We start from the raw sequence: 115343 nt of genomic DNA on the forward strand, positions 1-115343 counted from the left end.
GGCCGCCGCCCCCGAGTCCGCGGACCGCTGGGCGCTGCCGCAGGGACAGGGCGCCATCCTGGGGCCGATCACGAGCGAGCTGCCGCTCGCCAAGGCGGCGGCCGACCTCGGGTCGGGCAGCGTCGACGCCGCCGAGGCGCAGGCGACCATGCAGGAGGCGGTCGCCGAGATCGCCGGCCGCGACTGACCATGGGGCGGGTCAGGGAGGGGCGCCTGCGCAGGGGGAGGGGCGCGCCGACGTCGAAGCTGCGCGGCCGCGAGGGCCGCGACGGGATCACGCTCGTCGCGCCGGTCGTGCTGGTGACGGCCGCGATCATCGTGGTCCCCATCGTGTGGACGGTGGTGCTGTCGTTCCAGGACGCGCGCTACGTGGACGTGGCCCGCAACGGCCTGTTCAACGAGCTCACGCTCGACAACTACGCCGACGTGCTCACGTCGCCGGCGTTCTGGCAGGCGCTGGTGACCACGGTCCAGTACTCGGTGGCGACCACCGTCGGGTCGATCACCGTGGGCCTGGTGGCGGCGCTCGCGTTCCGGGACCGGTTCCGGTTCCGCGCGCCGCTGCGGGCCGTGATGTTGCTCCCGTACGTGGCGCCGGTCGTGGCCACCACGTTCGTGTGGCAGGTGGCGCTGAACCCGCAGTACGGCGTCGTGAACGCGTTCGGCACGCAGGTGCTCGGCTGGGAGCACCCGGTCAACTTCCTCTCGGCCGCGCCCACGGCGCTCGGCACCGTGATCGTCTACGACATCTGGCGGTACTTCCCGTTCGCGTTCCTCTTCCTGGGGGCGGCCCTGACGGGCCTCAGCAAGGAGATCGAGGAGGCCGCGGTGGTCGACGGCGCCACACCGCTGCAGAAGTTCTGGTTCGTGGTGCTGCCGCAGCTCCTGCCCACGGTGGCCCTGCTCGTGCTGTTCCGCATGGTCATGGCCTTCAACGAGTTCGACGACGTCTACCTGCTCACCGGCGGCGCCGCGGGCACGCAGGTGGCCTCGGTGCGGGTCTTCGAGCAGCTCACCGGGTCGAGCGACATCGGCGGCGCCAGCGCGACCGCCGCCGTGATGGCCGTGTTCCTGGGGGTCGCGCTGGCGATCTACCTGCGCCTGACGGCCCGGCAGCGGGAGGAGAACCGATGAGCGCCGTGTCCGTCCAGAGCAGCGTGCTGCGGGTGCTGCGCGTCGTCGTCATCGTGGCCCTCGTCGCGGCGACCGTGCTGCCGTTCGTCTACATGCTGAGCCTCAGCTTCGTGCGCATCGACGACCTGCTGCGCGACCCCCTGCGGGTGCTGCCGCAGCTCGACCGGATCACCACGGAGACCTACCGCGCGGTGCTGGCCTCCGAGGAGGACGGCGGCTACGGGTTCGGGCGGTTCATGCGCAACTCCGCGGTCGTCGCCGTCGCGGCGTCTGCGCTGACGGTCGCGCTCGTGGTGCCGGCGTCGTACGCGCTGACGCGCCTGCGCTTCGCCGGGCGCTCGCAGGTCTCGTGGCTGTTCCTGGCCGTGTACCTGTTCCCGACGATCATCATCGCGGTGCCCGTGTTCGTGGGCTTCCAGGTGCTGGGGCTCGGGTCGTCCCTGGTGGGGCTGGTGATCGCGTACGTGGCCCTGACCGTGCCCGTCTCGGTGCACATGCTGCGCAACTACCTCGCGGGCATCCCGGAGTCGATCGACGAGGCCGCGGTGATCGACGGCGCCTCCCGGTTCCAGATCATGACCCGCATCACCGTGCCGCTCGCGATGCCGACCATCATGTCGACCGCGCTGTACTCGTTCATGATCGCCTGGAACGAGTTCCTGTTCGCGCTCCTGTTCCTGTCCGCCAAGCAGGACCTGTGGACCGTGTCGCTCGGGCTCACCCGCCTCGCCGACGGGCAGGAGGTCTCGAAGACGGTTCTCATGGCGGGCAGCGTTCTCCTGACCGTGCCGATCGTGATTCTGTATGGAGTGGCCGAGCGTGCCCTCACCGAGGGACTGACCGCGGGGGCAGACAAGGGCTGATCGGTCCGGGAAAGACCACGGGCCGGTCGGCCGACACGGGCCGGCAGGCCCGAGAGAACTGAGGAACGACGTGGCAGCAGGCGCGGGCGAGATCCTGCAGCTCATCCGGAGCGGGCGGGCGACGACGCGGATCCAGGTGCTGGAGGCGACGGGGCTCTCCCGCGTCACGGTGGCGCAGCGGATGGACGCGCTCGTGGCGGCGGGGATCGTGCGCGCGGCGGGCGACGCGGGAGCGACCGGCGGACGGCGCTCGGAGCGGTTCGTGTTCGACCCGACGGACTCGTTGGTGCTGGTGGCAGCGCTGGAGCTGGATTCGGCTGTACTCGCGGTCGTCGACCCGCACGGGTTGCTCCTGGCCCGCGCGTCGCTGGCCGTGGACCTCGCGGCCGGACCGGAGGCGGTGCTGCCGCAGCTCCTGGACGGCTTCGACCACCTGCTGGCCGACGCCGGGATCAAGCCCGCCGCCGTCGGCGGGGTCGCGCTGTCGGTGCCCGGCCCCGTGGACCCGCACGACCACCGCCTGTCCGACCCGCCGGTGCTGCCGGGCTGGGGCGCGTGGCCGGTGGTCGAGGCCGTGCGCGCCCGGTTCGACGTGCCGGTGCACCTCGAGAACGACGCCGACGCGATGGCGTACGGGGAGTTCACCGAGCTCGGCGCCGGGCGGGACGGCAGGCCGGAGCCGTTCGTGCTGGTCAAGGTGTCCCGGTTCCTCGGGGCGGGCCTCGTCATCGACGGACGCACCTACCGCGGGACCGACGGCGGCGCGGGCGACATCGGGCACGTCGACGTGGGCGGCGACGCCGTCTGCCGCTGCGGCCGGCGGGGCTGCCTCGCCGCGGAGGCGGGCGGGACGGCGCTGCTGCGCCGCCTCGGCGAGGCGGGGTCCGACGTCGGCTCGCTGGCGGAGCTGCGCGCGCTGGCCGAGCGCGGCGACGCCCTCGTGACGGCCGAGCTGGAGCGAGCCGCCGGACTGATCGGGCGCGTGCTCGCGGTCGTGGTCGGAGTGCTCAACCCCGCCGACCTCGTCGTGGCCGGCGAGCTCGCGGTGCCCGCCATGATCGCGGGGATCCGGGCGGGCGTGTACGCGGGTGCGCAGCCCCGGGCGACCGCGCGCCTGCGGATCCGGGCCGCCGCGCTCGGACCCGAGGCGGTGCTCGTGGGGCTGGCCCGGGTGGCGATCGACGACCGCTTCTCGGCCGAGGCCGTGGACGCCCGGCTCGGCTGACTTCGGGTCAGTAGAACCGTTTCGCGCGAGCGGGTGATCTTCGCTCCTTTACTGAGTTGTGATCAGTAAAAGCGTTCCGCGGGGCCATACCCCCGGGTAACTTCTGCGCAGACGCCCACCACCACGGGCTTCGTGCTCGCCAACGACGGCGAGCCCGGCGGGCAGGGGCGCCGGTCCGACAACTTCCGCGGGGCGACGAAGCCCGCAGAACGAGAGGCGAACCGATGACGCAGCTTCATGCATCACCGAGACCACGATCAGGTCTGGGCCCAACGATCTTGACCGCGCTGGGCGTCGCACTGCTGCTCGCCGGTGCGATCGTCGTCACGGCCTTCATGCTCCTCTTCCAGGGGCAGGTCGCGGACGGCGCCAACCGGCTGGCTGACGGCGCCGGCGAGCTGAACGACGGCGTCCAGGCCGACCTGGTCTCCGGCGTCGGCGACCTGGGCGCGGGGGCGACGGACCTCAACGCCGCCGTCCAGGACGAGGTGGTGCCAGGAGTCGAGGCGCTCGCGGACGGGGCGGGCCAGCTCGACGCCGGGGCGGGTGAGCTGCGCGCGGGCGTGATCAAGCTGCACGACGGGTCCAAGAAGATCGCGGACGGCACGGCCGAGACGGCGGAGGACGTCGCCGACCTCGCCGACGCCTCGCTGCTGCTCACGGCCGGGTCGACGAAGCTGAACGCGGGGCTTGGTGAGCTCAACAGCGGGCTCGGGACCCTCAATGCCAGTGCACCCGCGCTGGCCGACGGCGCAGAGCAACTCGCGGGCGGTTCCCTGCTCGTGGCGGCTGGTGTGGCGACGGTCAGCGATGGCGTGACCCCGCTGGACGCGGGTGCGCGTCAGCTGGCCTCCGGATCGCGAATCGTCGCCGACGGTGTCGGCGCGGTCGACTCCGCCGCGGCACAGATCGCGGGCGGTTCCGCACAGGTCCGCGACGGCAACCAGGTGCTCAACACCGGACTCTCGCAGCTCGCGGCCAACAACGGCACGATCCTCGGTGGAACCGCTGCACTCCAGACGGGCGCCGGCAGTCTGGCAGCCGGCGCGGTGACCCTCGACGCAGGGGCGGACCAGGTCGCCGGCGGTCTCGCGCAGCTCAACGCCGGCGCGCCTGCGCTGGCCCAGGGTGCACAGGACGCGGCGGCGGGTGCGGCGGACCTCAAGTCCGGTACCGCGACGGTGGCCGGTGGCGCCTCGGCAGCACAGGCCGGGGCGGGCACGCTGGCCACGAAGATCGGTGACCTCGTCGTCGGGGCGAGCAAGGTGCAGGGCGGCAACCTGGCTCTCCAGGACAAGCTGACCCAGCTCGCAGGCGCCACGGACGACCCCACGCTCAAGGCACAGCTTGAGGCGCTCGCGGAGTCGTCAGGCGGACTGGCTGCCGGCGCCGGACAAGTCAGCGCCGGAGCCTCCCAGGCGCAGGCCGGTGCGTCGGGGCTGGCCTCGTCGCTCGGTGAGCTGTCGAACGGCGCGTCCAAGGTGGCTGGCGGTGCGGAGAAGCTCGCGGACGGCACGGCTCTCGTGTCGGCCGGTGCACAGAAGGTCGAAGGCGGCCTTGCGCCCCTCACGGCCGGTGCGGCCAACCTGGCGGCCGGCTCGGAGGACCTCAAGATCGGCAGCGCGAACCTGCAGGCGGGTGTCGGACAGCTCGCTCCCGGCATCCAGCAGTACGTGGCCGGCGTCGGTTCGGCGTATGCGGGCAGCACCGAGCTTGTCGCCGGTGCGAAGAGTCTGGCGGGCGGATCTGCGAAGCTCGCCAGGAACACGCCCGTGCTGGCAGCGGGGGCCGAGACGATCGCGTCCGGAAACGCCTCGTTGGCTGCCGGCACGGGCCAGCTCAAGGGCGGCCTGCCTGCACTGTTCGACGGTGCAACGCAGGTCGCTGGCGGCAACGTTGCGCTGGCGGGCAAGACCCCGGCGCTCGTCTCCGGCGTCGAGAAGCTGTACGTGGGGTCTGGAACGGCGTACGACGGCTCCGGCCGCCTGGTCGACGGCATCATCGAGGTGCGCGACCGCGTCGTCCCCAAGGTCGAGAAGTCGCAGAAGCTGGCCGACGGGTCGGTCAAGGTCCGGGACGGGCTCAAGGACGCCCGGGTGGGCACCCGCACGCTCGTCCAGGGCACGGGTGCGCTCGACGAGGGCACCCAGAAGCTGGCCGGCGGCGCCGTCACCCTGGCCGACGGCACGCAGCAGCTCGCCGACGGTTCCGCGAAGCTCGTCGCGGGCACCACGGAGGTGGCGTCCGGTACGGCGCTCCTGTCCGACGGCACGGGCGAGCTTCGCACCAGGGTCGACGGTTCGCCGGCGGGTGCCATCGGCATCGGCGTCGTCATCTTCGCGGCGCTCGGTCTGCTGGCCGCCGTCGCCGGCCTGATCCTGCTGGGTCGGCGCCGCGTCTGACCGGTCGGCGGCGGCCTGGTGGGGCCGCCGCCGACCCCCTCCCGATCGCCGGGAACGGAACACCTGTTCCGTTCCCGGCGATCGTCATGTCACAGGGCGGCGAGCCGGCGGGTCACAGCTCGGCGAGCATCTGGTCCAGGCGGTCGATCTCCGCCATCTGGTCCGCGGCGATGTTGTTTGCCAGCTCCAGCACCCGCTCCTCGCTGCCCGCCCCGGCGACGTCCTTGCACATGGCGAGCGCACCCTCGTGGTGCTTGATCATGCCCTCCAGGTACAGCCGGTCGAACTCCGTCCCGGAAGCGTCTTCCATGGCAGCCATCTCGGCGTCGGTCAGCATGCCGGGCATGTCGGCGCCGTGCCCGTGCTCGGGCGCTCGCGGACCCGAGCCGTCCCCACCCTCCGCGGTCACGGGCACGGGGTAGTCGTTCTCCTCCAGCCAGTCGGACATGAGGTCGATCTCGCTGCCCTGCACGACGTCGATCCGGCTCGCGAACTTCTTGAGCTGCTCGGACCCGGTGCGATCCGGCGCGAGCACCGACATCTCGATCGCCTGCCCGTGGTGCCAGATCATGTCGGTCAGGAACTCGGCGTCCGCCTTCGAGAAGGGCGCCTCCGCGTTCGGTGCCCCCTCGTAGTCCTCGGGTGCGATGGTCTGCGCGGGCTCCCCCGGCTTGCCCGGCTGAACGACCACCGAGCTCGGCGTCGACACCGCCTCCGGCTCCTCGTCGGGTCCGCAGGCCGACAGCACGAGGGTCGGCGCGAGCACGGCCAGGCCGATCACGGCCGTCCGGGCGCGGGCTCGTCGTCCGGCACCTGTCAGCGTCTTCACGGGCGATCCTCTCGTACGGGCTGAAGTCGCGTCATCGACAGGTCATCGGCTCCCCTGCTCCGGGGTCGCGGCAAACCATCGGACGACGCTGACGCCGGAATCTATCAAGGTGCTGTGACGTGGGAACACCATCACCGGATGTCGCTTCCGCAGCACTACGTGACGGTTTGTCACCACCATGTTAAAGATCCCGAAACTCCTGGTCCTGAGAGGTGCCTGTGAGCAACACTGCCCTCAACCGACCTAGGAGGTGTGACGCCCGTGCGTCGTCCAACCTTTACCCGACCTCGTGTGCGGGGCGCCGCCGGCGCCGCCCTGGCAGCGATGATCGCGGCCACGGCCTTCGCGGCGCCCGTCGCCGCGGACGTCGCAGCTCCGGACGTACCCCCGGGCGAGTCCGCGTCCGAGAACATGACCCACCTGAGCAACCAGCCCAAGAACGGCGCCCTCCAGGGCACCGGTTCGGACATCGCGTTCCAGGGCAAGTACGCGTTCGCCGGCAACTACGACGGCTTCACCGTGTACGACCTCTCCGACAAGGAGAACCCGGAGCAGGTCGTGCAGGTCTACTGCCCGGGCTCGCAGAACGACGTCTCGGTCTACAAGGACATCCTGGTGCTGTCCACGGACTCGTCCCGCAGCGACGACTCCTGCGCCTCGACGTCCCTCCCGGCGACCGAGAAGTCGGCCTGGGAGGGCATCAAGATCTGGGACATCTCGAACCCGCTCGCCCCGGAGTACATCAAGTCGGTCGAGACCGACTGCGGTTCGCACACCCACTCGCTGGCGCCGTCCAAGAACGGCAAGGACCTCTACGCCTACGTGTCGTCCTACTCGCCCAACGCGACGTTCCCGGACTGCCAGCCGCCGCACGACTTCATCTCGATCGTGAAGATCCCGGTGAAGAAGCCGACGGCCGCCGAGCTGGTCGCCACGCCCGTGCTGTTCCCGGACGGCGGCTACGAGGGTGACCCGGACCGCCGTGCCTCCACGACCAGCGGCTGCCACGACATCACCACCTACGCCAAGTACGACCTGGCGGCCGGTGCGTGCATGGGTGACGGCATCCTGCTGGACATCAAGGACCGTGAGCGTCCCCGCGTGATCAGCCAGGTGCGCGACACGGAGAACTTCGCGTTCTGGCACTCGGCCACGTTCAACAACGACGCGACCAAGGTCGTCTTCACCGACGAGCTCGGCGGCGGCGGTCTCGCGACCTGCACCGGCGAGTACGCGCCGGAGCTGGGCGCCAACGGCATCTACGACATCGAGCGCGGCCGCCACGGCAAGACGGAGCTCGAGTTCGCGTCGTACTACAAGATCCCCCGGATCAACACCGCCAACGAGAACTGCGTGGCGCACAACGGCTCGCTCATCCCGGTCAAGGGCAAGGACCTGATGGTCCAGTCCTGGTACCAGGGCGGCGTCTCGGTGTACGACTTCACGGACTCGCACAACCCGCGTGAGGTCGCCTGGTTCGACCGCGGCGAGGGCGTGAGCAGCGGCGGTACGTGGTCCACGTACTACTACAACGGCTACGCCTACTCGAACGACCTCGGCATCGGTTTCGACACGTTCGACATCGACGACTCGATCGACGGCAAGGCCGAGCGGGTCAAGCAGAAGTCGCTCAACCCGCAGATGCAGGAGCCGTTCGGGCACTGACCCGACCGTCTGACGACGTCTGACACCCGAGGCCCATCGGCAGTCCGCTGCCGGTGGGCCTCGGCATGGGTCAGCCCGTTGCGCGAGGCGGACCGCATCAGGGTTTTCCGTGATGGCGCGGACGGTGCTTTGTGTGGGAACCTCCCGGACATGACGCCCCAGGACTCGACGACCGAGGAGACCACCCCGCCGTCGGGCGAGGTGCCTGAGCACGAGCCCACGACCACGCCGTCCGCCTACGGCCTCGGACGGCGGCTGCGGATCATGGGCGCCGTGCTCGCCGGCGGCCTCGCCGTGGTGCTGGCGCTGCTGCTCTGGCTCGGCGTGCTGGTCCCGGCCAAGCAGGAGGCGGCCGGGTACTCGGAGGCCGACTCGGGCTACGCCGCCGTGGCGATCGAGCACAACGCGCAGGCCGTCCAGCTCGCGGCCCTCGCGCCGGGACGTTCCACCGACGACGACGTGCTCGCCCTGGCCGTGGAGGTCGGGGAGGCGTCGGCGGGCCGGGTCGGCGAGCTCGCCGGCTGGCTGGAGGCCCGGGACATCCCGGTCCCCGCCGCGGGCCGCGAGGCGCTCGCGCTGGCCGAGGGCGGCCTGACGACCGAGGTGCCCGACGACGGCAGCGGGCCCCGGGCGGGCACGACGGCGCACTCCCACGAGGGCGGGAACCACGGCATGCTCACCGACGAGCAGATCGACGCCATGGCCGGCCTGAAGGGCTCGGAGTTCGACATCGCGCTGCTGGCCGCGCTGGTCGAGCACCACTACGGCGGGTTGCAGCCGGCCGACCAGGAGATCGAGGGCGGCACGGACGCCGAGGCGGTGGCGCTGGCGCAGTCCGAGGCGGACGCGATCCGGGTCGAGGTCGAGGACGTCCGCGACCTGCTCGCCGCCGTCGGCGGGCCGGGCTCCACGAACGACGAGACGACGAACTAGGGCGCCGTGACGAAGAGGTCGAACAGCTCGGGGTGGTGGCCGTGCACCAGCACGGCGAACACCACGGCGTCGAACAGCAGGTGCACCGCCACCACGTAGCTGAGCGACTTGAACCGGGCGAAGATCCAGCCCTGGACCAGCGCGAACGGCACCGTCAGCAACGGGCCCCACTCGCGGTAGCCGAGCTCCCACAGGAACGACACGAAGATCATCGACTGCAGCACGTTGGCCACCCACATCGGGAAGTGCTTGCAGTACAGGGCGAACACGACGCAGATGAAGAACAGCTCGTCCCAGATGCCCACGGCGTTCACGCCGACGAACAGGCGCCAGATGTCCTGCGTGCCGTCCAGGTCGGGCCAGTTCAGGTACGCGCCCGAGCCGAGGAAGTAGAACGGCAGGAGCAGGTAACCGATGATCACCACGAGGGCGAGATAGATCCACTGCCCGCGGCTCCAGCGCTGTCCGGTCGCCACGGGGAACCGGATCGTGTCCTGCTTGAACACGAAGCGGGACAGGGCCCACGGCACCAGCACCGACCCGCCGAGCGCGAGCGTGAAGCGCAGCATCCCGGCGTCGGACAGGTCGGCCTTCAGCGAGATCAGCGAGATGATCCCCATGCCCACGCCGATCAGCGCCAGGTCGCGGCCGAGGGCCCGGTCGGCCCACAGGCCCAGCGCGATCCCCAGCACCAGCGGCAGGTAGGCGACCGGCCGGATGTGGATCGCGAACAGCAGGATCGCGGACGCCGAGACGAGAAAGGCGGCCGTGAGGCGTGCCGGGCCGACCAGCGGCGCGGGCAGGGTGAAGGTCACGGGGATGAGACTCCCATACCGGGCGGGTGCGCCGCTGACCCGCGGGCCTGGTTCTTGGTGTTCCGGGACAACTAGAGTCTGTCCGTAGTCAGGATTCACCCAGCGTCCGGCCCGCCACGGGCCGGCCACCCGGCAAGGAGGCCGTCGTGCGCTCACCCGAGCACGTTGAGCTCGTTCGGAACAACCCGGACCTTCCCCCGGTCGCGGTCATCGACCGCAGACCCATGACGAACGGCAAGAAGCTCGTCTTCGCCGCGATCGGCCTCGTCACGGCCGTCGCGTGGGCCCTGGTGGCGTTCGTCCGCGGCGAGTCGGTCAACGGCGCGTACTTCGTGGTCGCCGCCGTCGGCACCTACGTCATCGCGTACCGCTTCTACGCCCGCCTCATCGAGTACAAGGTCGTGCGCCCGCGGGACGACCGCGCGACGCCGGGCGAGGAGCACGAGAACGGCCGCGACTTCGCCCCGACCGACCGCCGCGTCCTGTTCGGTCACCACTTCGCGGCCATCGCGGGCGCCGGCCCGCTGGTCGGCCCCGTGCTCGCGGCCCAGATGGGCTACCTGCCGGGCACCCTGTGGATCATCATCGGCGCCGTGCTGGCCGGATGCGTCCAGGACTACCTCGTCCTGTGGTTGTCCACGCGCCGCCGCGGCCGCTCGCTCGGCCAGATGATCCGCGACGAGATGGGCTCGGTCGGCGGCGCCGCCGGCCTGATCGGCGTGTTCGTCATCATGATCATCATCCTGGCGGTCCTCGCCCTCGTGGTGGTCAACGCCCTGGCGGAGTCGCCGTGGGGCGTGTTCTCGGTGGGCATGACCATCCCGATCGCCCTGTTCATGGGCGTCTACCTGCGATACATCCGTCCGGGACGGGTGTCCGAGGTGTCGATCATCGGCGTGGTGCTGCTGGTGCTCGCCATCGTCGCGGGCGGCTGGGTGGCCGACACCGCCTGGGGCGCCGAGACGTTCACGCTCGACAAGGTGACCGTCGCCTGGCTCATCGTCGGCTACGGGTTCCTCGCCTCCGTGCTGCCCGTGTGGCTGCTGCTCGCCCCGCGCGACTACCTGTCCACGTTCATGAAGGTGGGCACGATCATCCTGCTGGCCGTGGGCGTCATCATCGCCCAGCCCGCCGTCCAGGCCCCCGCGGTGTCGAGCTTCGCCATCGAGGGCAACGGCCCGGCGTTCGCGGGGTCGCTGTTCCCGTTCCTGTTCATCACCATCGCCTGCGGTGCGCTGTCCGGGTTCCACGCACTGATCTCGTCCGGCACCAGCCCCAAGCTGGTCGAGAAGGAGAGCCAGCTGCGGCTCATCGGCTACGGCGGCATGCTCACCGAGTCGTTCGTGGCCATCATGGCGCTGGTCACGGCCATCTCGATCGACCAGCACCTGTACTTCACGATGAACGCCCCGGCCACGCTCACGGGCGGCGAGCCCGGCACGGCCGCGGACTACGTCAACGGTCTCGGCCTCGCCGGCCCGCCCGCCACGGCGGCCGAGATCCAGGGCGCCGCGGACTCGGTGGGCGAGGAGTCGATCGTCTCGCGCACCGGCGGCGCGCCCACCCTCGCCTTCGGCATGTCCCAGATCCTGGGCTCATTCCTCGGCGGCTCCGCGATGACGGCGTTCTGGTACCACTTCGCGATCATGTTCGAGGCGCTGTTCATCCTCACCACGGTCGACGCCGGCACGCGCGTCGCCCGCTTCATGCTGTCCGACACCCTCGGCAACCTCGGCGGCCCGCTCAAGAAGTTCCGCGACCCGTCCTGGCGCGTGGGCGCGTGGATCTGCTCGATCGTCGTGTGCGGGCTGTGGGGCGCCATCCTGCTGATGGGCGTGACCGACCCGCTGGGCGGCATCAACACGCTGTTCCCGCTCTTCGGTATCGCCAACCAGCTCCTCGCCGCGATGGCGCTCGCCCTGGTCACGGTGGTCGTGGTCAAGAAGGGCTACCTCAGGTGGGCGTGGATCCCCGCGGTCCCGCTGGTCTGGGATCTCGCGGTGACCATGACGGCGTCGTACCAGAAGATCTTCTCGCCCGAGCCGAGCCTGGGGTACTGGGCGCAGCACAACGCGTTCCGCGAGGCGCGGGACGCCGGCGAGACGTCGTTCGGCACCGCCGCCGACCCGGCGGCGATGGACGCCGTCATCCGCAACACGTTCCTGCAGGGCACGCTGTCGATCGTGTTCGCGGTGCTCGTGCTGGTCGTGGCCCTGGTCGCGCTGTGGGTGTGCGTCAAGGCGATCCGGGCGGGCGGCCTGCCGACGACGGAGGAGCCCGATGCCGAGTCGGCCACCTTCGCGCCGTCGGGCCTCATCCCGACCGACGCCGAGAAGGAGGTGGCGGCGCAGTGGACCGCCTACTACGAGGCCAACCCGGATCAGGTCAGGACGGGGACGCACGCATGAGTGAGCTCGTGGCACGGACCGCCGGGCCGTTCGACGTCGTGCGCCGGGGCTGGCGCGCCCTGACCTGGTACGTCACCGGGGTGCTGGGCGAGAGCGACTACCAGCGGTACGTGGCGCACCTGCGCCGCGCCCACCCGGACGCCGCGGTGCCGACCGTCGGCGAGTTCTGGCGGGACCGCTACGCGGCACAGGATGCCAACCCGGGCGCCCGCTGCTGCTGAGCCCGAGTCGCTACGGCGGCAGGATCTGGGTAATCGGTACAAGGTCAGGTAATCGGCAGCTCGAGCTGCCGATCACCTGGCCTTTTGCCGACCACCCGGATCCGGCGGCGCACATGCAGCGCCCGAGGCCGGGCTACGTCAGGTGGTCGAAGTCGCCGTTGGTCCAGGCCGCGTGGCGGTCCGCCGAACGCAGCACGATCTCGCGGGCGTCGACCGGGATGACGCCCCGGAAGTTGTTGTAGAGCCGGTCGAACTCGAAGCGCGCGACATGGTGCGCCACGCGCCGCACCACCGGGCCCGACAGCGGGATCCGGTTGGGGTAGCTGCGCATGAAGGAGACCGACGTGCGGTCGGGGTTGGCGAAGATCGTGTCGCCGCTCAGCAGCACACCCTTGCCCGCCGCGCCCGAGGCCCAGTGCGCCACCGCGGACCCCGGGAAGTGCCCGCCCGGCTGGCTGAGCGTCACGCCGGGCAGGATCTCGCGGTCGCCCTTCCACAGCTCGACGGCGTCGTCGGTCCGGGCGAGCCAGCCGGCGTCGGCCTCGCTGACCAGGATCGGGACCCCGCCGAGGCGGCGGCTCCACTCGACCTGCACCCCGTACATGTGCGGGTGGCTCGCCACGATGAACGCCAGCCCGCCGAGCTCGCGCACGGCCTCCACCGCGGCGTCGTCCACATAGCCGGGGACGTCGAACATGAGGTTGCCCGCTGCGGTCCGGACGATCTTCGCGGTGGGGCCGATGCCGACGTCGGGCACCGTGTCGAGGCCGTACAGGTCCGGCTCGAGCTCTTCGACCGCGATGCTCTCTCCGGCTGCCGCGAGCTCCTCCAGCGTGGTCCAGTGCTGACCGTCGGCGGGCACCCACTGGCGCTCGTCGGCGCAGACGGCGCACACCTCGGGCCGGGACTCGTGCTCCACACCGCAGGTGCTGCAGATCCAGAACGTCATGCGAGGACTTCCCTTCGTCGGGCCGGCGCTCCGCCACGTCGCGTCAGCCGGTGCTCGCCACCTTGCGTCACCGTGCCGGCCATGTCCAGCAATTCTCGTCCGGCCGGGGCCGGTCGCGTCGACCACACCGCGCGTCTCCGTCTCCAGGCGGAAGCGGCCGTGCCCCCGGTTTCCTACGCTGGGGGCATGGCCGTTGCCCCACCTCAGCCGGATTCCCGGCGTCCCGACGCCGACGTGCGACGCCCCGACGCCGCTGCCCGGCGGCCCGCCGCGCCGTCCGACCGCGCCCGGGCCGCCGCGAGCCGGCTCGCGGACTGGTTCGGCGTCGACGCCGACTGGGAGCGGGTGCCCGCCGGCCGGAAGGCCTACCGCCGCGACCTGCTGCTGGGGGCCGGCTTCGCGGTGTTCGCGGCCCTCTCGATCGAGCTCGGTGTGAGCATGGGCCTCTTCGAGGGCGTCGACCTGCCGATGTGGCTCGTCTACCTGCTCGGTGTCGCCAGCACGCTCCCGCTCGCGTGGCGCCGCCGCTACCCCCTGATCTCGTTGGTGCTCGTGTACGCGGCGTGGCTCGGGCTCGGGCTGACCGTCCCGTCGGCCACGATGCTCATGCCGATGCAGATCATGTACTTCGTGGCGATGTTCACCGCCGTGGCGTGGGCGCGCGATCGCCGGGCCATGCTCATCGTGGTCAGCGCGTGCACGATGGTGATGCTCGGATGGGTGGCCTGGATGTTCGCGGTGCAGCAGGGCATCGAGACCATCCTGGACGAGTTCCCGACGCCCGCCGACTGGCCCGGCCAGATGGACCCGTACGTCGCCAACGCCATCTACCAGGTGATCATGAACGTCGCGTTCTTCGGCGGCGCGGTGCTGGCGGGACAGATGCAGTGGAACGCGGCCCGGCGCCGCGACCTGCTCGCGGACCAGGCCGCCACCATCGAGCGGCAGGGCACCGCCCTGACCGACCAGGCCGTCGTCACCGAGCGCATCCGGATCGCGCGCGAGCTGCACGACGTCGTCGCGCACCACGTGTCCGTGATCGGCATCCAGGCGGCCGCCGCCCGCCGCGTGCTGGACCGGGATCCCGCCCGGGCCGCCGAGGCCCTGGCCACGATCGAGCGCGAGTCGCGCGAGGGCGTCACGCAGATGCGGAACCTCGTGGGCACCCTGCGCACGGTGCCCGACGGCGGCACCTCCGCCGGGTCGGACGGCGCCTCCCGCGCGCCGGAACCCGGGCTGGCCGACCTCCCGGCGCTGGCCGCCGCGGACGACGACGGTCTGGACACGACGTACCGCCAGGTCGAGGAGCCGCCCGGCGCGGCCCGCGACGTGCCCGATCCCATGGGGCTGAGCCTCTACCGCACGGCCCAGGAGGCGATGGCGAACGTGCGGAAGCACTCGACGGCGCGGTCCGCGACGGTCACGCTCCGCGTGGTCCGCGGCCCGGAGCTGCTGGCGGACGAGAGGTTCGCGCACGGCTACGCGGAGGTGGAGGTGCTCGACGACGGCAGACCTCGCCACGGGACGTCCGGCTCGGGGCTCGGCCAGCTCGGGATCCGGGAGCGCGTCTCGACGCACCGGGGCGTGGTCGAGATCGGGCCGCGGGCGATCGGCGGGTACCGCGTGCGTGTGCGGCTGCCGCTGCCCGCGCCGGACACCTCGTCGGCGGCCCGGCCCGTCGCCCGCAGAGACGCCCGGCCGGAGGCCCGGCCCGTCGCCCGGACCGAGGCCGCCGGATGACGCGCGTGCTGCTGGTCGACGACCAGGCGCTGGTGCGCTCCGGCTTCTCCCTCATCCTCTCGGTGGAGGACGACCTGGACGTGGTCGGCGAGGCCGGCGACGGAGCGACGGCGGTCGAGCTGACGCGCGAGCTGCGCCCCGACATCGTGCTCATGGACGTGCAGATGCCCGTCATGGACGGCATCGAGGCGACGCGCCGCATCGTCGCGGAGGACCTCGCCAAGGTGCTGGTGCTGACCACCTTCGACCACGACGAGTACGTGTTCGACGGCCTCGCAGCCGGCGCCTCCGGGTTCCTGCTGAAGAACTCGGACGCGGAGCACCTCGTGGAGGCCGTCCGCACGGTGGCGGCCGGGCACGCGCTGCTGGCCCCGCAGATCACGCGGCGGGTGATCGAGCAGATGGTGGCGGGGGAGCGGCCGTCGTCGGGCACGGTGGGTGCGGTGGGCGCGGTGGGTGCCCCGCGCCAGACGGCGCAGCCTGCGCCCGCCGGGCTCGCGCTCCTCACCCCGCGCGAGCGGGAGGTGCTGGAGCTGGTCGGCACCGGGCTGTCGAACGCGGAGATCGCCTCGACGCTGTTCCTGGGCGAGGCGACGGTCAAGACGCACGTCTCGAACGTGCTGTCCAAGCTGCACCTGCGCGACCGCGTCCAGGCCGTGGTCCTCTCCCACCGCCTGGGCCTCGTCTGAGCCGGTCGAACGCAGCCTGGTCGAACGGAGCCGGGTCTGAACGGAGCCTGGTCTGGACGGAGCCGGGTCAGCGCGACCCGAAGTGCGCTTCTACCCCGTCATCGGGCCCGAAACCTGCTCGGTTTCGGGCCCGATGACGGGGTAGGCGAAGAAAGCCGGTCGCGCACATTCTTCGGTCCGGCATGAACGCCAGAAATGGACTATTCAGGCTATTTCGCAGAAGGGCTCGCCGAGGGTTCCGGCGACGGGCTCGTCGACGGCTCCGGGGTCGGTTCCGCCGAGGGTTCCGTGGTCGGTTCGGTCGACGGTTCCGGGGTCGGTTCCGGGGTCGGCGTGGGCGACGGCTCCGGGGTCGGCCGTGACGTCGGCTCGACGGAGGGCTCCGGCGTGGGCTCCTCCGACGGCGGCGGGTCGGACGGCTCGGGCGTCGGCGTCGGCGTCGGGGTGGGCGTCGGCGTCGGCGTCGGGGTGGGGGTCGGCGTGGGCGTGGGCCGCGGCGTCGGCTTGTGTGTCGGCGGCGCGGTCGGCTTCGGCGTGGGCTGCGTGGTCGGCCGGGCCGGCGGCACGGGGTTGCCCGTGCCGGGGTTGGCGTCCGGGCCCGGGGCGACCGGGCGGTCGCTCGCCGGCGGCTCGTAGGTCTCCCCCGTCTTGCCGGGCGTGCTCTCCTGCGCCGGCGGCGGCGTGTACGTGAACGGGTTCTTCTGCGGCGCGGGCTTGCCGTGCACGTCGACCGTCCCGTTCTCGCCGGACCCGGCGACGGGCTCACGCTTCAGCATCATGGGCGGCAGCCCCTGGAGTGCGTCGGCCGACGTGGCACCCGCCGACGTCAGCCGGTTCTGGTCCTTGCCTGCCGGCTGCACGGCGACGGCGCCCATGATTCCGGCCGTCAGCACCAAGGCCGCGGCCGTTCCTGTGATGAACAAACGCTTGCGCACGCTTCGCTCCCCCTGCGGGTTCAGATGTTGCCCGGTGCCCCTCTGCCACGACGCTCCGGCCGCGTGAGCCGGACCGCCGTTCATCCGGCGGAGGGCCTTGCACATTCCTCCGCGGACGGGCTTTCGAACGGTTCAGGGCCGCCCTTGTTCTGAGCGGCGTTCCGGACGGGACAATACGTGGCAGAACGACGACGGCAACCGGAAGGTGTAATACCAGATCAAAGCCCGCGCGCCGGGGTGTGTGGTCGGCAGAATGTTGCAAGATCGGCAACTCGGAATACCGACTTTCTGACATTTTGCCGACCACTACCCCCGCCCACCCCCGCCCACCCCCGGCCTGCCCCGCCCAGCCCGCCCGGGCCCGCCCAGCGAGGGAGCGCGGGTCCGACTTCCGGTGGATCCCGCGGGCGGCTCCCGGCCCCTAGCGTGTGGGCCATGAGCGATCTGGAGGTGCGGGCGCTGACCCGCGTGTTCGCCTCGGGCGACACAGCCCGGCGGGCGGTGGACGGCGTGAGCTTCACCGCGTCGTCGGGCCTGCTCACCGGGTTCGTCGGGGGGAACGGTGCCGGCAAGACGACCACCATGCGGATGATCATGGGCGTCCTGGCGATCACGAGCGGTGAGGTGCTGTTCGACGGCGCCCCGGTCACCCGGCACGACCGCCGCGAGTTCGGCTACATGCCCGAGGAGCGCGGCCTCTACCCCAAGCAGCCCGTGCTCGACCAGCTCGTCTACCTGGCGCGGCTGCGCGGCATCGACGCCCCCGCCGCCCGTCGCGAGGTGCTGGAGCACCTCGACCGGCTGGGGCTCGCGGGCCGGGCGAAGGACCACGTGGAGAAGCTGTCGCTCGGCAACCAGCAGCGCGTGCAGATCGTCGCGGCCGTCATGGGTCAGCCCAAGGCGCTCGTGCTCGACGAGCCGTTCAGCGGGCTCGACCCCGCCGCCGTCGACGCGATGGCCGACCTGCTGCGCGAGCACACCCGGCGCGGCGTCCCCGTGCTGTTCAGCTCGCACCAGCTCGACCTCGTGGAGCGGCTGTGCGAGCGGCTCGTCATCCTGGGCGGGGGCCGGCTCCTCGCGGACGGCACCCCCGACGACCTGCGCGCCCAGGGCGTCACCCGGCACCGGCTGGTCCTGTCGGGCGACGCCGGCTTCGTCCGCGGTGTGCCCGGCGTGCTCGCCGTCGACGTGGACGGTCCGTCCGCCCTGGTCGAGGTGCACGACGACGCCGCGGCCACCCGCCTCCTGACGGCCGCCCTGGACCGGGGCACCGTCCACGAGTTCTCCCCGGTGCGGCCGACACTGGCCCAGATCTACCGCGAGGTGACCTCGTGAACAGTGCCTGGATGCTGGTGGCGACCCGCGAGATCGTGGTGCGGGCGCTCAACAAGGGGTTCCTGGTCGGCCTCGCGATCACCATCGCGATGATCGGCGGGCTGGTCGGCTTCAGCGCCTACATGGACGGGCGCACCGAGTCGTTCGAAGTCGCCGTCGTGGCCGGGGACGACGCCGCGCTGTCGGCCGTCGAGTCCGCCCGCGACGAGGCGGCGGCGTCGGACCAGGACATCGAGCTCGACGTCGTCCCGGTCGACGACGCGGCCGCCGCCGAGGCGGCCCTCCAGGACGAGACCGCCGACGCCTGGCTCAGCTCGGACGACGGGTCCGGCTGGTCCCTCTCCGGCTGGCGCGAGCCCGACGGCGACCTGGCCGGCCTGCTCGGCACCACCGTGCGTGACCAGGTCATGAGCGACCGCGCGACCGGCGCGGGCACCACCATGGAAGCGCTCACGGCCGGCAGCGAGGTCGAGACCCAGCGCCTCGACGGCAACCCGGTGGACCCGCAGGTCGTGTTCCTCGCGGGGTTCGTGCTCGCATTCCTGTTCTTCACGGGCGCGGTCGGCTCGGGTGCCATGATCGCGGGCAGCGTCATCGAGGAGAAGCAGTCCCGGCTGGTCGAGATCATCGCGACCGCCGTCCCGCTGCGGCAGCTCCTGGCGGGCAAGATCATCGGCAGCTCCGTGATCGCGCTGGCCCAGAACCTCCTGCTGGCCGCCGTCGGGCTCGTAGGGCTCTCGTTCACCGACCTCTCGGCCGTCCTGCCCGCGATGACGGCCACGATGATCTGGTTCGTCGTCTTCTTCACCGTCGGGTTCGTCGCCGTCGCGGCCCTGTACGCCGTGGCCGGCTCGCTCGCGTCCCGCACCGAGGACCTCCAGTACACGACGACCCCGCTGATGATGCTGCTCATGGGCGTCTACATCGTGACGTTCTCGGCCGACGGCGTGCTCGAACGGGTCCTCTCCTACATCCCGCCGGCGTCCATCGTGTCGATGCCCGTGCGGGTGCTGAACGGCGACGCGCTCTGGTGGGAGCCGATCGTGTCGCTCCTCGTCCTCGTGGTCGCCACCCTGGGCGCCGTGCTGCTCAGCGAGCGCGCCTACCGCGGCGCGCTGATGCAGACCGGCGGCCGGGTCACGTGGAGATCGGCCCTGGCCACGGACCGGGGCACTACCCTCGGGGCGTGACCGAACGCACCCAGCCCGACTCCGCCGCGCCCGGGAGCTCCGACCCCGAGAAGGTGCACACCTTCGACCTGATCGACGAGGTCCCGGGCGCATCCGGCAGGATTGCCGACCCGGACGGCGCCCGTCCGGACGGCGCCGACCCCGACGACGACGGGTCCGGCACCGCGGCCGACCCGGACGGGGAGCCCGCCGCGCGGGAGCCGGGACGGGTCGCGGTGGCGCTCGCGGGCGCCGGTGCGGCCGTCGGGCGGACGGCGCGGCGGGGCGCGGCGGCCGTGCGGCGGCGGCTGCCGACCACCCGCCGGGGCAAGGTGCTGCTGGCGGGCGGCACGGCCGCCGTCGTCGTGCTGGCGGTCGTGGCGGGCGTGCTCGTCGACGGCCGGCTGCGCCACCAGGCGCTGCTGGCCGCCCCGGGTGGTGTGCGGAGCCTGGCGGAGCAGCCCACCGAGCAGTGGTCCGTCGACCTGGACGACCCGATCTCGGCGACCCTGGTCGAGATGCCGGGCCTGCTCGCGGTCGTCGGGGACGAGCAGGTGCGCGGTGTGGACCCGGCCACCGGCGAGGTGCGCTGGACCGTGGACGTGGGGCAGTACCCGGACTGCGGCCCGACGGGGCGGCTCGGCGTGGGCGGGCCGGTGTCCGCCGCCCCGGCCGACCCCCTGGTCTGCGTCAGCTCGGGCGGCGACCCGCAGGAGGTGACGGTCATCCAGCCGGACGGCACGACCGCGAGGCGCGAGCTCGACGACGGCGCCGTGGTCGCCCCGTCCACCGACGGCACGCTGATCACCTTCGAGCTCACGGGCAGGGTGCCGGAGCCGCGCCCCGTCGTGGTCGACAAGATGGGCGCCGCCCACCTCCCGAAGGGGTTCACCGGGCCCGACCTGGTGGTCCGCGAGGAGGACGCCGCCACCGGCACGGAGCGCTGGAGCGAGACCGTCGCGTTCGGCGACCCCCTGCCCGAGAGCTGCGTGACCTATGACGAGGACGCGCCCAAGCTGGACGTCGCCGGTGCCCTCGGCTGGACCCTGCTCGACGGCGTCCTGGAGGTGCAGGGTTGCGGCGTCTCCGCCGCGCTCCTGCTCGACGGCACCCGGCTCGACGATCCCGCGGACCCGGCGGACGCCCCGGCCGGCGGCCTGGACACCGCCTCGTTCGCGGCCCTGCCGGACGGCGGCTGGGTGCAGCCCGCGCCGGAGCCCGCCGCCGACGGCGCGCCCCGCGACGCGGTCCACCTCCCGGACGGCGGCGCCGTGACCCTCGACGGCCGAGCCCTCGTGCCGTGGGCCACGGACGGCCGGGACCCGGGGCTGCTGCTGGCCCGCGTGGGCTCGCGGACGAGCGCCGTGTCCACCGACACGAAGGACGCCGGGGAGGCGCTCTGGACCGTGCCCGACCTCGCCGTCGTCGCGGTGCTGGCCCGGGTGTCCGGCACCGCCGTGGTCATGGACGAGGAGGGCGAGGTGCACGGGATCGACCTCGGCACCGGCGCGGAGCGCTGGACCGTCGACCCGGACGTCCTCTCCACGCACGGCAGCGCCTGGACCGTGGAGTCGATGATCTTCGGGGCCTACACGGACGGCGACACCGTGCTGTTCCCGGTGTCCGCGGACCCCGCGGGTGAGTCCTCCGGGCTGCGGCTGCTCGCGATCGACGTCCGTGACGGCTCGGTGCGCTGGGAGATCGGCCAGGACACGCCCTACACGCAGGTGATCAGTGTGGACGGGTACATCGCACAGATCACCCAGCAGGGTGTGGTGGGTCTCGGCTGACGCGCGGGCGGCGCGGGTAGGCTCCGGCCATGTCGCGGCCTGACCAGCAGGAACCCATCGTCTTCGAGCTGGTCGAGCACTCCGGGCCGGACGCCGTCGACCAGGGTGGCGCGGCACCGGACGGCTCCCCCGGCCGGCGCGCGCCGCGGCTGCCCCGGCTCTCGCGGCGCACCTGGCTGGTCGTGGTCGCGGCGGTCGCCGTCGTGACGGTGGGCCTCACCGCCGTCGACCTGGTGCGCGACCACCGCCGGGCCGAGCTCATGCGCACCTCGCCGATCGGGGTGCCCTCGCTCGACGACCCGCTCGCGCAGGCCTGGACCGTGCCGTTCGACGTCCCTGTCCCGGACGAGGGCCAGCGGTTCGTGGACCAGCAGCTCGTGACGATGGACGGTCTGCTGGTGGTGCCTCCGGGCACCGCGCAGAACTACGTCCAGGACGTCGGCACCGGGCCGGTCGACTCCGCCCGCGTCGGCTTCGAGGACGTCATGGCCGTCGACCCGGGCTCGGGCGAGGTCGCCTGGCGGGTGCCGCTGGGCGAGAACCCCGTGTGCGGGCCGTCCGGCTACGACGCGTCGGTGTCGGCCGACGCGCTGGTGTGCGTGCAGGGGCCGGCGGACGCGCGCGAGGTGCTGACGATCGCGCCGGACGGCGGCACGCGTGCCCGGCCGGCGGACCTGGCGGACGGCGAGCAGATCTTCCCCGGACCGGACGGCACGGCGGTGCGCGTGGTCCGGACCGGTGGCGCGGCCGAGGACGCGGTGTGCGACCTGGGCGCCTGCACGCCGTCCGTCCTCACCGAGGGGCGCGACGTGCTGGTCACCGCGGAGGACGCCGCGACCGGGGCCGAGCGCTGGACGAGCACCGTCGAGTTCGCGCCCGCGGACACGATCAACTGCCAGCGGGTGGGCAACGAGTTCGAGCAGGGGAGCGTCGACGCGGACCAGGTCACCGTCTACACCAGCGCCGAGAGCGTCACCGTGGACGGCTGCGGCATCTGGGGCGCGCTGTCGACGCGGGGCGTCCGGCTCGACCTCGCGAGCGACACCGACGCCGAGGTCCAGGTCGACGCCGGTACCGGGCTGCCCGCGCACGGTTGGGTGACCGAGCTCGGCCCGGACCTCTTCGCCGTCGAGTTCGACCCCATGCGGACCGTCGTCGTGGACGGCGCGGGGCAGGTCCTGCGGACCCTGGACGGCTGGGTGCGGGGCGGGAACGTGTCCCCCGACGCCCCCGACGACCTCTGGTTCGTGACGACCCGGTCGGGCGGCTACGGGTTCGAGGCGGTGCGCGAGGACGGTTCGGTGGCCTGGACGGACCTGAACAGCCAGAGCATCCTGCTCGTCGGCCGCGACGTGGTGGTCGTCGACCGCGGGGCCACGGTGGTCGGGCTGGCCCGGGAGACCGGCGAGGAGCTCTGGTCCTGGCAGAGCGGTGACATGGCGGGCCTGTCCCGCTACCGCGCGCTGACCGACGGCGGGACCGTGGTCCTGGAGCACCAGCGACAGGAGGGCACCGGCCCGGGCGTGCTCGTGGCGCTCGACCTCGGCACGGGCGAGCAGGTCTGGGACGCGCCGCTCGCGGGTTCCGCCGTCGCCGTGGACGGGCACGTCGTGGAGGTCGGGCCGGAGGGCCTGGCCGGCCTGGGCTGACCTTCCGTACGGGACCTCCCGTGCGGGGCTGATCCGAGGCCTCGCGCGGCGTTACGCTCGCCGCATGGCGCGCGAGCCGGACGAGGGCGCTGCGTACGTCTTCGACCTGGTCGACGACGACGCGGCCGAGCCGGGCGTGCTGCGGGGCGCGGCCCGGGCGGGCGGCACGGACGGCCAGGAGCCGGCCGACGGCCGGCCAGGTGCGGACGGTACCGACCCCGGGGGCGCCGGCGCCTGGGCGGGCGGGCCCGCGCCGTCGGGCGGCCAGGTCGTGACGTGGCGCCGTGCGGCGCCCGTCCTGGCGCTGCTGGCGGTGGCGCTGGGCACGGGCCTGGCGGTCGACGGCGCGCGCGACGCCGCCCGGATGGAGCGGATGCGCGACGTCCCCGGGGGTGTCGCGGACCTGTCCGCGCCCCTCGACGAGACCTGGTCCTGGCAGGGCAAGGTCGACCTCGGCGAGGGCATGACGGACGTGGCGGTGCTCGGCGGCGACCTGGTGTTCGAGTCGGAGGGCGAGCTGGTCGCGCTGGACCCGGCCACGGGCGAGGAGTCCTGGACCGTCGACCTCGGCGGGGGTCCGGAGTGCGGCCCCACGGTGTCGCCGGTGTGGGACGACCCGCGGACGCCGGCGCTCGTGTGCCTCCAGGGGCGCGGCCGCGAGACCGAGGTGGTCGTGGTGCGGCCCGGCGGCGCGACGTCGGCCCCGCGCCTGCTCCCCGCCGCGGACGCCGCCCGGTACGGACAGCCGCACACCGGGCCGGACGGGACGGTGCTGCGCGCGCGGCGCGTCGGGCCCGTGCTGCCTCTCGGCGAGGACGTCCGGTGCGACGAGTCGGGCGACTGTGACGGGCAGATCGTCGACGGGCGCGACCTGGTGCTCCGTGCCGAGGACGCCGTCACGGGCGAGGAGCGCTGGAGCGTGACCGTGCCGTTCCGCTCCACCGAGGCCGCGCAGTGCACCAGCACGTTCAGCGCTGCCTGGGGCAGCTCGGAGAACCGCATCCACCTCCGCGGGCAGTTCGCCACCGAGGCCTTCGGGGCCCGCGTCCGGGCGGACCTGGTGAACGTGGAGGGCTGCGGCGTGCAGGCCGCCGTCACGTCGTCCGGGGTGCTGCTCGGCAGCCGCCTCGAACCGGGCTCGAGCGTCGTGGGGCGGCTCGACTCGGGTGGGTACCTCGGGATGACCTGGGACGACGTGACGCGCACCCTCCTGTACGACGCCGACGGCGCGACCACGGGCGAGGTCCGCGGGTACGTGATCACCCCGAAGTCCACGGACGAGGCCGGCCCGGCCACCCTGCTCGCGATCGACGAGACGGGGCGTCGCCTGTCGGCCCACGAGGCCGACGGGACCGCGCGCTGGGACATCGCGCTGCAGTCCGGCGGGCAGGAGTTCCTCGCCCAGGTGGGCGAGACAGCCGTCATCACCACAGGGGCGGGGACGGTCCGGGGCCTGGACCTGGCGACCGGCGAGGAGCGGTGGACCTGGGACGGTTCGGACCCCGACGTGACGGCCGAGGGCGGCTATTTCGGCACCGCCTACGTGGTCCAGTCGTTCACCGACGGCGAGGTCGTGCTCCTGCTGGCCGAGGGGAACGGCAGCGTGGCGCGGGGCATGGTCGCGCTCGACGCGGGCACGGGCGAGGTGGTCTGGGACGAGGCCGGCGGCGGGCCGGGCACCACGCTCGACCCGCACGACGGCGACGTCGTGCGGCAGGGGGTCACCGGCGACCTGGTCGCGGTGGACGGGCACCTGATGGAGGTCGGGTCGGTCGGCGTCCGCGGTCTCGGGTGAGCCGGAGGCGGCTCCGGCATACCCTCGACCTCATGGCGCGAGAACCGGGCGAGGGCGGTCGGCTCGTCTTCGAGCTGGTCGACGACGCCGCGGGCGCCGCGGCGCCCGGCACCCGGTCCGGCCCCGGCGACCTGCCCCTCCCGGACGACGACGCGGGCGGCGACGGCGCAGGCCCCGGCGACGACGACGCCGGCGGCCCGTGGCCGGGGTACGGCTCATCGAACGGGCGGCTGCGCGTCCTCGTGCCGGTCGCCGCGGTGCTCGCCGTCGTGCTCGGGACGGGCCTGGCGGTCGACGGCGCGCGGGACGGCGCGCGGATCGAGCGGATGCGTGACGTCAGCGGCGGGGTCGCGGACGTGTCCGGACCGCTGGCGGAGACGTGGCGGTGGGAGGGCCTGGTCGGGTCCCGGACGGCGATCGACGAGGGGCGCGGCAACGAGGTGGCCGTGCTCGGCGACGTCCTCGTGTTCGAGTCCGACGGCGAGCTCGTCGCGCTGCGCCCGGCGACAGGCGAGGAGGCGTGGACCCTGCCGCTCGGGGAGGACCCGGACTGCGGCCCGTTCGGGGCCGCGGGCTGGGCCCGGACGACCACGCCGTCCCTGGTGTGCCTGGACGGCTCCGGCGCGGACCGGGCGGCCACGACGGTCGGGCCCGACGGCGTCGTCTCGGCCCGGCGGGCGCTCCCGGCCGCGGACACCGACCGCTTCGGGCTGCCCCGGCCCGGGCCGGACGGCACCGTCCTGCGCGCGCGGCGGGCGGGCCCCGGGTCGGCCGTGGACCTCGGTGACGCGCGGTGCACGGACACGGGCGAGTGCTCCGGCACGGTGGTGGACGGCCAGGGCCTCGTGCTCCGCGCCGAGGACGCCGTCACGGGCGCCGAGCGCTGGAGCACGGTCGTGCCCTTCCGCCCCACCCGCGCCGACCAGTGCAACAACTGGCTCGGCTCGTCCTGGGACGGCGGGGGCAACACCGTCGACCTGGCGCAGATGATCGACCCGCGGGTCTTCGGCGCGCGGATCGGCGCCGACCTCGTGCAGCTCTACGGCTGCGGCATCGAGACGGCCGTCACCCCGGACGGGGTGCCCCTCGGCGCGGAGATCGAGCCGGGGACGGGCGGGGTGAGCAGCCTGGTCTCGGGTGGGTACACCGAGTTCACCTTCGAGGGCATGGTGCGGACCGTCCTGTACGACGGTGACGGCGCCGTCGTCGGCGAGATCGAGGGGCACGCGATGGAGCCGGGGGTGACGGACGGCGCGGGCCCCGGCGTGCTGCTGGCCATGGACCCGGCCGGCTCGCGGCTGCGGGCCTACGAGACCGACGGGACGCCGCGCTGGGACGCCACGACGGGCGCCGGCGGCCAGCTCTTCCTCGCCCAGGTGGCCGGGACGATGCTCGTCATGACCGGGGCCGGGGACGTGCGGGGCCTGGACGCCGCGACCGGCGAGACGCGCTGGGTGTGGGACGGCGCGGACGACGCCGACGGCCGGTACCTCGAGGACCTCTTCGTGTCCCGGACGTTCACCGACGGCGAGTCGGTGCTGCTGCTCACGGAGAGCGGGTCCGGCGGCGCGGGCCTGGTGGCGCTCGACGCGGCGTCGGGCGAGGTCGTCTGGGAGCAGCACGGCGACGCCGCGGTCACCGGTGGCATCTACCAGGGGTTCGACAGGTCGCTCGTCGCCGTGGACGGGCACCTGCTGGAGGTCACGCCGTCGGGCGTCCGCGGCCTGGGCTGACGGGCCCGCCCGGGCGGCCCGCGCTCTGGGTGAGCGGACGGCCCGTGCGGCATACGCTCGGAGGTATGGCTCGTCACGCGGACGACGACGACGCTGTCGTCTTCGACCTGGTGGACGACGAGGGACACCGCGCCACGTCGCCCGCCCCGCCGTCGGCCGAGGGCGGGAGCGAGGGCGAGCGCCCGGGCGAGGCTCCGGACGAGAGCGCGGCCGGGGGCGGCCCCGCGCCCGGCGGACCGCGCCCGGCGGGCGACCCCGCGCGGACCGCCGTCCGGCGGCGGCGCACGCTCGTGGGCGTCGTCGTGGTCGCGGCGGTGCTGGGCACCGGGCTCGTCGTCGACGGCGTGCGCGACGCCGCGCGGGCCGCGCAGATCCGGTCCGTGCGCGGCGGCGTCGTGGACGTGTCCGCGCCGCTCGACGAGGTGTGGGCGTGGACGGGCGCCGTCGGCTCGCGGCGGGCGTTCGTGCAGGGGGAGGGCAACCAGGTCGCCGCCCTCGGCCCCTATCTGGCGTTCGAGACGGGGGACGGCCTCCTGGCCCTGCGCGCGGCCACCGGCGAGGAGGGGTGGACCGTACCGCTCGGCGACGACCCGGACTGCGGGCCGACCGGCTATCTGGGCTGGTCGGAGGTGGCGACCGACGTCCTGGTCTGCCTCCAGGGCTCCGGGGCCGAGCGTGAGGCCTTCACCGTGGGGCCCGACGGCGTGCCGTCCGAGCCGCGCACGCTCGACGCCGGGGACGAGCAGCGGTACGGGTACGCCCGGCCCGGCCCCGAGGGAACCGTGCTGCGCGCCCGGCGGATCGGGCCCGAGCCGGCGGACGGGAGCGGCGCCCAGTGCCCGGACGAGGGGGAGTGCAGCGGGACGGTCGCGGCGGGCCGGGACCTGCTGCTGCGCGCCGAGGACGCCCTGACGGGTGCGGAGCGCTGGAGCGTCGTCATCCCCTTCCGGGCGATGGCGGCCGAGGGCTGCCGCGCCGGACCCCACCTGCCCTGGGACCGGGCGGACGACATCGTGCGGTCCGGCGAGCACCTCGACCCCGAGGGGTTCGGCGCGCGGATCGAGCCGGGACTCGTCCAGGTGTGGGGGTGCGGCTTCCGGGCGGGCGTCACCGCGGACGGCGCCCTCCTGATGATGGAGGGCGTGCCGGGGTTCGCGTCGGTGGCGGGCCTCGACACGGGCGGGTACGTCGCGCAGACGATCGCCCAGCGGTACGACGGCCGGATGGACAGCGCCCTCTACTCCCCGGACGGCGAGGCGGTCCGGAAGGTCGCCGGGACCCTGAACCGCCCGCAGACCACGGACGACCCCGGTGCGGCCACGCTCCTCTCCACGGAGCCGCCCGGGGGCCGGCTGCGCTCGTACGCGGCGGACGGGACGGAGCGCTGGGACGTCGCGGTGCGGGACGGTACCGCCCAGTTCCTCGCCCAGGTGGACCGCACGGTGGTGACCACCACCTGGGCGGGCGGCGTGCGCGGGCTGGACCTCGACTCGGGCGCGGCCCGCTGGACGTGGCGCACGCAGGGCAGCCTGTACGACTGGTCGTACGAGAGCAGCTACGTGTCCCAGGCCTTCACCGACGGGCAGTCGCTGCTGATGCTCCTGGAGAGCGGGAGCGGCGACCAGGGGCTCGTGTCGCTCGACGTGGCCTCGGGCGAGCTGGTCTGGGACGGCACGTCGTCGCACCTGCTCACCCAGAAGCCGGACACGATGCTGCTCGCGGTCGACGGGAACCTGCTCGAGGTCTCGCAGACCGGGGTCCGGCGGCTGGGCTGATCCGCGCTGCCACCGCCGGATGTCGGTGAGCCGTCCTAGGGTGGGCCCATGGTGAGAATCGGCGCGCACGTTGACCTGGCCGACGCGATCGGGGCGGCCAAGGCGCTCGACGCGGACGCGGTGCAGGTGTTCCTCAGCGACCCGCAGGCCTGGAAGGTCCCGGACCTGCCGTACGAGGGCGGGGCGGAGGCGCTCCGGGCCGACGCCGCGGCGGCCGACCTCGACCTCTACGTGCACGCGCCCTACGTGATCAACGTGGCGTCCACCAACAACCGGATCCGGATCCCGAGCCGCAAGCTGCTGCAGCAGATCATGGACGGGGCGTCGGCGATCGGCGCGAAGGGCGTCGTGGTGCACGGCGGGCACGTCAGCGCGAACGACGAGCCGGCCAAGGGCTTCGACAACTGGCGCAAGGCCATCGACGCGCTGGAGACCGATGTCCCGGTGCTCATCGAGAACACCGCGGGCGGCGACTACTCGATGGCTCGCCGGCTGGAGCGCATCGAGCAGCTCTGGGCCGCGGTGACCGCGGCGAACGGCGGGGACGCCGTCGGCTTCACGCTCGACACGTGCCACGCGTGGGCCGGGGGCATCGACCTCGCGACGGCGGCCGACCAGATCCGCGCGATCACGGGCCGCATCGACCTGGTGCACGCCAACGACTCGCGCGACGACGCCGGCTCGGGCGCGGACCGGCACATCAACTTCGGCCGGGGCCTGATCCCCGAGGAGCTGCTGGTGGGCGTGATCGCCGCCGCGGGCGCCCCCGTCATCTGCGAGACCAAGGGCGACATGGCCCCGGACATCGCGTGGCTGCGGGAGCGCCTGGGCTGACCCGTCCCGCCCCTCGCTGGCCGGGCCCGCCCCCTCGCTGGTCGAGCCTGTCGAGACCACCTGGCAAGATCGGACACATGGCGACGACACAGCGGGTAGTGGTCACGGGCGCGAGCGGCAAGCTCGGCCGGTTCGTGGTGGAGCACCTGGTGGACTCCGGGTACGACGTGGTCGCGACCGACCGCGTGGCCCCCGAGGCGGGCAGCCCCGGTGACTTCACGGTCGCGGACCTGACCGACCTGGGCCAGGTCGTCGAGCTCCTGTCCGGCGTGGACGAGGGCCGGGCGGCCGACGCCGTCGTGCACCTGTCCGCGATCCCCGCGCCCGGCCTGGCGACCAATGCCGCGACCTTCCGCAACAACGTGCCCAGCACGTACAACGTGCTGCGGGCCGCCCAGGTGCTGGGCGTCCGGAACGTCGTGACGGCCTCCTCCGAGACGGTGCTCGGCCTGCCGTTCGACGTGCCGCCGCCCTACGTGCCGGTGGACGAGGAGTACGACGTGCTGCCGCAGTCCACCTACTCCCTCGGCAAGTCGCTCGAGGAGGAGATGGCCCGGCACTTCACGCGCTGGGACCCGGAGCTCAAGGTGGCCGCGCTGCGGTTCTCCAACGTGATGCGCCCCGAGGACTACGCCCGCTTCCCGTCCTGGCAGGACGACGCCGCGGCCCGGCGCTGGAACCTGTGGGGCTACATCGACGGGCGCGACGGCGCGCAGGCGGTGCGCCGCGCGCTGGAGGCGGACTTCACGGGGTTCGAGGCGTTCGTGATCGCCAACGACGACACCGTGATGGAGCGGGACTCGGCCGACCTGGTGGCCGAGCAGTTCCCCGACGTCCCGGTGCGCCGTCCGCTGCAGGGGCGCGAGACGCTGCTGAGCATCGACAAGGCCCGCCGGGTGCTGGGCTACGCGCCGCGGCACCGCTGGCAGGACGAGGTCTGACGCCGGCGGCCGTCACGCCCCGGCGGCCGCGCGGGGCGCGCTGCCGACGACTGCCCGGCAGCTCCGGAGGAACGAGGCGCCGACCCGCGACGGGTCGCCGAGGTAGCCCGCGACCATGACGCCGTCGCGGAGCAGCATCAGGTCCTCCGCGACCGCGGCCGGCTCGGCGAGCCCCAGCGGCGCGACGAGCCGCTCGAACGCGCGCACCCACCACCCGCGGTGCTCGTCGACGACCTTGCGGACGGGACTGTCGGGGTCGGGGTACTCGGCCGCGGCGTTGATGAACGGGCACCCGCGGAAGCCGGGGGTGCACGCCGCCGTCCCGGTGTGGTCGGCCATCAGGCTCAACGAGACGTCGACGTCGCCGTCGCCGTGGGCGATGGCCGCGTCCACGCCGGCGCGCTCCTGCGCCGCCCGGTGCTCCAGGTAGGCGACCACGAGGTCGTCCTTGCTCTGGAAGTGCCGGTAGAACGTCACCTTCGTGGTGCCGGCGCGCTCGATCACCTTGTCCACGCTCACGGCACGCAGGCCGTGCGCGTAGAAGAGCTCGTTCGCCGCCTCGATCAGGCGGTCTGACATTGATCCGCGCACGGTCGCGATCATACGTGGCCCCTCTCGCCGTTCCCCTTGCGCTCGACGCCCGGGGATGTGTATTGTCTCGACAGGTAGAGTTACTAGTTAGTCTACCTAGACAATTGGCCGGACGGATCGATTCCCGCCCGGCCGCTACCGAGGGGAACTCATATGTCCACCACCGTGGAATCAGCGTCGGCCGTTGCCACGGCCCGCGCGCTGCGGAAGCTGTACTTCGTCCGGTTCGGCTTCGCGATCGTCTGGGCGGCCCTGCTGTTCGTCGTCGGAGGCAGCCTGGGCCCGGTCGCGATCGGGCTGCTGGTGCTCTACCCGCTGTTCGACGTCGCAGCCGCCGTGACCGACCTCCGGTCCTCCAAGGCCGCGCGCCCCACGGTGGGCCTGTACTTCAACATGGCGCTGAGCCTGGCCACGGCCATCGGCCTGGGCGTCGCGGTCACCTCCGGCATCCCGGCCGTGCTGCGCGTCTGGGGCGTCTGGGCGATCACCGCCGGCCTGGTGCAGCTCATCGTCGCGATCCGGCGCTACCGGCTCGGCGGCCAGTGGGCCATGATCCTCAGCGGCGGCATCTCGGTGTTCGCCGGCACGGGCTTCTTCATGATGGCCGGCGGCCCGAACGCGGCGCTGACGTCGCTGGCCGGGTACGCCACGCTCGGCGGAATCTTCTTCCTGGTCTCGGCGTTGCGCCTGGGCCGCGTCATCAAGAAGGAGAGCTGACATGACCGAGAACACCTACGACGTCGTCGTCATCGGTGCCGGACCCGTCGGCGAGAACGTCGCCGACCGGGTGGTCCAGGGCGGCCTGACCGCCGCGATCGTGGAGCGCGAGCTCGTGGGCGGGGAGTGCTCCTACTGGGCCTGCATGCCCACCAAGGCTCTCCTGCGCGACGCCGCCGCGCTGCGCGCCGCGCGCAGCCTGCCCGGCGCCCGAGCCGCCGTCACCGGCGAGCTCGACGTGGCCGCCGTCCTGGCCCGCCGCGACGCGTTCGCGGCGCACTGGCACGACGACGGCCAGGTCGACTGGCTGCAGAGCGCCGGGATCTCGCTGTTCCGCGGGGCCGGCCGGATCAGCGCCACCCGCACCGTGGAGGTGACGGACGCCGACGGCGGCACGACCGTGCTCACGGCGCGGCACGCGGTGGTGGTCGCGACCGGTACCAGCGCCGTCGTCCCGCCGATCCCCGGCCTGGCCGACGTCGCGCCGTGGACCAGCCGCGAGGCCGCGTCCGCCCAGACCGTCCCCGGGCGGCTCGCGGTCATCGGCGGTGGCGTCGTGGGGACCGAGATGGCCACCGCGTTCGCCGCCCTCGGCGCGCAGGTCACGATGATCGCCCGCGACGGGCTGCTGCCCGGCGTGGAGTCGTTCGCGAGCGAGCTCGTGGCCGAGTCGCTCAAGGCGGAGGGTGTGGCGCTGCACCTGCGCACCCAGCCGGTGGACGTCCGGCGTGACGAGCAGGGCACGGTGCACGTCGCGCTCGCGGACGGCACGAACCTCACCGCCGACGAGGTACTGGTCGCGACCGGTCGTCGTCCTGCCACGGACTCGATCGGCCTGGAGAACGTCGGCCTCACCCCCGGGGACTGGCTGGCGGTCGACGACGGCCTGCGGGTGCTCGGCGCCGACGGCGTGCCGGTCGGCGACGGCTGGCTCTACGCCGCCGGCGACGTCAACCGCCGCGCGCTGCTGACCCACCAGGGCAAGTACCAGGCCCGGGCCGTGGGCGACGCCATCGCCGCCCGCGCCAACGGCACGCCGGTCGACGTCGGCCCCTGGGGCCGGCACGCCGCCACGGCCGACGAGCGTGCCGTCCCCCAGGTGATCTTCACCGACCCGGAGATCGCGAGCGTCGGGCACACCGCCGCCTCCGCCGAGGCCGCGGGGCTGCGCGTGCGCTCCGTCGAGTACGACCTGGGCGCCGTCGCCGGTGCCTCGCTGCACGCCGACGGGTACACGGGCCGGGCAGCCATGGTCGTCGACGAGGACCGCAAGGTGCTCGTCGGGTTCACCGCCGTGGGCCCCGACGTGGCCGAGCTGCTCCACGCGGCGACGATCGCGGTCGCCGCCGAGGTGCCGATCGACCGGCTGTGGCATGCCGTGCCCGCCTACCCCACCGTCAGCGAGGTGTGGCTCCGGCTCCTCGAGACCTACGGGCGGTCGGCGTAGGCGGGACGCTGCCGGGCAGGGCGATCTGGTCGGGGGTCCGGATCTCCGACCACGCCCGGGCCCGCGGGAGCCGGTGGATCGTGATGTCCGTGGGCCGCTCGCCCGCCGGCTCCGCGGGCGGCACCGCGAGCACGTCCGCGCCGGCCAGGGGGCCGAGGTCCAGTCGCGTCAGCGCCGCGACGTCGCGCACCGGCACCTGGTAGGTGCGGAACGGGCCGAGCGGCGGGACCTCGTCCCTGGCCAGGGCCTGGGCGGTGATCTCGTACAGCCGGGCGTCGTCGAGCTGCGGCGTCTGGTCCAGCACGAACGCCGTCGACCGCAGCGCGCCGGGTGCGGCGGCGGGGCCGGCGCCGGCGGGGCCGGGCAGGCCGGGCGCGCCGGCCGGGTCCACCCAGGCGACGACCTTCCAGAACAGGCGCGGGAGGCGTACCCCGCGGTACGGCGGGTCGTCGGCGGCGAAGACGGGACCGGTGTGGACCGCCAGGCGGTGGTCGTGGGCCGCGGCATACCGCAGCACGTGGTCCTCCAGCCCGTTCCAGAGCTCCTTGGACTGGTTGAACCTGTTCACCTGGGGCGCCGCGTTGGTGTAGGTGAACGTGTCGTGGTTGGCCCGCGCGGCCGTCTCGGCGTCACCCCAGACGGGGTCGAGACGGCGCACCAGGTGCCCGCGGTCCAGCGGGTTGCCCGCATAGAGCTCGCTGCCGGCCTGCTCGCCGCTCGGCACGCGCGAGTCCAGGCGCCAGCGGCCCGAGCGGCGCAGCGCCTGGAGCGTGGCGCCGTCGATCGTGCAGGCCGTGGCCGCGGCGAGCCGGCGGACCGGGTCGAGCAGCACCGAGAAGTGGGTGTAGTCGAGCACCCGCAGCTCGACCGGGGAGACGGGGAGCGGGACGCCGAAACCGAGGAACTGCGCGTCGTATCCGGTCACAGGCCGACAGCCAACCAGAGTGAGCCAGGTCATGACCAGACCAACAATCGGACGCGGTGGACGCCGGAAGGCAATCTCGTCCTAGGCTCTAGCCCGTGAGTGAATCAACTCAGACCGTCCGCGGCAACGCCCGGCACGAGGTACCTGACCCGCTGCGCGAGGACGTGCGCCTGCTCGGCGGCCTTCTCGGCAGGATTCTCCGCGAGGACGGGGGGCAGGACCTGCTGGACGACGTCGAACGTCTCCGCGAGCTGACCATCCGCGCCTACGGTGACCCGTCGCCGCACGCGCTGGACGAGGCCGCCGAGGTCGTGGCGTCCTTCTCCGTGGAGCGCGCCGAGCAGGTCGCCCGCGCGTTCACCTGCTACTTCCACCTCGCGAACCTCGCCGAGGAGTACCACCGGGTGCGCGTGCTGCGTGCTCGCGAGGCCGAGACGACGACCGGCCCGGCCGTCCTCGAGGACACGATCCCCGCGGCGTTCGCTCGGCTCACCGAGGAGGTGGGCCGGGACGAGGCGCTGCGCCGGCTGGGCGAGCTGGAGTTCCGGCCGGTGCTCACCGCCCACCCGACCGAGGCCCGCCGTCGGGCCATCAGCGGGACCATCCGCCGCATCTCGGACCTCCTGGCCGAGCGGGACATGCGCCGGCTCGGCGGCGTGACCCTCGCGGAGAACGAGCGGCGCATCCTCGCCGAGATCGACACCATGTGGCGCACCGCGCCCGTGCGGACCAGCAAGCCGTCCGTGATCGACGAGGTCAAGACGGTCATGGGTGTGTTCGACGCCGTGCTCGTGGACGTGTTCGGCGACGTGTACCGGCGGCTCGACGACTGGCTCCTGGCCGAGGACGCCGGCCGCGTGGCCCCCGTGGCCAAGCCGTTCGTGAAGCTCGGGACCTGGATCGGCGGCGACCGCGACGGCAACCCGAACGTCACCGCCGAGGTGACGCGGCAGGCCGCGGGCCTGGCCGCCGAGCACGCCCTCGCGGCGCTCGAGAGCCTCGCGGTCGAGACCGGGCGCAAGCTGACGCTCGACGCCGAGGGCACCACGCCGTCGTCCGACCTGAACGCGCTCTGGCGGCGCATCCGGCTCATCTCCGAGGAGGTGGCCCGGCGCTCCGAGGAGGCGTCGCCGAACGAGCCGCACCGTGCGGTCATGCTGGCGATCGCGGAGCGCATCGCCGCGACCCGCACCCGCGACGCCGACCTCGCGTACGCGAACGCGGAGCAGCTCGAGGCGGACCTGCTCGTGGTGCAGGACTCGCTGGTGGCGACCGGCGCGGCGCGTGCCGCGTACGGCGACCTGCAGCGGCTGGTCTGGCAGGTGCAGACCTTCGGGTTCCACCTGGCGGAGCTCGAGGTGCGGCAGCACTCGCAGGTGCACGCCGCGGCCCTCGCCGAGATCCGCGAGCTCGGGGTCGACGGCGCGCTCGGCGACCGCACCCGCGAGGTGCTGGACACGTACCGCGCCCTCGGCGCCATCCAGAGCCGGTTCGGCGAGCGGGCCGCGCGGCGCTACATCGTCTCGTTCACGCAGGCGCCGGAGCATCTCGCCGCCGTGTACGAGCTGGCGTCGTACGCCTTCGCGGACGACCCGGACGGCGCGCCCGTGATCGACGCCATCCCGCTGTTCGAGACCTTCGCCGACCTGCAGAACTCGGTGCCGATCCTGGACTCGATGCTGACGCTGCCCGCGGTGCAGAAGCGCCTGGCCGAGAACGGCCGCCGCGTCGAGGTCATGCTCGGCTACTCGGACTCGTCCAAGGACGTCGGCCCCGTGGCGGCGACGCTCGCGCTGCACGACGCGCAGTCCCGCATCGCGGAGTGGGCCCGGTCCAACGACCTGAAGCTCACCCTGTTCCACGGTCGTGGCGGTGCGCTCGGCCGCGGCGGCGGCCCCGCCAACCGCGCCGTGCTCGCGCAGCCGCCGCACTCGGTGGACGGCCGGTTCAAGCTGACCGAGCAGGGCGAGGTCATCCTGGCCCGCTACGGCGACCCGGTCATCGCGTCCCGGCACATCGAGCAGGTCGCCGCGGCGACGCTGCTCGCCTCCGCGCCGTCCGTCGAGGCGGTCAACGAGAGCGCGACGGCCAAGTTCGCCGAGCTCGCCGAGTCGCTCGACGCGACCTCCCGCGCCCGGTTCCACGAGCTCGTGAAGGCCGACGGGTTCCCGCAGTGGTTCGCGCAGGTCACACCGCTGGAGGAGGTCGGGCTGCTGCCCATCGGCTCGCGCCCCGCCAAGCGCGGCCTCTCGGTCAACTCGCTCGACGACCTGCGGGCCATCCCCTGGGTCTTCTCCTGGTCGCAGGCCCGCATCAACCTCGCCGGCTGGTTCGGCCTGGGCACGGCGCTGGCCACGGCCGGCGACGTCGAGCTGCTGCGCGCGGCGCGTGCCGAGTGGCCGTTGTTCGCCACGATGCTCGACAACGTCGAGATGTCGCTCGCCAAGACCGACGAGCGGATCGCCGCGCAGTACCTGGCGCTGGGCTCGCGCGACGACCTCGCCGAGATGGTGCTCGACGAGCTGCGCCTCACCCGGGAGTGGGTGCTGAAGATCAGCGGCAACGAGTGGCCGCTCGCGTCCAAGCGGGTGCTCGGCCGCGCCGTCCAGCTCCGGTCGCCGTACGTCGACGCCCTCTCGCTGCTGCAGGTCCGCGCGCTGCGCGGGCTGCGCACCGGGGCGGACGGCGGCTCGGCGGTCGACGGCGACTACAAGGGCCGGCTGCAGCACCTGCTGCTGCTCACGGTCAACGGTGTCTCGGCGGGCCTGCAGAACACGGGGTGAGTCGGGCCGGGTAGGTGGCTGGGCGGCTGGCGGCTGGCGGCTGGTTGGCTGGGCGGCTGGTGGCTCGACTTCGGTCAGTTGCTTCGAGATCGGTCGGTTGATTGACCGGTCTCAGTGCAACCGACCGAAGTCGGCACTGCTTGTGATGTGTGAGGACCAGAGGGAGAGAGCATGAGCGCGACCCTGATCGGCACGTCCCACGGGACGGACGACCCGGCGGGTCAGGCGGCCGTGCGCGCGCTGCTCGACGGCGTCCGCGTCGCGCGGCCCGGGCTCGACGTCCGCGAGGCGTTCGTGGACGTGCAGCAGCCGGAGGTCGGGGATGTTCTCGCCGCGGCGGTGCGTGCCGCGGCAACAGCCGGCGGCGCGTCGGGCGCCGACGGGGCGGGCGCCGACGAGACGGGTGCCGGCGCACCGGCTCCTGGCGAGTCGGTTGCCGGCCGTACCGGCGCAGCTGACGGCGTCCACGAGGGCTCGGTCGGCCCCGACGTCGTCGTCGTCCCGCTGCTGCTGTCCACCGGGTACCACGTGCGGCACGACATCGCGCAGGCCGTCGCCGCCGTGAACGCGGCCGGCGCGGGGACGGCGGTCGCCGCCGACCCGCTCGGCCCGCACCCGTTGCTGGTCGACATCCTGGCCGACCGGTACGCCGCCGCCGAGGCGGCGCACGGCCCGTTCCGGCCGGACGACGTGGTGGTCCTCGCCGCCGCCGGCTCCTCGGTGGCGGCCGCGGCGACGGCGGTCGAGGAGGTCACGAGCGCGCTGGCCCAGCGCCTGGGCCGCCCGGTGACGCCGTCGTACGGCGCGGGTGCCGAGCCGCGCGTCCCGGACGCGGTGGCCGCGGCGCGTGCCGCCGGCCTACCGGGGGCGACGGCCCCCGCGCGCGTGATCGTCGTGTCCTATCTGCTCGCCCCCGGCTACTTCCTGGACCGGGTGCTGGAGGCGGGCGCCGACGTCGTGACCGACCCGGTCGCCGGCCCGGCCGGGGCCGAGAAGCCCGACCCGCGTCTGGTCCAGGTGGTGCTGGACCGCTACGACGCGGCGGTCAGCGCCTGATCACGCCCAGCCGAAGGCCGTGCGGACGCGGTCGACGCTGGAGCGCAGGCCCCACTGCGCGGTGAGTGCCTCCAGGGCCTCCGGGTCAGCGGGCGCCTTCGGTACCGCCGGGTCGAACACGGGCAGGGGAGCATCCCGCGCCACCTGCACCACGACGGGCGCGACCTTGAGGTACTCGTCGGCCTCCAGCAGACGACGGCGCTGCGTGGTGGTGAGCCCCTTGTCTCCGGCGTCCCGCGCCGCGAGGATCCCCGCGAGCGTGCCGTACTGGGCGAGCAGCTTGGCCGCGGTCTTCTCGCCGACCCCCGGCACACCCGGCAGACCGTCGCTCGGGTCGCCCCGGAGCGTCGCCATGTCGGCGTAGGCCTGTCCCGAGGCGACGCCGTACCTGGCGGCCAGCCGCTCCTCGTCCACCACGTCGGGGTCCCGGATGCCGCGCGCGGGGTAGAGCACGCGCACCCCGGCGGCGTCGTCGACGAGCTGGAAGAGGTCGCGGTCGCCCGTGACGATGTCCACCGGCCCGGCGCCCTGCTCGACCGCCCGGGCGGTCAGCGTGCCGATGACGTCGTCGGCCTCGTAGCCGGGCACACCCACGCGCGCGACGCCGAGCGCCGCCAGCACGTCCTTGATGACCGGCACCTGTGCGAGCAGCGCCTCGGGCACCTCCTCGACCCCCGTGGTGCCGGGCACCTCCTGCGCGACGCGGTGCGCCTTGTAGCTCGGGATCGCCTCGACGCGGAACGCGGGCCGCCAGTCGTCGTCCCAGCACGCGACCATGCGGTCGGGACCGTGCGTCGTGGCGAGCCACGCGATGGTGTCCAGCAGGCCGCGGACGGCGTTCACGGGCACGCCGCTGGGCGCCCGCAGGGAGTCGGGCACGCCGAAGAACGCGCGGAAGTACAGCGAGGCGGAGTCGAGGAGCATGAGGCTCATGCAGCGAAGCCTGCCACGCCCCACTGACAAGCGGGCTGTCGAGCGAGAATGCCGGACGAATGCGATTTAGATGCCCGTCAAAGGTCGGTTCTGGCGCGGTGTGCCCGTAGTGTCCGACCATGGCGAGCAAAGAGCAGCAGGTGACCGAGGTCATCGAGGGCCTCGGCCTCGGGATGGCGGCGGTCGGCGCGACGCGGGTGACCTCCACGAAGGCGGACCTCGAGCGCGCCCTGAGCCACGCGTGGTCGGGCTGGGGCAACAGCGGGGACTACCCGTTGATCGAGCGGGTGCAGAAGCCGGAGAACGAGCTTCGGGCGGGGATCAACGGATCGGCCCGGCGGACGAACGCCGCGGTCGTCTGGCGGGAGAGCGGCGACTCGTACGTCGTCGACATCGCGCTGGTGAACCGGACGCCGGTGGAGGCGGCGCGCTTCGTCGGGCGGCGGCCGCTCGAGGAGTGGGTGCTGCTGGCGGAGCTCTTCCTCAGCGAGCTCAACCCCGGCGACGTACCGATGAGCGACCTCACGGTGTGAACAGGTCGCCCACCGCCACGCCCGCGGTCGCCGCGAGCACCGTCACCAGCAGCGTGCCCAGGGTGTTCGTCAGCGCGAGCCGGAGCCGGCCGGACCGGGCCAGGCGCACGGACTCCATCGTGGCCGTGGAGAAGGTGGTGTACCCGCCGCACAGGCCCGTGACCAGGGAGAACTGCACCAGCTGGGCGACGTCGCCGGACACCCCGTACCAGGTGAGCGTGTGGGACAGCGTCGAGAAGACGCCGATCAGGAACGAGCCGGTCACGTTCACCACGAACGTCCCCCACGGGAAGCCGCCGCTGTGCCGGGCTCGGACCTCGCCGTCCACCACGAACCGGGCGGCGGCGCCGAGGCCGCCGCCGACGGCCACGAGGAGCAGGGCGAGCACCGCCGTCACCTGCCCTTCCGGCGTCGGTCGGTGCGTGCCGCCAGCGCGATCCCGCCGAGGCAGGCCGCCGTGCCGCCCGCAAGGGTGAGCGTCACGTACAGGAGCGCGAGCCAGGGCATCCCGTGGCCGACCAGCATCTGGACCTCCAGGGCGAGCGCGGAGTAGGTGGTGAACCCGCCCAGCACGCCCGTTCCGATCCCGAGGCGGATCTTGCGGCGCCGGACCGTCTCGCGGCCGCGGCGGGCGAGCGCCTCCAGGAGGTAGCCCAGGGCGAACGCACCGACGACGTTCACGACCAGGGTCCCGATCGGGAACCAGATGATCGTGTAGCCTGCGACCGGGAACGCGTAGGTCAGGGGCGTCAGCAGGACCCCGGACCACATGCTGACGAGATACCGCGCGACCGAACCGCCCGCGCCACCGAGCGCGACCAGGCCGACGTACCGCCAGTCGCGGTGCGGTGCTCGTGTCACGCGGTGTGTTCCCTCGTGGAGGCTCGACAGGTCTGGGACGAACCTACCGCTCACGGGGCCGACATCGTCTCGGGGAGCACCAGGACGGGGCGCGACTGGTTGTGGATGAGCCGCCCCGCCACGGTGCCGCTCACGAGGCTGGTGGTCCAGCCGCGCAGGCCCGAGCGGTGGGCGCCGACGACGATCATCGCCGCCCCCACCTCGTCGGCCACCCGGCCCAGCTCGGCCGCCGGGTCGCCGGCGCCGCGCCGGGCGCACCAGGGGAGGCCGACGTCGGCCATCGCCCGGTTCAGCCCGGCCAGGACGTCGGCCCCGTACGCGTCGGAGGGCACGGCGATGTCCGGATCCACCGACACGGTGAATCCCCGGGAGTTCGAGACGGCTGTCTCGTCGACCCACACGCACACGAGCTCGATCAGGCTTCCACCCAGCGACTGGACGAGCGACGCTGCCCGCCGAGCCAGGTCCGGGTGCTTGTGGTCCACGCCGACCACCACGGATCGCACAGTCACCTTCGTGAGGGTATTGCCAAACCCCCAGGCTCCACCATCTGTCGACTGAGCCTGCGGTTCCGCTCCGGGCGAGTGCCTCGTTCCTCGGCCCTCACCCTGCGCTCCACCTCCGGCTCAGTGCTCCACCATCTGTCGACTGAGCCTGTGGTTCCGCTCCGGGCGAGTGCCTCGTTCCTCGGCCCTCACCCTGCGCTCCACCTCCGGCTCAGTGCTCCACCATCTGTCGACTGAGCCTGCGGTTCCGCTCCGGGCGAGTGCCTCGTTCCTCGGCCCTCACCCTGCGCTCCACCTCCGGCTCAGTCGAGGTGGTCCGGCAGGCCGAACCGGGGGAACCACTTCTCCGTGTCGATGAAGGTGGTGATGCCGGTGATGTGCTTGCCGTCGTTCTCCAGCACCACGATCCCCCACGGGTAGTGGCCACCCTTCGGGTCCGCCCGGTATTGCGCGAACCCCGGGGTGCCGTTGACGTGGATCGGCATGCAGCGCGAGCCCTCGCACCCGTTGCCGGGCCCGGTCATCCACGCCTGGATGTTCTCGATGCCCTCCAGCCACATCGCGTACGGCGGCATGTTCATCACCGCGTCCTCGCGCAGCAGGTTGGCCAGCGCGGTCATGTCGTAGCGCTCGAACGCCGCGACGTACCGCTCCAGGAGCTCGGTCTCGTCGGCCGACGCCGGCTCCTGCGCCTGCGAGGTGCCGGACCGGTCGGGGGCCTTCTCGGCGAGCGTGGCCCGCGCCCGCTGGAGCGCGCTGTTCACCGACGCCACCGAGGTGTCGAGCAGCGTCGCCACCTCGGCGGCGGGCCAGCGCAGCACCTCCCGCAGGATCAGCACGGCGCGCTGCTTGGCCGGCAGGTGCTGCAGCGCCGCGACGAACGCGAGCCGCACCGACTCCCGCGCGACGGCCGTGTCCGCGGGGTCGCTCGCGCCGGGGAGCACGTGCTCGGTCGGGACCGGCTCCACCCACGCGTACTCGGGCAGCACCATCGTCAGGCTCTCCTCGACCGGGTCGGCCGCGGCGCCGAGGCCCATCGGGCGCTCCCGCTTGGCGCGGCTCGAACCGAGCTGGTCGAAGCAGACGTTGGTGGCGATCCGGTACAGCCACGTGCGGAGCGAGGAACGGCCCTCGAACCGGTCGTACGAGCGCCACGCGCGCAGCAGGGTCTCCTGCACGGCGTCGTCGGCGTCGAAGGTGCCGCCCAGCAGGCGGTAGCAGTATCCGGTCAGCTCGCGGCGGTACACCTCGAGCTGGGCGGAGAGCTCGGCCCCGGCCAGGTCCTCACCGGTGCTCTGCGTGGGTCGTGACGCTGTCTGTGCCATAGCTCACACCGTACGCGGAGCCACTGACACGCTCTCGTGGATTCGACCGTGGCCGAAGCCCTGGGCCCAAGTTCACCCGAGGTCGAGCTCGAACCAGACCGTCTTGCCCGTCCGCCGGCCCTCCCGCGGCGGCCCGTGCCGGTGGCTCGGGCGGGGTGCCTCGCCGTGCCGGTCCACGCCCCACCGGGACGCGAGCCGTTCGAGGAACTGCACGCCGCGACCGCCGAACTCGGTCACCGCCGGGTCCCGCAGCTCGGGCTGCACGGTCGACGAGTCGCGCACCCCCACCCGCAGCCGGTCCAGGTCCACCTCGACCGTGGCGGTGAACGGCGCCTGCCCGTGGTCGACGGCGTTGGTCAGCACCTCCGACGTCAGCAGCATCACCGTGCGCCGCAGCGGCATCGGCACGCCGCAGCTCTCCAGCACGTCGTCGACCCAGATGCGGGCCGGGCCGACGTCCAGCAGCGACGGGGCCAGCTTGCGCTCCGCCGTGGCGGGGCGCCCGGGCGACGGCGGTCCCGACGGCGCCGCGGCCCGGACGCGGACGGCGAGCACGGCGACGTCGTCCCGCTGGTCGTCCGAGCCGAGGCGCCGCACGAGGGTGACCGGCAGCGCCGCGGTCGCCGTGTCGCCGAGCGCGCCGAGCGTCTTCTGCAAGCGGTTCAGCCACTGGTCGGGGGTGGTGCCGCGCTGCTCGGCGAGGCCGTCCGTGTACAGCAGGAGGGTGTCGCCGGGGCGCAGCGTCGTGACGTGGTCGGTGCGCTTCGACGTGGGCCGCACGCCGAGCATCATGTCCGGGAGCACCGAGAGGCGCTCGACCGTGCCGTCCTCGCGGAGCACGAGCGGCGGGGGGTGCCCCGCGGTGGACCAGGTGAGCTGGTACGCGCCGCCGACCCGCTCCAGCCGGGCCACCACGGCGGTCCCGCTGGCGAGCAGCCCCAGCCCGGAGTTGGCCTTGTCCAGCAGGGACAGCAGGGCCGACGGCGACTCGTCGTGGCTCCACGCGAACGCGCGCAGCAGCGACCTGAGCTGGCCCATCTTCGCCGCGGCGCGCATGTCGTGGCCGGTCACGTCGCCGATCATGAACATCGTCGCGTCGTCGTCCACGGCGACGGCGTCGTACCAGTCGCCGCCGATCTGGTCGGAGCGCGTGGCGGGCGAGTAGGTCGCCGCCATGTCGAGGTGCGGCACCTCGGGCAGCCGGCTGAGCATCGCCCGCTGCAGGGTCTTCGCGGACTCGCGCCGCTCCTCCAGCAGGCGGGCCCGCTCCAGGGCGTGGCCCGTGTAGTGGGCGAGCCCGGTCTGCAGCGCGTAGGAGTCCTGGTCGGGTCCACGGTCGCGCTCCCAGGCCAGCATGATGACGGCGACGACGGCGCCGGCCGTGACGACGGGCAGGTACGCGCGGGCGCCGACCTCCGGGTCGCAGAACTCCTCCCGGCCCGGGAACGCCGAGAACATCTCCTCGCCGGTGCGGAAGAACAGGGGCCGGCCGGTGCGGGCCGCCTCGGCCAGGGGCCGCTGCTCGTCGAGCTTGGTCTGCCGGAGCCGCTGGGGGAACTGCGGCTCGGCGTGGACGAGGGACCGGTAGGTGATGCCGCGCCCGTCCGCGTCCGCGAGGGCGAACGCGCAGTACCGCGCGCCGATCCCCGCGGTGCCGACCTCCACGATGACCTCCTCGACCTGGTCCATCGTGTTGGCGTTCGCGAAGGCCTCGCTCAGGGAGAGCAGGAAGCGGCTGCGCCGGTTGGCCCGGACGGCGGTCTCCTGGATGCGGCGTGCGCGCTCGCGCTCGGCGCGCAGGCGCAGCTCGGCGGTGCAGGCCGCGGCGAGGTCGGCGAGGGAGTCCAGGTCGTCCTGCGACCACTCGCGGGGCTGGTCGTCCACGGCGCACAGCGCGCCGACGGCGCGTCCGCGCAGGTCGAAGACGGGATAACCGGCGAGGGCGACCAGGCCCATCTCCCGGACCAGGTAGTTGTCGCACAGCAGCGGGTCGGCGCGGGCGTCCACCGTGACGACCGGCTCGCCGCGGGCCGTGATGACGTTGGTCAGCGTGCCCGGGTGCTGCAGCAGCCGGTTGGACTGCATCGGCTCCGGCACCCCGGACGCGCCCGCGAGCACCTGGCCCTCCCGGACCACGAAATAGACGACGGCGGCCGGGACCCGCAGGTGCCGCCGCACGAGACGAGCAAACCGGTCAAAGGCCTCATCCGCTGTGGGAGCAGCGAGACCGACGTGCTCGAGGTCTCGCAGCGCCTGGAGGTCCGTCGGCATCCCATCAGTATTGCGAGAGAAGGACGCGTGCGCGACAGATGTACCGGATGTGTCCCTTTTGCGCCGGGCAGATATCCTACCCGTTCCCGGTCATACCTCCAGCAGACCGCGCTGGTGGGCGAGGCTCACCGCCTCCGCCCGGCCCGAGGCGCCGAGCTTGGCCAACAGGTTGGACACGTGCACGCTTACCGTCTTGGTCGAGATGAACAGCCGCTCGCCGATCTGCCGGTTGGACAGCCCCTGCGCGACCAGGCCGAGCACCTCCTCCTCGCGCTCCGTGAGCGTCGACGCCGTCGCGCGGCGGACCCCCGGCAGGTCGAGCCGCGCCCGCCGGGCGAGCGCCCGGACGGCATCGGCCAGGGGCTGCGCGCCCATGTCCTCCGCGGCGGAGAGCGCCTCGGCCGCCTCGACCTCTGCGGCCTGCCGCTCACCGGCGCCGAGCAGGGCCTCGGCCCACCGGTAGCGCGAGCGCGCCACCTCGTAGCGGTACCCGAAGTCGAAGGCGTTCACGGTGTCCTGCCAGCTCGCGGCGGCCTCCCGCCACAGGTCCGCGGTCGCCCGCTCGCCGCTGTCGACACCCGCGGTGCTGCTCACGATCGCGTGCAGCCGGGCGTTCTCGGCGGCCGCCCGCTGGAGCCAGGCCCGGCCCTCGGGGCCGAGCACTCCGCCGCGCGGACGTCCGCGCTGCGCCGTCTCGCGGGCGATCGCGAGGAGCGAGTCCCCGCTGTCGAGGCGTTCGGCCGCACGCGCCTCCACGGCGGTGGCGGCGGCCGAGCCGGGGGCGCCCGCGCGGCCTGCGGACCGGTCGGCCTGCGCCGCGTCGGCCAGGGCTGCGATCGCCAGCGCGGACAGCCAGATCCGGCCGAGGAACACCTCGGTCCACACCTCGCCCAGGTGGTCGGTGATCCGCACGGCCAGCGCCGCGGCGTCGTCGTACCGGCCTGCCCAGGTCAGGGCGTCGACCAGGCTGCCGCCGCCGATCAGCGCGATCTGGCCGTCGCTCTGCCAGTGGTCGAAGAGGGCCTCGCCGCGCGGGATGGCGTCGGCGTCGCCGCGCGCCACCGCCGCGTACATCTGGGTGGCCTCCAGCACGTGCTGGTGCGTGGCCGGCACCCCGCCCGCGGGCCGCGGCGACAGGTCGCCGCGGAAGTAGAGCATGACCTCCTGCAGGATCCGGAGATTGACGGTCGGGGTGCTCCAGGCCAGCCCGAGCTCCTCGGCCCGGGCGAGCGCGTGCTCCACCCGCTGCTGGGCGGCCTCGAGCTCGCCCGCGTAGAACCGGTTGGCCGTGGCGTTGTAGAGCGTGCGCATCTCCGTGAGCACGTCGCCGGCCTCGGTCGCCGCCGTACGGGCCTCGTCGAGGAGCGCCGCCGCCCGGTCCGGGTCGGCCACGTCGAGCACGGCGAGGGTCGAGAGCGCCGCGGCGAGGGCGCCGGGCTGCCCGACGGACCGCGCCTCCTCGATGGCGCACTCGGCGTGCCCGCGGGCGTCGTCGTCCAGGTCGATGATCATCGTGACCCGCGCCAGCAGCGCGTTGGTCCAGATCCGCTCCGGGCTGCGCTCCGGCAGCATCTCGAGGGCCGTGCGGAGGTCCTCGATCGCCGCCTCGACCTGGCCGGGTACCTCGTCCCAGGTGGGCAGGTCGAGGTACCGGTGCACGAGCACGTGCCGCAGCCCGGCCCGGCGCACGGGGTCGGCGGTCCCGTCGACCGCGCGCTGCGTCAGCTTGACCGCGCGCATCGGGTCGCCGGCGCGTGCGGCGGCCTCGCCCGCCGCGACCGCGACATCCACCCGGTCGCGGCCGATCCGCTCCTCGGCGTCCGGTACGGACTCCCACAGGGCGAGCACCTGCTCCCAGTGCCTGAGCTCCTCCTCGGGGGCGAGCAGCCGGCGCGCCCGCAGGGCGGCATCGCGCGACGCGGTCAGCGCCGCGGGCAGGTCGTGGCCCTCGTAGGCGTGGTGGGCGCGTTCGGCCGCGCTGCCGATCGGCATGCCGTCGGGCCCGTCCTGCTCGATCACCGCGAGGTAGGCGCGGTGGAGGGACGACCGCTCGCCGGGCAGCAGGTCGGCGTACAGGGCCTCCGCGAGCAGCGCGTGCCGGAACTCCAGGTGGACGCCGGACACGACGAGCACCTGCTGGGTGACGGCCTCGCGCAGCGCGGCGTCGACGTCGTGCGCGCCCCACCGGGCGGCCGCGGCCCGCAGCAGCTCCTCGCGCACGCGGCGTCCGGCGACCGACGCGATGCGCAGCACCTGCTGCACCTCGGGGTCCAGCCGTTCCAGCCGGGTACGGAGCACCTCGGTGAGCGTCCAGGGCAGGCTGGCGGAGTCCGGCCCGGCGTCCAGGAGCTCCTCCGCGAAGAAGGCGTTGCCCTCGGACCGGTCCAGCACGTCGGCGAACCCGGCGGCGGGCAGGGGCCGGCCGGCCAGGGCGGTGGTGAACTCGCGCAGCTCGTCCTCGGTGAAGGGCTGCAGGTCGATCCGCTCCACGTGCTCCAGCCGGGACAGCTCGGCGAGCAGCGGGCGCAGCGGGTGCCGGCGGTCGACGTCGTCCGCCCGGTAGGTGACCACGAGCAGGACGTTCTCGGAGCGGGCGCGGGCGGCGAGGAACCGCAGCACGTCGCGCGTCGACGCGTCGGCCCAGTGCGCGTCCTCGACGACGAGCACGAGCGGGCGCTCCGGTGCGCCGGCGACCGCCAGGCTGCGCGCGATGCCCTCGAAGAGCTGGAGCCGCTCGTCGTGGTCGGCGTCGGCGCTGCTGCCGGGCTCCAGGAGCCGCCACAGCGCGGGTCGCTCGGCGACGAGCTCGGTGACCCGCGCGGCCGCGTCGGGCCCCGCGGCCCCGGCCTGCAGCTGGGTGAGTGCCTCCGTGAACGGGAGGTAGGGGATGCCGACCTGGCCCAGGTCGACGCAGTGCACGACGACGGCGCTGGCTCCCGCCTGCTCCGCCGCCTGTGCGACGTGACCGATCAGGCGGGTCTTGCCCACCCCGGCGTCGCCGCCCACGAGCACGAGGCCCGGCCGGCCGGCCGAGGCGCGACCCACCGCCAGCAGGAGAGAGGCAACCGGCTCCTGCCGGGAGACCAGGGGGATCGTCGTAGACCGTCGCACCTGCACATCGTGCCACCGGTCACTGACAATCCCCCTGGCCTGGTCTTTCTCCGGTTCCTTCGAGCCGGCGCCCACGGCATTGGCGCGCACCGTCGTCACGCGAACAGGCCGTGCCGCTTGGCGGGTGCGGGGCGCATGCCCGCGATGCCCTTCCTGATCTGTTCCGTGCGGTTCGCACGTGCGGCGCGCCGCTCCAGGCGGGCCGCTCGGTCCGCCGCGGTCGGCCGCGTGCTGCGCCAGGCGTTCTTGGCCTGGACCTGCCGGTACTCGATCTCCGCGTCCACCGCGGGTCCCCACAACGACATGATGTCCTCCGATGTCCCCGGCGGGCCGTGTGCCCGTCCGGCTGATGAGGAAGACACTCGTCCTGAGTCGTGGGGCAGCGGATCGGACGGTCGGCCAGTCCTGACCGGCGGGGTACCTCAGCGCGGCGTCTGAGGTACCCCCGCGCCGGCCTGAGGTGGCTCTGAGGTGCCTTGGTGCACCTCAACCACCAGCACGCTCCTCGCCGGACCTCAAGATGCCCTGCGGGCCGGGCGGCGAGACACTGGGCGGGCGAGATTCAGGGAGTTCACAGCCCCACTATTGCGATCTACGTCACAGCGGACGCACACTGGAACTAGCAGCGGACCCAATTCGGGGGTGGATCGTGACCGGAACCGAAGCTGGAACGTACGACATCTTGCCCATGCTGGGCCGTGGGAAGCACCGCAACCCCAAGAAGGGCGCGTGCTTCATGGAGCTCGCCTCCTTCCTCGCAGGCGAGAAGTGGAGCGACCATCCAGCCTGCACGCACCCGCTCATCGCGATGCTGGCGCGCGCGGTGAACGACCTGACGGCGGACCACGCCCGCCCGCAGCTCGCACCGCTCATCCCGTCGGTCATCGGCCTGACCAGCACTGACCCGCGCTGGGACGTGCGGATCGCGTTGCGCGCCGCACAGACGGCGCTGCCGGTCTCGCCCGCGGACCGGCAGCAGACGCTCGCCGTCGCCGTCCTCGGGTCGGAGCGCATGCTCGACGTCCTGGAGGACCGTCCGGCAGGCACCCTCGCACCGGAGAGCAAGGACGCGCTGGCGGCCGTACCGAAGACGGCGGCCTGGGCCGAGCGCTTCTGCGCCGGCACCAGCGTGCGCCCCAAGAGGTTCGTCCGGGACGCCGCGCCGAGCGTGGTCTCCACGGCGGTGCAGGGCATCTCGGAGGCGTTCGTGCCCGACGTCGACGCGCGCCTGAGGGACCTGCTCGCAGCAACTATCGCCGATGCGCGCCGCTGGGCCGGGAACGCGGACGACGACGCCCGCACGCTCGACCCGCTGGCGTGGGGCCCGGTGGTCAAGGCGGCTCCGACAACTGCCTGACACACCTGGCCGGACAGGGGGAACCGGGTCGGGGCGCACCAGGGGGCGCCCCGACCCGAGTCATGTCCGGGCGGGCTCGCCGCGCCGGCGGAGCAGCTCCGCCACAGATCGTGCCGGGATCCTGTCGATCGGGCCGCGGTGAGATCGTCACCACCGTGTCAGACAGGCCCGACCGGAGGACAGAACCATGCGATACACGATCCTGCTGCACTACCCGGAGATGACGCCCGCTGAGCTCGGGCCCGGCGGCTGGGAAGCGGGCGAGCGCGAGTTCCAGGCCTACGCGACGGCGCTGGACCAGGCGGGGGTGCTGCTCTCCGCGGAGGTGCTCCAGCCGTCGTCGTCCACGACCACCGTCGCCGTGCGCGACGGCGAGCTGCGGGTCCAGGACGGCCCCTTCGCCGACACGAAGGAGCAGCTCGGCGGCACCTTCGTCGTCGACGTACCGGACCTCGACGCCGCGCTCGCCTGGGCGCAGAAGGCGCCGTCGGTCCAGTGGGGCACGGTGGAGGTGCGCCCCAGCGCCACCCACTACGAGAACGGCGCGTGGACGCGCTGACCGACCACGCGGACGCTCGGGCCGTCGCCGAGGCGGCGGCCCGCACGTCGTACGGCCGCCTGCTGGCTCTGCTCGCCGCCCGCGACGGCGACATCCAGCGTGCGGAGGACGCCCTCGGCGAGGCCTTCGAGCGCGCCCTGCGGCACTGGCCCGACGACGGCGTGCCGCACAACCCCGACGGCTGGCTCCTCACCGTGGCCCGCAACCGGCTGCGCGACCTGTACCGCTCCGCCGCCCACCGCACGACCGCGCCGCCTGACGCCGGACCCGAGCCCACCGCGCCGCCCGAGGACGTCGACCCCGACGCGATCGGGGACCGCCGGCTGGAGCTCATGTTCGTCTGCGCCCACCCCGCGGTCGAGGCGGGCATCCGCACCCCGCTGATGCTGCAGACCGTGCTCGGCGTGGAGGCCACCGACATCGCGGCGGCGTTCGCCGTCCCCGCGCCCACGATGGCGCAGCGCCTGGTCCGGGCCAAGCGCCGTATCCGGGACGCGCGCATCCCGTTCCGCATCCCCGGCCGCGACGAGGTGCCCGGCCGCCTGCCGCCCGTGCTGGAGGCGGTGTACGGCGCGTACGCCATCGACTGGCGCGGCGCCGCGCCCGAGGTGCGCGGATCCCTCACCGGCGACGCGCTCACGCTGGCCCTGCTCCTCGCCGACCTGCTGCCCGAGCCCGAGGTGCTCGGCCTGGCCGCCCTGCTCTGCTTCTCGCAGGCTCGTGCCGGCGCGCGCGAGGTCGACGGGGCCTTCGTGCCGCTCGACGAGCAGGACGTCGCCCGCTGGGACGCCGGCCTGATCGAGCGCGGCGAGGCGCTGCTGCGGCGGTCGCTCGCCGGCCCGGGACGGCCCGTCCACCCCGCTTCCTCTGCCGAGCAGTCCGCCGAGCCGCCCGCCGGGCAGCCCGCCGAGCCGCCCGCCGGGCAGCCCGCCGAGCCGCCCGTCGGGCCGCCCGGCCGGTTCCGCCTCGAGGCCGCGATCCAGTCCGTGCACTGCGCGCGGGCGCGCACCGGCCGTACCGACTGGCCCGCGCTCGTCACGCTGCACCGTGCCCTGCTGCGAGTCGCTCCGACGCTCGGCGGGCGGGTGGCGCTCGCGGCCGTCGTCGCCCGGGTCGACGGCGCGCCCGCGGGGCTGGCCGCGCTGGACGAGGTCGCGGCGGCGGAGCCGGCGGCGGGCCGGTTCCAGCCGTTGTGGGCGACCCGCGCGCACCTCCTGGCCGAGGCCGGTGACGCCGACGCCGCCCGGGCCGCCTACGACAAGGTCCGCTCGCTCACGACGGACCCGGCCCTGCGGGAGTTCCTGGCGCTGCGGAGCGCCGCCGTCGCGCAGGGTCACCGGGTGAGATGAGCCACCCCGGTCCCGAAACCCGGGTCCACGCCTCCCTACCAACGAAGCGAGCTCCTGGTTCGTCCTTGTTCCACGAGGGGCGCCCATTCGAGGGGGCCTGAGAACGGGGACCGACCATGACGACCAGCACAGCGATGATCACCGGCAAGGATGTCGCGGCGGTCGAGCGCGATCTGCGGCGCATGGAGCTGCTCAACCGACGCGAGCACAGGATCCGCGCGGCCGGCCGTTCGGCCCCGATGATGTCCTACCTCACGCTCGCCACGCGCGCACGGGACCGCAGGCGGTACGCGGACGCGTGATGTCGGAGGGCGGGGCCGCAGATCCAGGGGGTTCGGCGGCCCTGCCTCATTTCACCCAGGAATTTACACGGAGCGATCCTGACCTGCCCCTTAGGCTCCTTGGCATGAGCGGACACCCTTCACCTCATCTGCCAGCGGACGGTCATGCGCCCGTCCCGCCCCCGCCAGGTGGGTACGACTCGGTGCCTCCGGCCGGCGGACCTCCTCCGCAGCCGCCGACGTCGGTACCGGTCGGCACGGTGCCCGGACCGCCTCCGCCCGGTGTCCCGGTCACCGGCGGCCAGCCCCCGGTCCCGCCCCGGAAGAACCGGCGGCAGGCCCTGATCATCGCCGTCGCGGTGGTCCTGCTCCTCGCGGCCGGCGCGGGGGTCTGGTACCTGATGCGGCCGGCGCCGATCCCCGACCCGGAGGCCGCCGCGGAGGAGCTCGCGGCCGCGCTCCAGGCGGGTACGCCCGCCGACTTCCCGCTGACCATGGAGACGTCCGCGTCACCCGACGAGCAGTACGCCTCGGTGTTCGAGCAGCTCGTGGCCGCCGTCGGCGAGGACGCCGGCACCGTGGCGGTCAAGAGCGTGACCCCGCTCGAGGAGGGCGCCGGCGGCACCGCGACCGCGACCGCGACGCTCGCCTGGACCTGGCCCGTGGCGACCGAGGAGGCCTGGGAGTACGAGACGGTCGTGGAGCTCACCTACCCGGGGCCGGCCGACGGCGAGGCCGGCGACTGGGAGGCCGCCTGGAACCTCGACGTGCTCGTGCCGGGCCTGGAGGCGGGTGAGCGGCTCGCGGTCGAGCGCACCGAGCCGGTGCGCGGCGACATCGTGACCACGAGCGGCGAGACGATCGTGGGGCTGACTCCCGTGCACCGCGTGGGCATCGACAAGACCCGCCCGGGCTGGGACACGGCCGCCGCCCAGCTCGGCGCCGTGCTGGGCTTCGACCAGGCGACGACCGACGACATCGCGGGGCAGGTCGAGGCCGCGGGCGACAAGGCGTTCGTCGACGTCATCACCATCCGCGACAACGACCCGGAGTACGACTTCAACGCGGCGATGGCGATCCCCGGCGTCGTCGGGATCCCGGACGAGATCCCGCTCGCTCGGGACCGTGACTTCGCCCGCGCGCTGCTCGGCACGGTCGGCGAGGCGACCCAGGAGATCGTCGACGAGTCGAAGGGCACCATCAAGGCCGGCGACATGGTGGGTCTGTCCGGCGTGCAGGCGGCGTACGACGAGCAGCTGCGCGGCGTGCCCGGCCTGGCGGTGACCATCGAGCCCGTCGACGACGCGGCGGGCGGCGAGAGCCGCGAGGCCTTCACGATCGAGAAGAAGGACGGCGAGCCCGTGGCGATCTCGCTCGATCCGGAGACGCAGCTGCGCGCCCAGGCCGCGCTCGCCGACTTCGGGGACCTGGCGAGCGCGATCGTCGCGATCAAGCCGTCCACCGGTGAGGTGCTCGCGGCGGCGTCCGGCCCGGGATCGGAGGGGTTCAACACCGCGACCCTGGGGCAGTACCCGCCGGGTTCCACCTTCAAGATCGCGACGTCGCTCGCGATGCTCCGCGCCGGGACGACGCCGGACTCGACGCTGCCCTGCACCGCCACGATCAACGTGGAGGGCCGCGAGTTCCAGAACGTGCCTGGCTACCCCCAGTCCGCGATGGGCGACGCCGTGCCGTTCCGGACCGTGTTCGCGAACTCGTGCAACACCGCCTTCATCTCGCAGCACCAGGCGATCTCGCAGCAGCAGCTGCACGACGCCGCGGCGTCGCTCGGCCTGGGCGCCGAGCACACGGTGTCCTTCGGCGGTGCGGCGGCGTTCGGCGACGTGCCGACCGAGGCCTCGGGCACGGAGCACGCGGCGTCGATGATCGGCCAGGGTCAGGTGCTGGCCACGCCGCTCGCGATGGCGACCGTCGCGGCGAGCGTCTCCGCCGGCCACACCGTGTCCCCGTGGCTCGTCGAGCCGACGGGCAAGGAGGCGGACGCCGAGCCGGCGGGCGACCTGACCGCGGACGAGGCGGCCACCCTGCGCGACCTCATGGGTGGCGTGGTGCAGGAGGGTTCGGCCGAGCTGCTGCAGGACGTCCCCGGGATCGTCGGCGCCAAGACGGGCACCGCCCAGTTCGGTGACGGCACCAAGGCGCACGTCTGGATGCTCGCGATCGCGAACGACCTGGCGGCGGTCGTGTTCATCGAGGAGGGCGAGCTCGGCTCGACCACCGCCGGCCCGGTGATGCACGAGTTCCTCAAGGGGAGCTGATCCCCGGCCGGGACGAGCACGAACGGCGACGAGCGTGAACGACGGAGCGCCTGTCCGAGGGTCCCGGCGATGCCGGGGCGGGTCGGGCAGGCGCTCCGCCGTACGGCGTCGTGCCGGGGCCGGCACGCGGCCGGAGCAGGTGGGCGGTCAGCCCTTGAAGCCGGCCTCGGTGCACGTGGCCTTGTAGGACTCGATGGCGCTGCCGATCGCCGCCGGGCGGGCGATCGAGCCGCCGAGCGCCTGGTCGAACGGGGCACGCACGGCCTCGAGGTGGGCGATGCTGACCTCGTCCGCCTTGCCGATGATCAGGCCGATGTTGGTGCTCACCTTCGTGGCGGTACCGGTCTGGTCCTCGTTGAGCGGGGAGGCGACGTCCATCGCCGCAGCCTGGATGCTCGCCACGAGCGGCCCGGCAAAGAACGCGTTGCACGTCTCGACGATGTCGTACTCGCCGGTGCTGATGGGAGCCTCGACGACGGGGGACGGCGCGGCCTGCTGCACCTCCTCGCCGGACGGCGTGAAGTCGCTGGCCATGTCCTCGAGAGCCGAGCATCCGGACAGCAGAAGTGCACTGGCGACCACTGCCACGGCCGCCCAGTTCTTGCTGGTGCTCACGATCTACATCCCTCACGTCATCGGGTCAGAAAAGTGCGGTTCGGCCGCACTCGCCCGCGAGTCTAGCGCCACGGCCGCCACCGAAGGCCAGTGGTTCCGTGGGGGAACGTCGGACGCCCAGGCCACGGGAGCGGCCTGAGCGTCCGACAGGTGGTGCGGGGCAGCGGTCAGCGCCCGTCGTCCGCCGGGGGCTGGTCCTGCGGCCCGGGGGTCGCGGGCGGCGTGGGTTCCCCCGAGCGGAGCACGGCGAGCCGGGAGCGGTACTCGGCCTCGTCGATCTCGCCGCGGGCGAAGCGGTGACCGAGGAGCGTCACCGGGTCGGCCCCGGCCGCCGTGTGCGCCGCCCACGGGCCGCCCCACCCGCCGCGTGCGCCGCGGCGGGCCCGACGCGCGATCAGGAAGACCACGGTCGCGAACAGCAGGAACCACAGCAGCGGGAAGATGAAGAAGAACGGGCCGGGTCCGCCCCAGCCGTACTGCGGCCCGTGTGCGAGGACCTCTGTCGTCGCGGTGAGCATGTCGACCTCCAGCAGTCGGTTCGGCCGGTCGTTCCGGCCACACCACCAGGCTGCCGCCGTCCGGCGCCGGGGGCGTCAGCCCGGCGTACCTGCCCGGCTACCCCTCTGGTGCCGCCCACCCCGGCCGGACCAACCCCGCCTCGTACGCCAGCACCACGAGCTGCGCACGGTCGCGTGAACCGGTCTTCATGAGCACCCGGGAGACGTGCGTCTTCACGGTCGACTCCGACAGGTACAGCCGGCCCGCGATCTCGTCGTTGGCGAGGCCGCCCGCCACCTCGACGAGCACCTCGCGCTCCCGCGGCGTGAGGTCGGCGAGCGCCGGCACCGGACGCACGGTCCGGGTCGCGTCGGCGACCTTGGCCAGCAGGCGCCGCGTCACCGTGGGCGAGAGCAGCGCGTTGCCCGACGCCGCGACCCGCACCGCGCGGACCAGCTCCGCCGGCTCGGTGTCCTTGACCAGGAACCCGGACGCCCCGGCGCGGATCGCATCGGTCACGTACTCGTCGAGCTCGAACGTCGTCACCACCACCACGTGCACGCCTGCCGCGCGGGGCTCCGCGATGATCCGGCGGGTCGCCTCCAGCCCGTCCAGGCCGGGCATGCGGATGTCCATGAGCACCACCTGGGGCAGGTGCTCCAGGGTGAGCGCGACGGCGTCGTCGCCGGTCGCGGCCTGGGCGACGACGCGCATGTCGTCCTCGGAGTCGATGAGGGCGCGGAACCCGCCGCGCACCAGGGCCTGGTCGTCGGCGAGCAGGACGTCGATCATGCGGTGTCTCCGGTCTCGGGTGCGTCGGGTGGTGCGGCGTCGTCGGGTGGTGCGGCGTCGTCGGGCGGTGCGGCGGCGTCCGGCGGGGTGGTCCCCGGGCGCGGTGTCCCGGTCCGCCGGGCGACCGGGAGGCTGGCCCGGACCTCCCAGCCGGATCCGCCCGCGCGGGGGCCGGCGGTCAGGGTGCCGCCCGCGCCCTCGACGCGCTCGCGCATCCCGACCAGCCCGTAGCCGGCCACGACGGGTTCCGCGCCGACACGGCCGCCGTCGTCGGACACCGTGACCTCGACGACCTCGCCCCTGGTCACGCGCAGCGTGACCCGGCGGGCGGACGGCGCGTGCCGCCGCACGTTGGTCAGCGACTCCTGGACCACCCGGTGCACGACGCCGGCGACGTGGTCGGGCAGGTCGTCCACGTCGGTGAGCTCGACGGTGACGTCGAGGCCGTCGGCGCGGGCCTGGTCGGCCAGCCGGCGCAGGCCGGTGAGGTCCCAGGTGGGGGTGAGGGGTGCGACGTCGTCCCACCGCGGTTCCGTCGCGGTGGGCGGGCCGGCGGGGAGCCGGGCGGCGCCGTCGGCCGGGCCCGGGGGCTGCGTTCCCGAAGTGGACGGGGACGTCCCTTCGCGGACGATCCCGAGCACCGTGCGCACCTCGGCGAGCGCGTCCTTGCTGGTGTCGCGGATGTTGGTGAGCGCCTCGCGGGCCTGGCCGGGGTTCCGGTCGATCAGGTGCAGGCCCACGCCGGCCTGGACGTTGATCGCGGACAGGGAGTGGGCGAGCACGTCGTGCAGCTCACGCGCGATGCGCAGGCGTTCCGAGGCGACGGCGGTGCGCTCGCGTTCGGCGGCCGTCTCCAGGGCCGCCGCGCGGGCGGCGGCCCGGCGCGCGATCCGGTCCCGCGCGCCGCTCGCGATCAGCAGCACGACCGTGAGCCAGGCCGCCCCGGCGACGAGCGCCCCCGTGGTGAGGAACCACGAGCCGTCCGCGCTGTCCCAGCCCGGGCCGTGGTAGCCCGGCGGACCCCAGGTGCGGTCGGGCTTGACCGGGTTGTCGGTCAGGAACCGTTGGAGGCGCGGCACGAGCAGCGTGGCGGCGACCCCCACCCCGCCGGCGAGCAGGGCGGCCCCGGACCATGCGACCAGCCGGGCCCGGCGCACCTCGCCGCTGAGCATGACGCCGGCCAGCACCGCGGCCGGGCCGAGGAACCCCGGCCCCCAGGGGTACCCGGCCAGCAGGAACACGAGCGTGGCGGCGACGGACAGCACAGTCGCGAGGGCGGGACGGCGCGGCAGCAGGAGCACCAGCGCCGCGGGCGACACCAGCAGCAGGAGCACCCCGGCGAGGTCGAGGTCCGTGGCCCACGACTGGCCGCGCGAGGCGCCGAACGAGCCCAGGACGGAGGCGACCGCGACGGCGGCGCCCACGAGCACGCGCGGCCGGAGGCGGTCGAACGGCGCCGTGACGGGCGGGTCCGCGAGGGTGGCGGGGTTCGGACGGATGGTGCCCAGCATGCTCGCACGCTACGCCGGGCCGGGGTCGGCCGCGTCGCACCGCGGTGCCGCCGCGTGTCCACCCCGGGTACCACCCGGCGCGGGTGATCGGCAGTACGAGGAGCGGTCGGGGGGGAGTGCGGGGGGGGGGGGGCCCGGGGACGCGCACCCCACGAAATAGCCCGACGCCATCCCCGTGGGGCCGCGGGGGTGGTGCCGAGCGGGGGGGGCTTTTGTGGTGGGGGCGCCCCCCCGCTCCCCCCCCCCCCTAACCTCCCCCCCGACCGCTTCCCCTTGCTGCCGATCAGGTACTGCCGATCAGGCGAAGCGGGCTGTGCGCTCCACCACGCGGCCGGCGCCGCGCCCGGCGTCGGCGGCCGGGTCCCAGGTGTAGACCTCGGTGCCGGTGATGAAGACGCGCTCGGCGCGCTGGTCGGTGTCGAGCGGGTCGCCCGACCAGAGCACGACGTCGCCGTCGAGCCCCTCGGTGATCGACCCCACGCGGACGTCGAGCCCGAGGAACGACGCCGGGTTGGTGGTGATGGCGGCCAGCGCGGTCTCGCGGGGGAGCCCGTCCCGCGCGGCGAAGGACGCCTGGTGCACCAGGAAGTTGATCGGGATGACGGGGTGGTCGGTCGTGATCGCGACGCGCACGCCGGCCGCCGCCATGGCGGCGATGTTCCGGTTCGCCCGGTGCCGCACCTCGACCTTGGACCGCGAGACGAACATGGGGCCGTAGATCACCGGGATGTCCTTCTCGGCGAGGACGTCGGCGATCAGGTGGCCCTCGGTGCCGTGGTTGATGACGAGCCGGTAGCCGAACTCCTCCGACAGGCGGATCGCCGTGGCGATGTCGTCGGCGCGGTGCGTGTGCTGGTCCCAGGCGAGCTCGCCGGCGAGCACGCGGGCCAGGGTCTCCTTGCCGAGGTCGCGCTCGAAGGGCTTGCCCTCCTCCGCCGCGGCGTCCCGCTTCGCGGCGTAGTTCTGGGCGTCGACAAACGCCTTGCGGATCACGTTCGCGACGCCGAGGCGGGTCGACGGGAGCTGCTTCTTGTCCCCGTACACGCGCTTCGGGTTCTCGCCGAGGGCGCTCTTGACCGACACCGAGTCGCTGATGACCTGCTCGTCGATCGTGCGGCCGCCCCAGGTCTTGATCGCGACGGTCTGGCCGCCGATCGGGTTGCCCGAGCCCGGCTTGATGACCGCCGTCGTCACACCGCCGGCCAGGGCGTCGCGGAAGCCCTCCTCGTCGATCTGGACGGCGTCGATCGCCCGCAGGGCGGACCCGTTCGGGTCCGTCATCTCGTTGGTGTCGTTGCCGGCCCAGCCCTCGCCCTCCTCGTGGATGCCGATGTGGCCGTGCGCCTCGACGAAGCCGGGCAGGAGCCACTTGCCCTGGGCGTCGACGGTCTCGGTGCCCTCGGGCACGGCGACGTCGGTGCCGACGGCGGTGATCACGCCGTCCTGGATGAGGACCATGCCGTTCTCGATGGGCTCGGCGGCGACCGGGACCACGTAGGCGTTGGTGATGGCGATGCTGGAGCGCGTTGTCATGGGTACATCATTACCCAGGCTAACGAGGCCGCCGGAACGTGGGCAGTCCCGTCAGCCGGACGACGCCGGGTTGGTCGCCTTCCCGTCGAGCCACAGCGTGTCCGACGCGTCGCTGTGCGTGCCCGACGTGCCCACGTGCTTGGCGCTGATCTTCGGCCCCTTGGTGATCACGTGGACCATCGCCATCCCGTGTCCCCGGCCCAGGCCGTAGTCCTCCTTGAGCCACTCCAGGATCGGGCCCGCCTTGGTGGACGCGTCGAACCCACGCTCCTCGGCGAGCTTGATGAGCTCGCGCGGGGTGTGCCCGGTCTTCTCCTCGACGGCGTCGAGGTAGGCCTGAAATGACATCGGTGGTCCTTTCGTACGGGCGACGGGGCCGTCGGCACCGCCTTCTACCAGCACAGACGGGTCGCGTCCGCGAAAATGATCGGTCGTCGTCGCGCCCCGCAGTCTCCGCTCAGGGGGTCTGGCGCAGAAGCTCCGCCACCGCGGCGATCCGCGCCGGGTCGCCCGGCGCCGGCGTCCATGGCAGGCGCAGCGAGTCGCGGGACGGCTCGCCGCGGAACCGGGGCACCACGTGGATGTGGAAGTGGAAGACGGTCTGCCAGGCGGCCTCGCCGGCGCAGTTCAGCAGGTTCACGCCGTCCGCCCCCAGCTGCTTCACCGCCCGTCCCGCTACTCGCTGCGCGGTCACGGTGCACGCGGTCAGGTCCTCGGGTGAGATGTCGTGCAGGTCGACGGCGTGGGCCCTGGGGATCACGAGGGCATGCCCGTCGGACGCGGGGTTGATGTCCATGAACGTGAGCGTGCGCTCGTCTTCGTCGATCCGGGTCGAGGGCAGCTCGCCGGCCACGATGCGGCAGAAGAGGCAGTCAGCTTCCGAGGTCATGGAGCGACCGTAGCGAGAGAGCGTGACAACCATCTCGCTCACCATGCGAAGGATGTATACCAATAGCTAAACGCAAGGCATGGTGGACGTGGGCCGTGTCACGGCTGGCTACGTGAAGTGGCAGGACATTCGCGCGGAGCTTGTTGCAAGGGCGGCGGCGAGGAGGTTGTCGAGCGCGGCAAGCAGCAGCTCCTGGCTGAGGTGACGGGCTACCGGCTCGCAGAGCTTCGCAAGAAGCGCCGCCTGACCCAGCAGCAGGTTGCCGACCGGATGGGTGTGACCAAGGGTCGGGTGTCGCAGATCGAGAAGGGCAAGATCTCCGGCCACGAGGTACTCGCCCGCTATGCCCGGGCCCTGGGCGGTCAGCTTCAGCAGGCGATCCTGTTCGACGACGGTGAGGTCGTCGGTATCGACTGAGGATGTCGACAGCCGGCGGGCGACCACGGCACGTCTCCATAGACTCGACGTCGTGGACTTCTACAACGCGTACGCCCACGGGTTCGCCCGGGTCGCGGCCTGCACCATCCCCGTCGCCGTCGCCGACCCCGCGGCGAACGTCGCCGTCGTGCTCGACCAGGCGCGTCGGCTGCACGACGACGGCGTGGCCGTCGCGGTCTTCCCCGAGCTGTGCCTGAGCGGCTACGCCATCGACGACCTGCTCATGCAGGACACCCTCCTGGAGTCGGTCCTGGACGCCCTCGCCGACATCAAGGAGGCGAGCGTCGACCTCATGACGATGCTCGTGGTCGGGGCGCCGCTCCTGGTCGGCAGCCGCCTGCTGAACGCCGCCGTCGTCGTGCACCGCGGGCGGATCCTCGGCGTCGCACCCAAGTCCTACCTGCCGAACTACCGCGAGTTCTACGAGAAGCGGCAGTTCGCCCCCGGCGACGAGCACCGTGGCACGCTGACCCTGCTCGGCGAGGAGGTCCCGCTCGGCTCCGACCTCATCTTCCGGGCCGACGACGTGCCCGGGCTCGCGGTCCACGTCGAGGTCTGCGAGGACATGTGGGTGCCCGTGCCGCCCAGCGCGCTCGCGGCGCTCGCGGGCGCGAACGTGCTGCTCAACCTGTCCGCCAGCCCGATCACCGTGGCCCGGGCCGAGGACCGCCGCCTCATCGTGCGCAGCGCGAGCTACCGCTGCAACGCGGCCTACGTCTACACGGCGGCGGGCCAGGGCGAGTCCAGCACCGACCTGTCCTGGGACGGCCAGACCATGGTCTACGAGGCCGGCGACCTGCTCGGCGAGACCGAGCGGTTCCCGGACGGCCCGCGTGCCACCGTCGTCGACGTCGACCTCGACCGCCTGCGGCAGGAGCGGTTGCGGCAGGGCACCTTCGACGACAACCGGCGCGGGCTGGGGCTGGCAGCACCCGGCGCGGGCGACGGCGGCGACTTCCGCGAGGTCGCGTTCAGCGTGCACCCACCGCAGGGCGACATCGGCCTGCGCCGCAAGGTGGACCGCTTCCCCTTCGTGCCGGACGACGCCGAGCGCCTCGCCCTGGACTGCTACGAGGCGTACAACATCCAGGTCACCGGGCTGGAGCAGCGCCTGCGCGCCATCGGGCAGCCGAAGGTGGTCATCGGCATCAGCGGCGGCCTGGACTCCACGCACGCGCTGATCGTCGCGGCCAAGGCGATGGACCGGCTGGGCCGGCCGCGCACCGACATCCACGCGTTCACCATGCCGGGCTTCGCGACGACCTCGGAGACCAAGGACCGCGCGGTCCGCCTCGCCGAGGCCCTGGGCGTGACGTTCCAGGAGCTCGACATCCGCCCGGCCGCCGAGCAGATGCTGCGCGACCTCGACCACCCGTACTCCGGCGGAACCAAGCAGTACGACGTCACGTTCGAGAACGTCCAGGCCGGGCTGCGCTACGACTACCTCTTCCGGCTCGCGAACCACCGCGGCGGGATCGTGGTCGGCACGGGCGACCTCTCCGAGCTCGCCCTCGGCTGGTGCACCTACGGCGTGGGCGACCAGATGTCGCACTACGCGGTCAACGCGGGCGTGCCCAAGACCCTCATCCAGCACCTCATCCGCTGGACCATCGACAGCGGGCAGTTCTCGGCGGAGGCGGGCAGCCCCGTGAACACGGTCCTGTCGGAGATCCTCGACCAGGAGATCACGCCCGAGCTGATCCCCACCGAGGAGGGCGAGACGCCGCAGTCCACGGAGGCGACGATCGGCCCGTACGCCCTCCAGGACTTCACGCTGTTCCACGTGCTGCGCCGGGGCTACCGCCCCTCGAAGATCGCGTTCCTGGCCTGGCACGCGTGGAGCGCGGCGGACGACGGCGAGTGGCCGCCCGGCTTCCCCGACCAGCGGCGCACCGCCTACGACCTCGCGACGATCAGGCGCTGGCTCGAGGTGTTCGTGCGCCGGTTCTTCGCCGCGCAGTTCAAGCGGTCGGCACTGCCGAACGGCCCGAAGGTCTCGCCGGGCGGCACGATGTCGCCGCGCGGCGACTGGCGCATGCCGTCGGACGCGTCGGCGGCGGCGTGGCTCGCGGAGCTCGCGAAGAACGTCCCGGAGGCGTGACCGACGCCCCTCGTGAGGCCTGACACAAGCCCCGTCCGGCGTGTTCCGCGAGGAGTAGGGTTCCGTCATGCCTGCTGTCCCCGTTGCCCTGGCCCGGCCCGATAGCCGTCGCCTCGTCCGCCTGATCACCGTGTTCGCAGCGGTCCTGACCTTCGTCGCGCTGCTGCTGGTGGCCGGCCCGGCGAGCGCCCACGACCAGCTCCTGTCCTCCGACCCGAAGGACGGCGCCACGCTCGACGAGCAGCCGACGAGCATCGGGCTCACCTTCAGCTCCGCCCCGCTCGACACGGGCATCGAGGTGGCGCTGACCGGCCCCGATGGCACCTCCGCCCGGGGCTACGACATCACGGTCGACGACGAGGTCGTGACCGCGCAGCTCCCCGAGGACCTGCCCCCGGGCAAGTACGATGTCGCGTGGCACGTGGTCTCCTCCGACGGCCACCCCATCGACGGCGAGTTCACCTACGTCGTCGAGGGCGAGCCGGAGCCGACCGAGGAGCCCGCCGCGAGCGACGGGCCCGAGACGTCCACGCAGGAGGCCGCCCCGGCCGGCCAGGAGACGGGTACGACGGACGACGCGAGCACGCCCACGGAGCTCGCCGGCGCCGGGAACGGCCCGGGCCCCAGCGGGCTCGCCGTGGCAGGCGGGATCCTCGCCGCGGTGCTGGTCGTGCTGGGCGTCGTGGTGATGATGCGCCGCAAGATCCTCGAGAACGACCGGCTGCGCCGGTCGGGTGAGCCCGGGTCCGAGGACCCGGACGCCGACAAGCCCAACGAGAACCCCGACACCAAGGGCTGACCGAGCCTGTCAGACGCTCAGGTCACCGGGGTGACCTGGGTGTCCGGCACGGCACGGGACGAGCGGACCGCCAGGATCACGGTCACCACGGCGGGCGCCAGCAGGACGGCGCCCGCCGTGTTCACCGCCTCGAAGCCGCCCCAGGCGAGCAGCGGCCCGGCGAGCGCGGCCGAGGCGGCGCCGAAGTAGTTCATCAGCGCGTCGGTCGCGCCCTGCAGCGGCAGCTTGACGTGCGGCTCCGCGACGGACGCCAGCACCGCCGACGAGGCGATGAGGCACGCCGACCAGCCGAGCCCGAGCAGCACCAGGGCGACCGCCGTGAGCACCTCGGCGTCGAGGGCCGGGGCGGCGGCGTGCCCGGCGTGCGCGCCGGCGTCGGGCGCGACGTCGGTGGCCAGGGCCGCGGCTGTGAACCCGAGGGCCACGGCGGCCGCCTGCAGCCCGATGCCGCCGACGGCGACGCGGAGCGGGCCGAAGCGGTCGGCCAGCCAGCCGAACACGGGACTGAACGCGAACATCCCCAGCACGTGCAGGCTGATGACGATGCCCACGAGCTGGAGCGACATCCCGCCGTGCTGCATGTGCACCGGCGTCATCACCATGACCATGATCATTACGCCGTGCGCCACGGCCGTGGTCACCACGGCGAACCGGGCCCGCGGCCGGGCCCAGGCCCACCGCAGCGCCGCGAGGGCCCCGGTCCGCCGCGGCTCGGCGCGTGCGTCCCCGGGCCCCCGACCGACGGCGCCCGCGGGCACCACCCGACCCGCCACGCCGCCGGCCGGGTCCCGGTACAGGCTGAGCAGCAGCAACCCGGCCAGCAGGTACGCGACGACGGAGAACAGGTAGGGCCCGCCGAGGTCGGGCACGCCGAACCCGCTGCCCACGACGGCGCCCGGCGCCGCGAGGTTGGGCCCGACCACGGAGCCGACGGTCGTGGACCACAGGACCACCGACATGGTGCGGGCGCGGGTGCCGGACCCGACGTTGTCGGCGGCGGCGTAGCGCGACTGGAGGTTGGTCGCGTTCGCGACGCCGTAGAGCATCAGGCCGACGAGGAGCACGACGAGCTGGCCGACCACGGCCGCCGTCACGACGAGCAGCGCGCCGACCGTGGACAGGGCGTAGCCGAGCGACAGCGCCCACCGCCGTCCGCGGACCTGGGCCAGGGTTGCCAGCGGGATCGAGGCGACCGCCGCGGCGAGCACGCTGACGGCCTGGGCGAGACCCGCCACCGAGGTGCCGCCCAGGCTCTCCGCGAGCAGGGCGCCGACGGCGGCGCCCGAGGCGACCCCGACCCCGGCCAGCAGGTTGCTGAACACGAGCACGACGAGGTTCCGGCGGGCGTTTAGCGGATTCTCCACGATTTCCTCTCATTGGCCCGGATGTACCGGAACGGTAGACCGTTCTGGGTTGCGGAAGTCATCGGATAGTGCGGGCTGACACGGCCGCGGGAGCCGTCACACCGTCGTCGTCCACAGGTTCGTACACAGGTTCGCGTCCTCTGTGAGCAGAAAGTTACGCACGACTCGCCGCGGAAAGGCCTGTTCTCCGCGAATTCCTGCCGATCTGCTGGCAGTATGGGGCCTCGTCGTCGGGCGGGTACCGCCGCACGACGTGACCGAAGAAGGGAAACGCATGTCGCTCAACAAGTCCGAGCTCGTCTCGGCCATCGCCAGCAAGGCCGAGATCAACAAGACCGAGGCCGAGGCCGCGCTCAACGCCTTCCAGGAGGTGCTGATCGAGTCGCTCGCCAAGGGCGAGGCCGTCAAGGTGACGGGCTTCCTCTCGGCCGAGCGCGTCGAGCGTGCCGCCCGCACGGGTCGCAACCCGCGCACCGGCGAGGAGATCTCGATCCCGGCGAACTTCGGTGTCAAGATCAGCGCCGGCTCGCTGCTGAAGAAGGCTGTCGCCAAGTGACGCTTCGCCGCTGAGCTCTTCAGCGACGCGCAGGCCCGGCTCCCCCTGGGGGGCCGGGCCTGCGCATGTCCGGGGCCGGGCGGCCGTCAGCGGCTCAGAGGTCGCCCTTGCGCTCCAGGTACCGCATCGCGACCCAGCCGATCGGGATCCGGCCCCAGTAGGTGCACAGGCGGTACAGGATCGTCGCGGAGAACGCGATGGTCGCCGGCACCCCCGCGGCCGACAGGCCGGCCGTCAGGGCGCCCTCCACGCCGCCCAGGCCACCGGGCGTGGGGATGAGCGCGCCCAGCGCGTTGCCGACCAGGTTGACGAGGGCGATGTCGACCAGCGAGAGGGACTCGCCGAAGGCCGCGAGGCAGCACCACAGGGCCACGATGTAGCCGAGCGTCATGATCAGGTTCCCGGCCACGCCCAGGGCCAGGCGGCCCGGGTGGCTCAGCATCTGCGCGAGCCGCGGCCACACCTGGCGCAGCCGCGGCCCGATGAAGCCCATGCCCCACCGCCGTACCGGCGGCACCAGCAGCGTCGCGACGACGGCGACGGCCACGCCCGCCAGCGTGATCAGCACGGCCGGCGACGGCAGCTCTACGAGCGCCCCCGACCCCGTGAAGACCGACAGGGCCACGAGCAGCAGCACCGTGACCACGAACTGCGACACCTGCACGAGCGCCACGGTGGCGACGGCCATGGACATGGACACGCCGCGCTGGGTCAGGAGCCGCAGGTTCAGCGCGGCCGGCCCGATGCCCGCCGGCGCGGCCAGGGCCACGAACGAGCCGGCGGCGGCCGTGAGCGTGGCGCGCCCGATCGGCACCCGCGCCGGGGAGAACGCGACCAGGGTGAGGCCCGCGCCGAACCAGGTGATGAGGGCCAGCACGAACGCGACCGCGACCCACCACGGGTTGGCCTCGCGCACGGCGGTGGCGATCTCGTCGAAGTTGATGGTCGTGACGATCACGGCCACGGCGACGATGGCCACGGTCGTGGTCAGCACGGTGCGCGCGCTGAACCGCGAGATGCGCTGCGGCTGCACGCTGGCCTCGGGCAGGCGCTCCACCAGCGCGTTCCGCAGCTCGCCCATGAGCCCCTTCGCCCTGCGCACCTCCTCGCGGGTGGTCCGGGGCAGCGCGATCGTCTGGATCAGGGGCCCGATGGCGGCGATGTCGGCGTCGGGCAGGGCGCGCACCGCCGAGGCGACGGCGCGCCGCGGGCCCACCCGCAGCCCGATGAGCGCGAGCATCTGCACCAGGTCGAGTCGCCGGGACAGCGGCGACGACGCGATGTCGCCCTGCTCCCAGCCGGTGATCCACACGTGCGCCCGGCCGTCGTCGTCGCGGTGGGTGAGCAGGACGTCCTGGGTCAGCGCGCGGTGCGTGAGGCCCTGGGCGTGCGCCCGGCCGAGCTGGTCCCAGGCCTCGGCGAGCACGTCCTCGTGCAGCTCGTCGTCGGGCACGTCGCGCAGCGAGACGGCGTCCGAGGCGTGCTCCAGGACGAGCGCGATCGAGTCGCCGTACTCGCCGATCCCGAGCAACCGCGGCGTGCGGACGCCGGCGGCGCTCGCCGCGTACGACAGCAGGGCCGTGCGCTCGGCCACGGCCTTGAGCGAGATCGCGGCCCGGCCCTCGATGCCGCGCAGGCGCAGGGCCCGCCACAGCCGTGTGATGAGGCCGACGACCTGGCGGTCGCCGTCGAGCACGACGACGTCGCGACGTACGCCGTCGTCGCTGTACAGGGCGTACACCCGGTTGCCGCCGGCCCGGCCCAGCGCCAGCGCGGCCGGGTCGTCCGGCGGTCCGTGCTCGACGGCGAGGGCGGACGCGACAGGCTGCCCGGCGTCGCGCGCGGCGTCCTGACCGGGCGCGCGCTCCGACACGGCGTGCACCCGCGCCAGCGACGTCGGCGCGAAGCCGGCGCGGCGCACGGCGGTGACCAGGTCGGCCCCGTAGGCGCGCTCGCTGCGGATGCCCGACACGTACTGGACGGTGGAGCCCGCCAGCCGGCCCAGCAGCAGCGCGACGAGGGTGCCCGGGAGCGAGACCTGGCCCGTGATCAGCACGATGAGCAGGGCGAGGAACATCAGGTTCCACGAGATGCGCACGGTGCGTCGCCGGGTCGCGGGCCCGGCGACGGTGAGCATCGCCGTCAGCGCAACCGCGAACTCCGGGATGGTCAGCACGTAGCCCGTGCCACGCTCCCAGACCGACATGCCGCGCACCAGCTCGTCCGAGCCCAGGTGGCGCACGAGGACCGAGGTGAGCACGCCGATCAGCAGCCCGAGCACCCCGGCGACGATGGACTCGACGATCTGCCGGCCCAGCCGGCGCACGCCCAGCTCGATCATCACGGCGACCGGGGCGAACAGGATCACCAGGCCCTGCAGCACCGCGACGGGCACGAACAGGATCGTGGCCAGCAGGTCGTTGAAGCTCCGGACGTCCTCGGTGACGCCCGCGGTGGTGCCGTGCGCCACGACGGACAGGAACATGACGCCCGCGGTGCCGAGGGCGCACGCGATCATCCAGACGAGCGCGCGCGGGTGGCGCACACGCTCCTCCGGGGTGTCGACGACGCGGACGAGGCCGCTCTCGAAGGGCACTGCCTCCGGCACGTCGGACACCTCGGCACCGGCGTCAGCCCGGCCGGTGCGCGAGTTGGACATGCTCGCGATTCTAGAGCCGTTGAGGCTCGCTTGACCGGGAAGCAGGTGTGACGCCCGGAATATCCGGGTCAGGTCGACGGCGTCCCCGGCGTCCGTCCAGGCATCCTCACCGGATCCCGAGGGCCTCGCGCCACTCGGCCGGGACCAGGGCGTAGCCCACGAAGGCCACGATGTCGAGCAGCGTGTGCGCGATCACGAGCGGGAGGATCCGGTGCCGGCCACCGGGCTGGAACCGGGGCGAGGTGTAGAACCACGAGAACACGACGCCCATCACGACGTTGCCGATGAACGGCCCGATGCCCTGGTACAGGTGGTACGAACCGCGCAGCAGCGAGCTGGCGACGACGAACTTCACGCGGTTCCAGCCGAGGTCCCGCGTGCGCTCGTACAGGTAGCCGACGGCGATGACCTCCTCCAGGAGGCCGTTCTGGAACGCGCTGAGCACCAGCACCGGGACCGTCCACCAGTAGGCGTCCAGGGCGCTGGCCTGCACCTCCACGGTGATGCCGACCGCCCGTCCGAGGGCGTAGAACGCGAGGCCCGGGATGCCGATCGCGGCGGCCAGGGCGAAGCCCCACCCGAGGTCGCGACCCGGGCGCGAGGCGTCGAGGCCGAGGCTGCGCGCCGCGCTGCGGCCGTTCGCGCTGAGCAGGTACAGCGCCAGGGCCACCGGCACCAGCGCGAACCCGATGCTCAGGAGCTGGTAGACGAGGTCGAGGTAGGGGCGTTCCGACTGGCTCGCGTTGAGCGTCGCGGTCTGCTCGGCGAGGGGCGTCTCCGCCGTCAGCCGGGCCACGATGTTGACCAGCGCGTACACGCCGGACTGGCCCAGGCTCAGCCCGAGCACGATCCACACCTCCGCGGTGATGCGGCGGCGGGAGAGGGGCTGGTCGGTCATGGTCACGTCCGGAACCTACCCCGCGTGGCCGGCAGTTCGTCGGCCGGCCACGCGGTGGTTCAGCGGTTCGAGGCCCGCCGCACGAAGTCCGCGAGGTCCGCCGACTGCGCGACCCGCGACTCGGGGTGGATGTACATCATGTGGCCCGCCGGGTACACCCGGGTCTCGATGCGCTCGCGGTAGGACGCCGGGACGGCCATCTGGTCGAGGCTGTACTCGATGGCCTCGACCGGCACCCCGCCGTCGTACCGCCCCATGGCGATGTGCACCTGGAGGTGCGGGTTGAGGATCATCGCGGTCGCGAGCTTGTCCGCGACGTCGACGGCCTTGCCCTCGAACTCCTTGTACGACCAGGGGTGCACGTGCCGGGAGAGCACCTCGTAGATCGCGTCGTGCTCGTACCCGAGCTCGCCGCGCAGGTAGTGGTGCAGCGCTGCCGTGTACGGGCCGGAGGTCGCGGTGAGGAACGGGTCGTACGGCATCTGCTCGTGGATGTAGTGGTCCGCCGGGCCCGTGAACCGGGTGTCGAGGCGCCCGGTGACCAGGCGCCGCGCCCGGAGCAGCTCGGCGTAGACCCGGGTGTGCTCCAGGCGCAGGTTGGCGCGGTCCACGTAGTCCTCGCTCAGCCCGGTCAGGGACGCGATCTTGGCGACGGCGGCGGCCCGCTCGTCGTCGGGCATGCGCGCGCCGCGGGCCAGGACGGAGGCGTAGGTCTCGGCCCAGTCCCGGGCCTCGGCCACGACGTCGTCCAGCGCCCGGTCGCCCAGCAGGCCGTGGTAGTGCGCCGTCGCGGCGTAGACCGGCAGGAAGAGCGGGTGCGGCAGGTTCGAGTGCTCGCCGTCGAACAGCGCCTCCATGTTCAGGGCCGGGGCCACCAGCATGACGCCGTTCAGGAACATGCCGAAGCGCTGCTGCAGGTACTCGGCCAGCGCGGCCCCGCGCGTGCCGCCGTAGGACTCGCCGATGAGGAACTTGGGGCTCATCCACCGGTCGTTCCGGCTCGTCCACAGGCGGATGATCTCGCCGACGGACTCCAGGTCGCCCGTGAAACCGTGGAACGGCTTGGCCTGCTCGCCCTCGGTCGCCCGGGAGAAGCCCGTGGAGACAGGGTCGATGAACACCAGGTCGGAGACGCGCAGCAGGGTGTCCGGGTTGTCGATCAGCCCGTACGGCGGCGCGGTGAGGTCGCCGACATCGCCCGAGTCGACCCGGCGCGGGCCCAGCACGCCCAGGTGCAGCCACACGGACGACGAGCCGGGGCCGCCGTTGAACGCGAAGGTCACCGGGCGCTGCGTCACGTCGGCGTCGTCCAGCGTGTAGTACGTGATCGAGACCTCGGCCTTGGGCTTGCGGCCGTCGTACTTGTCCTCCTTGACCGCCTCCTGGCGCAGCACGATCCGGCCGGTCGTGGCGGAGTACGCCAGGTCGCCGTCCGGGGTGTGCAGGGTGTGGCGCGTGGTGACGAGGTCGTCCGCGGGTTCGGGCCTCTTCGGCGGTGTCCCCTCCGGCGACGGTTTGGTCGCCTCGGGCTGGTCGGTGCTGGTGCTCTTCTCGTCGGTCACCCGGGGAACCTATCCCGGCTGCTCCCCTTTGAGGCCCGGCTTTCTCGTCTTTGAAGCGCGTCAAAGAGGAGAAAGCCGGGCCTCAAAGGGGAGTCCAGGACATCGGACCGACACATCGCTTGCGCGCCCCACGGGGCATCCGGCAAACTAGTTTGCAGTACAAACCAGTTGGAGAGGCGAGGCGATGACCATGGCTACCGACCCGACGTCGGGCACCCCCGCGGAGCCGGCGCGGCCCGGCGACGACTCCGCGGGTCTCGACCCCGCCGAGACGCTGCGCCTGATCCGGGAGCAGCAGGAGGCGGCGCGCGACGCCACCGAGCCCGACGGCCGCCTGCTGTTCGGCGCGTGGGGCCTGGCGTGGCTGATCGGGTACCTGGCCATGTGGACGACGGCGCGCGAGACGGGCTCCCCGGAGCCGTGGTCCGGCTGGGTGTTCGCCGGCTGCATCGTGGGCGCCACGGTCTTCACGATCGTGCACAGCGTCACCCGGACCGCCGGGCTGCGCGGCGACAGCGCCCGGATCGGCGCGCTGTACGGCTGGACCTGGTTCCTCGCGTTCACGGCGCTGGGCGTCATGCTGGGCGCGATGGGCGCCGCAGGAGCGTCGCCGCAGGTCATGGCCATCGCCGCGAACGGCTTCGCGTGCGTGATCGTCGGCCTCATGTACATCGCGGGCGGGCTGCTCTTCGAGGAGATCCGCATGGCCGCCGTCGGCGGCTGGATGCTGGTCGCCGCGGTGCTCGCGGCCTTCGCGGGGATGCCGAACACCTACCTCGTGATGGCCGTCGCGGGCGGCGGCGGCTTCCTGGCCATGGCCGTGGTGGAGCAGGTGTTCCGCAGCCGCCGCCGGTCACCCGGGTCCGTCGTCAGGGCGGAGGGCGGTGGGCAGCGTGCCTGAGGACCTCGACCCGGTCATCCACGCCCCCGCGCGCCTGCGGGTCGTGGCCTCGCTCGCCGCCCTGGGCCGCGGCGACGAGGTCGCCTTCCCCAAGTTGCGCAAGCTGCTGGACATGACCGCCGGCAACCTGTCGACCCACCTGCGCAAGCTGGAGGACGCCGGGTACGTGCGCGTCACCAAGACCCACGAGGGCCGCACGCCCGTGACGTACCTGGCCCTCACCGACACCGGCCGCACCGCGTTCGCGGACTACCAGGCGGCACTGATGGACCTTCTGAAGGGAGCACGCTGATGAGTGCGGTAGAGGTCAGCGGGGTGACCCGGCGCTTCGGCGCCGTCGTCGCCCTCGACGACGTCTCGCTGGAGGTGGGGCACGGCGAGCTGGTCGGCCTGCTCGGCCCCAACGGCGCCGGCAAGTCCACGCTGCTGTCGCTGGTCAGCGGCCAGCGCCGGCCCGACACCGGGGTGGTGCGCCTGAACGGCCACAACCCACGGGACGCCCGGTCGCGGACCGCGCTGGGCCTGACCCCGCAGGAGACCGGCCTGCCCGCGACGCTGCGGGTGCGCGAGGTGGTCGACTTCGTGGGCGGCCACTACCCCGACCCGGTGCCCACGGGCGAGCTGCTGGAGCAGTTCGGGCTGGCGGAGCTGGGCAAGCGGCAGACCGGGTCCCTGTCCGGCGGGCAGAAGCGGCGGCTGGCCGTCGCGCTGTCGCTGGTCGGCAGGCCGCGCGTCGTGCTGCTCGACGAGCCCACCACCGGGCTCGACGTGTCCGGCCGGGGCGCGCTCTGGGACGCGATCCGGGAGTACCACGCGGGCGGCGGCACGGTGCTGCTCACCTCGCACTACCTGGAGGAGGTGCAGGCGCTCGCCGAGCGGGTGGTCGTCATCGACCGCGGGATCGTGCTCGCCGACGACTCCCTCGACACGATCCTCGGCCGGGTGGGCGCGCGCCGCGTGCAGTTCACGGACGCCGGGGGCACGCGCCAGGAGCACCTCGTAGCGGACTCCGACGCGTTCGTGCGCGACCTCGTCCGCACGGGCACGGAGTTCCGCGACCTGGAGATCCGGGGCGCCTCGCTGGAGGAGGCGTTCGGCCAGCTCGTCGACGGCACGAACCAGGGTGCCGCGGGGGACGAGGCCGACACCATGAACAAGGCCGACACCACGACCACGGCCGACGCAACGAACGAAGGAGCGGTGCGATGAGCGCCACCACGACCCCGACCGGGGCCCCGGGCCTCGACGCCCCCGCCGGGCAGACCCGGTCGATCTGGGTGCTGTCCTGGCTGCACCTCAAGTACCAGTTCCTGGAGACCGTCCGGATCCCCATCGCGGTGCTCGGGAACGTGCTGTTCCCGTCGCTGTCGATGTTCTTCTTCGTGGTCCCGCAGGAGTCGGTGGCGGGCAACCCCCTCTACGCCACGATCGCGGTCGCCGGCCTCGGCCTGTTCGCCGTCTGCTCCGCGAGCCTCTTCACCTACGGGCTGGGCGTGGCCGAGGACCGGCAGCTGCCCTTCTACCCGTTCCTGCGGTCGCTCCCCGCCGGACCCGGGCCCCAGATGGTGGCGCGCGTGCTGAACGGCGGCATCTTCTCGCTGTTCGGCCTGCTGCCGCTCATCCTCATCGGCTGGCTGTTCACCGCGGCGACCCTGACCGCGGGCCAGCTCCTCGCGGGCGTCGGCACCATCCTCGCGGTCTCCGTGCCGTTCGTGCTGCTCGGCATGGCGATCGGCTACAAGCTGTCGGCCAAGGCCGCGCTGCCGGTGGTGCAGGTCATCCTGTTCCCGCTCGCCTTCGCGGGCGGCCTGTTCCTGCCGCCGCAGATGTTCCCCGCCTGGCTGGACGCCATCTCGAAGGCCACGCCCACCCGGGCCGGCCGCGACCTGCTGGTCCAGGCCACCACCGGCATGGACGCCTACGCGCTGGCGCTCCCGGTCCTGGCCGGGTGGACCCTGCTGTTCGCCGTCCTGGCGATCCTGTCCTACCGGAGCGACGAGGGCCGCCGCTTCCGCTGACCCACCCCTCTCTCGTTGAGTGCTGGGTATTTGCGGCTTTCCAGCCTCGAGAACCGCAAATACCCAGCACTCAACGGAAGGGGTCAGGTGGTGCGGCGGAGGCGGAGGGAGTTCGCGACCACCAGCACCGAGCTCGCCGCCATCGCGCCGCCCGCGACCATCGGGCTCAGCAGCCCGGCCGCCGCCAGCGGGAGCGCCGCGACGTTGTACGCGAACGCCCAGAACAGGTTCTGCCGGATCACCCGCAGGGTCTTCCGGGACAGGCGGACGGCGCTCGCGGCAGCCCGCAGGTCACCGCGGACCAGCGTGATGTCGCCGGCCTCGATCGCCACGTCGGTGCCGGTGCCCATCGCGAGGCCCAGGTCGGCCGTGGCGAGGGCTGCGGCGTCGTTCACGCCGTCGCCCACCATCGCCACGGTGCGCCCCTCGGCCTGCAGCCGGGCCACCACGGCGGCCTTCTCGGCGGGGAGCACGCGCGAGATCACGTCCGCGTCGGGGATGCCCACGGCGCGCGCGGCCACGAGCGCCGCGCCCGCCGAGTCGCCGGTCAGCAGGTAGGGGCGCAGACCCAGCTCCCGCAGCTCCTCGATCGCCCTGGCCGACGTCGGCCGGGCCGGGTCGCGCAGCGCGATCACGCCGCCCGCCGCGCCGTTCCACGCCACCACCACGGCGGTCGCCCCGGCCTCTTCCTGCTGCCCGACGGCGGCACGCACCTCCGCGGAGACGGTCACCCCCTGCTCGGCCAGCCAGTCGGGGCGGCCCACCAGCACGCGCCGGGTATTGAGCGCGCCGTCCGGGGTGAGCCCCGCGTGCGCGCGCCGGACCAGGCCCTCGACGCCGCCGCCCGGGTGCGCGACGAAGCCCGTGACCTCCAGCGGGGTCTCGGGGTCCGGCTCCACCGCGGCCCGACCCGCCGCCGCGACGGCCCGCGCGATCGGGTGCTCGCTCAGCGCCTCGACGGCGGCCGCGTACCGCAGCGCCTCCGGGGCGTTGGTCAGGTGGTTCGCGTCGTCGGCGTCGTCGGGCCGTGCGGGCTCCTCGTCGTGGCCCTCGGCCGCGCGGTGCGCGCCGGCCATGGCCGGGCTCCGGTCGGGGCTCCACACGTCGACCACGCGCATGCGGCCCTCGGTGACCGTGCCCGTCTTGTCGAGCACCACGGTGTCCACGCGGCGGGTGCTCTCCAGGATCTCCGGGCCGCGGATCAGCACGCCGAGCTGCGCGCCGCGGCCCGTGCCGACCAGGATCGCCGTGGGCGTGGCCAGCCCCAGGGCGCAGGGGCACGCGATGATCAGCACCGCGACGGCGGCGGTGAAGGCCGCCTCGACGTTGCCGGTCAGGACGAGCCAGGCCGCCAGGGTGAGCACCGCCAGGGCCAGCACGACCGGGACGAACACTGCCGAGATGCGGTCGGCGAGCCGGGCCACGGGGGCCTTGCCCGTCTGGGCCCGGGCCACGAGCCGCCCGATGCGGGCGAGCATCGTGTCCTCGCCCACGCGGGTCGCGCGCACCAGCAGGTGCCCCGAGGTGCTCACCGTGCCGCCCACGACGTCGTCGCCCGGCGTCACGTCCACCGGCACCGGCTCGCCGGTGACCAAGGACGTGTCCAGCGCGGAGGCACCCTCCACCACCGTGCCGTCCGTCGCGACGGTGCCGCCGGGGCGTACCGCGAAGACGTCGCCGACCTGGAGCGCGGCGACCGGGACCGCGGTGGTGCGCCAGCCGCCGTCCGGCAGCCGGAGCGGGGTGCCGTCCGGGCTCAGCGCGATGCGCTCGGCGTCCTTGGCGCCGAGGTCGAGCAGGGCCCGCAGGGCGTCGCCCGCGCGCCGCCGCGACCGGTGCTCGGCGTACCGCCCGGCCAGCAGGAACGTCGTGACCACGGCACCGACCTCGAAGTACAGCGCCGGACCCGTGCCGTGCCCCGCGGGCCGGACGGTGTCGGCGACCAGCACCCAGAGCGACCACAGGGTCGCCGCGACCACGCCGATCGACACCAGCGTGTCCATCGTGGAGCTCGCGTGCCGGGCCGCGCGCACGGCGGCGGCGTGGAACGGCCAGGCGCCCCACACGACGACGGGCAGTGCCAGGGCGGCGACCACCCACTCGGCGCCCGGGAAGGACAGCGCGGGGACCATCGACAGCAGGACCACCGGGACGGTGAGCACGACCGAGACGCGGAGCCGGCGCAGCAGGTCCGCGCCGCGGTACTCGGCGCCGGGCGCGAGGGTCGCGCCGTCGGCCCCGGCCGCGGCGCCCGGGCCGAAGCCCGGCGCGCGGGCCGCGGCGCCGTCCGCCGTGCCTTCCGGCCCGACGGCGCCTTCCGGCCCGACGGCGCCGTCCGGCCCGACGGCGCCGGCCGCGCCCCGGCGCCGCGTGACCCGCGCCTCGTACCCGGCGGACTCGACGGCGTCGACCAGGTCCTGGTCGGTCACCTCGGACGACAGCACGACGTGCGCCGACTCCAACGGCAGGTTCACGGTCGCGGCGACGCCGTCGAGCCGGTTGAGCTTGCGCTCGACCCGGGCGACGCACGAGGCGCAGGTCATCCCGGACACCGCGAGCTCGACCTCGCCGAGGGGGTGCAGGGCCTCAGCGGCAGGCACGGTTCTCCTTACAGGGGCGGGACGTCCGGGTCAGGACGGGACGATCGGGAGCATGCGGGTCGCCTGGCGGCCCGGGGCCTGCGCGGCGGACTCGGCGGCGACGGCGTTCTCGAGCACCTCGACGTCGGCCACGTCGTAGCCGGCCTCGTCCACGGCGTCGCGCAGGGGCGCCTCGGCGAGCGGGAGCTTGGAGATGACGCGGACCAGCGAGGTCTCACCGGCGTGCAGCTCGACGCTCACGTCCTGGACGTCCGGCACCCCCCGCAGCTCGTTGGTCACGGCGGACACGCAGTGCCCACAGGTCATGCCGGTCACGGCGAGCTTGGTCACGGTGGTCATGTCGTCTCCTCGGTTCGTGGGCTGCCGGCCGTGCGGGTGCTGCCGGCCGTGCAGGGGTTGCCCGGCGTTCACATGCGGACGAGGCGGGCGATCGCCTCCGAGGCCTCCCGGACCTTGGCGGCGCCGTCGGCGTCGGACGCCTTGGCCGCGTCCACCACACAATGTCCCAGGTGGTCCTCGACGAGCGCCAGGCTCACCGCCTGCAGAGCCTTGGTCACGGCGCTGACCTGGGTGAGCACGTCGATGCAGTACTCGTCCTCGTCGATCATCCGCGCAATGCCGCGAACCTGCCCCTCGATGCGGCGCATCCGCTTGAGGTAGCCGGCCTTGTCGGACGCGTAACCGTGCGGCCCGTCGTGCGCGCCGGCCGCGTCGTGGTGCAGGGAGTCGTCGTGCGGGGTGGCGGCCTCGGTCGCCTCGGTGGTCTCCGTCGCCTCGGTCATGCGTCCATGAGATACCCCATGGGGGTAGTGAGTCAAGTGTGCTGACCACGGGCGCGGTGGCGAGGAGGTTGCTACGTTCGACCGATGGACCAGTCTGGGGGGCGGGGCATTGCGGTCGTGGTCGAGGACGACGACCTGATCCGTGAGGTCATCGAGGTCACACTGCAGCAGGCCGGATTCACCGTGCACCCTGCTGCCACCGGCGCGCAGGGTGTCGCACTGGTGAAGGCCCACCGGCCCGTCGTGACCACCGTGGACGTCTCCCTGCCGGACATCGACGGGTTCGAGGTCGTGCGCCGGCTGCGGACCTTCTCCGAGACGGTCGTCGTCATGCTCACGGCCCGGGTCGACGAGGTCGACACGCTCATGGGTCTCGAGTCCGGCGCCGACGAGTACGTCACCAAGCCGTTCCGGCCACGTGAGCTCCGCGCCCGCATCGACGCGCTCCTGCGCCGTTCCGGCCACCTCGTCCCGACGACGACGGCGGAGGACCCCGCCACCGGTCCGGACGACGACAGCAGGCTCGTGGTCGACACCGCTCGCCGCACGGTCCGCCTGGGCGGCGAGCCCGTCCACCTCACCCGCACCGAGTTCGTCCTCCTCGCGGCGCTCCACGACGCGCGCGGCCGACCGGTGCCGAAGGGCGACCTGGCCCGCCTGCTCTGGCCCGACGAGCACGGCTACGGCGGCGACGTCACCGAGGCGGACCGCCGCACCGTCGAGGTGCACATGGCCAACGTCCGCCGCAAGCTCGGCGACAGCCCCACGAGCCCGCGCTTCATCCATACGGTCCGCGGGCTGGGGTACCGCTTCGAGAATGTCTGACCAGGGCGACCTCGGTGTCGTGCGCCAGGCGCAGGAGCCGCTCCAACCGCTCGACCCGCGGGACGGTGCGGGTCCGCACCACGTCCTGCGCCACACCCCACGCCGCCCGGGCCAGCGCGACGGCCCCCACCATGGCGCCCGACACGGCCAGCTCGGCCGCCGTGTCGTAGACGGCGTACCCGCTGTGGTCGAGGGCGGCGACGGTGAGGAGCTCCAGGCGCCGCTTGAGGCCGGCGGCGTACTGCTCGGCGAGCCGCCGGGCGGTCGGCTCCCCGAGGTCCTGGGCGAGGTCGCGGAGCACACCCTCGTCGAGGATGTCCGCCGCGAGGACACGCGGCATGCGGGCGGCCACGGGCCCCGGGACGTCGAGGACCGAGCCGCCGGTGTCGGACGCCAGCTCGTCCCCGCCGGTCCAGAAGTCGTATACCTCCGCCATGGTCGTGCCTCCCCGTGAGTGCCTGACTGGCTCCTCCCAGCGTGCGGCCCGGAACTCAACGCCCGGCCGAAGAACCTCAAGGGCTGCTCAGGATCGCCCTTGAGGTTCTTGAGGTTCTTGAGGTCGGCCGTCCGCAGGGACCGGATCCGATACCTTTCGTCCTGAATACCCCAGATTCCCCCGAGAGGTCCTCCCGTCGGCATGCCCGCTTCGATGTCTCGCCGCCTCCTGCTCGCCGCGCTCGCCGCGGCCGGACCGCTCGCCCTCACGGCGAGCGCGGCACCCACGAACACCCCCGTGCCGCCGCCCGCGGTGGTCCCCGCCGCGACGCGGAAGGCCCAGGCGCAACAGGCGCCCCGGATCTACCTCGCCGGCGACTCCACCGCGTCCCAGAAGTACGCCGGGGTCTTTCCCGAGACCGGCTGGGGCATGGGTCTGCCCTGGTACGTCGCGCCGCGGATCGAGGTGCTCAACCACGCGATGAACGGGCGCAGCTCCAAGAGCTTCATCGCGGAGGGGCGCCTCGACGCGATCCTGGACGCCGTCCGGCCCGGCGACGTGCTGCTCGTGCAGTTCGGGCACAACGACCAGAAGTCCGACCCGGCGATCGGCACGGACCCGTGGACCACCTACCCGGCCCACCTGCGGCGTTACGTCGACGGCGCCCGCGAGCGGGGCGCACGCCCGGTGCTGCTGACCCCGGCGGAGCGCCGCCGGTTCGACGCCGCCGGCAACGCCGTCGCGACCCACGGGTTCTACCCGGACGCGATGCGGGCGCTGGCCGCCGCCGAGGGCGTGCCGCTGATCGACGTCACCGCGCAGACCCTGGCGCTGTGGCAGGAGCTCGGGCCCGAGGGCACCCAGGTGTACTTCCTGAACACCTACGAGGGGCGGCAGGACAACACGCACTTCAACACGCCCGGCGCCCGGCTGATCGCGCGGATGGTGGCGCGCGGCCTGCTCGCCGCGGGCGTCCTCGCCGCGCACCAGGTGCGCCGCCTCGACGAGAGCATCCCGGTCGAGTGGTTCACCTGGCCGGAGGAGCTGCCCGCGGCGACCTGAGCCGTCAGCCCAGCGCGGCGTCGATGTTCGCGACGACGATGGCGACGACCGCCACGGCGGCCCACAGGAGCAGGCCGAACCGCCACCAGAGGTTGAGGTTCAGCCGCTTCGGCGCGTCCAGCGCCATGGCCTCGGCGTCCGACAGCGGGCGCGTCGCCCACCCGGCCTCGGTGGCGGTCGCCAGGCTGTACCGCAGGCCCCACGAGAACCGCAGCAGCCAGAACAGGTGGACGTACGAGTAGCGCAGCACCAGGGCTCGCCCCGCGTCGAGCGGCGCCGTCTTGCTCTTGCTGCCCCAGCCGAAGAAGACCATGTTCTTCTTTCCTTCGTCTCGAACCGTGCGCACCGTGCGCGCGGCGAGCGAAGCGTGGCAGAGCGCGTGCCGGCCGTCTGTGGGGAGAACTCCCCACCCCGCGCCGCAGTGGACGCCGCAGTGGATGAGGTTCGCGGGCGCGGATGAGAGTCACCGGGGCCCGGCGTAGCGTGACAAGGGACCGAAGCCAGTTCAAAGATGACCTGGAAGGGGTAACCCAACATGCCTGGAAACAAGGCGGTCGCCTACCGCGAACCCGGCGTGGTCGAGGTGGTCGACATCGACTACCCGACGTTCGAGCTCCGGGACGGACCCGGGGTCAACCCGGCCAACGTAGGCCGCAAGGTGCCGCACGGGGTGATCCTGCGGACCGTGTCCACCAACATCTGCGGCTCCGACCAGCACATGGTCCGCGGCCGCACCACCGCGCCTCCGGGACTGATCCTGGGGCACGAGATCACCGGCGAGATCGTCGAGAAGGGCCCGGACGTCGAGTTCCTCGACGTGGGCGACCTCGTCTCCGTGCCGTTCAACATCGCGTGCGGGCGCTGTCGCAACTGCAAGGAGCGCAAGACCGGCATCTGCCTCAACGTCAACCCGGACCGGCCGGGGTCGGCGTACGGGTACGTCGACATGGGCGGCTGGGTCGGCGGCCAGGCGGAGTACGTGCTGGTGCCGTACGCGGACTTCAACGCGCTCAAGTTCCCGGACAAGGACCAGGCCCTCGAGAAGATCATGGACCTGACGATGCTCAGCGACATCTTCCCCACGGGTTTCCACGGGTGCGTGAGCGCCGGGGTGGGCGTGGGGTCCACGGTGTACATCGCGGGGGCCGGGCCCGTCGGTCTGGCCGCCGCGGCGTCGGCGCACCTGCTCGGTGCCGCCGTGGTGATCGTGGGTGACCTCAACAAGGAGCGGCTGGAGCAGGCGCGCTCGTTCGGCTGCGAGACGGTGGACGTCGCCGCCGGGCCGATCCCCGACCAGATCGAGCAGCTCCTGGGCGAGCCCGAGGTGGACTGCGGCGTGGACGCCGTGGGGTTCGAGGCGCGCGGACACGGGTCCGACGCCTCGACCGAGCACCCCGCCGCGGTCCTGAACGGCCTCATGGAGGTCACGCGGGCGGGCGGCTCGCTCGGCATCCCCGGCCTCTACGTCACGGGTGACCCGGGGGCGGCGACCGAGGCGGCGAAGGTCGGGTCGCTGTCGCTGCGGCTGGGGCTCGGCTGGGCCAAGTCGCACGCGTTCACGACCGGTCAGTGCCCGGTGATGAAGTACAACCGCGGCCTGATGCAGGCGATCCTGCACGACAAGGTGCAGATCGCGAAGGCCGTCAACGCCCAGGCGATCCCGCTGACGGAGGCGCCGACGGGCTACCACGAGTTCGACGAGGGCGCGGCGACGAAGTTCGTGCTCAACCCGAACGACTACATCAAGGCCGCCTGACCCCCGGTCGAGTCGACCACCCCCGCTGGCCGGGCTTGCCGGGACCCAGGTTCCGACAAGCCCGACCGGCGGGCAGCGGGTGGTTACCGCGGCGTCGCGGCCGCGGCGGCCTGCGCGGCGGCCGGGAGCGCGTCGAGGATCCGCTGCACGGCGGCATCGTCGTGCGCCGCGGAGACGAACCAGGCCTCGAACACCGACGGCGGCAGGTTGACCCCGGCCGCCAGCATCGCGTGGAACAGGGCCGTGTACCGGAACGTCTCCTGCGCCTGGGCCTGCGCGTAGTCGCGCACGCCCGACGCCGCGGCCAGCGGCCCGAAGAACACCGAGAACAGCGAGCCCGCGCGCTGCACGCGGTGCTCGACGCCGGCCGCGGTCAGCGCCTCGCCGACCGCGGCCGACAGCACGCGTGAGACCTCGTCGACCCGGGCGTACACGGCGTCGTCGGCCAGCCGCAGGGTGGTCAGGCCCGAGGCGACCGCCACGGGGTTCCCGGACAGCGTGCCCGCCTGGTACACGGGCCCGAGCGGGGCCAGGTGGTCCATGACCGACGCCGGACCGCCCAGGGCCGCCACCGGCATGCCGCCGCCGACGACCTTGCCGAACGTGAACAGGTCGGGCGTGTAGCCCGCGCCCCCGGCGGCGTGGATCGCGTCGTTCTCCACGCCCCACCAGCCGGCCGGGCCCACGCGGAACCCGGTGAGCACCTCGTCCATGATGAAGAGGGCGCCGTGTGCCGACGTGATGCGCCGCAGCCCCTCGTTGAAGCCCTCGGCGGGCGGCACCACGCCCATGTTCGCGGGCGACGCCTCGGTGATGACCGCCGCGATCTCGGAGCCGCGCTGCGCGAACGCCGCCTCGACGGCCGCCAGGTCGTTGTAGGGGAGCACCAGGGTCTCGGCGGCGGTCGCCTCGGTCACGCCCGCCGAACCCGGGAGCGCGAGCGTCGCGACGCCCGAGCCGGCCTCGGCCAGCAGCGCGTCCATGTGCCCGTGGTAGCAGCCGGCGAACTTGATCACGAGCGGCCGGCCCGTGACGCCGCGGGCCAGGCGGATCGCCGTCATCGTCGCCTCGGTGCCCGTCGAGACGAGGCGCACGCGTTCGGCCGCGGGGACCCGGCGTCGAACCTCCTCGGCGAGCTCGACCTCGGCGACGGTGGGGGCGCCGAACGACAGCCCGCGCGCGGCGGCGTCCTGCACCGCGGCGACGACGTCGGGGTGCGCGTGGCCCAGCAGCGCGAGGCCCCACGAGCAGACCAGGTCCACGTACTCGCGGCCCGCGACGTCGGTGACGTACGGGCCACGGGCCGAGGCGAGGAAGCGCGGGTCGCCGCCCACGCTGCCGTAGGCGCGGACCGGCGAGTTCACGCCGCCCGGGATCGCGCCCTGCGCGCGCAGGAACGCCGCGTGGTTGGCCTCGGGCGCCCGGCGCAGCGCCTGGGCCTCGACGGTCTCCCGGTTCTGTTCGGTCACTTGATCCACTCCGCGATCTCCAGCGCCCAGTAGGTGAGGATGACGTCGGCGCCGGCTCGCTTGATGCTCGTGACCGACTCCAGGACGGCGCGGTCGCGGTCGATCCAGCCGTTCGCGCCGGCCGCCTCGATCATCGCGTACTCGCCCGAGACCTGGTACGCGGCCACGGGCACGTCGCTCCGGTCCGCGACGGCGCGCAGCACGTCCAGGTACGACCCGGCCGGCTTCACCATGACGAGGTCGGCGCCCTCGGCGAGGTCCAGGTCGGCCTCGCGCAGGCCCTCGCGGCCGTTCGCGGGGTCCATCTGGTACGTCTTGCGGTCGCCCTTCAGCTCCGAGTCCACGGCCTCGCGGAACGGGCCGTAGTACGCGCTCGCGTACTTGGCGCTGTAGGCCAGGATGCTCGTGTCGGCGAAGCCGGCGTCGTCCAGCGCGTCCCGGATCATCGCGACCTGGCCGTCCATCATGCCGGACGGCGAGATCACGTCCGCCCCGGCCTTGGCCTGCGCCACCGCCATGGAGGCGTAGCGGATCAGGGTCGCGTCGTTGTCCACAGCCCCTGTGGACGTGAGCACGCCGCAGTGCCCGTGGTCCGTGAACTCGTCGAGGCAGGTGTCGGCCATGAGCACCGGCGTGGGCGCCCCGGGGGCGAGGCCCTCGTCGAGCGCCGCGCGCGAGGCCCGCAGGGCGCGCTGCAGGATCCCGTCCGGGGCGTCCGCCTGCGAGCCGCTCGCGTCCTTCACGGTGGGGATGCCGAACAGCATGACGCCGCCCAGGCCCGCGTCCCGCGCGGCGCGCACGGCCTCGACCAGGGACTCCTCGGTGTGCTGCACCTGCCCGGGCATGCTCGCCAGCGGCGCCGGCTCGGTCAGGCCCTCCTTGACGAAGAGCGGCAGCACCAGGTCTGCGGGGTGCAAGCGGGTCTCTGCGACCAGACGGCGCATGCCCGGCGTGGCGCGCAGACGGCGCGGCCGGTACACGATCCCGGAGGAGCTCACGATGTCCTTCTCTCTCGTTGTGGTGTCAGACGTACAGGTCACCAGGGTGACCTGTACGTCTGACAGGTCAGGTTCTGACGAGGGCTTCGGTCACGGCGTCGGCCAGGGCCGCGTCCGTGGGGGTGGCGGCCACGGCGAGCACCGTGTGCCCGACGGCTCGTGCCGTGCCGGCTGACGGCTCGCCGATCGCGACCACCCGCTGCGGGCCCAGCTGCGCCGCGACCTGGCGGGCGGCCGAGCCCGAGGTGACCACGACGACGTCGTACGGGCCGTGCAGCTCCGCCGGAAGCTCGCGCGCGACCGTCCAGTAGGCGGTCACGACGTCGACGGCCCAGCCCTTGGCGACGAGGCCGGCCCGGAGCGTGTCGGACGCGAGGTCGCCGAGCGGGAGCAGGACGCGAGCGGCGGCCGCGGTCGTGCCGGTCGTCCGGCCCGCGCCGGCCGGGACCGGACCGCCGGGCGCCACGGGGAACGCGTCGGCGAGCCCGGCCCCGGTCGCGGTCCGCGGCACCAGGTCGGCGGCGACGCCGTGCGCGGCCAGCGCCCGCTCCGTGGCCGGACCGACGGCGGCCCACCGGACGGACCCGCCGCGGGGAGTGCCGGCTGCCCCGCGCGCCGGGCCGAGCAGGGCGTCCACGGCGTTCACGCTGGTGATCGCCACCCAGCCGTACGCGCCGTCGAGGACGCGGGCCCGGGCGGCGTCGAGCTCGGCCGGGTCCTCGACCGGCGCCCGCTCGATCACGGGAGCCGCGACCGGGTCGAGCCCGCGCTCGCGGAGCAGGGCGAGGAGCCCGGCGGCGCGCTCCGGGGCGCGCGCGACCAGCACGGCGGGGTGCCCGGCAGCCGGCGCGGGTCCGTCGGAGGATCCGGCGGGCCCGGTCGAACCGGCGGGCCCGGCCGAATCGGCGGGCCCGGCCGAACTGGCGGGCCCGGCCGATCCCGGGGGAGCGACCGCAGGCGGGACCGGCTCGGTCACGCCTTCTCCGGGACGGTCGCACTCAGGGGCGCGAGCCGCTCGGCGCCGTCGGCCAGCAGGTTCTCGGCGACGGCGACGCCCAGCGTGCGGGCGGCGGCGTCGAGCGCCTCGGGTGCGACGTCCTGCGACAGCGACGCCTCCCCGGCGCGCGACATCTGCTCCGAGCCGTCGACGGCGGCCACGACGGACCGCAGGCGCAGGACCGAGCCGGTGACCGTCGCGTGCGCGCCGACGGGCGCCGCGCACCCGGCCTCCAGCCGGGCCAGCACGGAGCGCTCGGCGAGCACGGCGAGGCGGGTCGGCCGGTGGTCGAGCAGGTGGATCGCCTCGGCGAGGTCGGGCGCGGGGGCCCGGCCCGTGGCGGGGTCGGACACGATGTCGGCCGTGCGCACCTCCACGGCGAGCGCGCCCTGCCCGGGGGCGGGGGCCACGACGTCGACGTCGAGCACCTCGCTGATCACGTCGGTGCGTCCCAGGCGCGACAGCCCGGCGTAGGCGAGCACGACGGCGTCGAGGTCGGCGTCGGGCCCGAGCGCGCGGTTGAGCCGCGTGCCCACGTTGCCGCGGATGTCGACGACGTCCAGGTCGGGCCGGGCCGTGCGGATCTGGGCGGCCCGCCGCGGCGAGCCGGTGCCCACACGTCCCCCGTGCGGGAGCGTCGTGAGGGTGAGGCCGTCCCGCGCGCACAGGGCGTCGCGCGGGTCCTCGCGCTCGGGCGTCACGAAGGTGAGGCCGGGCGCGGGGGTGGTCGGCAGGTCCTTGAGGGAGTGGACGGCGACGTCGCAGCGACCGTCCAGCAGCGCCTCGCGCAGCGCGGTCACGAAGACGCCGGTGCCGCCGAGGCTCGCGAGGCTCCCCGTCTTCACGTCGCCCTCGGTCTTGATGTGCACCAGCTCGACGGGCCTGCCGGTCAGCTCCTCCAGGCGCCTGGCCACCAGACCGCTCTGCGTCGTGGCGAGGGCGCTCGCCCGGGTGCCGAGGCGGATGGGCGCGGCGTCGTCCGGGGTGCTTCCAGGGGTACTGACGGACAGGGGGGTCGGGGTCACCAACCCAGTCTCCACCCGAACCCCTGCCGGGAGGAAACCAGGAGGTGCCCGTCGGGCAGATGTCACAGGGTTGGTGGCGTGCTGTCAGAACGGTCTCGGCGCGCCCGGAGAAAGTGCGAGCAAGTGCACCGCCTTACCAACAGTTTTCGAGAAACTGTTAGTAAGGTGTAGTGCGTGGTCACACTTTCCGAGCCCCTCGCCATCGCACCCGTCGGCCGGGACGAGCACTACTGGGTCGCGGAGGACAATGGCCTGGTCAGTCGCGGCCAGCTCGCCGCGGCCTCAGGGGAGTACGAGTCGACGATCCCGACGCGGATCGCGGAGTATGCGCCGCACCTGCCGGCTGACCTCGGGGCGGACATCGAGGAGGCCGCAGCCGCCCTCGCCGGGTTCGACGCCTATGCGCGAGGGCGTCTCGGGGCCGACGACCCGACGCTGGGCCCGATGAGCTCCATCCTGCTGCGGACCGAGTCGACGTCGTCGTCGCAGATCGAGAATCTCACGGTCGGTGCGCGGCAGCTGGCGCTCGCGGAGCTGGACCAGTCGAACAGCGACAACGCCCGGGTGGTGGTGGCGAACGTCCGGGCCATGGAGGCGGCGCTCGCCCTCGCGGACCGGCTCGACGAGGACGCGATGCTCGCGATGCACGCGGAGCTGCTGTCCCGGCAACGTGGCTGGGAGGACCATGCGGGAAAGTACCGCTCGGGGCTGGTCTGGGTGGGCTCGACGAGCGTCTCCCCGCGTGGCGCCCAGCACGTCGCGCCGCAGGCAGAGCTCGTCTCCGGCGCGATGGCGGACCTGGTCCGCTTCATGCACCGGGACGATCTTCCTGTGCTGGTCCAGGCGGCTGTCGCGCACGCCCAGTTCGAGACCATCCACCCGTTCAGCGACGGGAACGGCCGTACCGGTCGTGCCGTCGTGCACGCGATCCTCAAGGCGAAGGGCGTGGTCACGCAGACCACCGCGCCGGTCTCGGCCGGCCTGCTCATCCAGACCGAGGAGTACTTCGACGCCCTGGGTGCCTTCCGGCAGGGCAACGCCCGGCCGATCGTGGAGAGATTCGCTGCGGCGTGCCGGTTCGCTGCGGCGTCGGGCTCGCAGCTCGTCGACGAGCTCGCGAACCAGGTGGACGTGTCTCGTCAGGACCTGGCGGGTCTCCGCCGGCAGGCGTCCGCGTGGAGGGTGCTCCCGTGCCTGGTGGCGCAGCCCGTCGTCAACGCCCGGTTCCTCGTCGACCGGCTCGACATGAACGACACGACGGCTCAGCGCGCGCTGAGCCAGCTCACCGAGGCAGGAGTGCTGGAGGAACGTACCGGCCTGCGGCGCAACCGGGTCTGGCAGCACGCGGGGATCCTGCGTGTGCTGGACGCCTACGCCCAGCGGCTCTCGCGGGGTTGAGCCCTCCGGGACCCCTCAGCCCTCGTCGCCCAGGCGCTGGGCCGTTCGCCCCGCGTGCGCGACGATCGCCGCCAGGCCCGTCCCGGCGATCCAGCCGCCGGTCACGTCGAGGCCCGGCGTGGCCAGCACCGCCGCCTCGTACGCGCGGACGGCGGCCCGGTAGGCCGGCGTGGGTGGGGGCAGCGCGCCGTCCCAGCGCTGGTGCAGCACCTCGCGCACCCGGTCGGTCAGGTCCACCCCCAGCAGCGCCGACGCGTCGCGGGCGGCCTCCTCGGCGGTGGGCTGCGGCGTCGGCTCGCCCATGCGGCCGTAGCTGAGCCGCACCACGTGCACGCCCGGTCCGGCGGCGGCGCGCACCCGGCGCGCGAGCCACGGCCACTTGGCCGTCGCGTGGGTCAGCGCCTTGGCGCGCACACCGCTCGCCGCCGTGTCGGGGGCCACGAGCATCCCCGAGCCGCGCGGGGCGGTGTCCAGCTCGGGCGCGTCCACGAGCAGCGCTGCCAGCCGGATGTCCGCGCCGCGCTCGGGCGGCGCGGGCGGCTCCAGGACCTTCCCCTGGCCGATCTCGGCAGCCGTGGGCGTCGTCAGGACCACGCGGGGGGTGCGCAGCACCTGGCCGTCGGCGGTGTGTGCCAGCCAGGCCCCGTCGTCCGCGCGCTCCACCCCCGCGACCCGCGTGCCGAACCGGACGTCCAGGCGGTCCACCAGCGCGTCCACCAGCGCGTGGACGCCGCCGTCGATCCCGCGCACCGCGGACCCGGGGGGCGCCGCGGCCCGCAGCGACGCCACGGCCCGCGACAGGGAACCGGTCCGTGCGTACGCGTCCAGCAGCCCGGGTGCGACGGCGGCGACGTCGAGCCGGTCGAGCGGCGCCGAGTGCACGCCGGCGGCGACCGGGGTGACGAGCCGGTCCGCCACCCGGGAGCCGAGCCGCGACCGGGCCAGGGTGCCGAGGTCGGTCGGGTCGACGAGCCGCGCGGGCAGCACCCGGTCCAACGAGCCGCGCAGCACGCCGGGCCAGCCGATCGCGCGCCGCACGTCGGCGGCCCACGGCCGCGAGGGGATGCCCAGCACGCCGGCCGCCGGCAGCGGGAACGCCCGTCCTGCGGCATAACCCCAGGCGGAGAGTCCGGCGGGTACCTCGACGGTCAGCCCGAGCTCGGCCACGAGGCGTTCGACGGCGCCGCCCCGCACCGCGAAGGACTCCGCCCCGAGGTCCAGCGGCACGTCCGGCAGCGACGCGAACGCCCCACCGCGGACCGGCCCGCCTGCTCGCCCGCCGGCCTCCAGCACCACGACGCGCAGCCCCCGGGCCGTGAGCGTGTGCGCGGCGACGAGCCCGCCGATCCCGGCGCCGACGACGACGGCGTCGGCGTCCGCCGTACCGGACCGACCGGCCGAGCGGGTCACAACGAGTGGACCAGCTCGACCACGCGGGTCAGCACCGTCGGGTCCGTCTCCGGGGGAACGCCGTGGCCCAGGTTGACGACGTGGCCGGGGGCCTTGAGGCCGCGGGAGACGACGTCGCGCACGTGCGCCTCCAGCACCGGCCACGGCGCGGCCAGGAGCGCGGGGTCGACGTTCCCCTGCAGGGGAACGCCGGGCAGCAGCGCCGCGGCCTCGTCGAGCGGCGTCCGGTAGTCGACGCCGACGGCGTGGTCCGGCAGGCCGGCGTCGACCAGGACCGTGCGCATCGCGGGCAGCAGGTGCCCGGTGCCGGTACCGAAGTGGATGGCCGGCACGCCGGCGTCCGCCACGGAGGACAGCGCGCGGGTCGACGACGCGGCGACGTGCGTCCTGTAGTCCGCGAGCGAGAGCGACCCGGCCCAGGAGTCGAAGAGCTGGACCGCGCTGGCGCCCGCCTCGACCTGTGCCCGCAGGAACGCCCCGGTGAGGTCGGCCGTCCACGTCACGAGCGCCTCCCACGTGGCGGGGTCGGCGTGCATCAGGGTCCGGGCGGCCAGGTGGTCGCGCGACGGGCGGCCCTCCACCAGGTAGGCCGCGAGCGTGAACGGGGCCCCGCCGAAGCCCAGGAGCGGCGTCGACCCGAGCTCGGCGACGGTCAGCGCGACGGCCTCCCGGATCGGTTCCAGGGCGGCGTCGTCGAGGCTGCGCGAGGTGAGCCGGGCGACGTCGTCGGCCGTGCGGTACGGCTGGTCCATGACCGGACCGACCCCGGCCTGGATGTCCACGCCGACGCCGGCCAGCTTGAGCGGCACCACGATGTCGGAGAAGAAGACGGCGGCGTCCACGCCGTGCCGGCGTACGGGCTGGAGTGTGATCTCGGCCGCGAGGTCGGGCCGCAGGCAGGCCTCCAGCATGCCGGTGCCCTGGCGCACCTCGCGGTACTCGGGCAGGGAGCGGCCCGCCTGCCGCATGAACCAGACGGGCGTGCGACCAGGACGTTCACCCCGGAGCGCCCGGACAAGGGGAGCGGCGGTGGTCCGCCCGTCGGCGAGCGGGTGAGCGGGGCTGATCGTGGTGGACTTCACGCTTCACGATTCTGCCCTGCCCGGCCGCGGTGCATAAAGTTGGAGCACTGTGGTTCTCCTCTCCCTCACCGCCAGCCACCGCGAGCTCGATCTCGACGCGCTGGAGCGCCTGTCCACGGGTTCGTCGTCAGTGGGTCGTGTCGTCGTGGGTACCTGCGGCCCCGTCGCGGGCGCCGTGGTGATCTCCACGTGCAACCGCTTCGAGCTCTATCTCGACGTCGACGCGCCGCTGAGCGGCGACAGCGTGCGGCATGCGACGCGCCACGTGGCCGAGCTCGTGGCCCACGCGTCGGGCGTGACCGGCGACGTCGCCGCCCGCAGCTTCACCGTCCGCACCGGCCCGGAGGTCACGGAGCACCTGTTCGCCGTGGCGTCGGGCCTGGACGCGATGGTCGTGGGCGAGCGCGAGATCGCCGGCCAGGTGAAGCGCTCGCTGGCGATCGCCCGCGAGCAGGAGACCACGTCCAAGACCCTGGAGCTCCTGTTCCAGACGGCGTCGCGCACCTCCAAGCGGGTCGGCACCGACACGGAGCTCGGCGCCGCGGGCCGGTCCGTCGTCGCGCTCGCCCTGGACCTCGCCGAGAGCGAGCTGCCGCCGTGGGACGGCGCGCGCGCCGTGCTGATCGGCACCGGCTCGTACGCGGGCGCCTCGGTCGCCGCCCTCCGGGCCCGCGGCTGCGAGGACATCTCCGTCTACTCGCAGTCCGGCCGGGCCGAGGCCTTCGCGGAGTCGCACGGCGTGCGGCCCGTGGACTCGCTCGTCGAAGCCCTCGCCGACGCCGACATCGTGGTGAGCTGCAGCGGAGCCCGGGGGCGGGCGCTCGCGGCCCGCACCGACGAGGCGGCGCTCGGCGCCATGGTCGCCGGGAACTTCGGCGGCCAGACCACCCTCCCGCACGGCCTGACCGGCGAGGTGGGACCCGAGGCGAGCCTCGGGCACGTGCTCGACGCCGCCGCGGTGGTGCGCGCCCGGGAGCGCGCCGCGGACCGGGCCGGCGACGAGCCGGAGCCCCGCCCGCTGGTGATCCTGGACCTCGCCCTGCACCGCGACGTGGACCCGCTGGTGGCCGACGTCGAGGGCGTGCTGCTCTACGACCTCGCCACGCTGAAGGCGCACGCCCCCGCGGTCGCGCACGACGTCGTCGCGCAGGCGCAGGGGATCGTGGACGCTGCCGCCCGGCGGTTCGAGGAGACGCGCCTGGGCCGGGAGGCCGACGCCGCGGTGGTCGCCCTGCTCGACGAGGCGGAGGTCCGGGTCGTGGCCGAGATCGACGCCGCCGTCGCGCGGCTGACCGACGAGCTCGCCCTCCGCGGCGAGCCCGCCCCCGAGGAGTCCGACGTCGACGTCATCGCCCGCGACGTGCGCAAGCGGGTGCACGCCGAGCTGCACGACAAGATCGTCGCCGTCCGCGCCCGGGCCACCGCCGAGGCGCGCGCCGCGGAGGCCGCGCTGGTCCAGGGCGCCGTGGCCCTGACGATGACGGCGTCCACCCAGCGGGACGCCGACCACCGCTCCAGCCGATAACTCGGCCGCGCGCCGATAACCAACCGGCGGCGATTGTCCGGATATGCCGGGCGGACTGGCATCCAGGGTCCAATTCGTCCATCGTTACCGAATCGTGATCAGGGTGATTTTATTCACCCGGGGGTGCGGGCTAAGTTCGGTGGCTCAAGGACCGAACGCGCATTTGCGCATCGAGATGCTGGAGCACCTTTTGAAGCACGCAGCACACAAGAAGAAGACCGCATCGGCGGGCGCGCGGACCATCGCGACCGTCGCCATCGCAACCGCGGCCACGAGCATGGCTGCGCCGGCCATGGCCGCCGAGGCCTCGCCGCTGGACTCCCTCGGGGACCTCGGCACCACCGCCGAGGGCCTCAAGTCGGCGGTCCCCGCCCTCTCGTCGACCTCGATCGACCTCAGCGAGCTCACCGGCTCGCTCCCCGCGACCGACGTGGTCACGGACGTGGTGAAGAAGGCTGAGCTCCCCGCCTCCATCGCCCCCACCACGGCCCTCGCGCCGAACTACGAGCCGGCGCAGTACGTCTCGGGCGCCCTCCAGGGTGCCGCGCCCCAGGTCGTCTCCGAGGTCGTCGGCGGCGTGACCGGCGGTTCGGCCGTGTCCGGCGTGACCGGCACCGCCAAGGCCGCGCTGGCCAACGTGCTCGGCGGCGGGGCCCTGGGCACCGCGACCGGCGTCGTCTCCGGCGTGACCGGTGGCGTGCTGCAGGGCGACGTCGTGAACGGCGTCGCGGGCGGGGTCGTCAACAACGTGGCCGGCGGCGTCGTCTCCGGCGTGACCGGTGGCGTGCTGCAGGGCGACGTCGTGAACGGCGTGGCCGGTGGCGTGCTGCAGGGTGACGTCGTGAACGGTGCCACGGGCACCGTCACGGGCGTCGCGACCGGCGCCGTCGAGGGCGTGCCGGCCACCGTGGCCGACGTGATCCGCAACGTGCCGAACGTCCTGGGCGGCGTGACCGCTCCGGTCGCCGGCCTCACGGCCAACCTGCCGGGCGTGCTCGGTGGCGTGGGCGGCGTGGTGAACAGCGTCGTCTCGAACGTGCCGGGCGTCGTCGCCTCGGTCCCGGGCCTCGTCGCCAAGGTGACCACCCCGGCCGCCGGTGCGGTCGAGACGGTCGTGGGTGACGTCGCCGTGGACGGCGTCGTCAAGCCGGTCGCCACGGGCGTGGTGCCGGGTGCCGTGGGCGCCGTGCAGAACGGCGTGGTCCCGGGCGTCACCTCGACCGTCGGCAACGTGACCGGCTCGGTCGTCCCGGGTGCCGTCGGCACCGTGACCGGCGACGTCGTGCCGGGCGTCGTGGACGGCGTGGCCAAGCCCGTCGTCGGTGACGTGGTGCTCGGCGGGGTCGTCGGCAGCGTCGTCAAGGACGACGTGGTGGGCGGCGTCGTGACGCCGGTCGTGAAGGACACCGTCGTCGACGGCGTCGCGAAGCCGCTGGTCAAGGACGTCGTCGTCGACGGCGTCGCCAAGCCGGTCGTGAAGGACGTCGTCGTGGACGGCGTGGCCAAGCCCGTCGTGAAGACCGTGACCGGCACGGTCGAGGGTGTCGCCGGCGGCGCCGTGAAGGACACGGTCGGTGGCGTGACCGGCACCGTGGACGGCCTCACCGGCGGTGCCGTGAGCGGCCTCACCGGCGGTCTGCTGGGAGGTCTTTCCTGAGCTGAACTCCCCGGGAGGACCCCAGCCTCTTCGGTCTTGACGTAGCGGGGTGGAGCGCCATTGGCGCTCCACCCCGTTTGCGTTCTTCGGCGCTTTCAGAAGGTTCCATTCTTCTGTCCGTTGTTATCGAATCGTTACCATCGCTTCAGGTTTTTCCGGTCTACCCCTTTTTCCTGCTATTACCGATCAGGTAGCGTCGTGGCGTCCCGGGTTCCGGGCCGTTGTAGCCGACCATGCTGGAGCAGCTCTCATGAAGCACGCCGCCGTCAAGCCTTCGTCCGTCGCCAGGTCCGCGGCCACCCGCGTCGTGGCGACGATCGCGCTCGCCACCGCTGCGACCGCCGTCGCCAGCCCGGCGATGGCGCACGAGGGCCACGGGCACGACGGTCCGGACGGGCACTCCGCGGGTTACGACCGCGGCGGCGACCGAGGGAACGATCGCGGCCGCGAGGCCCATGCCCCGCGCTCGTACCAGCCCGCCGGCTACACGGAGCCCGACTACGACGTGCCGCAGTACACCGGGTCGAAGGACGGCCGCTCCGAGGACGGCAACTGCGGTCGCGGCGCGACGCCCCAGGGCAACCAGCGCGACTGGAGCGACGAGGACCGGGACAAGGTCCGCGAGGCCGTCCGGGAGTACGTGGAGGAGGCCAACGAGTCCGCCGCCGAGGCGCAGCCGCAGGTGGTCACCGAGGTCGAGGAGACCACCCCGCCCGCCGAGAAGCCGGCGGCCGCCGAGGCCGAGGCCCCGGCGAAGGCCGTCACCCCCGTGCAGGTCGCGGCGTCGGAGCCCCCGGTGGCCGTCCAGGCGCCGGGTCAGCAGTGGGAGGGCCCGACCGAGGCCGACACCGCCGGGGCCGAGCTCACCGCCTACGTGCCGAGCCAGGACACCGCCGCCACGACCGAGCGCGAGTCCGGCTCGCTCACCGAGGCCACGCTCGACGCTCCCGTCCGGCTCGCCACGACCGGCGCCGAGGCCACGGCCCTGACGTCGGCGGCCGGCGCGCTGGTCCTCGGCGGCGCCGCCTCGCTCCTGGTCGCCCGCCGCAGCCGCATCCGCGCCTGACGGGACGCCCGCGCCCGGTCCGGCGAGCCCGTCCCTAGCGGGGGACGGGCAGCCAGCCCGGCGCGTCCGTGCCCCACGGGTGCGCGGGGTACGGGTAGTCGGCATACCCCGGGAGCACCGGCCGCGCGGTCGTCACGCCCGCGTGCGTCACCGTCCCGTCGCGCTCGGTCCCCGTGCCCGACGCCGTCGCGGCGGCCGGGTGCGCCGGGTCCCGTCCCGGCAGGTCCAGCAACCAGGCGGCGGTGCGCGCGAGCGACACCGCGACGTCGCGGCCGAGGCCGTCGGCGCGCCGGAGCGTGAGGGCGTCCACGATCCCCGCCGCGAGCAGGTACCCCGAGGCGTGGTCGAGCGCCTGGGCGGGCAGCGCGCCGGGCGTCCCGTCGCGCCCCTCCAGCAGCGCGATCCCGCTGGCCGCCTGCACGATCGAGTCGAAGCCGCGGCGGCCGGCCCACGGGCCGGCGTCGCCCCAGGCCGACACCCGACCGGTCACCGCGCCGGGCGGCACCCGGAGGCCGAACGCCTCGACCGCGCCCAGCCGGTAGCCGGTCACGAGCACGTCGGCGGCGTCGAGCAAATCCTGGGCCGTGCGGCGGTCGCGGGCGTCCCGGAGGTCCAGGACGGCGCTGCGCTTGCCCTGCCCGGTGTCGAGGTGCTGCCACTCGATCTCGGCGGGCCGCGGCGGGTCCACCCGCAGCACGTCCGCGCCCAGCAGGGCGAGCGTCCGTGTGGCGACCGGCCCGGCGATGACCCGGGTCAGGTCGAGCACCCGGACGCCGGCCAGCGGCGCCGCGCCCGCCGGGCGGGCCGCCGCTCCGGTCGCGGGCCCGCGCACCCGGGTCCGCACCAGCGGGCCCGACGCCGCGGCGCGCCCCGGCGCGGACTCCCGCCACTCCTGCTCGGTCCGCACGCGCACGACGATCGCGCCCGCCTCGGCGGCCCGGTCCTCCAGGTCCTGCGCCGAGAGCTCGGCGAGGCGCTCGGCGAAGGTGGGGCGGCCGACGTCGTCGGGCAGCCCGGCGAGCGCCGTCAGGCGGGCGCGGTGGTGCGGGTAGTTCGCGTGCGTGCGGACCCAGCCGTCGGCGGTGGCGAAGAAGCCGGAGAGCGGGGCGAAGCCCTGCACCGGCCGCCCGTCGAGCGCGAGGACGCGGTCGGACGCGAAGCCGACGGCGACCCGGGCGGGGTCGATGCGGGCCGGGTCGAGGAGCGCGGGGTCGAGCAGGGCGGGGTCGGCCGCACCGGCCCGCCGGCCCGCCCGGGCCGCCGCGCGCTGCACGGCGCGGACGGCGTCCAGCGCGAGGTCGAGCACGGGCAGGTGCGCGGCGAGCCAGGGTTCCACGGTTCCATCATCGTCCCGTCCGACGGGCTGCCCCGAAACATCACCGGCCGGACAGATCTGCGACCATGCGCGCGGATACACTCGCCGCATGGCCAAGAACCCCTCCTCCGACTTCGTGCTCCGGCCCTTCGAAGGTCTCCCCGGGGAGACCGACTGGGTGGCGATGCGCGAGATCGTCCCGTCGGCGACCGCGACCGCCCGCACCACCGCCGAGTACGGCTCCCGCGACGTCACGGTGGTGACGCTCCTGCCCGGTGCCTGGACCGCGCTGCACCGTGCCGACGGCACGCTGCTGCTCGCCGTGCAGGGCATCGTCGGCTCGGGCGACGTGAGCCGCGACCTCGCCGCCGCCCTGCTGGAGGCGATGGAGCTGGAGCCGGGCACGGCCGTGGAGTCGGGCGAGCTGCCGGGCGAGGGCCCGCGGCTGCAGGACGTGCTCGACCTGAGCGTGCCGTTCGAGGTCACCGTGCACGACACCTTCGACTACTGGCTCGACCCGAGCGCCGACGTGACGCCGGAGCTCAAGCAGAACCTGGAGGACGCGGCCGACGGCGCGATCCCCACCGTCAAGGTCAGCTCGGTCGAGTCGGCGTACTGGTGCAGCATGTCGCGCGAGTTCCTCCGCTGGGCCCGCCCCGAGCCGGAGGACGACGTCATCGACGCGATCTCCCGCCTGCACGCAAAGCGCGAGTCAGGGCTCGCGGGTGGAAGGTTCGTGGGAGCGTTTCGTGCGTCGGGTCTGGTCGTCCCGGTCTGGGAGCTGCCCCAGGGCACCGAGGCCGCCGACCTGGAGGGTCCCGTGGCCGAGCTCGGCGAGAAGCTCGCGAAAGCACTTTCCATCAAGGAGCCGCTTGATGCGAACGAGCGACGCGCAAGAGCGGGTATCGTCTCTCGCCAGGTCACCCTGCGCTAGTCCGGACGCCCCGGCCGGTCGCGCGCGAGCGGCCCGGAACGCTACGGCTGTCACCGAGGATCGCCACGAGCGGCCCAGGTTTCGGCAACTAGCGGACCAAGGGAGTAGGATTCCAGGGGTAAACCTTTGCACTCACCAAGCAAAGGGCTATCCGAACACTCACCACGGCAAATCGACGCTTCAGGCAGGACAGGTGTGAACGCTCTCCCGGTCGCGAAGACCACGCGTCCCGGCAATGCACAGGCAGGCAAGAACGTCCAGCGGGTGGCGGCCATCATCCCCGCCAAGGACGAGGCCGAGCGCATTGCCGCCACCGTGCGCTCCGCGCGTGCGATCCCCCATGTCGACCTCGTGCTCGTGGTCGACGACGGCTCCGAGGACGACACGCAGCACGTGGCGCGCGCCGCGGGCGCCGTCGTCGTGCGCCACTCCCACAACCGCGGCAAGGCCGCCGCGATGGAGACCGGCGCCGCAGTGGTGGCGATGCGCGACGCCGACGGGCGCCCCCCGCGTCTCCTCATGTTCATCGACGGCGACCTCGGCGACACCGCCGTGAACACCGCGCCCCTCGTACGCCCGGTCCGGGAGGGCGTCGCCGACCTCGCGATCGCGCTGCTGCCCAAGCAGGCCGGCGCCGGCGGCCGGGGCGTCGTCGTGGGCGCGTCCCGCCGGGCCATCGAGGCCATGACGGGCTGGAGCCCGTCGCAGCCGCTGTCCGGCATGCGGTGCCTCACCCGCGAGGCGTTCGAGGCGGCCACGCCGCTCGCCCGCGGCTGGGGCGTCGAGACCGGCATGACCATCGACCTGCTGCGCAAGGGGTACGTCGCCGTCGAGGTGCCGTGCGACCTCAAGCACCGGGCCTCCGCCAACGACCTCAAGGGTCAGATCCACCGGGCGGCCCAGTACCGCGACGTCCTGCTGGCCGTGAACGCCCGCAAGATGCGGGGCGCGGTGGACGCCGTGCGGCACGCGGGGTCGAACGTCCGCAGCTGATCGACCCTCAGGCCGGCCCCGTACCCTGACCTCATGGAGTGGCAGGTCTGGCTTGGCATCATCGCGATCGTCATCGGGGTACTGGCACTCGCCGTCGCCGTCGGCGCGTGGTCGCAGCAGGCCTGGATGCGTCGCCGGGAGGGCCGGCGCGCGGTGCCGCAGAGCGTGCCGGCGGCCCGGCAGATCGCGGTGGTCGTGAACCCGTCCAAGCTGCACGCGAGCGGGCTGCCCGCCCAGGTGCGGGCGCACTGCGCGGCGAACGGGCTCCCGGAGCCGCTCTGGTACGAGACCACGGTCGACGACCCCGGCAAGGGGCAGGCCCGCCAGGCGCTGGACGACGGCGCGGACATCGTGATCGCGGCCGGCGGCGACGGCACGGTGCGCGCCGTCGCCGAGACCATGGTCACCTCGGACAAGCCGATGGGCGTGCTGCCGGTGGGCACGGGCAACCTCCTGGCGCGCAACCTCGAGCTGCCGCTGACCAACATGGACGAGGCGCTCGACGTCATCCTGGCGGGCCGCACGCGCGCCATCGACGTCGGCTGGCTGCGGGTCATGGAGTTCGCGGACACGCCGCGCAACGACGAGCACCCCAACCAGCCCGACCACGAGCCGGACACGGACCGGGAGCACATCTTCCTGGTCATCGCCGGCCTGGGCTTCGACGCCGCGATGGTCGCCACCGCCGACTCCGACCTGAAGAAGAAGGTCGGCTGGGTCGCCTACTTCGTGGCCGGGCTGTCCCACATGCAGGCCCGGCGGATGCGCGCCACCCTGCAGCTCGACGACGACCCGCCGGTGGACGCGCGCGCCCGGTCGATCATGGTCGGCAACTGCGGCATGCTCCCGGGCGGCGTCACCCTGCTGCCCGACGCCGTGCTCGACGACGGGGTGCTCGACGTGGCCGCCGTCGACGTGCGCGGCGGGGTGCTCGGCTGGGCACAGCTCACCCTGGAGATCGCCATGCAGGGGGTGGGGGTGCGGAACGAGCTGCCGGAGAAGCTCGGCCGCATCGACCACACCAAGGCCCGCCGGGCGCGCATCCGTGTGCCCGCGGGCGAGGAGGCCCAGGTCGACGGGGATCCCCTCGGCCGGGCCGTCGAGGTCGACGTGCGCGTCCAGCCGGGCGCGCTCCTGGTCCGGGCCCCGTGACGGCCGCGGCCATCTACCCTGGGCGGGTGAATCCCCGCTCCACCCGGACACTGACCGTGCCCGCTGTCCTCGTCATGCTCGTCGCGGCCCTGCTGGGCCTGATCGGCCCGACGACCGCGTCGGCGGCCCCGCGGTCCGCGCCGGCGGCCGTGGCGACGGCGGCGTCCGGGGCCGGGACCACGACTACCGCGGTCCCCGCGGCCGACGGTCCCGCCGCGGCCGCGGAGCCTGCCCCGGCCGCCCCCGTCGTGGTGGTCGGTGTGGCCGGGCTGCGGTGGACGGACGTCTCCCGGAGCACCACCCCGACCCTGTGGCACATGATCGGCGGCGGCTCCGTCGCGTCGATCAACGTGCGGACCGCCGCGCCCGCGACGTGCCCCCTGGACGCGTGGCTCACGCTCTCGGCGGGCAGCCGGACGGTCTCGGCCGGCAGCGCCGAGCGCGCCGACCAGCCCGACCCCGAGGGGCGGGACGGCGAGGAGCGCGAGGCGCGCGGGGCGACGTCGTGCACGCCGGTGCCCGAGCCCGCGACGGGTGCCGCCGCGCAGGGCTCCGGCGACGCGGAGCCGGCGCGCGCCACGATCGACGGCTGGGCGCAGCTCCCCGAGAAGGACGAGGACGAGGAGGAGGTCGCCGAGCCCGCCGAGCGCGAGCAGGTGTCCGCCCCCGGGCTCCTCGGCGAGCTGCTGGACGAGGCGGACGCGTGCTCGACGGCGGTCGGGCCGGGTGCCGCCGTCATGCTCGCCGGCGCGGACGGGACCGTCAGCCGGTACGTCCCCTCGCTGGACGCCCTGACCTCGGACGGCGCCGAGGGCTCGGCGAGCACCTTCGGCGCACGCGGCCAGGCCTGGGACGACGCCCTCACGGAGTGCCCCGTCACCGTCGTCGACGCCGGCAGCCTGCCCGAGGGGCCGGAGCGGGCGCAGGCGCTGGAGACCCTGGACGGCACGCTCAGCAGCCTGACCCGGAGCCTGCCCGCCGGCACGCGCGTGCTCGTCGCGGGCGTCGCGGACACGCCGCTCACACAGCAGGGCCTCCAGGTCGTCGTCGACTGGGTGGTGGACGTCCCCCGGGTGCGCTGGCTGACGTCGGACGCGTCGCGGAGCACCGGGTTCGTGCAGCTCACCGACCTGACGGCCACCGCGGCCGAGGCCGCGGGGGCCCTCCCGGACCCCGAGGCCGAGGAGCAGGCCGGGCAGGACCCGGCGGTCGAGGAGCCCTCGATCGACGGCTCGCCCATCGAGGTGGGCGAGCCGCGGCGCACGACGGTCGCCCGCACGGTCGAGAACCGGCAGTACATCAACGTCCTGGCCGACACGATCCCCGCGCAGGTGCCCGCCTTCGCCGGCGTGATCGTCCTGTTCCTGCTGATCGCCGTGCTGGTCCTGGTGCTGCCGCGCCGCGCCGCCCGGCCGCGCCGGGAACCCGGGCCGTATCGGCAGCGGCTCGCCCTGAGCGCCGCGCTGCTCGCGGTCTCGGCGCCGGCCGCGGCGAGCCTGGCGACGCTCTCCCGGTGGTGGGTGTGGCCCGCGCCGGAGTTCGGCCTGGCCCTGTCGCTGACGGTGGCCGCGGTGGCCGTCGCGCTCGGCATCCGGGGCGTCTCCCGGCTGCTCCCGCCGGCCCCGTGGCGCAACGCCGTCGCGGCGGCGGGCCTCACCTGGCTGGTCTTCACGATCGACGGGGTCACGGGGTTCACGCTGCTGCAGGCCTCGCTCCTCGGCCCGTCGCTCGCCACCGCGGACCGCTTCTACGGGTTCTCGAACGTGGCCTTCGTGATCTACGCGGTGTCCGGCCTGGTCCTCGCGGGCGGGCTCGCGGCCTACGCGGCTCGTCGCCGCACGGCGACGAGCGCCGGCTCGGTGCTCGGCGACGGCGCCCGCGCCCGCGAGGCGCAGCGGCCCACCCGGCCGGTGTGGCTCGGGGTGGCGGCCGTGACCGCCGTCGCGCTCGTGACCGTCGCCGTGGACGCCGCGCCGTACTTCGGTGACCGCCTGCGCGGGCTCACGCTGCTCGTGCCGTTCGCCCTGGTCGCGCTGCTCGCGGCGCGGCCGGACCTGGTGACCCGGTTCCTCGGCGCCCGCGGCTGGCTCCCCTCCGGCCGGCACACCGAGCCCGTCCGCCGCGTCCCGTCGGCCGTGCTGGGCCTGTCCGGCGCGCTGCTGCTCAGCCTGCTCTTCGCGGCGGCCGTGCTGCCCGTGCCCGGCGCCGAGGCCGCCGGCGAGGAGTCCGGTTCGCTGAGCAGCGCCGAGCCCGTGGTACCGCCCGGCGAGAACGTGGTCGTGATCGGCACGCAGGGCCTGCGCTGGACCGACGTCCAGCCGTCCCTCGACACCGGCACCGCCCCCGCGCCCACCCTCTACGGCATGCTCACCGACGGCGCGGACGCCGCGGGCCTGACCCTGCCCAACGGGCGCGCGGCGCGGTGCCCGGACAGCGGGTGGCTCAGCCTGTCGGCCGGGCGCCTGGCCGAGGTCGCCGACGAGCGCGACGCCGACCGGCACTGGATCTGCGACGAGATCACCGTGACGCCGCTGGCGGACGACCCGGCGGACGGCGCAGCGGACGCGGACGCCGCCGACGCCACCGACACGGACGCGGCCCCGGCCGGTGCCGGGACCGCCGGCGGCGACCGGCCCGCCGTCGTCGACCAGTGGGACCGGCTGACCGCGCTGCAGCGCGGCTCCGGCTACGCCGCTCACCCCGGTACGTTCGGGGACGCCCTCGCCGACGAGTGCACGACGGCCGTCGGGCCCGGCGCGGCCGTCGCGCTCGCGGAGGGGGACGGCAGCGTCGGCCGGTACTTTGACCTCGACGCGGCGCTGGCCGCGGACTCGGGCGCCTGGGACTGCCCCGTCACGTTCGTGGACGCCGGCTCCGCGCTGCTGGACGTCGCCGAGCGGGCGGACCTGGAGAAGCAGCCCGACGGCGCCGACCAGGTCGAGGCCATCCGCGCCGACCTGGTCGCCGCCGTCGACCTCACGGTGTGGCGGGTGCTGGACGCCGCCCCCGCGGACGCGACCGTGCTCGTGATCGACGTGGCCACCACGCCGGAGCACGCGCTCGAGCTGGGGCCGGCCCTGGTGCGCCCCTCGGCGAACTACGACGGGCTGCCGCGCTACCTCGCCAGCACGGCGACCCGCACGGAGGGCGTGGCGCGCCTGATGGACGTCCCGGCGGCGGTGCTCGACGCCGTCGGCGTGGACCTGCCCGCCGACATCGACCCGACGCCGCTGCTGCGGGCCGGGGAGCGTCCCGCCTCGGCCTGGCTCACCGCCGACGAGCTCGCCGACATGACGGCACGTGACCACGTGCGCCGGGACGCGTACATCTGGCTCGTCGACGTCCCGTTCTGGCTGGGTCTCGCCCTGGCGGCGGCCTGCTGGTGGGTGCCGCGGCGAGTCGCCTTCGTGCCGGGCGGGCTGCGGCGCGCCGCCGTCGTCGCCGCCACGGCGCTGACCGCGCTCCCGGCGGGCGGGTTCCTCGTCTCCCTCACCGGCTGGTGGCGGTTCGACCTGCCCGTGCTGGCGATCGTGGGCGCCACCCTGCTCGTGACGGCTGCCGTGACCGGGCTGAGCCTGCTCGCCCCACGGCGGCCCCTGTGGGCGGCCCCTGCCGTCGTCGCGGGGATCACGTTCGTCGCGCTCACGGTGGACGCCCTGTTCGGCACGCCGCTGAACCGGGCGGCGCCGCTCGGCTCCGCCCCGACGTTCGGCGCGCGGTTCTACGGCTTCGGCAACCCGACGTTCTCGGTGTACGCGGTGGCGGCGATCGTGCTCGCGGCCGCGCTGGCGCAGCTCCTCGTGTCGCGCGGCAGACGGGTCCTGGCCACCCTGGCCGTCAGCGTCGTGGGCGTGATCGCGATGGCGGTCGACGTCTGGCCCACCCTCGGGGCGGACCTCGGCGGCGGCCTGGTGCTCGTCCCGGCGTTCGTGGTGGTCGCCACCGCCGCGTCCGGGCTGCGCCTCACGCTCTGGCGGTTCACCTGGGTCGCGGCGGCCGGCGTCGGCGTGGTGGCCCTCGTGGGCGTCCTGGACTGGTTGCGCCCGCCCGAGTCGCGCTCGCACCTCGGCCGGTTCGTGGGCCAGGTGGTCGACGGCGAGGCGGTCTCCACCGTGCTGCGCAAGGCGCTGTACGCGCTGAACTCGATCACGGGCGGTCCGGCGGTCTGGGCCACCGTGGTGATCCTCGTGCTGGTCGGCCTCGCGCTCTTCGGGCCTGCGACGTGGCGGCGACGCCTGACGCCCGCCTGGTTCACGCGCGCGGGGCGGAGCTGGGAGTTCCTGCGCCCCGCGCTGGTCGCGATGTGGGTGATGGCGGTCCTGGGCTCGCTGGTCAACGACTTCGGGCTGCGGATCGCGATGATCGCGCTCATCCCTGCCGTGCCACTGCTCACCATGGTCGCGCTGCGGACGAATTCAGAGCGACAGCCCCGTTAGGCTCGTCCCCGTGATCGATCTCCGACTTCTGCGCGACAACCCCGACGTCGTCCGCGCGAGCCAGGTGGCCCGCGGTGACGACCCCGACCTCGTCGACGTGGCGCTCGACGCCGACGCGCGCCGCCGCTCCTCCCTGACCGAGTTCGAGAACCTGCGCGCGGAGCAGAAGTCCCTGGGCAAGCAGGTCGCGCAGGCGCAGGGCGACGAGAAGCAGGCGCTGCTGGCCCGCACCAAGCAGCTCGCGCAGGACGTCAAGCAGCACCAGGCCACCGCGGCGGAGGCCGAGCAGGAGCTCGACCGGGTGCTGTACTCGATCGCCAACGTGATCGAGGGCGCGCCAGCGGGCGGCGAGGAGGACTTCATCGAGCTCAAGCAGGTCGGTACCCGCCGCGACTTCGCGGCCGAGGGCTTCGAGCCCAAGGACCACCTGGAGCTCGGCGAGGGCCTGCGCGCGATCGACACCAAGCGCGGCGCCAAGGTGTCCGGGGCACGGTTCTACTTCCTCACCGGCATCGGCGCGCGGCTGGAGCTGGCGCTGCTCAACATGGCGATGGACCAGGCCGTGGAGCAGGGCTTCACGCCCATGATCACGCCCACCCTCGTCAAGCCCGAGACCATGCAGGGCACCGGCTTCCTGGGCGCCCACGCCGACGAGATCTACCGCCTGGAGAAGGACGACCTCTACCTGGTCGGCACCTCGGAGGTGGCGCTCGCGGGCTACCACAGCGACGAGATCGTGGACCTGTCCGACGGCCCCCTGCGGTACGCCGGCTGGAGCGCCTGCTACCGCCGCGAGGCCGGCTCGGCGGGCCGCGACACCCGCGGCATCATCCGCGTGCACCAGTTCCACAAGGTCGAGATGTTCAGCTACTGCGCCCCCGAGGAGGCGGCGGCCGAGCACCAGCGCCTGCTGGGCTGGGAAGAGGCCATGATGGCCAAGGTCGAGCTGCCCTACCGCGTCATCGACACGGCGGCGGGTGACCTAGGCTCCTCGGCGGCCCGCAAGTTCGACTGCGAGGCGTGGCTGCCCACGCAGGAGCGCTGGCTGGAGCTCACCTCGACGTCCAACTGCACCACGTTCCAGGCCCGCCGCCTGGGCGTCCGCGAGCGGACCGAGGACGGCTCGACCCGGAACGTCGCGACCCTGAACGGCACGCTGGGCACGACCCGCTGGATCGTCGCGATCCTGGAGAACCACCAGCAGCCGGACGGCTCGGTGCGCGTCCCCGAGGGCCTGCGCCCGTACCTGGGCGGCCTGGAGGTCCTGGAGCCGGTGAAGTAGGGCGGTCGATCACCTCGTCGTCGGCTGCCGTTCATCGTGCGGTCGGTAGGCTGCGAGCGTGGCCCGTGACTTCGAACGCAAGCTCATCGCCCTCGACATCGACGGGACGCTCGTCACGTACGACGAGGTGCTGTCCGACGCGGCGCGGGAGGCGGTCGCCGCCGTCCGCGCCGCCGGGCACCACGTGGTGCTGGCGTCGGGCCGCTCGCTCATCGCGATGACGCCCGTCGCGGCGGACCTCAAGATCGAGGACGAGTGGATCGTCGCCTCGAACGGTGCCGTCACGGCGCGTATCGACGCGTCCGCCCCGATGGGCTACACCCTGGAGCGCGTCGAGACGTTCGACCCCGAGCCGGTGCTGCGCATGCTCAAGGTCGAGCTGCCCCACGCGCGCTACGCGGTCGAGGATGTCGGCGTAGGCTTCCGGATGACCGAGCTCTTTCCCGAGGGCGAGCTCAACGGGGAGCACCGCGTGGTGGACTTCGAGGAGCTCTGGGCCGGCGACGTCACGCGCGTCGTGGTCCGCAGCCCTGGCGAGACGAGCGCGGAGTTCCACGAGATCGCAGCGCGTCTCGGTTTCGACGACGTCACGTACGCCGTCGGCTGGTCCGCGTGGATGGACATCGCACCGCAGGGCGTGACCAAGGCGTCGGCCCTCGAGGTGGTACGCAAGGAGCTCGGGGTGGCGCCCGGGAACACCGTCGCCGTGGGTGACGGCAGCAACGACATCGACATGCTGCGGTGGGCAGGACGAGGCGTGGCGATGGGGCACGCGTCCGAGCCGGTGCAGGCGGCGGCCGACGCCGTGACCGGCTCGATCGACGACGACGGCGTGGTGGACGTCCTCCGCTCGCTGCTCTGAGTCGGGCAAGATCCCGCGGACGACGACGCGGGTGAAAGTAATCCGTGCAAAGGTATGGATCACAGGGCGAATGCCTGTACATTTGGGCGCGATCCGTCGAAGGGTGACGGCGCTCACGGTGCCATGGGGGTACGTGATGATCCTGGACGACCAGTCGGTGTCCATGCGGGTGCGCAACGATGCGCCCCACCTGGTCGCCCTCGACATCGACGGGACCCTGTTGGTCACCGGGCAGCCCGTGCCCGGGCCGACGGTTCTGGCCGTGCAGCTCGTGCGTGGCCGGAAGCACCACGTGGTCCTGGCGTCGGGACGGTCGTTGACGGGGATCCTGCCCGTGGCCAAGGAGCTCGGCATCACCGACGGCTGGGTGGTCGCCTCCAACGGCGCGGTGACGGCGCGGCTCTGCGCCACGTGCACCAACGGGTACATGCTCGAGGACGTCCTGACGTTCGACGTCGGCCCCGTGGTCCGGATGGCGCTGAGCCGGTTCCCCGACGTGCAGATCGGCGTCGAGGAGATCGGCATCGGCTACCGCGTGAACCGGCTGTTCGAGCCGCACGAGGTCAACGGGGCCCAGCGCGTCGTCGGCGTCGACGAGCTGGGCATGATGCCCGCCTCGCGCGCGATCCTGCGGGGGCCGAACGTGCTGGACCTGCTGGAGCCGCTGCGCCGGCACGGGGTGACCGCCACGGAGGCCGGGCCGGACTGGATCGACGTGACCCCGCGGCACCTGAGCAAGGCGACGTCGCTGGAGAACATCCGCTCCACGCTCGGCGTCCCGCGGCACAACACGCTCGCCGTCGGCGACGGCCTGAACGACATCGAGATGCTGAGCTGGGCCGCCCGCGCCGTCGCGATGGGCCACGCCCCCGCCGCCGTGAAGGCGATCGCGAACGAGACCGTGGGCGACATCTCGCAGCACGGCGTGATCCAGGCGCTGAAGACCCTGATCTAGCGCCGTGTCAGACCCTCAGGTCACCGGGGTGACCTGAGGGTCTGACACAACGATCAGCGCGCCGTGAGAATCAACGTGCGGTGAGGATCAGCGGGCCGTCCGGCGTGATCGCGATGGTGTGCTCCGAGTGGGCGCCGCGCGAACCGTCGGCCGAGCGGAGCGTCCAGCCGTCGGGGTCGGTGAAGATCTCGTCCGTGGTCTCCAGGAACCACGGCTCGACCGCGATCACCAGGCCCGGCTTGAGCGGGAAACCACGGCCCGCCCGGCCGTTGTTCGGCACGTGCGGGTCGCCGTGCATGGTGCGGCCCACGCCGTGCCCGCCGAAGTCGGTGTTGACCGAGTAGCCGGCGGCGTGCGCCACCTCGGCGATCGCCGAGGAGATGTCGCCGATCTTCTTGCCCGGCTGCGCGGCGGCGATGCCGGCCTCCAGCGCCACCTCGGTGGTGCGGATCAGCTTCGCGTCCCGCGCGGCGCGGGCCGGGTCGGGCTCGCCCACCACGATGGACAGCGCGGAGTCGGAGACCCAGCCGTTCACGGACGCCGCGAAGTCGATCGACAGCAGGTCGCCGTCCTCGAGCGCGTAGTCGTGGGGCAGGCCGTGCAGCACGGCGTCGTTCACGGAGGTGCAGATGACCTTGCCGAAGGGCATCGCGCCGAACGAGGGGTGGTAGTCGATGTAGCACGACTCGGCGCCCTGGTCGCGGATCATCTTGTGCGCGATCTCGTCGAGCTCGAGGAGGTTCACCCCGACGCCCGCGGCCTCGCGGACGGCGAGCAGCACGTCGGCGACGAAGCGTCCCGCCGGGCGCATCTCCTCGATCTCGCGCGGCGTCCTCAGCTCGATCATGTCCGTCCTTCCGTAGGGGCACCAGAGATCTGGCGGCACAAGCCTACGTCGCGCCGTCCACCCGCCACCCACCCGCCGTGCGGGCGTACGCCGCCGCCCTTGCGGGTGGCGTACCCGGCGTTTCGCCTCTCTTGGGCGACGGGTGCGATTGCAACGATTTCGTAATGCAAGGTGATGCTGTATGGGCTTGCATTGGACCGAGAACCACGGTTGCGTTGAGGGCGGGCAACCCGGCAGTCTGCCGGTCCGTACCCGCAAGCCAGAGGGTTCTGAGCCCACGAAGCAGTGGAGGAGCACGAGATGACTATCCGGATGGCTTCCAAGCGCCGAGCGATCGCCCTGGCGGCGACCGGCGCGAGCCTGGCCCTGGTCCTGGCGGCCTGTGCCGACACCGGCGACGACGGCGGTGGCGGGGACGGCGGTGGCGAGGCCACCGCGGCCGCGATCGACTGCGCCGCGTACGACGAGTTCGGCGACCTCGACGGCAAGGAGGTCAGCGTCTACACCACCATCGTGGAGCCCGAGGCCGAGACGCAGACGAAGTCGTACGAGCCGTTCGAGAAGTGCACCGGCGTCACCATCAACTACGAGGGCTCGCGCGAGATGGAGGCGCAGCTTCCCGTGCGCGTCCAGGCCGGCAACCCGCCGGACATCGCGATCCTGCCGCAGCCGGGTCTGCTCCAGACGCTGGTCAACGACTACGACGCCGTCCTCCCCGCGCCGGAGCAGGTCGAGGCCAACGTCGACGAGGGCTGGGCTCCGGAGTGGAAGGAGTACGGCACGGTGGACGGCACGTTCTACGCCGCGCCGCTGGGCTCCAACGTCAAGTCGTACGTCTGGTACTCGCCGAAGATGTTCGCCGACGCCGGGTACGAGGTCCCGACCACCTGGGACGAGATGATGGAGCTCACGGCCACGATCGCCGAGGGCAACGAGGGCGCCACCCGTCCCTGGTGCGCGGGCGTGGAGTCCGGTGACGCCACCGGCTGGCCGGGCACCGACTGGATCGAGGACGTCGTGCTCCGCACCGCGGGCCCGGACGTCTACGACCAGTGGTACACCCACGAGATCCCGTTCAACGACCCGCAGATCGTCGACGCGTTCGACACCGCGGGCGAGATCCTGAAGAACCCGGACTACGTGAACGGCGGCCTCGGCGGCGTCGACTCGATCGCCACCGCGACCTGGACGGACGCGGGCTACCCGATCCTGGACGGCAACTGCTGGATGCACCGTGCCGCGAACTTCTACCAGACGCAGTGGCCCGAGGGCACCGAGGTGGGCCCGGACGGCGACGTCTACGCGTTCTACCTGCCGGCCCAGACGGCCGACGAGAAGCCGACGCTGGTCGCCGGCGAGTTCATCGGTGCGTTCACCGACCGTCCCGAGGTCGTGGCGTTCCAGACCTACCTGTCGAGCGCGGACTGGGCCAACGCCAAGGCCGCCGCCACGCCGGCCGGTGGCTGGGTGAGCGCCAACAAGGGTCTCGACCCGGACCTGCTCGCGACGGACTTCGACCGGCTCTCCGCCGAGATCCTCGCCGACCCGGCCACGGTGGCCCGGTTCGACGCCTCGGACCTCATGCCGGCCGCGGTGGGTACCGACTCGTTCTGGAACGGCATCACCGAGTGGTTCGCCAGCGACGAGAGCAGCCAGCAGGTCACCGACACCATCGAGGACTCCTGGCCGAAGAACTGACGCCCGGCCCTCGACCATGACGCGCGGAGGCGTGGGACTTCGAGTCCCACGCCTCCGCCGTCCTAGGCTGAGGGACGGGACGAGTCAAGGACGACCGGACCAGGACGCGACAGGAGATAGCCATGGACTGGCTGCTGTATGCCGGGGACGACCCCGTGCACAAACTTTTGCTGATGCTCATCGCGATCGTGTTGTTCGTCGTGCTGATGGGCATCATCCTCTTCGTGGTCGACCGGCCACGGAACCCCACGCGCTGGTTCGTCGGCTTCGGGTTCACGGGAGCGGCCCTGCTGCTGCTCCTGATCGGCCTCGTGTACCCGGCGATCCGCACGATCATCAACTCGTTCATGAACCGCAACAGCACGGAGTTCGTCGGTCTCGACAACTACGTGGTGGCCTTCACCGAGCCCAAGTTCCTCATCGTGCTGGGCAACACGGCGCTCTGGGTGCTGGTCGCCCCGCTCGTGGCCACGTTCCTCGGCCTGCTCTATGCCTACCTGGTCGACAAGAGCCGCTTCGAGGCGGTGGCCAAGGGCCTGGTCTTCCTGCCGATGGCCATCTCGATGGTGGGCGCGTCGATCATCTGGAAGTTCGTCTACGAGTTCAAGCCGGAGGGCGTGAACCAGACCGGCCTGCTCAACCAGTTCATCGTCTGGCTGGGCGGCGAGCCGCAGCAGTTCCTCATCAGCCGGCCCCTGAACACGTTCCTCATCATGGTCGTGTTCATCTGGATCCAGGCGGGCTTCGCGATGACGCTGCTGTCGGCGTCGATCAAGGCGATCCCCGACGACATCGTCGAGGCGGCCCGGCTCGACGGCGTCTCCGGCTTCGGCATGTTCTGGCGCATCACCATCCCGAGCATCCGGCCCGCGCTGGTGGTCGTGCTCACCACGATCGCGATGACGACGCTGAAGACCTTCGACATCGTCAGAACGATGACGGCGGGCCAGTTCAACACCTCGATCGTGGCCCTGGAGTTCTACGACCAGCGGTTCCGGCAGAACGAGGCGGGCCTGAGCGCGGCGCTGGCCGTGCTGCTGTTCGTCATCGTGATCCCGGTGATCATCTACAACGTGCGCCAGCAGCGCCTCTCGGAGGATGTCCGATGAGCACCGTCAAGACAGCCGACGCGGCACCCGAGGTGCCCCGGGCGAAGTCCGACATCAGCGGCCGGGCCCGCAAGGCGCGCAAGGCGCTCTCCAACCCGTGGGCGAGCACGCTCGCCGTGGTCATCGCCATCCTGTGGACCATCCCGACGGTCGGCCTGCTGATCACGTCGTTCCGCCCGGAGCTGGACATCCGCCAGAGCGGCTGGTGGACGGTGTTCGGTTCGGCGTTCGCCGGCGAGGGCGTGTTCTCGCTGCGCAACTACGAGGCCGCGCTGTTCGACGGCTCCACCAACCTGGCCGTGTTCTTCATCAACTCGTTCGTGGTCACGCTGCCCGCGGTGTTCATCCCGATCACCCTCGCGCTGCTGGCCGCGTACGGATTCGCGTGGGTCGACTTCAAGGGCGCCGACTTCCTGTTCATCGCGGTGTTCGCCCTGCAGATCGTGCCGATCCAGATCACGCTGGTGCCGCTGCTGTCGGCCTACGTGGACCTGGGCATCAACGGCACGTTCTGGACGATCTGGTTGTCGCACTCGATCTTCGCGCTGCCGCTCGCGATCTTCCTGCTGCACAACTTCATGAAGGAGATCCCGAGGTCCCTGGTCGAGGCGGCGCGGATGGACGGCGCCGGCCACGTGCAGGTCTTCTTCCGGGTGGTGCTGCCGCTGCTCACCCCGGCGCTGGCCGCGTTCGCCATCTTCCAGTTCCTGTGGGTGTGGAACGACCTGCTGGTCGCCCTCGTCATGGGTGACCTCAACACGTTCCCGCTCACGGTCCGGGTCGCCGAGCTCGCGGGCTCGCGTGGTGGCGACTGGCACCTGCTGTCGGCCGGTGCGTTCATCTCGATGATCGTGCCGCTGATCGTGTTCCTGTCGCTGCAGCGGTACTTCGTGCGCGGTCTGCTGGCGGGTTCGGTCAAGGGCTGACGTTGCCGTAGTCCTCTTCGCCGTAGTCCCCTTCGAGGCCCGGGTTTCTCCGCTTTGACGTCGGTCAAAGCGGAGAAACCCGGGCCTCGAAGGTCATGCTGTGAGCGACTCGCGGGCCAGCAGGCTCTCCTTGATCGGCAGCCCGTAGCGGAACCCGCCGAGCGTGCCGTCCGTGCGCAGGATGCGGTGGCACGGGACGAACAGCGCGGCCGCGTTCATGGCGCACGCCCCGGCCGCCGCGCGGACGGCGGCCGGCCGGCCGGTCCGGGCCGCGTACTCGCTGTACGTCAGCCGCTCGCCGGCCTTCACCTCGCGCAGCACGTCCCACGCGTGCGTGCGGTACGGCCCGCTCGCCTGGAGCACCGGGACGCGCCCGGGCGCCCCGTGGTCGCCGTCGTAGTAGGCGCGGACGGCGTCCGCGGCCTCGGCGAGCAGCCCCGTCGGGTTGGTGTCCCGGACGTCGCCGCCCGGGCGCAGCGTGGGGTGGACCAGGGCGAGGAGGGAGTCGACGTCGTCCGTCCAGCCGGCGGCCAGCACCTGTTCGCGTGTCTCGTCGGCGGAGAGGCCGACGCCGCGAACCGGGCCGCCGTCGCCGGCGGCGACCGCCGCGACGACGACGCTGAAGGGGCCGTCCGGGGTGATCAGGGTCGTGGTCTTCATGTTGTTCCTTCCGAGGGTTCGAGCTGTCAGCCGCACAGGTCACCCGGGTGACCTGTGGGTCTGACACGTCAGGCGGAGCGCCAGAGGTGCATCGCGGCGTACGAGCGCCAGGGCGCCCAGGCCGCGCCGCGCAGGGCGAGCTCCTTGAACTGGTGGGGCCGGGACTCCTCGGCGGAGACCAGCCCGAGGTTGCGGGCCCCGGCGAGCAGCGCGACGTCGCCGTCCATCAGCACGTCCGGGTCGCCGAGCACGCGCAGCGCCACGTACCCCGCCGTCCACGGGCCGATGCCCGGCCGGGCCACGAGCCGACGCCGCAGGTCGTCGGGGTCGTCGCCGACGCTCAGGGTGAGGGTCCCGTCCGCGAGGTCGCGGGCCGCGCCGAGCACGGTCGCGAGCGTCCGGGCGGGCAGCCGGAGGTAGGCGGCACCGTCCAAGGCGGTCGGGCCTCCGTCGCCATGCGGGCCGCCGGCGCCGGCCGCGCGGCCGCTGCCCGCCGGGCCGTCCGCCCGGCCGCGCGGGTTGTCCTGCGGGGCCGGGGGACCGGCGATCTGGCGCGGTGTCGGGAACAGCAGACTGAGTCCCTCGAACGCCGAGACGTACGGGGTACCCACGCCCCTCGCCAGGCGCGACAGGTGCGTGCGCGCCGCGGCCACGCTGATCTGCTGGCCCACGATCGCGCGGACCAGCAGCTCGGCCGGGTCCAGCGTGCCCGGCACCCGGATTCCCGGCACGGCCTCGACCGACGGCGCGAGCACGGGGTCGGCCGCGAGCGAGGAGTCGACGGCGACCGGGTCGGCGTCCAGGTCGAGCAGCCGCCGCACGCGCGCGACGGCGACCGGCGCGTCCGCGAGGTCGGCGAGCTCGAGGTCCAGGTCGACGCGGCCGCTGCCGGGCCGGGGCACCCGCACCTCGAACGCCCCCGGTCCGTGCGGCAGGAGGACGGTGCGGGCGTACCGGAGCACGTGCGCGGCGGGTCGTGCGGGGCTCGATGGGGAGGGCGTTCCGTCCGCCCCGTCCGGGCCGGGGGTGCCGCCGCCGCCGTCCGCGCCGACGCCGCCGTCCGCGCCGACGCCGCCGTCCGCGCCGACGCCGCCGTCCGCGCCGCCGGTGCCCAGGTCCGCGGACTCCACCCCCTCGACGGCCCGGACGGCCAGGAACTCCAGCACGCCGCGCGCGTCGAACGGCTCGCGCACGGGCAGCGTGAGCGAGATCCGGACAGGTTCGCCGGCCGCTGTCGCGAGATCGGTCGGTTGCCCCGAGATCGGTCCGTCAACCGACCGAGCTCGCGACGTCCGACCGATCTCACGGGTGGCGCCCGCGCCGGCGCGGCCCGGCCGCCCCGGCCGCCGGGCCCGGGCGCGCAGCTCTGACGGCGTCGCGCCGAAGACCTCGGCCACGGTGTCGTTGAACTGCCGGATCGAGCCGAACCCGGCGGCGAACGCGACGTCGGCCAGGCGTAGCGAGGTGCCGACCAGGAGGGTGCGCGCCGTCTGCGCGCGCTGCGCCCGGGCGAGAGCCAGCGGCCCGGCGCCCAGCTCGCCGACCAGCAGCCGGTGGAGCTGTCGCTCGGAGTAGCCGAGCCGCTGCGCCAGGCCGGAGACGCCCTCGCGGTCGACCACGCCGTCGGCGACCAGGCGCATGGCGCGGCCCGTGAGGTCGCGGCGCAGGTCCCATGCGGGCGTGCCCGGGGCGGCCTCGGGGAGGCACCGCTTGCAGGCGCGGTAGCCGGCCTCGTGCGCGGCGGCGGACGTCAGGTAGAACGAGACGTTCTCGGCCTTCGGCGTGCGTGCCGGGCACGAGGGCCGGCAGTAGATCCCGGTGGTACGGACCGCGGTGTAGAACTGCCCGTCGAAGCGGGAGTCACGCGCGGCGATGGCGCGGTAGCGCTCGGTGAACGCGGGATCGCGGAGCTCGACGTCGGTCATGCCCACCATCCTGCGCCCCGTCCGGGCGCGGCGGCTAGCGGGATTCGGACACGGCAGTGAGCGCCGCCAGACGGGCCTCGAGGCCGTCGCGGACGCCGGGCCACTCGTGCGACAGGATCGAGAAGTACAGGGTGTCGCCCTCGGAACCGTCGGGGGCCACGCGGTGCGCGCGCAGCCGGCCCTCCTCCTGCGCACCGAGCTTGAGGATCGCCGCGCGGGACCGCGTGTTGCGCGCGTCGCAGCGCAGCGCCACGCGGCGCAGCCCCAGCTCCTCGAAGGCGTGCCCCAGCAGCATCAGCTTGCACGCCGGGTTGGTCGCGCCCGCCCACCAGTCCCGGCCGTAGAACGTCGAGCCGATCTCGACACGCCGCTGCCCGGGGTTGAGCTCGTAGAACCGGGTCGACCCGCGCACCGCGCCGTCGGACCCGAGCACCGCGAACGCGAGGTGGTCGGGGGCGGCGACCGCGGCGTCCACGTACGCCTCCATCGCGTCGGTCGTGTCGGGGAGCGCGGTGGTCATGCCGGCCCAGAGCTGGGCGTCGACCAGTGCGGCGAGGGCCGCCGCGTGGTCGCGGGTCAGCGGTTCGAGGCGGACGCCGTGGGTGGCGAGACGGAGGTCGTGCTGCATGCCGCCATCCCACCACGCGCGGGGTGCCCCGGGCCGCCGCGTCCGGCGCCCGGGACACGCGTCCCGCTCACCGCAGGTCGCGGAGGTACGCCGCCGCGCCCCCGTACCCCTCGGTCCGCCGCTCGTCCAGGGTGGCGATGATGAGCAGCACCCCGCCGGCCGCCGCGAGCGTGAGCATCCACGGCACCGCGGAGATCTCGGTCCCGAGCTGGCTGACGAACACGATCAGCACCTCGATCGGCAGCACCCAGACCCCCAGCAGGAACGGCGCCGCCAGCCCGCGGCGGGACCCGACCAGCACCCCGGTCAGGGCCACGGCGACGACGAGCACGGCCCGCCACGTCTGCGGGTCGGTGAAGGTCGCGAGCACCGAGGGCCCGAGCAGCGCCAGGATCCCGGGCCCCAGCAGGGCCCACGAGCCCGTCCAGCCCACGGGCCAGCCCACCAGGGTGCGCTCCGGCACCCGGGCGGAGTCGGGTCCGCCCACCTTGGTGCGCGCCTCCCACTCGCCGAGCGCGAAGCAGCCGGCCACGACGAGGCCCACGCCGAGCGGCACGGAGAACACCTCGACCCGCAGCTCCCGCGGCACCCAGGCCGCGATGCCCGCCGCCAGGGCGGCCATCCAGACGGCCCAGGACGGGACACCCGTGGTGTGGCCACGCAGCAGCCGCCGCGCGACGACCACGAGGAGCACGAGCAGCGCGACCTCCAGCGCCCAGAGCGTGCTGATGGCGCCCCAGTGCGGCTCGGTGTTGGCCACCGCCCCCACCGTGAGGAACAGCAGCGCGGGGACGCGGCCCGCGGTGTCGAGCGCGCGCAGCAGGCGGGCCGACGACACGCCCGTCCGGGCACCGCCGACGGCCACGAGGGCGAGCGCACCCGCCGCGAGGGCCCAGCCCAGCCCCGTCGCGAACCGGACGCCCGGGTCACCGACCGTGGATCCCGCCACCTGCAAGGACTCGACGGTCAGGCCCGCGCCCGCGAGCAGCACGGCGCCCGCCAGCAGGGTCCGGGCCCGTGCGGCCCACCCGGGGGACACGATCGGCCACCTCCGGAGCGCGCGGATCGCGAGCGTCAGGACCAGGCCGGTCACCAGCAGGACCCAGGCGCGCGGGTCCCCCGGCCTCGTGCCGAGGGCCAGCGTCAGGTCGCTCGGCACCAGCGCGAGCACGAGGCCGGCGGCGACGAGCCGCCACCCGTGCGTGCCGGCCCGCCGGGCGAGCAGCGCCCCGACGAGCACGGCGCCGACGGCGGGCGGGAGGGTGTAGGCCTCGACGAGCCGCACGCCACCGTCGGCCAGCGCGGTCCACGCCGCCGCCGTCGCGAGGGCACCGGCGGCCCACCAGGCGCGGGTGCGGTCGGGCTCGCGCGCCACGACCCCGGCGCCGACGGCGAGGAGCAGCAGCACCGCCACCGCGACGTCGGGCCCGGCGGCGGGGCGGCCGTAGGCCAGGCCGATCGTGATCGCGCCGGTGACCACCGCGCTCAGCTCGAGCACCCCGCGCACCAGCGCGCCGACGCCGCCGGCGTCCGGCACCCGGCGGGCGAGGAAGCCCGCCACGCGCGGCGCCCCGCCCGCGACGACGGCGACCGCCGCCGCGATCACGGGCAGCAGCACGGGCGAGCCGCTGAGCGGGAGCATCATGGCGCCCGCGCTCACGATCGCCACCGCGGTGGTGGGCAGCACCAGGCCCGCGGCCAGGACCCGGACGGCGGGCGCGAGCCCGGCCCGCCGGGTGAGCAGCAGCACGAGCTCCAGGAGCAGCATCGCGGCGGCCGCCCCGGCGGACCACCACGTGCGGTCGAGCACCACGGTGTACACCCCGAGCGCGAACGGCACGGCCGTCACGCCGAGCACCGCGGACCACTCGGCGCGGCCCACGCGCGTGTAGACGGTCACCGCGACCGCCGTCAGCGACGCCGCGGCCGACACGGTGCACACGGCGGCGACCCAGCCGAACCCGAGCCAGCCCAGCCAGACGCCGCCCACCACCAGCGCGTACGCGTACGCGCCGCCGACCAGGGCGGGGTGCGTGACGCGCGGCAGGGCCGCGCGCGCGGCCAGCGTCAGCGGCACGACGACGACGGCGGCGAGCAGCACCGTGGGCCGGCTCTGCCACGAGCCGACCGTCAGCAGCACGAGGGCGGCGCAGGCCGCGGTCAGCGCGGCCGGGCGCCAGGCCGCGCCCTCCTGCGAGCCCATCGCGGAGCCCCCGAGCCGCACCGTGAACCGCGTCGCCCGGCGCAGGCCGTCGGCCGCGGCCCGTACGGCGGTGACGGCGGTGCGCAGCCCGCGCCAGGAGCTCGCCGGCTCGGCCGTCGCCGCCAGCAGCACGGCCGCGAGGACCGCCAGCAGCGCGAGCGACGTCGTCGCGGCCAGCCGGGCGTGCACCGCGGCGGCGAGGCCGAGGCCCGCCGTCGCCCACGGCGCGAGGCCGCGGGCGGTCAGCACCAGGGGCGCGGGCGGACGCCCCGCCGCACCCGCAGCGACGCCGAGCCGGGACGCGGCCAGCACCAGGGCGGCCAGCACGAGCATGCCGAGCACGCTCAGCCCGCGGACATCCGCCGGCAGGAACGGACCGCCGAGCGGGGCGTCGCCCGGCGTCCGCGCCGGGGCGGCGCCGAGGGGACCCGTCACCACCTCCAGCACGCGCAGCGCGGACAGCCACACGGCCGGGACGGCCGAGAGCACCGCGACGAGCCAGGCCGCGAGCAGCAGGTCGGCACGCGTGCGGGCGGCGGGGACGAGCCCCCGCGCGCGGACGGCGACCAGCGCGGTCAGCGTCACCGCGAGCACCGCCCACGCGAGGCCGGCCGCCGCGGGCAGCACCCACAGGAACTCGATGTCGTCCCACTCCGTGAGGAACAGGGCGGCGACCGCGCCGAGCGACCCGGCGGCGAAGGTCCACCAGCGGCGGTGCGTGCCGCGCCGCAGCACGGCGGCGACGACGGCGGTGGCCGCCAGCACGGCGGCCGCCTCGGCGTTCCCGGGGAGGCCGGCGAGCGCTTCGTCCGGCGGTACCAGGAACGCGGTGCCGACGGCCAGCGCCACGCCCAGTGCCTGAGCCACCTCCAGCAGCCGGAGCTCGACCCGCAGCGTCGACCCGACGCGCGGCCCCGTGACCCGGGCGGCCGGCGGCCCCGCCAGCGTGGCCAGCGCGAGGAGCAGCGCGCCCGCGCAGACGGCCCACGGCAGCGTGCCGTCGTCGTCCGAGAGGGCGAGCGCCGCCGGGAACGCCGCGAAGGGCGCCGCGACCAGGCCGGTCGTGACCCAGGCGCGCACCCGCAGGGCGTGCCCGACGGTGACGGCGCCGACCGCGACGGCCGCCCACCAGACGGCGAAGGGCAGCATGCCGACGTCGGGCAGCGTGAACGTCGTGAGCAGGGCCGCGGGCAGCGCGACGGTGCGGACCACGCCCAGCACCCGCGACTCCCACCGGAGGGTGCCGCCGAGCCGTTCACCCGCCCGGAGCAGGACGCCGGTCGCGGCATGCGCCACGAGGCCCGCCGCGACCAGGGCGAGGATCCAGACCCACCGGGGCAGGCCGACGTCGGTGAGGCCTGTCGCGAGCAGCACCGGGACCAGCGGTGCCGCGACGGCCCCGGCGGCGACCCAGGACCGCACCCGCAGCCGGCTGCCGAGGAGCACGAGCGCGGGAGCGAGCAGCGCGAGCAGGGCCGCGCGC

The 115343-nt window shown here is 73.8% G+C and carries 97 protein-coding genes (2 of these 97 running past the window's edge); 55 read left to right on the forward strand and 42 right to left on the reverse strand.

Features of this window, described 5'->3' with window-relative positions; genetic code table 11:
* The 5 genes from ACH45N_RS01790 to ACH45N_RS01810 form a co-directional block, all read left to right on the forward strand.
* On the forward strand, positions 1-187 hold the 3' portion of the coding sequence (locus ACH45N_RS01790) for an ABC transporter substrate-binding protein (protein WP_397390575.1). Its footprint begins 1226 nt before the window's first position; 187 of the gene's 1413 nt are visible here — the last part of the coding sequence; its start codon lies beyond the left edge, outside the window; the stop codon is at positions 185-187.
* Between the two features lie 2 nt (positions 188-189).
* A complete protein-coding gene (locus ACH45N_RS01795; protein ID WP_397390577.1) occupies positions 190-1134 on the forward strand; it encodes a carbohydrate ABC transporter permease in 945 nt (314 codons plus the stop codon).
* On the forward strand, positions 1131-1997 hold the full coding sequence (locus ACH45N_RS01800) for a carbohydrate ABC transporter permease (RefSeq protein ID WP_377231421.1): 867 nt from the start codon (positions 1131-1133) through the stop codon (positions 1995-1997). Before ACH45N_RS01795 ends, ACH45N_RS01800 begins: the two co-directional genes overlap by 4 nt.
* A gap of 70 nt (positions 1998-2067) precedes the next feature.
* A complete protein-coding gene (locus ACH45N_RS01805; protein ID WP_397390580.1) occupies positions 2068-3222 on the forward strand; it encodes an ROK family protein in 1155 nt (384 codons plus the stop codon).
* A gap of 278 nt (positions 3223-3500) precedes the next feature.
* Positions 3501-5624, forward strand: coding sequence for a hypothetical protein (locus ACH45N_RS01810; protein ID WP_397390582.1), 2124 nt, complete (start codon positions 3501-3503; stop codon positions 5622-5624).
* A 112-nt stretch (positions 5625-5736) separates the two neighbouring features.
* Here ACH45N_RS01810 and ACH45N_RS01815 read toward each other — a convergent pair whose 3' ends face one another.
* Positions 5737-6453, reverse strand: a complete 717-nt coding sequence (locus tag ACH45N_RS01815; RefSeq protein WP_397390584.1) for a DUF305 domain-containing protein — start codon at positions 6451-6453, stop codon at positions 5737-5739.
* Positions 6454-6714: 261 nt separating this feature from the next.
* Here ACH45N_RS01815 and ACH45N_RS01820 point away from each other — a divergent pair, with 261 nt between their 5' ends.
* Both ACH45N_RS01820 and ACH45N_RS01825 read left to right on the forward strand, forming a co-directional pair.
* Entirely contained in the window at positions 6715-8118 is a 1404-nt protein-coding gene (locus ACH45N_RS01820; RefSeq protein WP_397390586.1) for an LVIVD repeat-containing protein, read from the forward strand.
* A gap of 150 nt (positions 8119-8268) precedes the next feature.
* Positions 8269-9051, forward strand: coding sequence for a DUF305 domain-containing protein (locus tag ACH45N_RS01825; protein ID WP_397390587.1), 783 nt, complete (start codon positions 8269-8271; stop codon positions 9049-9051).
* On the opposite strand, the gene ACH45N_RS01830 is transcribed toward ACH45N_RS01825, so the two are convergent.
* A complete protein-coding gene (locus tag ACH45N_RS01830; protein ID WP_397390589.1) occupies positions 9048-9866 on the reverse strand; it encodes a type II CAAX prenyl endopeptidase Rce1 family protein in 819 nt (272 codons plus the stop codon). The genes ACH45N_RS01825 and ACH45N_RS01830 overlap by 4 nt on opposite strands.
* Positions 9867-10012: 146 nt before the next feature.
* On the opposite strand from ACH45N_RS01830, the gene ACH45N_RS01835 reads away from it, so the two are divergent.
* Both ACH45N_RS01835 and ACH45N_RS01840 read left to right on the forward strand, forming a co-directional pair.
* On the forward strand, positions 10013-12274 hold the full coding sequence (locus tag ACH45N_RS01835; RefSeq protein ID WP_397390591.1) for a carbon starvation CstA family protein: 2262 nt from the start codon (positions 10013-10015) through the stop codon (positions 12272-12274).
* Entirely contained in the window at positions 12271-12495 is a 225-nt protein-coding gene (locus tag ACH45N_RS01840; protein WP_397390593.1) for a YbdD/YjiX family protein, read from the forward strand. The genes ACH45N_RS01835 and ACH45N_RS01840 overlap by 4 nt, the downstream gene beginning before the upstream one ends.
* Positions 12496-12628: 133 nt before the next feature.
* Here ACH45N_RS01840 and ACH45N_RS01845 read toward each other — a convergent pair whose 3' ends face one another.
* Positions 12629-13444 (reverse strand): hydrolase, encoded by an 816-nt coding sequence (locus ACH45N_RS01845; protein ID WP_397390595.1) that lies wholly within the window; start codon positions 13442-13444, stop codon positions 12629-12631.
* A 186-nt stretch (positions 13445-13630) separates the two neighbouring features.
* Here ACH45N_RS01845 and ACH45N_RS01850 point away from each other — a divergent pair, with 186 nt between their 5' ends.
* A complete protein-coding gene (locus ACH45N_RS01850; RefSeq protein WP_397390597.1) occupies positions 13631-15184 on the forward strand; it encodes a sensor histidine kinase in 1554 nt (517 codons plus the stop codon).
* A complete protein-coding gene (locus ACH45N_RS01855) occupies positions 15181-15873 on the forward strand; it encodes a response regulator (protein WP_397390599.1) in 693 nt (230 codons plus the stop codon). The genes ACH45N_RS01850 and ACH45N_RS01855 overlap by 4 nt, the downstream gene beginning before the upstream one ends.
* Positions 15874-16082: 209 nt before the next feature.
* Here ACH45N_RS01855 and ACH45N_RS01860 read toward each other — a convergent pair whose 3' ends face one another.
* Positions 16083-16808: a hypothetical protein gene (locus ACH45N_RS01860; protein ID WP_397390601.1), complete on the reverse strand. Its 726-nt coding sequence runs from the start codon at positions 16806-16808 to the stop codon at positions 16083-16085.
* A gap of 435 nt (positions 16809-17243) precedes the next feature.
* On the opposite strand from ACH45N_RS01860, the gene ACH45N_RS01865 reads away from it, so the two are divergent.
* From ACH45N_RS01865 to ACH45N_RS01905, 9 genes are all read left to right on the forward strand, one after another.
* Positions 17244-18143, forward strand: a complete 900-nt coding sequence (locus ACH45N_RS01865; RefSeq protein ID WP_397390603.1) for an ABC transporter ATP-binding protein — start codon at positions 17244-17246, stop codon at positions 18141-18143.
* Positions 18140-19333 carry an ABC transporter permease gene (locus tag ACH45N_RS01870; protein ID WP_397390605.1) on the forward strand — a complete coding sequence of 398 codons (1194 nt, stop codon included), beginning with the start codon at positions 18140-18142 and terminating at the stop codon, positions 19331-19333. Before ACH45N_RS01865 ends, ACH45N_RS01870 begins: the two co-directional genes overlap by 4 nt.
* Entirely contained in the window at positions 19330-21102 is a 1773-nt protein-coding gene (locus tag ACH45N_RS01875; RefSeq protein WP_397390607.1) for a PQQ-binding-like beta-propeller repeat protein, read from the forward strand. Before ACH45N_RS01870 ends, ACH45N_RS01875 begins: the two co-directional genes overlap by 4 nt.
* Before the next feature lie 29 nt (positions 21103-21131).
* Positions 21132-22751 carry a PQQ-binding-like beta-propeller repeat protein gene (locus tag ACH45N_RS01880; protein ID WP_397390609.1) on the forward strand — a complete coding sequence of 540 codons (1620 nt, stop codon included), beginning with the start codon at positions 21132-21134 and terminating at the stop codon, positions 22749-22751.
* A gap of 64 nt (positions 22752-22815) precedes the next feature.
* The gene (locus tag ACH45N_RS01885; protein WP_397390611.1) at positions 22816-24546 is read left to right on the forward strand and encodes a PQQ-binding-like beta-propeller repeat protein; all 1731 of its coding nucleotides are present in this window, start codon (positions 22816-22818) and stop codon (positions 24544-24546) included.
* A gap of 32 nt (positions 24547-24578) precedes the next feature.
* Positions 24579-26279 (forward strand): PQQ-binding-like beta-propeller repeat protein, encoded by a 1701-nt coding sequence (locus ACH45N_RS01890; RefSeq protein ID WP_397390613.1) that lies wholly within the window; start codon positions 24579-24581, stop codon positions 26277-26279.
* Between the two features lie 65 nt (positions 26280-26344).
* Positions 26345-28054 (forward strand): PQQ-binding-like beta-propeller repeat protein, encoded by a 1710-nt coding sequence (locus ACH45N_RS01895; RefSeq protein WP_397390615.1) that lies wholly within the window; start codon positions 26345-26347, stop codon positions 28052-28054.
* A gap of 48 nt (positions 28055-28102) precedes the next feature.
* Entirely contained in the window at positions 28103-28888 is a 786-nt protein-coding gene (locus ACH45N_RS01900; RefSeq protein ID WP_397390617.1) for a deoxyribonuclease IV, read from the forward strand.
* A 77-nt stretch (positions 28889-28965) separates the two neighbouring features.
* Positions 28966-29829 (forward strand): NAD-dependent epimerase/dehydratase family protein, encoded by an 864-nt coding sequence (locus tag ACH45N_RS01905; protein WP_397390619.1) that lies wholly within the window; start codon positions 28966-28968, stop codon positions 29827-29829.
* Between the two features lie 12 nt (positions 29830-29841).
* Here ACH45N_RS01905 and ACH45N_RS01910 read toward each other — a convergent pair whose 3' ends face one another.
* On the reverse strand, positions 29842-30408 hold the full coding sequence (locus ACH45N_RS01910; RefSeq protein ID WP_397390621.1) for a TetR/AcrR family transcriptional regulator: 567 nt from the start codon (positions 30406-30408) through the stop codon (positions 29842-29844).
* A gap of 165 nt (positions 30409-30573) precedes the next feature.
* On the opposite strand from ACH45N_RS01910, the gene ACH45N_RS01915 reads away from it, so the two are divergent.
* Both ACH45N_RS01915 and ACH45N_RS01920 read left to right on the forward strand, forming a co-directional pair.
* Positions 30574-31137 (forward strand): hypothetical protein, encoded by a 564-nt coding sequence (locus ACH45N_RS01915; RefSeq protein ID WP_397390623.1) that lies wholly within the window; start codon positions 30574-30576, stop codon positions 31135-31137.
* 1 nt (position 31138) lies between these two features.
* Entirely contained in the window at positions 31139-32584 is a 1446-nt protein-coding gene (locus ACH45N_RS01920; RefSeq protein ID WP_397390625.1) for a dihydrolipoyl dehydrogenase family protein, read from the forward strand.
* On the opposite strand, the gene ACH45N_RS01925 is transcribed toward ACH45N_RS01920, so the two are convergent.
* Entirely contained in the window at positions 32535-33509 is a 975-nt protein-coding gene (locus ACH45N_RS01925) for a DNA/RNA non-specific endonuclease (protein WP_397390627.1), read from the reverse strand. The two genes, ACH45N_RS01920 and ACH45N_RS01925, sit on opposite strands and share 50 nt — an antisense overlap.
* Positions 33510-33604: 95 nt before the next feature.
* Here ACH45N_RS01925 and ACH45N_RS01930 point away from each other — a divergent pair, with 95 nt between their 5' ends.
* Complete coding sequence (locus ACH45N_RS01930) at positions 33605-36292, forward strand: phosphoenolpyruvate carboxylase (RefSeq protein ID WP_397390629.1); 2688 nt, start codon at positions 33605-33607, stop codon at positions 36290-36292.
* Between the two features lie 171 nt (positions 36293-36463).
* The gene (locus tag ACH45N_RS01935) at positions 36464-37348 is read left to right on the forward strand and encodes a sirohydrochlorin chelatase (protein ID WP_397390631.1); all 885 of its coding nucleotides are present in this window, start codon (positions 36464-36466) and stop codon (positions 37346-37348) included.
* Here ACH45N_RS01935 and ACH45N_RS01940 read toward each other — a convergent pair whose 3' ends face one another.
* Positions 37349-38281 (reverse strand): 5'-3' exonuclease H3TH domain-containing protein, encoded by a 933-nt coding sequence (locus ACH45N_RS01940; RefSeq protein WP_397390633.1) that lies wholly within the window; start codon positions 38279-38281, stop codon positions 37349-37351.
* A 119-nt stretch (positions 38282-38400) separates the two neighbouring features.
* Between ACH45N_RS01940 and ACH45N_RS01945 the strand changes: the two genes are divergently transcribed.
* Positions 38401-38814 carry a hypothetical protein gene (locus ACH45N_RS01945; RefSeq protein WP_397390635.1) on the forward strand — a complete coding sequence of 138 codons (414 nt, stop codon included), beginning with the start codon at positions 38401-38403 and terminating at the stop codon, positions 38812-38814.
* Here the strand turns inward: ACH45N_RS01945 and ACH45N_RS01950 are convergent.
* The 7 genes from ACH45N_RS01950 to ACH45N_RS01980 all read right to left on the reverse strand — a co-directional run bounded on the left by ACH45N_RS01950 (position 38804) and on the right by ACH45N_RS01980 (position 47193).
* Positions 38804-39202, reverse strand: coding sequence for a fluoride efflux transporter FluC (locus ACH45N_RS01950; protein ID WP_397390637.1), 399 nt, complete (start codon positions 39200-39202; stop codon positions 38804-38806). The two genes, ACH45N_RS01945 and ACH45N_RS01950, sit on opposite strands and share 11 nt — an antisense overlap.
* Positions 39203-39207: 5 nt before the next feature.
* Positions 39208-39675: a fluoride efflux transporter FluC gene (locus tag ACH45N_RS01955; protein ID WP_397390639.1), complete on the reverse strand. Its 468-nt coding sequence runs from the start codon at positions 39673-39675 to the stop codon at positions 39208-39210.
* 50 nt (positions 39676-39725) lie between these two features.
* Positions 39726-40187, reverse strand: a complete 462-nt coding sequence (locus ACH45N_RS01960) for a universal stress protein (RefSeq protein WP_377231197.1) — start codon at positions 40185-40187, stop codon at positions 39726-39728.
* Positions 40188-40483: 296 nt separating this feature from the next.
* On the reverse strand, positions 40484-41506 hold the full coding sequence (locus ACH45N_RS01965) for a sigma-70 family RNA polymerase sigma factor (protein ID WP_397390641.1): 1023 nt from the start codon (positions 41504-41506) through the stop codon (positions 40484-40486).
* Between the two features lie 72 nt (positions 41507-41578).
* Positions 41579-43777, reverse strand: a complete 2199-nt coding sequence (locus tag ACH45N_RS01970; protein WP_397390643.1) for a SpoIIE family protein phosphatase — start codon at positions 43775-43777, stop codon at positions 41579-41581.
* A 90-nt stretch (positions 43778-43867) separates the two neighbouring features.
* Positions 43868-46888: an AAA family ATPase gene (locus ACH45N_RS01975; RefSeq protein WP_397390645.1), complete on the reverse strand. Its 3021-nt coding sequence runs from the start codon at positions 46886-46888 to the stop codon at positions 43868-43870.
* A 95-nt stretch (positions 46889-46983) separates the two neighbouring features.
* On the reverse strand, positions 46984-47193 hold the full coding sequence (locus ACH45N_RS01980) for a hypothetical protein (protein WP_397390647.1): 210 nt from the start codon (positions 47191-47193) through the stop codon (positions 46984-46986).
* 344 nt (positions 47194-47537) lie between these two features.
* On the opposite strand from ACH45N_RS01980, the gene ACH45N_RS01985 reads away from it, so the two are divergent.
* From ACH45N_RS01985 to ACH45N_RS02005, 5 genes are all read left to right on the forward strand, one after another.
* On the forward strand, positions 47538-48245 hold the full coding sequence (locus tag ACH45N_RS01985; RefSeq protein ID WP_397390649.1) for a hypothetical protein: 708 nt from the start codon (positions 47538-47540) through the stop codon (positions 48243-48245).
* 187 nt (positions 48246-48432) lie between these two features.
* Entirely contained in the window at positions 48433-48804 is a 372-nt protein-coding gene (locus tag ACH45N_RS01990) for a YciI family protein (RefSeq protein ID WP_397390651.1), read from the forward strand.
* Positions 48792-50153 (forward strand): DUF6596 domain-containing protein, encoded by a 1362-nt coding sequence (locus ACH45N_RS01995; protein WP_397390653.1) that lies wholly within the window; start codon positions 48792-48794, stop codon positions 50151-50153. The genes ACH45N_RS01990 and ACH45N_RS01995 overlap by 13 nt, the downstream gene beginning before the upstream one ends.
* Positions 50154-50269: 116 nt before the next feature.
* Positions 50270-50455, forward strand: coding sequence for a hypothetical protein (locus ACH45N_RS02000; protein ID WP_397390655.1), 186 nt, complete (start codon positions 50270-50272; stop codon positions 50453-50455).
* A gap of 239 nt (positions 50456-50694) precedes the next feature.
* Positions 50695-52713 carry a penicillin-binding transpeptidase domain-containing protein gene (locus ACH45N_RS02005; RefSeq protein ID WP_397390657.1) on the forward strand — a complete coding sequence of 673 codons (2019 nt, stop codon included), beginning with the start codon at positions 50695-50697 and terminating at the stop codon, positions 52711-52713.
* A gap of 147 nt (positions 52714-52860) precedes the next feature.
* Here the strand turns inward: ACH45N_RS02005 and ACH45N_RS02010 are convergent, their stop codons facing one another.
* The 7 genes from ACH45N_RS02010 to ACH45N_RS02040 form a co-directional block, all read right to left on the reverse strand.
* Complete coding sequence (locus ACH45N_RS02010; protein ID WP_397390659.1) at positions 52861-53328, reverse strand: hypothetical protein; 468 nt, start codon at positions 53326-53328, stop codon at positions 52861-52863.
* 167 nt (positions 53329-53495) lie between these two features.
* Positions 53496-53846, reverse strand: a complete 351-nt coding sequence (locus ACH45N_RS02015) for an SHOCT domain-containing protein (protein ID WP_397390661.1) — start codon at positions 53844-53846, stop codon at positions 53496-53498.
* 97 nt (positions 53847-53943) lie between these two features.
* Positions 53944-54618, reverse strand: a complete 675-nt coding sequence (locus tag ACH45N_RS02020; RefSeq protein ID WP_397390663.1) for a response regulator — start codon at positions 54616-54618, stop codon at positions 53944-53946.
* Positions 54615-56129 carry a sensor histidine kinase gene (locus ACH45N_RS02025; RefSeq protein ID WP_397390665.1) on the reverse strand — a complete coding sequence of 505 codons (1515 nt, stop codon included), beginning with the start codon at positions 56127-56129 and terminating at the stop codon, positions 54615-54617. Before ACH45N_RS02025 ends, ACH45N_RS02020 begins: the two co-directional genes overlap by 4 nt.
* 297 nt (positions 56130-56426) lie before the next feature.
* Positions 56427-57662, reverse strand: a complete 1236-nt coding sequence (locus ACH45N_RS02030; RefSeq protein ID WP_397390667.1) for an amidohydrolase — start codon at positions 57660-57662, stop codon at positions 56427-56429.
* Between the two features lie 51 nt (positions 57663-57713).
* Entirely contained in the window at positions 57714-58010 is a 297-nt protein-coding gene (locus ACH45N_RS02035) for a DUF4287 domain-containing protein (RefSeq protein ID WP_397390669.1), read from the reverse strand.
* Positions 58011-58119: 109 nt separating this feature from the next.
* Entirely contained in the window at positions 58120-58551 is a 432-nt protein-coding gene (locus ACH45N_RS02040; RefSeq protein ID WP_397390671.1) for an HIT family protein, read from the reverse strand.
* 117 nt (positions 58552-58668) lie between these two features.
* On the opposite strand from ACH45N_RS02040, the gene ACH45N_RS02045 reads away from it, so the two are divergent.
* From ACH45N_RS02045 to ACH45N_RS02055, 3 genes are all read left to right on the forward strand, one after another.
* The gene (locus ACH45N_RS02045) at positions 58669-58968 is read left to right on the forward strand and encodes a helix-turn-helix domain-containing protein (RefSeq protein ID WP_397390673.1); all 300 of its coding nucleotides are present in this window, start codon (positions 58669-58671) and stop codon (positions 58966-58968) included.
* A gap of 52 nt (positions 58969-59020) precedes the next feature.
* A complete protein-coding gene (locus tag ACH45N_RS02050) occupies positions 59021-61090 on the forward strand; it encodes an NAD(+) synthase (protein ID WP_397390675.1) in 2070 nt (689 codons plus the stop codon).
* 67 nt (positions 61091-61157) lie between these two features.
* Positions 61158-61889 (forward strand): copper resistance protein CopC, encoded by a 732-nt coding sequence (locus ACH45N_RS02055; RefSeq protein WP_397390677.1) that lies wholly within the window; start codon positions 61158-61160, stop codon positions 61887-61889.
* 17 nt (positions 61890-61906) lie between these two features.
* Here ACH45N_RS02055 and ACH45N_RS02060 read toward each other — a convergent pair whose 3' ends face one another.
* Positions 61907-63253 carry an MFS transporter gene (locus ACH45N_RS02060; RefSeq protein ID WP_397390679.1) on the reverse strand — a complete coding sequence of 449 codons (1347 nt, stop codon included), beginning with the start codon at positions 63251-63253 and terminating at the stop codon, positions 61907-61909.
* 274 nt (positions 63254-63527) lie between these two features.
* Between ACH45N_RS02060 and ACH45N_RS02065 the strand changes: the two genes are divergently transcribed.
* Positions 63528-63809, forward strand: a complete 282-nt coding sequence (locus ACH45N_RS02065) for an HU family DNA-binding protein (RefSeq protein WP_020015632.1) — start codon at positions 63528-63530, stop codon at positions 63807-63809.
* Positions 63810-63903: 94 nt separating this feature from the next.
* On the opposite strand, the gene ACH45N_RS02070 is transcribed toward ACH45N_RS02065, so the two are convergent.
* From ACH45N_RS02070 to ACH45N_RS02080, 3 genes are all read right to left on the reverse strand, one after another.
* On the reverse strand, positions 63904-66468 hold the full coding sequence (locus ACH45N_RS02070) for a flippase-like domain-containing protein (RefSeq protein WP_397390682.1): 2565 nt from the start codon (positions 66466-66468) through the stop codon (positions 63904-63906).
* A gap of 106 nt (positions 66469-66574) precedes the next feature.
* Positions 66575-67366: a CPBP family intramembrane glutamic endopeptidase gene (locus ACH45N_RS02075; RefSeq protein ID WP_397393767.1), complete on the reverse strand. Its 792-nt coding sequence runs from the start codon at positions 67364-67366 to the stop codon at positions 66575-66577.
* A gap of 59 nt (positions 67367-67425) precedes the next feature.
* Positions 67426-68928, reverse strand: coding sequence for a S10 family peptidase (locus tag ACH45N_RS02080; protein WP_397390684.1), 1503 nt, complete (start codon positions 68926-68928; stop codon positions 67426-67428).
* 184 nt (positions 68929-69112) lie between these two features.
* On the opposite strand from ACH45N_RS02080, the gene ACH45N_RS02085 reads away from it, so the two are divergent.
* Genes ACH45N_RS02085 through ACH45N_RS02100 form a run of 4 tightly spaced genes read left to right on the forward strand, consistent with a single transcriptional unit; the run spans position 69113 to position 71847 of the window.
* The gene (locus ACH45N_RS02085; RefSeq protein ID WP_397390686.1) at positions 69113-69829 is read left to right on the forward strand and encodes a hypothetical protein; all 717 of its coding nucleotides are present in this window, start codon (positions 69113-69115) and stop codon (positions 69827-69829) included.
* On the forward strand, positions 69822-70121 hold the full coding sequence (locus tag ACH45N_RS02090; protein WP_397390688.1) for a transcriptional regulator: 300 nt from the start codon (positions 69822-69824) through the stop codon (positions 70119-70121). Before ACH45N_RS02085 ends, ACH45N_RS02090 begins: the two co-directional genes overlap by 8 nt.
* Complete coding sequence (locus ACH45N_RS02095) at positions 70121-71038, forward strand: ABC transporter ATP-binding protein (protein WP_397390690.1); 918 nt, start codon at positions 70121-70123, stop codon at positions 71036-71038. Before ACH45N_RS02090 ends, ACH45N_RS02095 begins: the two co-directional genes overlap by 1 nt.
* Positions 71035-71847: an ABC transporter permease gene (locus tag ACH45N_RS02100; protein WP_397390692.1), complete on the forward strand. Its 813-nt coding sequence runs from the start codon at positions 71035-71037 to the stop codon at positions 71845-71847. The genes ACH45N_RS02095 and ACH45N_RS02100 overlap by 4 nt, the downstream gene beginning before the upstream one ends.
* 83 nt (positions 71848-71930) lie before the next feature.
* Here ACH45N_RS02100 and ACH45N_RS02105 read toward each other — a convergent pair whose 3' ends face one another.
* The 3 genes from ACH45N_RS02105 to ACH45N_RS02115 all read right to left on the reverse strand — a co-directional run bounded on the left by ACH45N_RS02105 (position 71931) and on the right by ACH45N_RS02115 (position 75229).
* Complete coding sequence (locus ACH45N_RS02105) at positions 71931-74390, reverse strand: heavy metal translocating P-type ATPase (RefSeq protein WP_397393769.1); 2460 nt, start codon at positions 74388-74390, stop codon at positions 71931-71933.
* Positions 74391-74477: 87 nt separating this feature from the next.
* Positions 74478-74786, reverse strand: coding sequence for a heavy-metal-associated domain-containing protein (locus ACH45N_RS02110; RefSeq protein WP_377230079.1), 309 nt, complete (start codon positions 74784-74786; stop codon positions 74478-74480).
* A 68-nt stretch (positions 74787-74854) separates the two neighbouring features.
* Positions 74855-75229, reverse strand: coding sequence for a metal-sensitive transcriptional regulator (locus tag ACH45N_RS02115; protein WP_397390694.1), 375 nt, complete (start codon positions 75227-75229; stop codon positions 74855-74857).
* An 84-nt stretch (positions 75230-75313) separates the two neighbouring features.
* Here ACH45N_RS02115 and ACH45N_RS02120 point away from each other — a divergent pair, with 84 nt between their 5' ends.
* Complete coding sequence (locus ACH45N_RS02120; RefSeq protein ID WP_397390696.1) at positions 75314-76054, forward strand: response regulator transcription factor; 741 nt, start codon at positions 75314-75316, stop codon at positions 76052-76054.
* Here ACH45N_RS02120 and ACH45N_RS02125 read toward each other — a convergent pair.
* The gene (locus ACH45N_RS02125) at positions 76008-76490 is read right to left on the reverse strand and encodes a hypothetical protein (protein WP_397390698.1); all 483 of its coding nucleotides are present in this window, start codon (positions 76488-76490) and stop codon (positions 76008-76010) included. The genes ACH45N_RS02120 and ACH45N_RS02125 overlap by 47 nt on opposite strands.
* 213 nt (positions 76491-76703) lie before the next feature.
* Here ACH45N_RS02125 and ACH45N_RS02130 point away from each other — a divergent pair, with 213 nt between their 5' ends.
* On the forward strand, positions 76704-77552 hold the full coding sequence (locus ACH45N_RS02130; RefSeq protein ID WP_397390700.1) for a rhamnogalacturonan acetylesterase: 849 nt from the start codon (positions 76704-76706) through the stop codon (positions 77550-77552).
* A gap of 4 nt (positions 77553-77556) precedes the next feature.
* Here the strand turns inward: ACH45N_RS02130 and ACH45N_RS02135 are convergent, their stop codons facing one another.
* Positions 77557-77865 (reverse strand): hypothetical protein, encoded by a 309-nt coding sequence (locus ACH45N_RS02135; protein WP_397390702.1) that lies wholly within the window; start codon positions 77863-77865, stop codon positions 77557-77559.
* Between the two features lie 222 nt (positions 77866-78087).
* Here ACH45N_RS02135 and fdhA point away from each other — a divergent pair, with 222 nt between their 5' ends.
* A complete protein-coding gene (gene fdhA, locus ACH45N_RS02140; RefSeq protein ID WP_397390704.1) occupies positions 78088-79308 on the forward strand; it encodes a formaldehyde dehydrogenase, glutathione-independent in 1221 nt (406 codons plus the stop codon).
* Between the two features lie 83 nt (positions 79309-79391).
* Here fdhA and hemL read toward each other — a convergent pair whose 3' ends face one another.
* The 4 genes from hemL to hemC form a co-directional block, all read right to left on the reverse strand.
* Complete coding sequence (hemL, locus tag ACH45N_RS02145; RefSeq protein ID WP_397390706.1) at positions 79392-80777, reverse strand: glutamate-1-semialdehyde 2,1-aminomutase; 1386 nt, start codon at positions 80775-80777, stop codon at positions 79392-79394.
* The gene (gene hemB, locus ACH45N_RS02150) at positions 80774-81721 is read right to left on the reverse strand and encodes a porphobilinogen synthase (RefSeq protein ID WP_377230094.1); all 948 of its coding nucleotides are present in this window, start codon (positions 81719-81721) and stop codon (positions 80774-80776) included. Before hemB ends, hemL begins: the two co-directional genes overlap by 4 nt.
* Positions 81722-81842: 121 nt before the next feature.
* The gene (locus ACH45N_RS02155) at positions 81843-82751 is read right to left on the reverse strand and encodes a uroporphyrinogen-III synthase (protein ID WP_397390708.1); all 909 of its coding nucleotides are present in this window, start codon (positions 82749-82751) and stop codon (positions 81843-81845) included.
* Positions 82748-83797: a hydroxymethylbilane synthase gene (hemC, locus tag ACH45N_RS02160; RefSeq protein WP_397390710.1), complete on the reverse strand. Its 1050-nt coding sequence runs from the start codon at positions 83795-83797 to the stop codon at positions 82748-82750. The genes ACH45N_RS02155 and hemC overlap by 4 nt, the downstream gene beginning before the upstream one ends.
* A gap of 174 nt (positions 83798-83971) precedes the next feature.
* Between hemC and ACH45N_RS02165 the strand changes: the two genes are divergently transcribed.
* The gene (locus ACH45N_RS02165) at positions 83972-85195 is read left to right on the forward strand and encodes a Fic family protein (protein WP_397390712.1); all 1224 of its coding nucleotides are present in this window, start codon (positions 83972-83974) and stop codon (positions 85193-85195) included.
* Positions 85196-85210: 15 nt separating this feature from the next.
* Here ACH45N_RS02165 and ACH45N_RS02170 read toward each other — a convergent pair whose 3' ends face one another.
* Together ACH45N_RS02170 and hemE are read right to left on the reverse strand one after the other, a co-directional pair.
* Positions 85211-86605, reverse strand: a complete 1395-nt coding sequence (locus tag ACH45N_RS02170; protein ID WP_397390714.1) for a protoporphyrinogen/coproporphyrinogen oxidase — start codon at positions 86603-86605, stop codon at positions 85211-85213.
* Entirely contained in the window at positions 86602-87687 is a 1086-nt protein-coding gene (hemE, locus tag ACH45N_RS02175; protein ID WP_397390716.1) for a uroporphyrinogen decarboxylase, read from the reverse strand. The genes ACH45N_RS02170 and hemE overlap by 4 nt, the downstream gene beginning before the upstream one ends.
* Positions 87688-87736: 49 nt before the next feature.
* Here hemE and ACH45N_RS02180 point away from each other — a divergent pair, with 49 nt between their 5' ends.
* The 3 genes from ACH45N_RS02180 to ACH45N_RS02190 all read left to right on the forward strand — a co-directional run bounded on the left by ACH45N_RS02180 (position 87737) and on the right by ACH45N_RS02190 (position 91935).
* Positions 87737-89212 (forward strand): glutamyl-tRNA reductase, encoded by a 1476-nt coding sequence (locus ACH45N_RS02180; protein ID WP_397390718.1) that lies wholly within the window; start codon positions 87737-87739, stop codon positions 89210-89212.
* Between the two features lie 190 nt (positions 89213-89402).
* Entirely contained in the window at positions 89403-90869 is a 1467-nt protein-coding gene (locus tag ACH45N_RS02185) for a hypothetical protein (RefSeq protein ID WP_397390720.1), read from the forward strand.
* A 250-nt stretch (positions 90870-91119) separates the two neighbouring features.
* Positions 91120-91935 (forward strand): LPXTG cell wall anchor domain-containing protein, encoded by an 816-nt coding sequence (locus ACH45N_RS02190; RefSeq protein WP_397390722.1) that lies wholly within the window; start codon positions 91120-91122, stop codon positions 91933-91935.
* A gap of 34 nt (positions 91936-91969) precedes the next feature.
* On the opposite strand, the gene ACH45N_RS02195 is transcribed toward ACH45N_RS02190, so the two are convergent.
* The gene (locus ACH45N_RS02195; protein ID WP_397390724.1) at positions 91970-93271 is read right to left on the reverse strand and encodes a CoA transferase; all 1302 of its coding nucleotides are present in this window, start codon (positions 93269-93271) and stop codon (positions 91970-91972) included.
* Between the two features lie 88 nt (positions 93272-93359).
* On the opposite strand from ACH45N_RS02195, the gene ACH45N_RS02200 reads away from it, so the two are divergent.
* From ACH45N_RS02200 to ACH45N_RS02230, 7 genes are all read left to right on the forward strand, one after another.
* On the forward strand, positions 93360-94184 hold the full coding sequence (locus ACH45N_RS02200; RefSeq protein WP_397390725.1) for a DUF5926 family protein: 825 nt from the start codon (positions 93360-93362) through the stop codon (positions 94182-94184).
* A gap of 195 nt (positions 94185-94379) precedes the next feature.
* A complete protein-coding gene (locus tag ACH45N_RS02205) occupies positions 94380-95177 on the forward strand; it encodes a glycosyltransferase (protein ID WP_142032120.1) in 798 nt (265 codons plus the stop codon).
* Positions 95178-95210: 33 nt separating this feature from the next.
* Positions 95211-96329 (forward strand): diacylglycerol/lipid kinase family protein, encoded by a 1119-nt coding sequence (locus ACH45N_RS02210; RefSeq protein ID WP_397390727.1) that lies wholly within the window; start codon positions 95211-95213, stop codon positions 96327-96329.
* A gap of 26 nt (positions 96330-96355) precedes the next feature.
* Positions 96356-100765: a hypothetical protein gene (locus ACH45N_RS02215; protein ID WP_397390729.1), complete on the forward strand. Its 4410-nt coding sequence runs from the start codon at positions 96356-96358 to the stop codon at positions 100763-100765.
* Positions 100766-100775: 10 nt separating this feature from the next.
* Complete coding sequence (gene serS / locus ACH45N_RS02220; RefSeq protein WP_397390731.1) at positions 100776-102047, forward strand: serine--tRNA ligase; 1272 nt, start codon at positions 100776-100778, stop codon at positions 102045-102047.
* A 58-nt stretch (positions 102048-102105) separates the two neighbouring features.
* Positions 102106-102909, forward strand: a complete 804-nt coding sequence (locus ACH45N_RS02225; RefSeq protein WP_397390733.1) for an HAD family hydrolase — start codon at positions 102106-102108, stop codon at positions 102907-102909.
* A 103-nt stretch (positions 102910-103012) separates the two neighbouring features.
* Positions 103013-103864 (forward strand): HAD family hydrolase, encoded by an 852-nt coding sequence (locus ACH45N_RS02230; protein WP_397390735.1) that lies wholly within the window; start codon positions 103013-103015, stop codon positions 103862-103864.
* A 70-nt stretch (positions 103865-103934) separates the two neighbouring features.
* On the opposite strand, the gene map is transcribed toward ACH45N_RS02230, so the two are convergent.
* Positions 103935-104711, reverse strand: a complete 777-nt coding sequence (map, locus tag ACH45N_RS02235; RefSeq protein ID WP_397390737.1) for a type I methionyl aminopeptidase — start codon at positions 104709-104711, stop codon at positions 103935-103937.
* Positions 104712-105011: 300 nt separating this feature from the next.
* Between map and ACH45N_RS02240 the strand changes: the two genes are divergently transcribed.
* The 3 genes from ACH45N_RS02240 (at position 105012) to ACH45N_RS02250 (ending at position 108444) form a co-directional block, all read left to right on the forward strand.
* Positions 105012-106409: an ABC transporter substrate-binding protein gene (locus tag ACH45N_RS02240; protein ID WP_397390739.1), complete on the forward strand. Its 1398-nt coding sequence runs from the start codon at positions 105012-105014 to the stop codon at positions 106407-106409.
* Between the two features lie 122 nt (positions 106410-106531).
* Positions 106532-107518 (forward strand): carbohydrate ABC transporter permease, encoded by a 987-nt coding sequence (locus ACH45N_RS02245; protein WP_397390741.1) that lies wholly within the window; start codon positions 106532-106534, stop codon positions 107516-107518.
* Complete coding sequence (locus ACH45N_RS02250; protein WP_377230318.1) at positions 107515-108444, forward strand: carbohydrate ABC transporter permease; 930 nt, start codon at positions 107515-107517, stop codon at positions 108442-108444. Before ACH45N_RS02245 ends, ACH45N_RS02250 begins: the two co-directional genes overlap by 4 nt.
* A gap of 93 nt (positions 108445-108537) precedes the next feature.
* Here the strand turns inward: ACH45N_RS02250 and ACH45N_RS02255 are convergent, their stop codons facing one another.
* The 4 genes from ACH45N_RS02255 to ACH45N_RS02270 all read right to left on the reverse strand — a co-directional run.
* On the reverse strand, positions 108538-109104 hold the full coding sequence (locus ACH45N_RS02255; RefSeq protein ID WP_397390743.1) for a methylated-DNA--[protein]-cysteine S-methyltransferase: 567 nt from the start codon (positions 109102-109104) through the stop codon (positions 108538-108540).
* 68 nt (positions 109105-109172) lie between these two features.
* Entirely contained in the window at positions 109173-111029 is a 1857-nt protein-coding gene (locus tag ACH45N_RS02260) for a DNA-3-methyladenine glycosylase 2 family protein (RefSeq protein WP_397390745.1), read from the reverse strand.
* A 34-nt stretch (positions 111030-111063) separates the two neighbouring features.
* Complete coding sequence (locus tag ACH45N_RS02265) at positions 111064-111657, reverse strand: GNAT family N-acetyltransferase (RefSeq protein ID WP_397390747.1); 594 nt, start codon at positions 111655-111657, stop codon at positions 111064-111066.
* Between the two features lie 67 nt (positions 111658-111724).
* Positions 111725-115343, reverse strand: partial view of an SCO7613 C-terminal domain-containing membrane protein gene (locus ACH45N_RS02270; RefSeq protein WP_397390749.1) — the 3' portion only. 767 nt of this gene lie beyond the right edge of the window; the window shows 3619 of its 4386 coding nt (coding positions 768-4386); its start codon lies off the right edge, out of view; it ends in the stop codon at positions 111725-111727.

This window comes from Promicromonospora sp. NPDC019610 (genome assembly GCF_044389365.1).
Classification (GTDB): Bacteria; Actinomycetota; Actinomycetes; order Actinomycetales; family Cellulomonadaceae; genus Promicromonospora.

Bases quoted from the DNA above. Each gene is read 5' to 3' on its own strand.
- ACH45N_RS01795 (WP_397390577.1), top strand. From the start codon at position 190: ATGGGGCGGGTCAGGGAGGGGCGCCTGCGCAGGGGGAGGGGCGCGCCG.
- ACH45N_RS01800 (WP_377231421.1), top strand. From the start codon at position 1,131: ATGAGCGCCGTGTCCGTCCAGAGCAGCGTGCTGCGGGTGCTGCGCGTC.
- ACH45N_RS01825 (WP_397390587.1), top strand. From the start codon at position 8,269: ATGACGCCCCAGGACTCGACGACCGAGGAGACCACCCCGCCGTCGGGC.
- ACH45N_RS01840 (WP_397390593.1), top strand. From the start codon at position 12,271: ATGAGTGAGCTCGTGGCACGGACCGCCGGGCCGTTCGACGTCGTGCGC.
- ACH45N_RS01845 (WP_397390595.1), bottom strand. From the start codon at position 13,444: ATGACGTTCTGGATCTGCAGCACCTGCGGTGTGGAGCACGAGTCCCGG.
- ACH45N_RS01850 (WP_397390597.1), top strand. From the start codon at position 13,631: ATGGCCGTTGCCCCACCTCAGCCGGATTCCCGGCGTCCCGACGCCGAC.
- ACH45N_RS01855 (WP_397390599.1), top strand. From the start codon at position 15,181: ATGACGCGCGTGCTGCTGGTCGACGACCAGGCGCTGGTGCGCTCCGGC.
- ACH45N_RS01865 (WP_397390603.1), top strand. From the start codon at position 17,244: ATGAGCGATCTGGAGGTGCGGGCGCTGACCCGCGTGTTCGCCTCGGGC.
- ACH45N_RS01880 (WP_397390609.1), top strand. From the start codon at position 21,132: ATGTCGCGGCCTGACCAGCAGGAACCCATCGTCTTCGAGCTGGTCGAG.
- ACH45N_RS01885 (WP_397390611.1), top strand. From the start codon at position 22,816: ATGGCGCGCGAGCCGGACGAGGGCGCTGCGTACGTCTTCGACCTGGTC.
- ACH45N_RS01890 (WP_397390613.1), top strand. From the start codon at position 24,579: ATGGCGCGAGAACCGGGCGAGGGCGGTCGGCTCGTCTTCGAGCTGGTC.
- ACH45N_RS01895 (WP_397390615.1), top strand. From the start codon at position 26,345: ATGGCTCGTCACGCGGACGACGACGACGCTGTCGTCTTCGACCTGGTG.
- ACH45N_RS01900 (WP_397390617.1), top strand. From the start codon at position 28,103: ATGGTGAGAATCGGCGCGCACGTTGACCTGGCCGACGCGATCGGGGCG.
- ACH45N_RS01905 (WP_397390619.1), top strand. From the start codon at position 28,966: ATGGCGACGACACAGCGGGTAGTGGTCACGGGCGCGAGCGGCAAGCTC.
- ACH45N_RS01910 (WP_397390621.1), bottom strand. From the start codon at position 30,408: ATGTCAGACCGCCTGATCGAGGCGGCGAACGAGCTCTTCTACGCGCAC.
- ACH45N_RS01915 (WP_397390623.1), top strand. From the start codon at position 30,574: ATGTCCACCACCGTGGAATCAGCGTCGGCCGTTGCCACGGCCCGCGCG.
- ACH45N_RS01920 (WP_397390625.1), top strand. From the start codon at position 31,139: ATGACCGAGAACACCTACGACGTCGTCGTCATCGGTGCCGGACCCGTC.
- ACH45N_RS01935 (WP_397390631.1), top strand. From the start codon at position 36,464: ATGAGCGCGACCCTGATCGGCACGTCCCACGGGACGGACGACCCGGCG.
- ACH45N_RS01940 (WP_397390633.1), bottom strand. From the start codon at position 38,281: ATGAGCCTCATGCTCCTCGACTCCGCCTCGCTGTACTTCCGCGCGTTC.
- ACH45N_RS01945 (WP_397390635.1), top strand. From the start codon at position 38,401: ATGGCGAGCAAAGAGCAGCAGGTGACCGAGGTCATCGAGGGCCTCGGC.
- ACH45N_RS01965 (WP_397390641.1), bottom strand. From the start codon at position 41,506: ATGGCACAGACAGCGTCACGACCCACGCAGAGCACCGGTGAGGACCTG.
- ACH45N_RS01970 (WP_397390643.1), bottom strand. From the start codon at position 43,777: ATGCCGACGGACCTCCAGGCGCTGCGAGACCTCGAGCACGTCGGTCTC.
- ACH45N_RS01980 (WP_397390647.1), bottom strand. From the start codon at position 47,193: ATGTCGTTGTGGGGACCCGCGGTGGACGCGGAGATCGAGTACCGGCAG.
- ACH45N_RS01990 (WP_397390651.1), top strand. From the start codon at position 48,433: ATGCGATACACGATCCTGCTGCACTACCCGGAGATGACGCCCGCTGAG.
- ACH45N_RS02000 (WP_397390655.1), top strand. From the start codon at position 50,270: ATGACGACCAGCACAGCGATGATCACCGGCAAGGATGTCGCGGCGGTC.
- ACH45N_RS02015 (WP_397390661.1), bottom strand. From the start codon at position 53,846: ATGCTCACCGCGACGACAGAGGTCCTCGCACACGGGCCGCAGTACGGC.
- ACH45N_RS02020 (WP_397390663.1), bottom strand. From the start codon at position 54,618: ATGATCGACGTCCTGCTCGCCGACGACCAGGCCCTGGTGCGCGGCGGG.
- ACH45N_RS02025 (WP_397390665.1), bottom strand. From the start codon at position 56,129: ATGCTGGGCACCATCCGTCCGAACCCCGCCACCCTCGCGGACCCGCCC.
- ACH45N_RS02030 (WP_397390667.1), bottom strand. From the start codon at position 57,662: ATGACAACGCGCTCCAGCATCGCCATCACCAACGCCTACGTGGTCCCG.
- ACH45N_RS02035 (WP_397390669.1), bottom strand. From the start codon at position 58,010: ATGTCATTTCAGGCCTACCTCGACGCCGTCGAGGAGAAGACCGGGCAC.
- ACH45N_RS02040 (WP_397390671.1), bottom strand. From the start codon at position 58,551: ATGACCTCGGAAGCTGACTGCCTCTTCTGCCGCATCGTGGCCGGCGAG.
- ACH45N_RS02055 (WP_397390677.1), top strand. From the start codon at position 61,158: ATGCCTGCTGTCCCCGTTGCCCTGGCCCGGCCCGATAGCCGTCGCCTC.
- ACH45N_RS02065 (WP_020015632.1), top strand. From the start codon at position 63,528: ATGTCGCTCAACAAGTCCGAGCTCGTCTCGGCCATCGCCAGCAAGGCC.
- ACH45N_RS02070 (WP_397390682.1), bottom strand. From the start codon at position 66,468: ATGTCCAACTCGCGCACCGGCCGGGCTGACGCCGGTGCCGAGGTGTCC.
- ACH45N_RS02075 (WP_397393767.1), bottom strand. From the start codon at position 67,366: ATGACCGACCAGCCCCTCTCCCGCCGCCGCATCACCGCGGAGGTGTGG.
- ACH45N_RS02085 (WP_397390686.1), top strand. From the start codon at position 69,113: ATGACCATGGCTACCGACCCGACGTCGGGCACCCCCGCGGAGCCGGCG.
- ACH45N_RS02095 (WP_397390690.1), top strand. From the start codon at position 70,121: ATGAGTGCGGTAGAGGTCAGCGGGGTGACCCGGCGCTTCGGCGCCGTC.
- ACH45N_RS02100 (WP_397390692.1), top strand. From the start codon at position 71,035: ATGAGCGCCACCACGACCCCGACCGGGGCCCCGGGCCTCGACGCCCCC.
- ACH45N_RS02105 (WP_397393769.1), bottom strand. From the start codon at position 74,390: ATGACCTGCGCCTCGTGCGTCGCCCGGGTCGAGCGCAAGCTCAACCGG.
- ACH45N_RS02110 (WP_377230079.1), bottom strand. From the start codon at position 74,786: ATGACCACCGTGACCAAGCTCGCCGTGACCGGCATGACCTGTGGGCAC.
- ACH45N_RS02115 (WP_397390694.1), bottom strand. From the start codon at position 75,229: ATGACCGAGGCGACGGAGACCACCGAGGCGACCGAGGCCGCCACCCCG.
- ACH45N_RS02120 (WP_397390696.1), top strand. From the start codon at position 75,314: ATGGACCAGTCTGGGGGGCGGGGCATTGCGGTCGTGGTCGAGGACGAC.
- ACH45N_RS02125 (WP_397390698.1), bottom strand. From the start codon at position 76,490: ATGGCGGAGGTATACGACTTCTGGACCGGCGGGGACGAGCTGGCGTCC.
- ACH45N_RS02130 (WP_397390700.1), top strand. From the start codon at position 76,704: ATGTCTCGCCGCCTCCTGCTCGCCGCGCTCGCCGCGGCCGGACCGCTC.
- ACH45N_RS02135 (WP_397390702.1), bottom strand. From the start codon at position 77,865: ATGGTCTTCTTCGGCTGGGGCAGCAAGAGCAAGACGGCGCCGCTCGAC.
- fdhA (WP_397390704.1), top strand. From the start codon at position 78,088: ATGCCTGGAAACAAGGCGGTCGCCTACCGCGAACCCGGCGTGGTCGAG.
- hemB (WP_377230094.1), bottom strand. From the start codon at position 81,721: ATGCGCCGTCTGGTCGCAGAGACCCGCTTGCACCCCGCAGACCTGGTG.
- ACH45N_RS02190 (WP_397390722.1), top strand. From the start codon at position 91,120: ATGAAGCACGCCGCCGTCAAGCCTTCGTCCGTCGCCAGGTCCGCGGCC.
- ACH45N_RS02200 (WP_397390725.1), top strand. From the start codon at position 93,360: ATGGCCAAGAACCCCTCCTCCGACTTCGTGCTCCGGCCCTTCGAAGGT.
- ACH45N_RS02210 (WP_397390727.1), top strand. From the start codon at position 95,211: ATGGAGTGGCAGGTCTGGCTTGGCATCATCGCGATCGTCATCGGGGTA.
- map (WP_397390737.1), bottom strand. From the start codon at position 104,711: ATGATCGAGCTGAGGACGCCGCGCGAGATCGAGGAGATGCGCCCGGCG.
- ACH45N_RS02240 (WP_397390739.1), top strand. From the start codon at position 105,012: ATGACTATCCGGATGGCTTCCAAGCGCCGAGCGATCGCCCTGGCGGCG.
- ACH45N_RS02245 (WP_397390741.1), top strand. From the start codon at position 106,532: ATGGACTGGCTGCTGTATGCCGGGGACGACCCCGTGCACAAACTTTTG.
- ACH45N_RS02250 (WP_377230318.1), top strand. From the start codon at position 107,515: ATGAGCACCGTCAAGACAGCCGACGCGGCACCCGAGGTGCCCCGGGCG.
- ACH45N_RS02255 (WP_397390743.1), bottom strand. From the start codon at position 109,104: ATGAAGACCACGACCCTGATCACCCCGGACGGCCCCTTCAGCGTCGTC.
- ACH45N_RS02260 (WP_397390745.1), bottom strand. From the start codon at position 111,029: ATGACCGACGTCGAGCTCCGCGATCCCGCGTTCACCGAGCGCTACCGC.
- ACH45N_RS02265 (WP_397390747.1), bottom strand. From the start codon at position 111,657: ATGCAGCACGACCTCCGTCTCGCCACCCACGGCGTCCGCCTCGAACCG.